The following is a 115,343-nucleotide window of genomic DNA, read 5'->3' as shown; positions in this document are numbered from 1 at the left end:
CTCTACGCATCTAACGACGATGAGAACTCCCACGATAAAAATAGCGGATACAAAATGAAATCGATCGTTTGCATTTCGAGCAGCGATATGAAAAACTGGACAGATCATGGTGTGGTATTTGAAGCACCTAGAGATGTAACCTGGGCAGGCAGAACCTGGGCTCCGGCAGCAGTTGCCCGCGATGGCAAAATTTTTCTATACTTCGGAAATGGCGGCAATGGCATCGGCGTAGCAACTTCAAGCAGTCCGATAGGGCCATTTAAAGATCCCATTGGGAAAAAACTCGTTGAAACCGAAACGCCAGGCGTACTTCCTGCGCCAAACATGTGGTTATTCGATCCAATGACCTTTATTGATGATGATGGCCAGGCCTATATGTACTTTGGCGGTAACGGCGAGAGCAATGTTCGGGTAATTAAACTTAACCGGGATATGATCAGCGTAGATGGTCCTGCAACATCTATTACTGCTCCTGCATTTTTTGAGGCTTCATGGATGCATAAAAGAAATGGGATTTATTATTTCTCCTACTCAACCAACCCGAAAGCGCAGATGCGCATCGACTATATGATGAGTAAAAGCCCCACAACTGGATTTACTTATGGAGGAATTGTTGCCGCGCAACCGCCAAAAAACAATAACAACAACCATCAGGGAATTTTCGAATTTAAAGGGCAATGGTACCACGCCTACCACAACAGGGCTGTAGCATACAAATTGGGAATCCCCACAGAGTTTAAAAGAAATCTGGCTGTCGAGGTGCTAAATTACAAAGCCGATGGCAGTATAGAACAGGTAACCTACACGGCAGATGGAGTGCCACAGGTGGAAGGATTAAATCCCTACATGCGTGTGGAGGCCGAAACGATGAGTGACCAACAAGGTGTTAAAACTGAAACATGCAGCAAAGGTGGTTTAAATGTTACGCATGTTAAAAACGGAGACTGGATAAAAGTTAGGGGCGTAGACTTCGGCAAAGGAGCAAAAAAGTTTTCAGCTTCTGTAGCAAGTATTGGGAAGGACAATAAAATTGAACTCCGTTTAGGCAGCCCTGACGGAAAAGTAATCGGAACACTGGCCGTACCAAACACCGGTGATGCGCAGGCCTGGAAAGAAGTAAGTTGCAAAGTTAATGGCGCGACAGGAAAACAAGATCTTTTTATAACCATTAAAGGCGCAGAAAAACCAGAAGTAAATATTGATTTTTGGACATTTTCGGCGAAATAGAATTCCACCCTATGTTTAAACAAAAAAACCTCGCAGGTATTGCACCTGCGAGGTTTTTTTATAACTAATTAACCTGGAAGAACTTTTTCACAGATAACGGAAGTAATATCAATTATTTTTCAATATGCTTCAGGCAATAAAATCAACAGAAAACTGCATTATTTATTTTTGCTTGTAAATGGCATCATTACCGCTATAATCTAACCATTTAAAAGAAGCTGTACTTTTAGTGTTTTCTCCTGATGAAGTACCATAAAGCGCATAAAGTGAGCCAACAAAACCTCCTGCGGTTTCAGTACTCAAAAACTTTCCGTCCACTTTATCCTTTAATATTTTCCATTTGCCCGGACTTTCAGCATAGAGAAAATTGTAAAGCCCTCGATCAGCTTCTATTTTAAACTGCAGGGTTTTAGCTTTTACCGGAGTTTCAATAATCAAGTCCATACCTTTAGTGCTTCGGTTTCCTTTGTAAAGCTGAACGACCTGCTTGCCATCTTTTATTGATTTGCAGATGTAATAAAAATTATATTCACCTTGAAAGATAAGCATTCCTGCTTTTTCATTTGGTTGCGATGCGGTAAAGGTCATCTCAGTTGAAGCGCTACCAGTTAAATGCTGCTGTCTTTTGCCGATAAATGCCGGATTTCCTAGCCCCATACACGTTTCTGGCAATAACCTCATTGTTAAGCCATTTTCTTTATCTAACTTATACCAGCTGGTATCATTGGTTCTTAGAAACAATAACGATTGATCAAGTTTTTTATCAAAGGTAGTTCTGTAGGCAAAGTTTCCACTTTGTGGCGGGGCAATCTGTTTTACCTCCTTAAAATCAGCAGTATAACTATATTGAACTTCTTTTTGATCTGGATTAATGATTGGCCAACCATCTACCCATTTAACCGGTGCGATAAATGTTTCCCTCCCAGTATTATAATGATTGCCTTCATAAGGCCTTACAGCCAGAAAAATGGCATAAGTTTTCCCATCTGGACCATCAACCAATTCTGCATGACCAGTAGAAGTAATCGGGTCTTTACGGTTTGGATCTAAATCGCGTTGTGTCAATATCGGGTTTTTCTCATAAGGGACATAAGGTCCGGTGGCTTGCTTACTTCTTAAAATTACCTGTGAGTGATTAACGGAAGTACCTCCTTCGGCAGCACAGAGATAATACCAATCGCCGCGTTTAAAAATATGCGGTCCTTCAATCCAGACCGGTTTTTTGCTGATGTCTACCCCACCATTTACCAGCTGAACTTCTTCACCCACTACTTTTAGGCCTACTGGATCGAACTGAAAAGTACGGATGGTTCGGTGCCCTGGATATAGGGGCTTATTATCCGGCGCATCGCTGTTATAAACGATGTAGGCTTTGTCCTGATCAAAAAACAGTGAGGGGTCAATCCCTCTCACTTGCGGTAACCAAACTGGATCACTCCATGGTCCTTCAGGTTTTTTTGATGTCATTACAAAATTTCCGCGCTTATCGATATTGGTACACGTCATGTAAAATGTTCCTTTATGATAATTGATTGAAGGTGCAAAAAGCCCTCTCGAGGTACGATCACCGAAAAAAGTCATTTGTGATGGGCGGTCGATCACATTGCCGATCTGCTTCCAATTTTTTAAATCTTTGCTATGGAACACCGGAACCCCTGGAAAGTAAGCGAAGGTTGAATTAACAAGGTAATAATCGCTTCCCACTTTGGTAACACTAGGATCAGGATAAAACCCTGCCATAATCGGGTTTGTAAATTTAATTTGTCCATACGAATAGCCAGTATAAAGAAAGGCGATCAATAGAAGAAGTTTTTTCATAAAGTGCACGTTGGTTATGCTCAAAACTAACATCTATGGCCTTACTGGCATGAGCCATTTGTTCAAAAGAAAGCTCCAGATGTTTGTTTTTAAACAGAAATGCATTGAGATCGATTTTAAAGCTTCACGCGTTTATCTTTTCGTTTTACATTGATATATTCGGATGGAAGCATATTAAACTGGGCTTTAAAAAGCTTCGAAAAATAGCTTGGTGTACCAAAACCAGTCATATATGCGATTTGGGCAACGTTGTAATCACTTTTCTCCAATAATTCTACTGCCCTTTCCAGTTTTACGGATCGAATGTATTCGATTGGTGTTAAACCGGTAATTTCGAGCAGTTTGTGGTAAAGGGAACCTCGGCTCATGCCCACATGCCTGCTTAGTTCCTCTACTGAGAGTTCTGGATTATTAAGCTTTTCATCGATATACTGGACGATTTTATTCAACAACTTAACTTCACTAGACTCAATTTCGATTTCTTTAGCCTGTACCTGCACCTGTTTAGAATACGCATTTTTTACCGAGCGATTAAACAACAATAAGTTGTCGATTTTCGCATGGAGAATATCAAAATTAAAAGGCTTGGTGAGGTAGTCATTGGCACCGGATTTCAGGCCTTTAACCTGGTCTTCTTCTCCACTGATTGCGGTTAACAGGATCACCGGGATATGACTTGTTCTTTTGTCTGCCTTTATTTTCTGGCTTAGCTCAATGCCATTCATTTCCGGCATACTGATGTCGGTAACAACTAATTGTGGGTGTCCGGAAAGTGTTTTCTGCCAACCTTCTTTACCATTTGACGCTTCTATAATATGATAAAAAGGCTGCAGGCTATCTTTTAGGTAAAATCTAAATTCCTCATTGTCTTCAACCAAAAGGATTGTGGGCATCTTGACCTCATTAGTTGCTGGTTCAGTAACGGATTCATCCTGTTCTTCGTTCGTAAAACTATAGGCTGTATCATCAAGCTCTTGATCATCTTCTTCAGCCATTATGTCAACTGGAATCAAAACCAAAAATGATGTTCCTTTTCCAAGTTCACTCTCTACAGTAATCTGTCCGCCGTGCAGTTCTACAAACTCTTTTACAATTGACAACCCAATTCCACTGCCTTGATTTAAGATAGAACTCACATTATTATCCATAAAAAAACGATCGAACACCCTGTCTTTACTTTGATGTGCAATGCCTATCCCGGTGTCTGAAACCTCAATACAAAATACAGGCTTAGCCTCATCGGCAGCGGCTCTTATGAACATGTTAAGAGATACTTCGCCACCTTCTTTTGTAAATTTAAATGCGTTAGAAAGCAGGTTAAATATAATCCTTTCCATTTTATCCTGATCAAAGTGCGTTTTCAGGTTTTTAATATCGCTGTTAATGCGAAGTGAAATTTTCTTACGCTCGGAAAGGTCCTGGAATGCTTCTGCAGCTTCACTGATAAAAGTAATGAGATCGGCCTCGTTTAGGTTCAACTTCAGTTCCTGTTCTTCCATTTTTCTAAAATCGAGCAGTTGATTGACCAGATTTAATAGTCTCCGTGCGTTTCTACGGATCATCTTTACCTGACCGGCTACAGCAGATTCCTGTTTAACAGCAAGCAACTTATCAACGGGTGCCAAAATCAATGAAATTGGTGTTCTAAACTCATGGCTTAAATTGGTGAGGAATTTAATCTTTTGTATATCCAATGCATGGGCACGTTCGGCATCCTTTCGCTGCTGTAGGATCCTTTGTTCAGCATTGATCTGGGCTTGTTCAATAGCAAGTTGCTGTTTGATGCGCTGAATTCCCCGTCGCCTGATGGCAAACAGGATTGTACCAATTAAGATTACATAAAAAACATAAGCATAAATGGTTCTCCAGAAGGGCGGTTGTATATGAACAGAAATTGAAGTGATTTTATCGCTCCAAACGCCGTCGTTGTTACTTGCTCTTACCTGAAAAATATAATCTCCGGGATCCAAATTTGTATAATATGCTGTTTTCTCTTTACCAACTTCGTTCCAGCCATCATCTAAACCAACAAGGCGATAGGAATAGTGGTTTTGTTGCGGCGCTGTATAATTTAACGCTACATAACTAATGGAGAAATTTTGCCCATAACTCAGTTTAATTTTTTTCGCAAAACCAATCTGCTCATCAATAGGTGATTTTTCGCCAGGAAGTACAACAGCATTGGCTACCTTTAGCTCGGTAAGCAATACATTTGGAACCACATTATTGGAGGGCAGTTCAAGCGGATTAAAATAGTTGAAACCGTCTTGCCCGCCAAAATAAAGCTCGCCATCTGAAGTGCTGATTCCCGAACCCAATATAAAAGGGCTGTCCTGAACCCCATTAGGACGCCCAAAGTTTTTTATTTTTTTTGTTTCTGGATCAAGACAACTGATGCCATTATCGGTACTGAACCAAATCAGTCCGTCTCTGCCTTCCAATATGCTGTAAACAATAGCATTAGGCAATCCGTTTGTTTCGTTAAAATTGGTAAATTTTCCGGTACGGCGATTGAAAAGATCGAGCCCCGCACCATCAGTTCCGGCCCATATATCCCCGCTACTATCACATAACAAACTCAATACCACATCATTAGAAAGACCGCTATTTGCTTTTCGGTATACTTTAAATTTCCCGTTGTTGCGTTGAAATACGGCTATTCCCGTTCCGCTGGATGATATCCACATATTTCCGTAAGGATCTTCGACAATTGCACGTATAAAACCATTGCTAGGGAGCACCATAGGTGGCGAGGACTGAGTGCCATACCTGGTAAATGAATTCGTCTTATAATCAAATACATTCACTCCGGTTCCGTTTGTACCAATCCATATCAAACCCTTGCTATCTTCTTTAATAGCGAAAATTTCGTTTTGGCTAAGATCAGTTGCCGATGATCCGGCCAGATATTGTTTGTAAGTTTTAGTTTTGGGATTATAGGCAAATAAGCCATGCTGGTATGTGCCCACCCAAAGCGTGCCCCTTGAATCGAGCATTAGCGTAAGGATGGCCAATGGATTTCGGGAAAAATCAATTTTGCTTTTCATGTCGATATGCTCGAACACGCCTTTGTCCCGATCGAAAAAATGTAGTCCTCCGCCATCCGTGCCCACAAAGATTTTTCGTTTTGATAATTCGGCAAAGGAAGTGACAATGGGTGATGAAAGTCCTTTAGGATCAAATGGACTACTACGCTTGAGGTTAAACAGTGCTAAATTTGGATCGAATTTATTAACGCCACCTTGGTACGTACCAAGCCAAATAATACCATTATTGGCCATACAAATGCTTCTAACCGACTTATGACTAAGGCCAAAGGTTTCGCGTTTGTTGGGACGAATATTTGAGAAAACCTCGGTGGCGGTATCGAAAATAGTTACCCCATCCTCGGTTCCTAACCACAATTTACCTCCTTTTTCCAATCTGGCAGCATAAATAATATCGTTTGAAAACAGCTTATCACCCGATTGCAAAAAGGATTTGAAATGCTTTTCATCATCCAGCAACATATTAAGGCCATTGTAGGTACCAAAAAATATCCGCCCTTTTTCATCCTTTACAATGGTTTTAATGAAATTATCAGTAAGGCCTGAACGGTCATTGGGATGATGGGTAAATTTCTCAGTGGCACCAGTGGTTAAATTAAGCGCCAAAAGTCCTAAATTGGTGCCTATCCATATCTTATTGCCACTACCTTGAAGAAAAGAAAGCACACTGGAACCGTTGCCCATCAATGCACCGATACCTACATTTTTTACCTTAAACGTTTTGGTATTGATCACCCGGTAGCCGCCAAAAGTACCTACCCAGATATTTCCGGTTCTATCTTCGTAAAGTGTTAATACATTAAATGGGACGTTGCGATTCGGGATACCTTCACCTACAAATGATTTAAATGTATTTTTCTTAGCATCATAGTAAGCCAGGCCCCCTCCGTTTGTGCCCACCCAAAGTCTTCCACTCCTGTCTTCTAAAAGTGCCGAGATATTGTTAGACGGAATGCTCGTGCTGTCGCCACTTTTAGTGGTATAAACGGTAAAATTGGTACCATCGAACTTATTCAGTCCATCGCTTGTACCAAACCATACAAGGCCATTATGATCTTGCAGGATCGTATTTACAGTATTTGAAGAAAGGCCATTTTTAGTATTAAGGGTAATGAAATTGGGGTTACTTTGCCCCTTGACAATAGTGTACGTTAATAACAATATCACTAGAAGTGACATTGCGCTTATACCTGATACTCGTTTTAACATCATAACAATAGATTCACGCTTTAGCGATCTGGATTGTGATTGTACTAGTGCAGGGCTTGCTTCGCTCGCCTTTGGTACACTTTGGATTTATATTTGCTTTGTGCGTAAATATAGTTAACACCCCTAATTTAAACTATTTTATTTCAGCCTCGAACGGAGATGCCGGCAAGCCTTCTGCGTTATATAAATTTGCACCGTCGGGATTATCCGCCCAAGCGTATCGAACAGCAACAGGGCTGGAAATGCTATCGTTCCAAACAATTACGGTGTTACCTTCAATTTTAGCTTTGGCCCAAATATATTTTTTATCGGCACCTGCAATGGCAAAATGGTAAAGTTCGGGTTCACCTTTTGCAATTAGTCCACTTCCCATATGATCAAAATTCAAAATCACCTTATTGCCTTGTACTGTTGCTGATCTGTAGATTGGACCTGAGTAAACGACGTTTTTTTCACCATAAATCAGCTTTTCGGCCCACAAAGCCAATCGCTCGCCAATTGTTTTTTTGTTCAGGGGATGAATATCGTTCCATTCGCCGGCACCAAGCCCAACAGACATTCCTGTATTTGGTACTTTTAAGGTTTGGAGCTGGCTCTGCCGAAGTTGTGCCCAGTCGCTCTCAACGGGAACGTAATCAACCTCCATATAATTGGGTAGTTGTGCAAATAAAAACGGAATATTGCCTAAGCCCCATTTATTCCTCCAATCGTTAATCAGTGCAGGTAGCAGTTTGGCGTATTCTCTCGGCTTGCCGGCATTTGTTTCACCCTGGTACCATAAAAAGCCACTTATACTATAATTGATTGCAGGTGCAACCATGGTATTGTAAAGTCCAGTGGGAGAACTTTGCGCCACAATTGGCTGGATAATTTGTTGCCCTGACGGGGAATAGCTTGGTTTAGGAAATACCTGGTTCACCTGGTAATCCCATTCGCCCCTTAAGTCAATTATTTGTCCGTTGGCCTGTAATGAATAATTTTTATCAGGCACAAAGCCACCTTTGCCCGTTGTATTTGTTACTTTTACTAAAATGGTATTTTTACCTGGTTTTAACAGGTTAGCTGGCACATTGTATCTTCTTGGAGGATACTGATAAGTGATATTACCTACAAAAACGCCATTTACGAAAGTGGAATCGGCATCGATAATACGCCCCATAAAAAGTTTTGCCTGCACACCTGTCATCCCCGCAGGAACATCAATTTCCTTTTTAAAGTACAGGATGCCATTCAGGTTTCTCACACCTTGGTCTGCCCAATAGCCCGGCATCCAGAACTTATGCCATGTTTTTGGCACATAGGACAATTGCAAAGTTTTAACTGGCATAGGTAACACCTGTTTTTTTAGGTTGTTCATATAAATGGTATCCCTAAAGTTTTTGATCTGGGCTTCAGTTGCAGGGAAATCCTTAAATGCATCCATACTCATCCAGGCCTCTATTGGCGTTCCACCCACACTGGAATTAATAATCCCAATGGGAATTTTGTATTTTTGATAGAGTTTTTTTGCAAAGAAATAAGTAACTCCTCCAAACTCAAGCAATTCTTTACCTGATGCCAACTTCCACTCTCCTTTTGGTAGATCCAGTGATTCTTTGGATACATCAGCTTTTGTGGGTACAAAGAAATTCCTGATCTGGGGAAAATTGTCGTTCTTAACTTCTTCTGGATAATTTTCCTTCAGCCTTTCCATTGCTAACACCATGTTAGATTGACCGGCACAAAAATATACGTCTCCAATTAAAATATCGGTTAATGTAATCAAATTCCGTCCTTCAATAGTCATGGTATATGGGCCTCCGGCTTTCATTTTGGGAAGCATAATCAACCACTTCCCGTCGTTACCGGTAATTGTCTCAAACTTTCTATTGTTAAAAGAAAGTTTAACTTTCTCATTTGCATTGGCCCAACCCCAGATCTTTAAATCGGTATTTCGTTGTAGCACCATTCGATTACTAATTAGCTGTGGAAGTTTTACCTCAGCTTTTGACTTTAGGTCTGTGAACAAAACTGTAAAGAGCAAAGCGCAAAGCGGAAGATAAGATTTTACGGTCATGCTTATAAAGTCTGGAAAATATTGCAATGGATAATTTTCGGGGAAATGTGGACGTTTACAATCCTTCCCCCAGTTTCATCACAGAAATACATCGTTTAATTGTTAATATTTGGTTATTTTCTTTTAAAAAAATTACGCTCATGTAAAGCTCGTACCTGAGTAATTTCTACCCGAATATATCATTTACTTTCGAAAAAAACAATCGGTTGCATAACTATATTAAATTTGTTATAATCTGGCTGGTAAATGGCGTCCGAGAAAATGAAACGGTAAATTATGCGGGTGGAAGAGACAGCATAAACTGCAATTAGATTTGAGTCAACCTCATTGGTAATTTCCAATAAAAAAGCCAGGAAAACGATTAACGTTGTTCCTGGCTTTAAGCGCGTGGTAAATTTATTTATTTTTTTAAGCCCTCGGCTGTGCCAACATAGGCAGGTTTTCGAACAAAACCTTCTGTCCACAAGCCAATTGGCTCCCCTGCCCTCCAACTTGAAGTAGCTGGACTATCCTGAGGCGCCCATATGGTAATTCCATATCGCTGAGCGGCCGGAATAAGCTCAAAGTATTTCTTGATTACATATTTGTACATCTCAGATTGAGCTGCATATTGCTCGGCTGTTGCCTGTGCAGTTTTTATATTTCCTGCAAAACCCATATCCAATTCTGATATTTTGATCAGTTTACCAGTTGCGGCCAATAATTTGAACATTTCTTCAATCTTGGCTTTATCAGAAGTAGCTACAATGTGCATTTGGGTACCAATACCATCTATTTTTGCGCCTTTGCCTTCTAAATACTTTACGTAATCAATTAATCCTTTGCATTTATCGATGCTATATTCGAGGTTATAATCATTAATAAAATGGATATCAGTCGCATTACCATACTGCCTGGCCAATTGAAATGCCTTTAGCGCATAATCCTTACCCAGGTAATCTTGCCAAAAGAATTCATCAGCCGCAATGGAAGTTCTACCCGCAGCAGTTTTAAGTTCAGCTGGCTTTGCATCATCCATTGGCTCGTTTACCACATCCCAAGCTTTAACATAATCTTTTGAAGCGGTAACTATACCTTTAATCCAGGTATCTAACGCTGTGGTTAAAATGGTCTTTTTCTGCTCGGCAGTTTTTTCTACAATTGTAGTGCCGCCAAGCGGATTGTATTTTTTAAGCGTGATGTTATCGAAATAAAAATTTGTTGCTGTTTTACCCAGATTAAAAGCAATTGTACCAGTGTTTGCCAAGTCTTTTTGAGTAATGGTAATCTGTTTGGTATAGGTTGTCCATGTTGTTGTTGAGGAAATTGTACCAAAAAAATCATGCCATAAGTAAGACCCAGGGGTACTATGTGCTTGTGTAGGATAAGATGCTGCCACATCGGAGCGTACATCCATTTTTAGCTCATATATTTCGTTGAGCTGCATAGCTGGGGAGAATTTCACAAATAACTGTGCGTCATAATCGTTAGCCCGAACGCTTGCATTACTTATTTTCAATGCCCTACCTATACCATTTGCTCCCTGACCTACGGCTGTAAATGAGGCTACTGCATTGGTATTGGTTTGATAATTTGCAGCATTATCGGTTTCAAAATCAGCGCCTGTTACCAAATCCCATGTTGGGCTTCCGTTTGATGGAGTTACAACTGGGGCAATCAGTCCTTTTAGGTAAGTTGCATTTTGATTGGCATGCCAGGCCAGAGTATGCCCAAACACGGTGATGCCAGCTTTAGATGCTGTCTCCAACAGGTTTTTCACATTGGTTAAGGCCAAACTTCCGTCAGCCTGTACAACCGCACCGTGTTTCATTTCGTAACCTAGCGTAATTTCATCAAAATTGCTGTTAATGAGCCTGTAAATTACGCCTTTTGAGAGATAAGGTTGCAGACTGGCTCCAGCACCAAATTTAAATTTAGGATTTGCCGTTCTATCAATATAGGATTTTAATGGCTGATAGGCATCGATCTGCTCTTGGGCCACAAAGCTTGTTGGCTTGGCCACCTGAAAATCGAGTGCCTCGTATTTGTGGCAGGAAGCAAGCAATATTGCCCCCGTCAGACCAAATGCTATTTTGTATAATCGTTTCATTTTCTCGATTGTTAGATTAATATTAATTATTTGACCGGCGTAAATGTTTCGGCTTTCACGCCACGGTCGCGCATTACCAGGGTATCTACGCTATTCACTGTTCTATCATTCAGATCGATCTGATAGTTCAGATAAAGGGCATCGCGATCCTGGCTGCCCCAGCTGTTTTTCTCTCCCCGTTTAACAAATTTTCCGGTGCCACTCGCCGTAAAACTGGCATCACCAGCTGCAATTGTACAGTTGCCCGTATTATCAAAAGTTAACAATAAGGTTCGGCTGATACTGGTTCCGCCTGTTACTTTAAATGTGACAGGAAACTCGGCCTGGGTTAGCGAACGTGTGTTTAACTTGTTGATTTCATCATTCTCCACATATTTCATATGGCGAACTACGGTTTGATTGAGTGCGGTGTTACCACCTTTGCCAGCAATCACATCCTTTCCTCTGCGGAGATAAAAACCCTGCCATGTATTGATATACTTTACTGCATATAAGGTGTATTTTTTTTCGGGCAAGATCATTTTGTTCTGATCAACACTGGTCATCGTTAAAGGGATCACATAAGCGGTATTGATAGCCAATGGGTCTGCGAAAAAAGCATCGGTTAGCTGTACATCTACTCCACCTACTAAACTTCCTTTCGGGATGACAATTTTGTTGGTCGCAAGCGTATAATAATTAGTCGGCATGGGCCTTACAATACCGCTGTAGGGTGATGGAAAAGATAATCCCTGGGTTAGCGCGTTATCCACACTGATGCCAACGGTAATATCTTCCTTATTTGAGTAAACACCACCAACTGTACCCATAATTTGAAATTTACGCTGGTTATCCAATGACGTATCAAAAATATCTTCGCCCATGGTGATGGTCCGAATTGGCCCTTGATAGGCAAAATAAACGGTTTGGGTATCATTGTCTGGAAATGCCCATTCTTCGTTTTTGCAGGCGCCAAGTGTTAAGACGAGCGCAAGTAAAATATATACTTTATTTTTCATGATGTTATTTGTTATAGTGAATGAATATTACCATCCCGTGTTTTGTTGCAAAGCATTATACTTTAGCGTTTCGCTGTAAGGAATTGGTCCAAATCTCATATACTCCTGATAGTTTCTTGCTTCTACATTGATTTCCTGGTAGATACCTTGTGAGATACTCACCCCTTTCACCGGTTCGGTTAATGCTGCGTTCCACCTACGAAGATCCCAGAAACGAAATCCTTCAAAAGCCAATTCTAACCTACGCTCATTCCTAATCAATGTTCTCATGGCATCTTTATCTGTTTTAATAGATTCGAGGTAGGCATCACCATTTGCAGTTCCAACGCCGGCCCTGGCACGAATAGCTTTAATGATATCATAAGCAGAATAGGGATTGCCACCATTTGCTGTAGGTCCCCATGCCTCATTCGCTGCCTCGGCATAGATCAGGAATATTTCGGTATAGCGGATATGTGGCCTATAGTGTTTCTGATTATTTACGGTTGGTGTACGACTAACATCCTGTCTTAACAATTTTTTCATGTAGTAACCAGTTCTTGTAGAAACTTCTTTTCTATTCAGTCCATCATCATTCGTTGCCACATCTGTTGTGGTATTGATTACTTTGTTTGTTGGCCCGATCGTATTTCCGTTATACACTATAAATTTTGCTAAACGTGGATCTCTACCTGTAAATGGAGCGGCAGGATTGTATCCGCTCTGTGGCGTATTGGCAATTGGATAACCGTTTTGCATCGGGAAAGCATTAACCAGATTTTGAGTTGGGTTTATGCGGCCCTGTCCAGACAAGGATGGTGGATAGTTAGCAGCTTCTAAATCACTATTTGATCCAACATTTGTGCGCCAAAGCACTTCTCTTGGACTAGCCCCTGAAGCTAATGCATCAATTTCTGCTTTGTTATCATACCAGGTAACACCATTAGGATCTAAGTTGGCTAACCAGTTATTAAGCGAAAGTACCTGTGCTGCATAGGTGGCGGCATCGGCCCATGTGGTAGAATTACCGGTGCTGAAAGCCGGACTTGCACCCATTAATGCTACACGGGCACGAATGGCTTTGGAAATACGACCTGTCATGCGCTGATTAAAAAACTTACCAAAAACCCGGTTATAGGTCTCTACATTAATTCCAGCATATTTTGTCGGGATCTGGCTAGTGCTATTAATATCAGCATAATCTAAAGGAAGCAATTGCTCGGCCTTGTCCAAATCACCATAAATCTGTTTAATACAGGCATCAAATGTGGCTCTTGGCTGGTTAAAGTTAGAAGCCGGATTTTCGGGCTCGAGTACAATAGGGAAACCATATAAATTACCCCCTACTTTTCCGGCGTGCGCCTGTAGCATATACGACATTAGGTAGGCTCTCAAAGCATATGCTTCACCTTTTTGCCTGTCATTAAACATCCTGCTCAACACCGGGTCTTTAGAATCCCAAAGCACCTTATCTGTCTCTGCCAAAAATAAGTTGATATATTGGATACCTGCTCTTGCATTGGTCCATTGATCTAATGGATTAAATGCAGCCGACCATTGCCCGGTGGCAATTTTCCTAAAATTGTTATTGATATCATTACTTACTGCATCATCTGTAGCTACATCGTTAAAAGACCAGCCATTTGATGGAAGCCTTGTGTAACCATTTAGCAATAACCCATGGGCAAGTGCGGGTTCTGTGTAGATGTTCTCAAAATCTCCATTATTTTGTGGAGCGGGGTCAGTAAACTTTTTACAGCCCGAGAGCATCACAACGACAACTATAAATCGTATTAATATTCTGTTCATCTTTTCTAATCTAATATTCAATTAAAACATTGCCTTTACGCCCAGGTTATATAACCTTGTTTGTGGGGCACCCCCTAAACTCAGTTCAAGTATTTCTCTTTCCTTCGCTATTGTTAAAAGATTAAATCCTGCCACATACAGCCCCAGTTCTTTCAACACTTTACTTTTAAACAATTTATCGGAAACTGTGTAGGAGATTTGAACTTTAGATAAATCAAACCGGTCTGTGCTGTACAACCAGAAATCAGACGCTCTGAAATTATTATCACCATTTAAAGTGGTAAGCCGCGGAAAGGTTGCCGTATTTTTTGTTTGAGGCGTCCATCTGTCGCGCACCACTGCCGAATACTTATCGCTTCCGTTAACCCAAAAATAGTTATCGCTTTTCATGGCACTTCCACCGAAGCGGCCTGTACCCAAAACAAATAGGGTAAGATTTTTCCATTTGGCAGTTATATTCAATCCTGCTGTAAACGGAGCACCGAACCATCCACCGCGACCAAGATATACCTGATCCTTATCATCAATGATTTTGTCACCGTTCTGGTCGATATATTTGATATCGCCAGGAGCCAATGCTGATCCAAATGCTGGTTTTGCACTACTAATTCCATCGGCCGCTGCCACTTCACTGGCATCCATGTAAAAACCATTGCTTTTTAATCCCCAGATCGCATCAAGTGGTTTGCCGGCACGGTATTGATAGCTGTTTTCGTAAGTTAACAGATCGGCGCGTTTAGTTGCTTTGGTGGTATAATATGTTCCTGACGCTCCAAAAGTCCAGTCAATAGCGCCAATGCGTTTGTTAAAATTTAAGTAAAAATCTAAACCGGTACGCTGATCACTATTATAATTGCTGTAAGGAACAAAAGAAGAACTCGGAAATCCGGTAGTGAAATAGTTTGGATAAAGAACATTAATCTGACCGATAATCCCGGTGATGTTATTTCTAAAAACATTTGCTCCGAAATTAAACTGATTTTTGAACATTCCACCTTTTATGCCGATACTGATTTCTTTCCTTTTAGCGAAAGTTAAATCCATGTTGGATCCACGGCGCGAATCTGTAGACTGTGTACCTGTACCATCGTTCCAACCATACCAGTTACCCCCTGTGCCTGTATAAATGCTCTCATAGGCAAAATACTCCTCAAAGTCAAGATCGGTATTTAAAATACCTGCTGATGCGGTCAATGTTAGATCGTTGATGAACGAAACTTTTTTCAAAAATGGCTCTTCGCTAAGGTGCCATCCAATAGATGCTGCAGGGGAAAGTGCAATCCTGTTTCCTGGTGGCATTTTTGGTGAGCGTACCACAGCTCCGGTAATTTCGGCAAAATACTTATGGCTGAAATCATAATTTAACTGCAATCCTAAATTAGAATTTGTTGTTGGCTGGTAGATTTCAGATTGCGATTGACGATATGCCGCAGCCAGCAATACTGCAGAGATATGATGATTATTACGAATTGTAGTATTGTAGTTAAATTGACCAGACAACGAAATAGTCTGTCTATAATAACTATCTGCAATGTTCTGAACTCCGGTTTTAGTATCTTCTCCCCAGCGCGTTAAGCTTCCAATCATCGTTGTACCAGAGTAGGTTGTCCAATTGGGCTGGTAAGTTGCATATCCGTTTCTATAACCTTGATTATAACTGTTCAGGTAATCAACCCCCATAGTGGTACTAAAGGTAAGTCCATTCAAAATTCCTTTCAAATCAGCATCAATACCAGTGGTAAACTGAAACTGGCGTTGTACAAATTTATTGTTACCGCTTGCATAAATGGCTGCAAAGGGATTGGTTTGATCTAATTGCGTACCACCAAGGATGTATTGCCCATCAATAATTGTAGCGTTTTTAATCATCGCTTTGCTCACTTCATCGCTCTGTTCCAATAAATTAATTGGGATTAAGGGCGTAAATAAATGAGGACGCAGGGTGGCAGCGTTAGCCCAGTAATTCGTATTTACTCCACCGCTGCTAGAAAACACAGCGCTTGCATCTACACGGGCCTTTAGTGCTTTGGTCAACTGCATATCAACATTTCCCCGAATGTTAAAGCGTTCTGATGTATTATTTTCTTTGGCTTCGCCGAAATTAAGCAGCGAACCCGTAGATGCAAACCCAACATTGGTGTAATAACGTGCACGATCATTCCCTCCCGAAATTTCTGCCACGCCATCATAGCGTGAAAAACTATTTTTCAGGTATTCTGAAGCGTAATAATCTACACTTGGATAACGATAAGGATTAACACCAGAGTGATTATAAATAGTTTCCGGGGTATAAGCCGCCGCCAAACCATCATTTGATAAAGCCTCATTGTACAAAGTCATGTACTCTGAAGAACCCAGATATTGAGCAAATCTTTTTGGCGTATTTAATCCGATATTGGAACGAACGTTTATTTTTTGCTTAGTTGGCGTACCCCTTTTTGTGGTGATCAAAATTACTCCTTTTGCACCGCGACTGCCATATAGGGCAACTGCCGAAGCGCTCTTGAGAAAAGTGATCTCCTCAATTTCATTTGGTGTAACACTGTTCACATCCCTGGGAACGCCATCGACCAATATTAACGAGGTGTTCATACCCCAAAGGTTGTTGCCATTAAAGCCTGGAGCAAAAGCCTCCATCCCGTCCAATCCATAAGTTATAAAGTTTTTCTCAAAGAGCTGTGCCAGGTTAACGCTTGAAACGCCAGCTGGAAGATTACTTTCGGTGGCATTTTTAAAACCCACATTTATTAGTCTATCCTCTTTAATTAAGGTAACCTGCTTTAGGTTGGCTAATGCGATTACCGGCAAGGTTTTATAACCTTTGGCATTTACCGTAAATGTGCTGTTCTCCTCTACCGATAAAGAGAATTCACCAGCCTGGTTTGCTATGGTGAGCACGTCGTTTCCTTCAATAGTTATGGATGCTCCTTTTATCGGATTTCCATTGATATCCCGAACAACAGCTTTTATAGGTATCTTAACGGCGTCCTGACCTTTGATTACACCGACAAACAGTGTAAAAAAGACACACAGCGCCAATGCATTTCTTAAAAATTTCATCATTCTTGTCTTTAATTATTTGTGATCATGAACTACCTTACCATCCAGGGTTTTGCGCAAACTCCTTATACATATTTACATCTGCTCGTTTAAGTGGCAACCAATAATGCTTTTCACTAAACGGACGTTGTAGTATTAATCGCTCACGATAGTTTACAACCCTGTTTAATTTGCTGTCGACCGTAGGGCTTAAAGGAGCAGCGCGATCAAATTCTGCGGCTGTTTTTAAGGTATAAGGCACTTCGGCGAGCAAATGCCAGCGGCGAAGATCATTAAACCGATGTCCTTCAAAGGCAAGTTCAACAGCACGTTCACGCCTTACTTCTTTCATAAACTCTGTTGTAGATACTAAAAACTGTGCGGCAACACGTCCAACGCCAGCACGATCTCGGATCACATTGATCGCATCTACGGCAGTTTTGCTAAATCCTTCTGCGGTTGCACTTGGGGAGTCGTACCCTGTTGCAACCGATTCTGCGTACATCAGGTAAACATCGGCCAAACGCATATATGAAACCTTAATATTCAGGTTCTGTCCATAATTCCAGCCCTGATCGAAGTTATTGGCAGTTCTGGGCACAAATTTGAACATCATATACCCTGTACGGCTACCAGAACGTTCATCTCTATAGCTTCCGTTTGTGAACAGGTTTGCATATCGGTGTGGCTCCATGTTCGCTGCCAAAGTTCCCTGCACCACTTTAACTCCATCATATATAATATCATTATAGAACCTCGGATCGCGATCGCGCCAAGGAAATTGCGGATCATATCCTGAGCCAGAAGGATCAGCCTGGGCAGAATTCGAAATGGGCAAACCGTTTTTCATCCCATAATAATTAACGTAATTTGCGGTAGGCGCAAATACCAGTGCATCGGCACCTACAATTGCTGGTGTATATTGTTTTGCAGTGCCATAGGTTGAACCATGTGCGCCCCAATATGGACCTCTAAATATGGCTTCAGTACCTCCCGGAATCAAGAAATTTTGACCGGTTGTGTAAAAATTGGTGCTGTATTGTGCAAAAGGCAATAACTTATAAGGAGTAGCCCCACTTTCTGTTAGTTTTAATAACTCGGCAAATGCAGCAGCCGCTTTTTTACTCAGCTCTGCATTGTAGGTTTTGCTTCCTGTAGATTCTAAGTTCATTAACGGACTAGCGGCCCACAGGTAGTTTTTACCTAAATAACCTAGCGCCATGATTTTATTGATGCGCAACTGATTTTTACCCAGTGTTTGGATCCCGGCCGTTGTATTGTCCCAATTGATTGGCAAAAGGTCGGCAGCGGCTCTTAAATCAAGTGCTGCCTTTGCTGCGCATTCCTGATACTTTAGCCTTGGTAATCTCAATTCTTCATCGGCTGGCAATACCTTATCAATGTATGGCAGTCCTCCAAAATATTGCATGAGCTGGAAATGGAACCAACCCCTAAAGAACAATAGTTGACCTCTGATCAGGTTACGTTCTTCATCAGTTGCGTTTACCATCAGGCTTAGGTTCTCGAGGCCTAAATTCGCCTTACGAATGCCATACCAGGCCAGTGGATACAGGCCTTTGCTAAAACGATCGTTATTTGTATTGGCGTTGGCATTATCTAAAAATCCAGCTCCCCATCCATCAAACTCTCTTTGCCAGCCCCAAAAATCGCCGTTATCTATTTTGTTAACCAAATGGAAGTTTTGAACTGTAGACTGGATTTCGTCTTCACCCCAGTTGAAACTGTTGGTCCAGTACCGGTTGGTAAAATCTGGAATACAATTATATAGCTCCTCGGTAAAGCCCTGAAAACTGCGAAAGTCTTTGAAGGCAGATTCTGCTGACACAGTTGCTTCAGGATCTCTGTCTAAATATTTTTTACAAGATACCATGCCGGTTCCCGCCCAAATCATTCCTATCAATAATAGGCGTGTTATATATTTTTTCATAATGATCATGTTTAGAAGATGAAATTAGCGCCTAGATTATACCGCTTTACAGTAGGATAAGCACCCTGTGAGGCCCATCCCTGTCCACCAGCGCTTTGATAATTTGCTTCACGGTCATCCGGCATCTTAGTCCATACGTGTAAATTGTTTCCATTTAGGAATATACGTATACTTGAGATTCCTGCTTTTTTAACCCAATCTTGCCTAAAAGTGTAAGCAACCTCAGCATTTTTTAAACGCAGGTAAGAAGCATCATAAAAGTACCTGTCTCCTGTGTAAAAACCCGCTGGCGTTGTTTCCCAACGCGGCATCGGGCCATCAGGGTTTGTATTGTCTTTTGACCAATAACTTCCTTCATCATAGGCAACTGTATTCTTTCCTGAAAAAGATCCAAGCACTACCTGGCGGGTAACATTGTTCACACCGTAAAACTGAGCAAATGCGCTAAATCCTTTCCATTCAAAACCTATAGTGGCATTGTAGGTGTTTTCAGGAGCACCAGAATAACCATAAGGAATGTTATCATTCGCATCAATTATCCCATCAGCATTGTAATCTACCAGATGATAGTTTCCTGGGATTTTCAATTGGTCATTGGCATTGTGCATGGTACTTCCATAAAGCTGATCCCAAGTATTGTAATAACCAGCGCTCACATAAGAATAAGCCTGTCCAATCTGTTTATCAAGAGGCTTGGCATATAACGGCAACAATCCGGCAACATCAGCATAAACAACTTTGTTCTTAGCATGAGTATAATTAATGTTGCTCCATAAGGTAAGGTTATTGTTGATTTTCTTAGTAAAACGAAGATCTATTTCAAATCCTCTTGATTTCACTTTCCCAACGTTAAATGTAGGTGGTGTGGCACCATAGTAACTTGGAACAGCACGAGTGTTGGTAAGGATATCACTCCTGTCGTCCTGGAAGAAATCTACACTTCCAGAGATCATGTTTCCAAAAAACCCAAAATCAAGCGCAATGTTCTTCTTTACAACCTTTTCCCAACGTACGTTTGGATTACCTACCGAAGTTTCCCTATACCAGTTGTAAGGGCTATTTTCTGCAGCTTCACCAGTAGTACCCAGTGGCGTAGTGCCTCCAAATGCCCAGTTCGTCAAGAAGGCAAACCTAGGAGAACCACCATCGTCACCAATTTCACCATACGATCCACGTAATTTCAATGAATTGATGAATTTGATCGGTTTCATGAATTTTTCTTCAGAGATCATCCATCCAAGTCCTCCAGAAGAAAAGAAATCAAACCGATAGGCAGGCGCAAATCGCTCAGAACCATTATAAGCTCCATTATATTCTACACTATACTTACCTGCATAATTGTACGTGGTACGGAAAACCCAGTCTTCACGGTAAGAAGGGATAATACTTCCCGTAGCGGTATTATCTCTGCTCCAAAGCCCCATAGCTGTTAAATTATGATTTTGAGCAATGGTTCGGGCATAATTGATCTGCATCTGAGAAAACATTCTGCGGTAGGTTGCGCCATCGCTAACGTCGCCTGCCCGGCTTGCCCATCTTACACTTTCCCTCCATTCAAGCTCTGTTGCCGCATCTTTGGTTTGTGAATAACTTACTACTCCTGTTTCAGGGTCGATGTATTTACTTAATGTTCCATTATTCCGGTCATCAATTCCACGACCAGCTTCGATAAATGTATTATCGATGGAAAGTGTTCCTTTTAAACTCAATCCTTTAACAAGAGAATTTAGGCTTTGATCTAAGGTAAAATCTGTGGTGATGCGGGAAGTTGTGGTCGTTTGAAGGCCACTGGTAGACAAAATCCTAACAGAGTTTAAACTTTGTTGCTCATTGGGTTTGTAATATCCCCATGTGCCATCCGAATAAACTGGGAGATAGAGATTTGGTGCTGCAGAATAAGCAGCTGTCCAGGTGTTGTAAGGGTTAACATCAATCCATGGGCGCTCTGATGTACCTCTTGAACCAGAGATATTTGTTCTGAATACCGTTGATGGTGTTAATTGAAAATCAAGGTTGCTTCTTACGTTCAATCTTTTGAAACTGTAGCCACCGCTATAACCACGATCGTTACCAAACCTTCTGAATAAATCTCCTTCATCAAGGTAATCAACAGAAGAAAAATACTTCACAAACGATGTTCCACCGCTTACATTAAGATTCGCGTTGTAAGACATTGCATTGTCTCTAAACAAGGTATTTACCCAGTCTACGTTTGGATAACGTTCAGCTTCTTCGAGATTGGCAGGTGAGCGGTATTTTTGCATCACAGCTTCGGGAAGATATGAACTCCAGGCGCCCGGAGCGAGTGCTAATTCGTATTCGATTGTTCGGTTACGCACTTGGAACATATCATACGAGTCGAGCTTACCTGGCAATTTAGATGCAGATTTAACAACTGTATTAGCAGCTGCTCTGATTTCTGCCTTCCCTTCTCGCCCCCTTTTGGTGGTAATCAAGATTACGCCGTTTGCTCCTTTTACCCCAAATACCGCAGTGGCTGAAGCATCTTTAAGTACAGATACTGAGGCTACAGAGCTGATATCGATGTTATTTATCGATCGTTCAACGCCATCTACTAAAATAAGCGGACTGGCATTGTTCCAGGTACTTCGGCCCCGAATAAGAATCTGAGGATCTTCATCCCCTGGCATTCCAGTGCTGGCGGTAGTAATTACCCCAGGCAAATTTCCAGTTAATGCTGCACCTAAACTAGATACACCACCTGTTCGTTCCAGTACTTCACTTGTGGTTTGTGTAATTGCACCAACAACACTCTGTTTCTTTTGAACGCCGTACCCTACAATCACTACATCGCCCAATTGATCAGCGTTGGATTTCATGGTTATGTTTACCGTATTTTTGCCGGCAATACTCACATCCTGAGTTTTCATTCCTATATATGCAACGGTAAGCGTCTGCCGATCAGCAGGCACCTCTATAGCAAATTCTCCATTTGTGCCAGTTTGCACTTTAGAATTAGTACCTTTTACAGTAATAGTAACTCCTATTAATAGCTGCTTTTGTTCATCAACTACCGTCCCGGTTATTTTTCGCCGTTGTTGTGCGGCAGCTGTATCAATCAACAGTGCAGAGATAATCAGTGTTAAATACATCACGAGTAATAACTGCTTTGCTCCCCTATATCTGGAGCGCGCATCATTACCCATATTGGTTATTTTTTCCATTATTTAAAATCATTTAAAGAGAAATAGATTTGGATAATTGTATGCCAGTCCTAGTTAGTTAGGATCACCAAAACAGATTTTTCAATTGTTTTAGTTCGCGTAGAGCGGAGTAACCCCTCTTTGAAGTAGTAGTAGTTTTTAGTCATAAAATTTGGTTTATTTTGGTTAGGATTAATATTCGATACTATTGAACGGATTCAATCTGTATCGGTGTGAGATCGATTTGGATTTAACCAGGTGCTTTCATGAGCGTTTGTTCAGTTTGGTTCATATTTATTTGGTTAGCCCCTTACTGTAAAAACCAATTTAGCTTTCCTGATCATTGAACAATCTGCCTTTGGCATCACACTGAGATTTAAGATCAGCGTTAAGCACTAGTCGTGTAAGTATTAGTTTGTACTTACATCAGCATCATGTTCGAACGGAAAGGTATTGGTTTACCTGTATTGAGTATTCGAAGCTAAGACAACTATAATTTTAAGGATAGCACAATTGTTTAAATTTATACCCAGTTTGTTTAAGTGGTGTAGAAAGTGCCTGTATGCATCAAAAAAGGCATTAAAGTGATAACATCCATTTTATTTTAAACACAATTGTCTTATCTATATTAGCATATGGGTAGGGCATAAATCCAATGTGTATCGTCTTTTAGCTATTATGCGTCACGCTGTTTTCCATTTAGCGAACCTATATTTACATATGTAGCAGACAAAAATGTCGTTTAACCCTTGCCCAAAGTTTTTGTAGATATATATACAGAAATAAGCTTAAATAAATCATCACAAGAGAAAAAAACTATAGGCTTATCTTTATAACGATTGCTCAGATTCCTGTAAACAAAAAATGGCACCACAATAACTAAAGCAGATAATGGCTAAATATATATTATGGAGCCAGCTATACCTGCCCCATTATTTATTATCTGTATATTGAACTGCTAATAATTTTATTGTATATCAGGATATCAAAAGCCGCGATTATCCTTCAAAATAAAACAAACAGATGAAATATAAAATATACTTTCTTGCTGCATTTTTGATAATGGCATCTGCTAAAACAAGGGCGCAAGCTTATCTTTCTTCATCAGCTGAACTGATCAAAAGGGTTCTGCCCAAACAGCATCAGCTTTTTTTAATCCAAAGCATCGTTTCTGAAAACGGCATGGATGTCTTTGAAATTGAAAGCAAAAAAAACACCATCATTTTAAGAGGTAGCAGCGGCGTAGCTATTGCTTCGGCTTTTTATTATTATTTAACGGAATACGTCCATTGCCAGATAACCTGGAACGGCGTTAACCTTAAATTGCCACAAAACCTACCGGTGGTTAAAAATAAAGTAAGGAAATCTACACCTTACGAGTACCGCTATTACCTTAACTACTGCACTTTTAATTACAGCATGAGCTGGTGGGATTGGGCCAGGTGGGAAAAAGAAATAGACTGGATGGCACTCCATGGCATTAATATGCCCTTGGCTATTACCGGAGAAGAATATACCTGGTATCTTTTGTATAAAGAAATGGGTTTTAGTGATAACGATCTGAAGGATTTCTTTACCGGACCAGCCTATTTTTCGTGGTTCTGGATGGGAAATATAGATGGTTGGGGTGGTCCCCTGCCATTGGACTGGATGAAAAGCCACTTCGAACTGCAAAAGAAAATCTTGGCCAGGCAGCGTTCTCTTGGCATGAAACCGGTTCTACCTGCATTTACAGGGCATGTACCAGCAGCGTTTAAAAAGAAATTTCCAAATGCGAAACTGAAGGCTACCAACTGGACCAATGGTTTCGCAGACACTTATATCCTCGATTCTGAAGATCCTATGTTCGCCGCTATCGGAAAAAAGTTTTTACAGAAACAGACCGCGTTGCTGGGTACCGATCACCTCTACTCTGCCGATACCTTTAACGAAAATGAACCACCATCATCAGCACCTGATTTTTTAGGTAAACTGAGCGCAAGAATTTATGACGGGATGTCGCAGGCAGACCCCAAGGCTATTTGGGTGATGCAGGGCTGGCTATTTTATAGTGATAGAAAATTTTGGAAAGAGCCCCAAACAGAAGCCCTTTTAAAAGCCGTACCCAACGACAAGATGATATTGTTAGACCTGGCCACAGAAATAGAACCGGTATGGAAACGCACTTCGGGTTTTTATGGAAAACCCTGGATCTGGAATATGCTGCACAATTTTGGCGGAAATACCAATCTTTTTGGACGGATGGACGTAATTGCCACCGCACCTGCAAAAGCCTTGAACGATCCGCAAAGTGGCAAGATGAAAGGTATTGGCCTTACAATGGAAGGCATTGAACAAAACCCGGTATTATACGAGTTGATGATGGCCAATGTTTGGCAATCGAAACCGATAGACCTAAAAACATGGCTGCCTAATTTTGTTTTTAACAGATACGGAAAAAACAATCCCAATGCCCAAAAGGCATGGGAAATTTTAAGAAAAACAGTTTATAATGTACCCCAGGATAAATACATCAGAGATGGTGCAGAATCCATTATTCAGGCACGTCCCACACTTGATTCACTGACCCGCTGGGCCAAAACGACCTTAAATTACTATGAGCGGGACCTATTACCAGCCTGGGATGAGCTCATAAAGGCAGCGCCTACCTGCGGTAGTAGTGATGGTTTTCAATACGACATAGTGGACGTAACCCGACAGGCCATGGCAAATTATGCCCTGCCCTTACAGCGAAATTTTGTAACCGCCTACAAAAAAAAGGATATGGTTACCTTTAAAGCAGAAAGCCAAAAATTTCTTCAGCTTATTGACGATATGGACAAACTATTAGCTACCCGAAAAGATTTTATGCTTGGTCCGTGGGTTGAGCAGGCAAGAACATGGGGAAACAATCCAGCTGAAAAAGCACTTTACGAAATGAACGCGAAAGATTTAATTACCCTATGGGGTGATGAAAAAAGTCCGTTAAACGAATATGCCTGCAGACAATGGAGTGGATTGTTCAGTGATTTTTACAAACCGAGATGGGCGCTTTTTTTCAGATATGCATCAAAGGCCATCGACAATCAAAAAGAAATCGATATCAAACAGTTTAACAGAGAGGTAAGTGCCTGGGAATGGGGCTGGGTAAACCAAAGGAAAGATTATCCCCTAAAAACGGTTGGCAGTTCAGTAAGTATAGCCATTGAGATGCATAAAAAATACAGAAGCATAATTGAGAAAGCGCATCAGTATCACTAGGCTATCATTAATAGGGCACTTGCAGGTTCCTGCAGGGTAAGAACCCCGTGTCATCAGCCTGAAAATATTGTACTTTTGTGACGATGGATATACTACAAAAAACCGTGTTTATCACTGCTCCAATACATGCGGTATGGGATAGCCTTACTATCCCTGAGTTTATTCAGGAATGGACATATGATAGCCCTATTGAAATACAGACGGATTGGAAAGTCGGTAGCGCAATAATCACAAGCGGGAATCTGCATGGGATCCAGTTCATCAATTCAGGAACAATCCTCGAACTGGATCCTTGCAGCAAACTCTGTTATAGTTTTTTAAGTTCGCTCTCTAATTTACCTGATACCGAAGAAAGCTATTGTATATTGGAATTTAATTTGACATTTAAAGATAAACAGACCAAGCTTGAGCTTACCATTCGCAATTTCCCTGACGAAGTGATCCGTAAGCACTTGGAGCTATATTGGGGGCCAACAGTTGAACTCATCAAGCAACAAACAGAAAACCGTCAAATATAATTTACTTGCCAGATAAACTCAATACCTTAACTTTTCAATTCCTATCAAGTATCCAGGTTTGGACCTTACAAGCTGCTGACTACTCCTGCAAAGCCGCCTCTGGGCAAGCATTGAATTTGCAATATACCCGATTTTTTGATGCTTTTGGTTTCGCTGGTAATCGATTTCGTATCTGCTCCATCTTTAAATAACTGGAGAGAATAATCTGAATTGCCCAAAAATTTCAAATTTAGATCGAGTGTTTGTGGTGTGTCTTTTCCATTAAGTCCGGCTACATACCAGAGCTTTCCTTTTCTTCGTGCAATAACGATCATTTCACCGGGATAGCCCTCGATTAGTTTGGTTTCATCCCAGGTTGTGGGAAAATCTTTTAGAAAATTCTGTGGTCCAGCTGATAAATTATAATAGGCAGATGGCCTGTCTGCAAAATGTTGTAAACCAGACTCAAATACCACTGCCAATGCCAGTTCGTGTGCAAAGGATGTTTTGTGCTCATGCTGCGAATCTGAAAACGTTACCGGCGTGTAATCCATAGAACCGATTATATTACGGGTAAATGGAAGCGTGGTATTATGTGCAGCAGCTTTGTCCGTTAAAATTGAGTTATTGTTATACCATTCTGCCCCGTAAACTGCTTCGGTAGTCATTAAGTTAGGGTAAGTACGGGCCCAGCCGCGTGGTACGGTAGCGCCGTGAAAGTTAACCAGTAAATGGTATTTTGCAGCATCTTCCAGAATATCTATGTAATATTTCATCATATCCTGCTGGTCTCCCGCAAAAAAATCGACCTTGATGCCTGAAACCCCAATACTTCTCAGCCACGAAAATTCTTTATCTCTTTTCTCTTTTGTCAACAGCCTGTCTACCGGAGTCGCACCAAGCCAATCTGTACCGGAATTGTACCATAAAAGCGTCTTGATGCCTTTGCGCTTTGCATAGCCCAAGGCATCTTCCACCTTTCCTCCATTTGACATCATGTCCCATTCCCAGTCGATCAGTACATATGGCCAGTGCATTTTTACGGCAAGGTCTATGTATTCAATCACTTTCTTATAGTCCTTTGATCCGTGATTATATGCCCAATATACCCAGGCTGCACTTCCTGGTTCAATCCATTTGGTGTCTTTAAAGGCAGTAGCCTCACTCACATCGGTAATCAATGTACTCTCTACCAGATCGGCCAACTCCCCAATGATCATCACATGCCACTGCGATTTCCAGGGAAGACTGGAAACAGCTCCGCCCAGCAGCTTCTTTTTGGCCGAAGGATAGGTTACCTTGTATACGTTTTTGTTTTCTTTATTGTTAAGCCGGGCTGCGCAATTTTCTTTGCTGATGCCTGCTTCAGAAATTAACACCCACAATGGCTGACTATTAACTTTATATAATGCAGGATAGCCCCAATCGCTATTGTTTTTTTCGTTAGTTCCTGTGGTAGAATAAGGAAAAAAACCCTCATAAGCCTGGTTATAAGGTTGTATCCATCTTTCGCTGCCCGTAGGAACTACATAGGCCGTAGTTTCATCTATAATAGAGAAACTAGAGTCCTTGCTATTGGGAAAGCTATACCTGAATGCAACCCCGTCGTTATAAACTTTAAAAGTGATATCCAGGGGTTGATCGGATGGATTCTTATAACTGAATGTTTTTTCAGTACCAAAATTCTCGCAGAATTTTCGCTTTCCAGTCAGCATTTCATATTTGTCATGAACAGCAACGGCCTTACCTTCTCCAATAAGCCTGAGATTTGATGCGAACTGCTGATCTTCCCTTGAAATACCTAGCGGTGAGCTGGGCAGCACTTCAATATAAGCACTTCCTTTTTTATAAAGCACTTTAAAATGTACCTGACCTGAACCTCCCTGACCAGCTTGCTGCATTTCTACAACTACTTTAATTTTTTTATTGGGCGATAGAATTTGCTGGGCATACCCAACTGAACTGAAAATAAGGCTCAGTGCTAAAAAAAGACTTTTCATTTGTTTTTTATTTTTATAAAAGTGTTGCTAAAGTTGAAATATTTATCTGTTAACGCTATTTCGCTCTTCCATTGTCAAGAAAAGAGATTCCCGAAATTCCGTATTGATTTTTTCCATTCCTGATTTGGTATTGCCTCATAATTTAGGTTAAACTAAATGAAAGTTCATTAGCTTATCTATGACAAAAAATTCAGCATTCTATAACATGCTGCTCTTTTATGTCTGGTTTATACTGGTTATATTTTATACCGTTACCATATTACTGAATCAAGGAAGATGCTATTTTCCAATCTCGAGGTCACCTGTCGGTATTATAACAAAGTTATATAAAGCCGCTTTCTAAGCGTTATACTAAATAGACTATATTTTGTACAAAACCGACAAAATACAAGCTGAAAACTAAATCCGTTCTAAAGAAAAAACATGCTCTCCTTACTTAGGATCACACTTAAATCGATTTAGGAAATCAGCTGATTTTGTCCAGAGCCGTTTTTTACTAAAAACAACGGGTAAATTCAGGACGACGGATCAGGTTCATTAGTTTACTGAAAGATATACATTATAAATGTTCATGTAAATGCATGTTTTCAAGGATATTGCCAAACGATAAGGAGCGTATCAGCTACTTTCCTGTCCTGCGGAAAACCACACCATCGACATGGTCGCCTACAAACATATTAGCCATATCTGAGGTCTTAAACCAGGCCGGCTTACTTGGCATATTGTCAGAAAATAATATCCCGTTTATTCTCAGGTCTTCAAATACAATGTTGCTAACCTTTCTCTGTTCGTCATAACCTAAAATGATTGACGGTTTTGCCTTTGTACCATCGTAGCTTACATTTTTAAATAAAACATGCTCAATACCGCGGCCAGGAGAAGTGCAATATTTGGCATTAAAAAACACTCTGATATTCACCAACTGGCCTTCCCTAAAATCCTCAACCCTGATATTCTCGAAACGGACATTGCGAATAAGATTACTGTCACCGGCGTTGAGGCTCAGACAGCCCTGATAATCGACCTGTTGCTCCTTATGGTCAAGGATGTCGATATTGATATAGCTCAGGTCTTCCAGCACTTCAGGCTTGGGTGTATTTCCATGGGTTCCAACCAGAATGGGATGGGCAACATCGGCCCAAAGGGTAGAATTACGCATGGTAACATTTTTACAGCCTCCGGTAAATCCCAAACGGGTACCGTATACAGTGGTGCAATCGTCAGAATTACGGTTGAAAACGCCATCAATGAGCACGTTGTTGCTTGAAATAACATTCATGCCGTCGCCCCATTTGTAGTAACTCATGCACTTAAAGTTGCGTATGGTCACATTGTCCGACCCTCCTGTAAAACACTGTGTACCGAACAGTCCCTCTATTTCGACATTTTTGGAATTCGCAATCCTTACAGCGCCTTTAATGGAGTGATCGATCATTCCCCTCCCGAGAACCTTAACATTTTCGACTTTATCGATCAGGATCTGGCCTTTAAGTACAGCGCCACCTGCAACATATACCGTTTTTCCTGATTGCACGTTTAATTTTCCTCCGGGGATCTCATGTAAGCCCGGCCCAAAAAAAACAACATTTTTATCGGTACTGTCTGGAATGAAAGCCTCTACCGGATTTGCAAAGAGGTGAAGGTTATGAAAGAGATCACCGTTCACCTCAACAGAAAGATTAGCAGGCTTTGCCAGTTTAAAGGTTATTGTGCTCCCCGATACTGTATGCGGAATATTATAGGAAAGCGGACGTATCCGCGAGGTGCTGATTGTTCCCTTATTGAATCTTACAGAAACCTCTACTTCTCCTGAAAAGTCAAAATAGGCCATAGACGCTTTTTCTACTGAATGGTCCAATCCCTTTACGCGGTCTACCATAACGGCATATTCAGGGAGATCCTGCCAGGACTGACCGGGCTGGCGTACCTTAACCGTAAAATCGGTATTCTGCTGAACCGATGGTGGTGCAGGATATGCTTTTAAAATCGGCTTGGTCTGTGCAGTTAAAGATTGTGTACCCGATAGGATTAAACCTATGGCAATAAAACATCCTGTGATGCGAAATAAATTCTTCATAAATTGGCTGTACGATGTAATTAGGCCAGATATTACTGGTCTTGATGATGGCAAAACGTGTTTCAGGCCTTGATGGACCAGACCGCAAAACTCTGCCCTTTTCCATCATAAGACACTCCACTCAGCCTTCCATACTCATTATTTGCCAGATGATTTTCATCACATTTTATAACAGTCTAACAGTTGAATTCCTGACAATGAAATGTGCCGGAACGATCACTTTTTGGACGGCCCTCTCTTCCAATGGTTTGTTGAGCATGCTGAGCAGCACCCTGATCGACTGCCGTGCGAGTTCAGATATAGGCTGAGCAACTGCAGTTATGGTAGGTTCATAAAAATCAAAAACCTGATGGTCATCAAATGCGATAATAGCCATTGTACCTGGGATCTTATATCCAAGCTGGTTAATCGCCTTCACACCACTAAAAGCCAGGTAATTGGTAGCGAAATAAACAGCGTCGACTCTTTTGTTCTGCCTGAGAAACCGAACAAGTTGCTTAACCGTTTGGGCAGGATCATTTCCATAAGGTATTTTTTCTATAATAACTTCCAGCCCGTGCTCAGCCATTGCTTTAGCGTAACCCTGTTTCCTATCTTCCATCTGGCTCTGGTCACTCTCCAGTGTAATGAATGCAATATGGGCAAAAGCATTGTCTGCCAGATATTTCGAAGCATTATAACTGGCTTTGAAATTATCAAGAATCACATAGCTTGATTCAATATCCGGATAATACCTATCGAACAATACAACCGGAGATCCCTCATCAATAAGGGACTGTATTTCTTTTTCCATCCCGGCCGGAGGAGTTATGATGTAACCATCTACATTGCGGTCTCTGAAAAGCTGGATAAGTTCCCTGGTTTTATCCGGATCATTATCGGTACTACAGTAAAATATTTTATATCCGTTTTGATAGGCAATTTCCTCAATATGATAGGCCATCTGGGCAAAAAAATAATCGGAGATCTTTTCTACCATCAGGCCAATAATCATTGTTTTACCAGTACTCAGGCTCTGGGCCAGGCGGCTTGGTTTATATCCGTTTTCATCAACATATTGCAGCACTTTTTCGGTTAAGGCCGAACTTATGCGTTTCTCTTTGGCTTTGCCATTGATAATGAAGGAAATCGTTGACTTTGAAATATTCAGGGCAGTAGCTATATCGCCAATGGAGATCTTTTTTATCATTACCGGAATTGGATTGATTGACCGATCAGTTGGTTATCGAAAATGTCCTTTGCATGGGAACAGCCGATTGGATCTGGCGCGCCAGAGTATTATACCCATATTGCCATGCCACCAGGGTAACCTTTATAGGCAACCTGCTCTTGGGTGGGATCGTTGTAAAATAAAGTTTGCCATCTACGATTTCTGCAGGCCCTTCCTTTACGAAATACTGTAAGGGTAGTCCGGCATCAGAATGGCCAATGAGTTTCAGGAATTTTACAGATTTTTTCTGGTCTCGGATTTCCGGAAAAATAATTTTCTGTGGAGTTCCTTTCAGATTAGAAAGGGGAATCTTCATATTTGCCTGTTGTACCGACGAGCGATATTTAGCATCTCCTTTCTGACTGGCCATTAACCAGATATCGTTGCTCCGCTTGGTATTATTAAATCCCATTCGGTAAAAAGATACCCGAAATGTAGAGTCATTGATTTTCCTGACCGGGCCGCAGATCCTGGAGATCACGATTTTCTCTTCAGGACGGTAAAGCACATCAATTGCGTGGGTTGTGGTATCTGTATTTATTGCTGAAACATGAAAGGTGATCCCATCCGCTAAGGGTTCAAAAACAGGTCTGAAGCCAGCAAAGCCTGCGGGAGGCAAAAGTTTGCCATGCTGGGTGAATCCAATTGACCGTTTTATTTTAGCCCGCGCAGCTTTATACTGATGCTCGGTTAACTTTGCCATCCGCCCATCAAATGCCCATCCGGCCTCCGCTTTGTTTCCCATATAATCATTGTAGGATGCAGAAAGGGCATTTGGCAAGCTATCCCTTCTCCATCTATCAACCAGCCATCCTTTTTTGGGGTCTATGGCAGAAAGTATCGGGAACGTGTTTAAAGGTGTGCTCTTGGGGAGCCGATTTTTTACAGCTTTAGAGATAAACAGATTAAGGTAGGCTATCAGTTCATCTGAATAGTCAAAGTGACCATGACCAGCATCACATAGAAACGCAATGGGAGCATCAGGATTATCTTTTCTATATTTCATAGCCGGGGTAATCCGCCCCTCAAGCCATTCATCTTCACCCATTACCAAAAGTCCGGGGATCCCGTTTTGGTTCCTTCCCTCCCAGTCTGGATTGGGCTTACCGCTACCAGTCATATTGGTTAATGGTGCATCTCCATGTATGGATAACACGGCAATTGTCCGATCGGGATTATAAGCTGCAAAATTCCAGGGATAGCTTGCTGCAGCAGAGTGTCCTATAGGTATAACAGGCGCAAATGCTAGTTCACTGTAACCCGATATTTCTGCCAGGTTTTTCATTGTTGCGAAAATAACTGCCGAGGAGCTAAAATTAAAGACCATATCCACTGAAGGCGTAATCCAGATTTCAGCAAGACCGAGCGCAGAAAGGTTTTTTCTAAAAGCACTGTGTTCCAATATCCCTTCTTCGAGCATATTGTGCTGCCCTATAACTACTCCCCTCACCTGCTTACAATCAGGCGGGATCCATAAAAATGCTGTTGGCAGTTCTCCTGTCTCGGAAGAAATACTGCTCTTTACTGGAACAGACCATTGCCATTCGGCAGCAAAAATGTTTTGGCACAGCAATAAAAAAGTAAAGCAGATAAAAATTATTCTGTTCATACAAATTAATTTAGATTATTACGGCTGTGGCAGGGAAAAGAAAAGTGTTCCGAAACCTGCATTATCGGCATTAAATCCTGCACCTTCTGGTCTAAGTTTATCTGCGGCCTGTTTAGTGTAACGGTACTGATCTGCCGGTATACCCTTTATACGAAAGGCATAATGGTTGTATACCTGTTCAAAGATCGAACGGAGGTTACCCCTTCCACTGGTTGATACCTTATCGGCAGGAAATCTACCACTGATGTCGGTATAAGGCTGAAAAGGTACATCCTCTCCGAGATTATAACGGGCCGTATACTCAAAGCCTTTGAGCAACCTATTCTGCGAAAAACTGTACATGTCCATTCCCTGGTTCCATCCGATTTCGCACATTTCTGCCAGGTGGCCGATCCCGAGCATACTGTGTGGCTGATCTCGTCCGCTCTCCTGGCCCTGGCCCTCTTCATTTACGATATAATGCAGCAGGCTACCGTTTCCAGGACCCTTATAGTAAAAATCAACTGCACGATCGAACATTTCATGATCATCATTAAAAACGGCAATAGCCATCATACCTTTCATGCAGGCAAGATCCCAGTTACCATGGGCCCAAAGTGCAAAATATTGGATCGGAGGATAAAATACTTCCCTGAACATCACTTTGCATTTTTCGATGTCTTCCTGTTTCCATTTTGGATAGGTAGCGCGCATGATCTCTGCGGCACTCGCCATCTTAAAAACATTTAGTCCAGCCCCTAACTCCACATCTGTCCCATCAAACACCTTGAAGGTTCCAGACCAGGCATTGATAATTTTTATGGCAGTTTTAGCATGGGCTTCATCGCCTGTAATACTCCACATCACTGCATTTTGATAAGCGGCACAAACATCTTTCTCCAGGTTTCCGATATTTTTGCCGGCACCAATTAGCAAGCTACGCTCTACATGCTGGACGGCATGAGGTTCCCAGGAAGCGCTTGACCATGGGTGCGATCTGAATTTCTCAAATGCACTCATCCATGGTTCTCTGCCCAAGGCAACCATATCTTTCATCCGCTGGAGATCAGTGCCCGAATGCAGCAGGCCGGGATGGGTAAAAGGCTTGGGATGGTAGGCGACCGGCTTTTCCAGTTTTAGCACCTGCCCGTAAGCATTTACCAAATAGAAAAAGAATATGATTAAGGTTAACGTCCATTTATTGTAGCGGATTAACCTGGTATAAACATTTAAACTATGCATGCTTAATATTTTAAAATAATTTTATTCTTGGTTTAAGGCCCTGCCCTTGATAAAAAGGTCCGGGAGTTCTTTCTAAAGTCCCGCGCACCGCATTGAGGAAATCCCTGTCAATGGTTATCTTTTTTCCATCGGGATACTCTATGTATTGCTTGCTCAGCGCAAAAAAACCTAAAAATTCAGCGGTTAGCGTCGGGATTTTTATTGGCTTGAGGGCTTCGTTTTTCCAAAATAATTCTACCCCTTTCTGGCTATGTTCCAGGCGAAAGGAAAAACTATTTTTGGCTTTTGAGCTATTCAGATCGGCCCAGCTTAGCGGAAGAGCCCCATCTGCATAAAGGTTAAAATCTGCCTCACTTCCTGCTGGCTTTGCTATGCCTGCTCCTTTGCCTATAAAAAGATTACCATACCAACGGTGGTCGATATCCAGTGCGGGGATTGTCTGTTTGATCACCAGGCTATGCGGCAAGAAATTTGAGGTTGATACCGATTTACCGGGTTGCCGACCATTGTAGAAGCTACAGTTATAGAACAGGTTCTGAACAAAAACATTTGCCTCTGATGCCTCCATTTTTACGCCTGCCATGTCTTTATCTGCAGTATCTGCCATTGCAAGTATATTGTTGTCAAATAAAACAGGCCCATGGTTTTTAAACAGGTAAAACAGGCCAGCACCACTGTCTGCAATAATATTTCTTGACAAGCGGGCTCCCTGAAAAATTGGCCCTAAAAATATACCATAGCCATTTTTCCCATAAACCCTACGGATCAGGTTATGCGTAATGGTGGCATCAACCGCCATGGCCAGCCGGATACCTGCAGATTCATTGCCCGTATAACCGCCATCTTGGTTAATGTTCTCTATCAGGTTATCTTCGATGGTGCTTGAAGTGCCACCAATTAACCCAAAAATACCAGCCTGCCCACAGTTGAAAATATGGTTTCCTTTGATCTTGTGATGCCCAACCGAAGCCAGATCTGTATAATCGTTAAACTCTGGCCTTCCTGGATTAGCATCTGTATAAACATGCCCGGTTATGCCTATCGAAATGCCTACAGCGTGGCATTCGCTGATTGAACAGCCTATTATATTCCAGTACTTTCCATTTTTGGTAGCTATTGCGCCGGGCTGTTCTGCATAAATAGAAGCATAATCATTGGAAATCTGACTGACAGCAATCCCTTCAATGGTAAGATAATCTACACCAGACCTGGCACTGATTCCGACATTTCTGACCGAAATTTCCGTTAGCCCGGCATTGGGATCAGATGTACCGAAATTCGCCCAGATTACCGTTTTTCCATTCTCCAGGGTTTTAGTCCACCGCAGCGCGTTACTGCACTCCTGAAGGGTAGATACATTGACCATTTTTTTATCATTAAAGAAGAGCATCATCCCGGTTTGGGAAGAATCCAGCATACATTTCCAGAGTTTGTTCTTGCCCTTTACCCAACCTGTTTTCCGCTCAGAACCTTTGATTGTAACTTTTGCCTGATTTAAGGCCTGCAACGTAATCCTTTTGCGATCCGAACTTCCACCACGTTCAAACACCACCGATTCACGGTAAACTCCTGCCGAAACAAGTATTCTATCTCCAGGCATTGCCTTGGAAACAGCATAACTGATCGTTCTTAAAGGTTTTGCTGCCGAGCCCTCAGCCCTATCGCTCCCAGATACGGAAACATAAATGCTTTTTGGAGGAACTGGAGCAGGAAAATGTTCAAAAGCTTTCCCCGCAAATTGCATCAGCAAGGGAAAAATCAGAAATATGATAATTTTATTCATCAATGGTTATAGGGTTTCTTTTATGTTAATGAAAGATCCGACAGGATAAAAGTTCCGGATTTTATGAAATAATGACACCAGGTTGCCGCTGGGATACTCTAAATATCCAAAAATTGTTTGTCGGAGAATATCCTGGGTATGTGAATTGCTTATATCTGGCTACCCAAACTTAATTAAACAAAACCAGTTTAGCAAAATGAACGTCTTTTTCACGTTTATTATCGCAAACTAACCCAGATGCACAGCATTATTATATAAAAATCAATACGAATGACGGGTGAATTTAAGAGAAATAATATTGCGTGGAATCGTCATTCCCAACTTGATTGGGAACCACGGAGTGTTCATGAATACCTCTGAAAAAAGGAAAACTTATGAATAATCTTAAGCTCATTGCATTACGATTCCCGCCTGAGCGGGAATGACGATCCTTGTATTGGAATCTGCCGATCTTAGCGTAGTTGAAGCGCATTTATTTGCGTTTGATCAATGCCAAGAAGTCTTCGACTACGCTCTCCACAGGAGTCCTTTGGACAGACTGACGTCAACTGTGCTTAACTTAATGACATTGACTACCCCTGGCAATCGGAAAAAAGAATCAGATAAAAAGACGATTGGTAGCGAAGCTATTTGCTACCAAGGTAAAGTAAGCCCCCAAAACCCGGTTGGTCCCGATCATAGCCTTCTGCTCCCATTTTTGCTATTACCTGCTGGGTAAACGGCATTGAAAGCCCTTTTCTGCGCACATAATGGTTATAAACCATTTGGTAGATAGGAATAAATCTTCCCCTTCCCATAACGGATATCTGTTCCCAATCACTATATTTTCCGGTAATATCCTTCCATTTTTTAAACGGTACCTGGTTGCCGAGGTTATAGCTGGCGGTGTATTCAAATCCTTTTAACAGCCGGTTATCAAGCGCACCATAAAGGTCATCGCCTTGTTTCCATGCAATCTCGCAGACAGTGGCCATCGCCCCGATCCCTAACTGGGAATGCCCCTGGTCTCTACCACTTTCCTGGATCTGTCCGGTTTCCCCGTCTACATAGTTGGCTATGGTTCCGTTATCGTTAGCATGGAGATAAAAACGTACAGCTTTATCATACATTTTCTGATCATCAAGATAGATTGCGGCCGAGAGGTAGAATTTTGTCACTATGGGTCCCCAATTGCCATTTGTATAAGCAGGACTTGCATAAAACTGCTCACAGACTGGCAAAAAAATCCCTGTTACCATGCGGGCTATCCGCTCAAGCTTTCTGGCATCAGCCCTTTTGAAATCATGTTTCAGAATTTCAAGGGCATTGATAATCTTGGTCCCCTCCAATCCGACCAATAATGGCGCATCGTTGGTAGCTGGAATGCGCTGCAGGGAATCTGCATAACTCAGCAATATTGTAATGGCCTTTTCAGCATGTTTTTGATCGCGCGTAGCTATCCACATCAGGCTGTTAAGATAGGCCGAGCTGAAGTCTGCTTCCATCAGGCTCTTGGTATTCCCGAACTCCCCATCTCTGGATATTACCCTGAACGGGCCTTTCATCTTATAGTCTGAGCTGGCCAGTGGATTATTCCTTAATAGCTCAAACGATGTATAACCGACCGAACTTTTATCCTGAGCAGCTTGGTATATCCTTTGTAGATCTGAACCTGAAAAGAGGATACCAGGGTGTATGAATTTCTGCTGTGCGGATGAAATGGAACTTAAAAAAAACAGAAAATAAGCTATTAAATAAAGACACTGTATTTTTTTCATTGTTTGGGATTAAATTATTTTATGACCTCAGTTTCTCCTGTTTTCACGTTGATGCGCCATGGTTTAGGTTCCGGAAGCCTGAGTTTGCCATCACCGATCTCAAGGGGCATCCAAAGGTATCGGGAATCCCATTGGGTACGGGGTTTCCATTTGTCTGCCACAAAGATTACAGCAGTTGATTTTGTACCGATAACCTTAAGCATAAAGGTAGACTGTGATCCATAAGTATTGGTTTCAGGTGGAGCAATATTTTCGAATTCGGACCATGGTCCTGCCAGGGATTTAGCTGTTGCGTACTTGTTGGGATTTGGGTTCCAACTGGTCAGTGCCGAACCAATCGCATAATAAAGTCCATTGTATTTTACCACCGCTCCGCCTTCTAAGGGTGCTTTAATGATACAGATATCTTTTTCAACATTCAGGTAATCCTCAGAAAGTTTTGCAATATGGAAGCCTTTAACCGGTCTGTCTTCAAAAATAAGATAAGCAGATCCGTCGTCATCTATAAACTGGCCTATATCACGACTTTCCTGACCTAAGGGGCGGAAAGTACGAATAAACTTGTAAGGTCCTGTTGGAGAATCACCAATTGCCACACCTACCCGCGCATAGCTATAATTACCTTTCTGGCCCTTTACCTGCCCATCGATATGCATATACATGATGTATTTTCCGGTTTTGATGTTATGGTAAACTTTTGGGCGTTCCAATACCCATTTTTTTCCAAGGCTGTCAGGATCGGTCATTTTAAATACATCTCCTCTGAATTTCCAGTTCATCAGATCTTTTGATGAATAGCAGCTCACATACCTGTAGTTGGAATCCAGTCCCTGGCGGCGCTCTTCTCCATACCAATAATAGGTATCCTTCACCTTAGTAATCCCTCCCCCATGTGCCTGGATATGGTTTCCTTTATCATCTGGCCAAAGTTCGCCGGGAAGGATTGATTTTCGCTGTTGTGCCATACCTGTTGCCGTGTATAACAATGCAAACAGGAAAATGGTAAATTTGAACAGACATTTGCCTCTATGGTTCATTCTCATTTTATATCGTTTCATTTTTTTACTAAGCTGCATAAACGGCTGAAAGGTCTGAGACCTGCCGAAGCGTTTGTACTGCACGGTAAACATGGTTTATTACCGACTGATAGCGGATTTTAAGGATGTCGGCAATCTGTGGATAGCTAAGCTCATCGTAAAAACGCATGGTGAGTATTTCCCGCTGTTTGGCAGGAAGCGAATTGAGCGCCGTTACCATCTGTTGCTTCATCAGGGAATCTGATTCATTAGATACCATAATCTCCTCTGCAGAAAAGACTAAACTTGGAGCGGGCATTAAGGTCAGTTTACTTTCGCGGTGTTTGGTGAGACGGATGTGGTTAAGTACGATCGACCTGGCAGATCTATAAAAGTAGGCTTCCACATTCCTGATCGTTCCGATTTTTTCTCTGTTCTCCCAGAACTTAATAAAAAGGTCTTGTAAAAGATCATTTACCAGATCATCATCATCTAACATTCTGGTGGTAAAAACGAAAAGCTTTGGATAAAGTTTTGCATGTAGTTGTGCATAATCGCGCTCATTTCCCCGCAGTGTTCCTTCCCATAGTGCAATCAATTTCTCAGTCATCATAACATATCAATATTTGGTTGATACGAAGATGGCACGAGCTAAAAAAAATGATGGGTATAAATTCGTAAAATAGGAGTGTATTTTCGCCAAACCGCTTTAGCAATGGCAAAAAAGCCATTTTTACGCCTAAAATTGGTAATGTGATGAAATAAATCTACTTCATTTTATACCTTTTATTGAAAGTCTTCCGGTGTTTTCTGATAAACTCAGAGGGGGTTGCGCCAAAAAGTTTTGAGAACTGTTTACCAAAATATTTGGCATCATTAAATCCCGAACGGAAAGCTACTTCGGTTACATTATGATCTGAGTTGATCATCAGTTCTGCAGCCTTCCTCAAACGGATGAAACGGATGAAGGAATTCACCGATTGTCCTGAAATGCTTTTCACACGCTTATACAAATTAGAGTGGCTCATTCCGATTTCATCGGCAAGCGCTTTTATGCCAAAGTCAGAATCGGTAAGGTGATTTTCAACAACTAAGATGCAGGTATCCAAAAATTTCTTGTACTCTTCTGATACCACAACAGCATTACTTTGAAGGGTAATTTCGTTATAGAAATAGTTTTGGAGATTATTCCTGTTGCGCAGCAGATTGGCTACCCTGGCAATCAGGTATTCGCGTTCAAAGGGTTTGTTAATGTAGTCATCAGCACCACCATGTACACTTTTCAGCTTCACTTCCTGGGATGAACTTGCTGTTAATAGAATAACGGGGATATAAGAAAGCGTCGGATTTGATTTGATCATCTGACAGAATTCTATCCCATCTATCCCTTGCATTTTGAAGTCTGTAATGATGAGGTCTGGAAGTTTTTCCGCCGCGAGCTGAAGTCCCTGTTCGCCATTTTCTGCCTGGTAAACGGTATAAATGCCAGAGAAAAGACTGGAAATATACTGGCGGATATCTCTTTCATCATCAACTACCAGAATAGACTGCCTATCACTAACCAGGTTTACATCCAGACTGATATTATTCTGCGCTGCAGACTCAGGAAGTGCGGTAGCATACATTTCATTAAAAAGCGCTTCTGCCCCTTCCTGTTCTTCTTCAATGACCTGGTTAACAAGATGTTCTTTTCCCTTTAGGAGACAAATATTGAATATACATCCGCCTTCGGCCTTGTTTTGATAAGAAATGTTGCCGGAATGCGCTTCCATAAACTGTCTTGCCAGATAGAGCCCAATCCCAAATCCGGCTTTATGGCTCCCGTCTTTTCTCTCTGCCTGATAAAAACGGTCAAAAATCTTTTCCCCTGCGGTATCAGGAATACCGGGGCCAGAATCCTGGACGGCGATTAAAAGACTTTGATCGTCTTCGGTTAGGCTTACAACTATTTCTCCTCCGTCTGGGGTATATTTCAGCGCATTGGAAATCAAGTTAAACAGCACGATTTCGATCTTTATCCTATCGGCATAAACTTCTTTATCAACAGCAGCACTTTCAAACCTATAATCGATCTCCTTGGCCGAGGCCTGTTGAACAAAGCAATAAAAAACCTCTCTGGATAGTTTTTCAAGATCAAGTTTAGCAGCTTTAATGTGCTCAAAACCTTCTTCTGCTTTTCTGAAGAGCAGCAGCTGATCTACCAGCGACAGCATCCTTTTGGCATTTCGCTGGATCATGCTGAGCTCTGCATTTTCCTTACCTTCCACACTACTGTTTTTGATCAGGTCATTAATTGGATTAATAATCAGGGAAAGCGGAGAACGGAACTCATGCGAAATATTGGTAAAGAACGACATACGCTTTTCGGAAAGTGCTTTTTCCTGCTCATTGATCAATCTCTCTTTGTCATGCGCCAAACGTTCCATATTATGCAGGGCTACCTGCGTATCATATTCAGCTTTTTTCCTTTGGGATTCGAGGCTTACGATCTGAACTTCATATTTTAAACGGGTCTGTGCCGACCGATATCGAAGATATATATAGACAACCGAGGCAATAATGGCCATATATCCGAGGTAGGCCCACCACGTTCTGTACCATGGTGGAAGGATTCTGACCTTCAGGGTAATTTCGTTGCGCCCCCACATCCCTTCCGTATTGGTACTCTTGACCCGAAATATATAACTTCCTTCAGAAATATGCGTATAAGTTGCTTTTCTGTCCTTTCCCGAATTTGTCCAGCCCCTATCCCAACCATCCATAAAATATTTATAGGAAATCTTCTCTGGGGATGAAAATTCAAGTGCCGTAAACGAAAAGGTAAATACTGCCTGATCATAAGGCACTTCTATTTCTCTGATGGCAATATTGTCTTCATCTACAATCAGCTTCAGGTTCTCTTCCAGCGGCGTATTGTTAATGGTTATTCCGGTAAGAAACAGGCTCGGCATCTGGCTGTGCGGAATGATTTCCCGTGGATCGAAAAGACTAAAGCCTTTTATGCCTCCGAAAACGATTTCCCCGGTACCAAGTTTGATTCCCGCATTGATCTGGAACTGGTTGCTCTGCAGGCCGTCACTCTGATAAAAACTTCTGAAAGTACCTCTATCAAGGTTATAGCAAGATACTCCAAAATAGGTGCTCATCCAGATATTTCCCTGGTTATCAGGAATCAAGCTCAGTACCGAATTATTGCAAAGACCATTGGCAGTAGTTAGCCTCGACACCACCTTGCTTTTAAAAGGATCAAAAATGATGAGTCCCCCGCCTTCTGTCCCAATCCAGAGCAGTCCCTTTTTGTCTTCAAATATCACCCGAACGGTGTAGCCAAGGTTATAAAACCTATGTTTCTTTCGGTTTTTATCAACCTGGATCAACTGATCAAGATTGCCCGCCCAAATCCGGCCATCCCTGGCCTGCATCATTGCAAACAGATCACCCAGCTTCTGATCGAAAAGTTCAAACTTATCCAAACTGCGGTTAAAGCGGTAAAGCCCTCCTAGAAGACTTCCCCGCCTGAGGGTTCCTGCCCAGATGTCATGGTCCTGATCCTCAAATACCGTGAAAGCGACCTTGCTTTCTACCCCTGTCTGCGGATCTATGATCTTATACCTGGTAAATTTCCTTGTCTTTGGATCGAAACGGTTGGCACCTTCAGTAAAGGTTCCCATCCAGATATCTCCATGGCTGTCGGAAACCATCGATGAAATAAAATTACTGGATATGGTGTTAGGGTCTGCAGCGTGCTTAAAATTGGTGAATTGGTTTAACTTCCTATCCCAGATACTAAGCCCGGTACCATCGGTGCCGATATAAAGTTTCCCATCTCTTGGAGCTAAAAACGATGATATTGAGTTTCCGGGAATAGAATTGCCCTGCGGATTGTGTACCCATGTCTGGAATATTTTTTTTACCGGATCAAGAATGGTTACCCCTCCTGAATAAGTTCCGATCCATTTTCTATCCTTTTTATCGATAAATATGGAGTAGATCTGTTCACCGCTCAGACCTTTATCAATTTCATTACCCAACAACTGCACACCCCCACTTACCGGATCATAGCGGAACACGCCATCTCCATTTGTTCCCAGATAAAGAATGTTATGACTGTCAGGGGTGATAGCAAGAATTGACTTTCCTCCGAGTCCGCTGGCATTAATAGCCGTATTTTTGCCTAATACAGGGTCATAGCGATACAAACCGTTATAGGTGCCGATATACACCTGCCCAGCACTTATTCCCAAAGAGAGCGCAAGAACAACATCAGCGCTAGCCAGTACCAGTGCCCGGACTTTGGGATCAAAATAATAAAGTCCGAGATTTTGCACAAACACCCACTCTCTTCCCCTATCATCCAACCTTACTGATTGCACACCATAAGAAAAAGTGCGCCTACCATTTATCAAAAGGGGAATCTGATCACCTACGGTCTTCCCTTTGCTGAACCTCAGAAGCCCAATTCCTTCGGTCGCGACGAGCATGGTATTGTTTATACCAGGTACAAGGTCTCTGATTACTTTTGTAATCGGTAAATCTGTCCCTTTTATAGCGTCATGCCATGAGCCTGCTGTAAAAATGCCTTTTTTATCATTATAGATACTTAAGCCCTGCCTGGTACCTATCCATATGTTATTATCTGTATCACTGTTAATTGCATGTATAATATTATGGATAAGGGAAGTTTTATTACCGATCTCATTCCTGAACACCTTGAATCCATATCCATCATAACGGTTAAGGCCATCTCTGCTACCGAACCAGAAAAACCCTTTTCTGTCCTGATAAACACAGCGGATATAATTATTGGACAGCCCATCTTCTATTTCCAGATGGCGTACACTGAGCGAATCCCGCTGTGAAGCGACACTTAGACCGGCATATAGGAAAAGAAAGATCAGCAGTATTCTTCGCACAGTTTTGCAATTGTTGATTACTAAAATAATGAAACATTATTATAATAGGGACATATTTAAGCTTAATTCATACTCTGTCGCCCAAAACTAAATGGCTAACTCTAGCCAGGTTGAATCAGCTATTGATACATTGATAAAATCCAGCATTTTTCTAAAAAATTTTAAAGCATGAAAAACCCGGCCACCATTCGGCAACCGGGGAGATAAAGAACTAAAATCTAAAAATTACCACCCAGGATTCTGGATCAGGGCTGGGTTTAAGGTTATCTGCTGTGTAGGAATTGGATATAAATAATTCCGTTCGGAAAAGGTACGGGCTGTATTGTCTAAAATCAAATTTCCATTGGCGTCTTTAGCGTTTGTTGGCACAGGTGCTAACTGGTTAGGCCCTAATTGAGCCTGCGTTCCTGTAAATCTAATGGAAACAGGCCATGGACTAACAAATCCAACGGCATTTCCATAAGCCGAGCCACCAACATTGGTTACCAAATCGGTACCTGCGCTATGCCATCTCTTGATATCATCAAATCTGAAGTTTTCGTAGTAAAGTTCTGTAAAACGTTCTCTTCTGATTTCAGTACGCAAATCAAGTCCATTTGTAGCCGCAAATGCGTTCGAAAGTTTAGGCATTGTCTTGTTGGCACGCAGGCGTACAAGATTTAGCGATTTATCCAAATCGGCATCGCTAATAACCCCGTTTCTTTCGTATACTGCCTCGGCATAGTTCAATAAAACCTCAGCATACCTGAGTACAGGATAATCTTCAGATTCTTTTGTATCTGGCACGTTGCGTTCAGAAACCCATTTCTGGTTAGTATAACCTCCTATCTGGACCACCTTACCTGTAGAATTGGCATTATCAGCAGCATCGTTCAACCAGGTCACCCTAAAGTTGGCGTTACCATACCAATAATAACCGTTTAATACCCTAATGGTATACCTTAACCTATTATCTCTGTTGGCAAACTGCGAACCATAAGTTTGAAAACCCTGGAAAAGAGGAGATTTTTCGATAGGTAATCCATCCTGGCAAAGAAAAGCATTTACAAATTTCTGTTGTGGGCCAATTTGGGTTCCCTGCCTGCTGATGTTGGTACTAATCGTTTTTATTACATCATCGTATCGGTAAGAAAGGATATATTCATGATTGGCCGACTTGTTTACTCCAGCCGGATTGGATTTTGGATTTTCGAGGATAAACAGGTATTTCTGCGCTGAATCTCCCAGAACGGTACTATTACCGCCTAAGGCATTAGATGCTGCTGTGCCGAACAATGCAAACTGGTTACTTAAGATTACCGCATTGGAGGCAGCTGCAGATTTATCAAGGAGGTTGTTAAACCTGGTAGCATCACCATTCCTAAATTTAAGCCAGGTTCCTTCATAAAGCGCAACCCGGCCTAAAAAAGCCTGTGCAGCAGTCTTGCTTACCCGTCCGAAATCGGTCGATGTTGACGTAATTGATGCCGGAAGATCAGGAATGGCCGCCTCCAGATCAGCAATAATTTGATCTGCTATTGCTTCTCTAGCTGCTCTTGCACCATAAAGCTCTGGCGATTCCAGATCCAAAGTTTTTGTAATAAGAGGTACGCCGCCATACAGTTGTAATAAGTCGAAATAGGCATATGCCCTGAAAAATTTTGCCTCTGCAATATATTGTGCTATACTCGCCTTATCTGCAAAAGCTGCTGCTTTTTCAAGCAAAAAATTGCAGGCCCTAATCCGGGTATAATTGCTATTCCAATTTGCGTCCGTAACAGGAACGGTGTTTGTACCTGAGCCAAAGGCACCTCCGCCACCAAATACATCGGCCCTGCCATCATAATGTGGGTTATCGGCAAAGGAATTATTAAAATTCCTCAGATAACCATAATATTGGTTGGCAAAAGTTTTAAAATCATTTGCATTTTTAAAATATGCAACCTCTGAAAGCTGATCCTGAGGAAGGAGATCCAATGATTTTTTACATCCCGATGCAGCCATCAGGAAAATCATCGCCAGGGAGAATACTGTTTTATATGTTATATTTTTCATGACCTTTTTATTAAAAAGTAAGGTTGGCACCAAAAGTTAGATAACGGTAAAAAGGGTAACGCTCATTACCTGAGGTAGTCCTGGTAACTTCCGGATCCCAACCGTCCTTGATTCCGCTAACTTCCCATAAATCACTTCCAGAAGCATAAAGTCTGAGACCGCTAAAAAGATGTGATTTGGCCATTAGCGCTTTTGGAAGGGTATAACCCACTACAACATTTTTCAGGCGTAGATAAGCGCCATTCTCAACCGACCAAGTAGATGCCTGATAATTATAGCTATTAATGGCCGTATTGGCATGAAGATTCGGGTAATAAGCACCGGTATTTTCAGGCGACCAGGTATTTCCTATCCAGGCAGTAACCTGTGATTGGCCAAGTGACTGATAGGGTATCCGCCAGTTATTTGCGCTTCCATTTGACCTGAAAATAGTCCGTTTTCCAACGCCCTGAAAGATGGTTGTCAGATCAAAACCTTTCCACTGCATACTCAGGTTTAAACCGAATGTGTACCGTGGAATATCACTTCCCAGGTAAACAAAGTCACCCATATCAGATGTAGATGTGCCATTTGTCAGTCTTCCATCACCGTTTACATCTGCAAACGAATTGTCTCCAGGCCGAAGGCCTGATAACTGCCCTGGAAGGTTGGTCAATGGACTTGCAATCGGAATACCTATCCCGTTTACAACCCCTCCTGGAGCATAAAATTTATTATAGGCATCAACCTCGGCCTGTGTTTGAAGGCGGCCGGCATATTGGAGGCCAAAATAAGATCCAAGTGAATAACCTTCTACTGCCCCGTTGTATCCAGCATTTATTAGGGGGGTCCCGTTTAGGTAAATAATCTTGTTCTGGCTATCGGTAATGTTGGCCGAAACAGAATAATTTACGCTTCCGATCTTATCCCTCCAGGTCACGATCCCTTCCCATCCCCATGTTTTTAGCTCCCCGTTGTTTGACTGCGGTGCACCGATTCCAAGCGTTCCGGGGTAGGTTATGCTGATAAGCATATTCTTGTTGCGTTTTTCGAAAAGTTCGAAAGTCCCTGTCAATTTTCCTTTTAAAAGTCCAAAATCAAGACCAAGGTTTTTGTTGACAACCGTCTCCCATGTCCTGTTCAGGGAAACCAGGTTTCCCGTAGTGGTTGTTGCTGTTGCGATGTTCGGGCCCAATAGTACACCACTGCTTCCTACATTCAATGATTGGAGGTAGTCATATAACCCGATACCTCCCTGGTTACCTGCTGTACCATACGATGCCCTGATTTTAAGATCAGAAAACACATCCAATTTCTTAATAAAATCTTCCTCTGAGAGCCTATAACCCACTTGGGCACTGTAAAAAGTTTTCCAGCGTTTATCATCTATAAATTTGGACGACCCATCGTACCTTATACTACCTTCAAAAAGATATTTACCATCATAATCATAAGTACCCTTTGCAAAATACGAACCAATGGCATAATGGTTCCTGGCTTCATCGTTGGTAACAAAACCCGCAGTTCCGTTACTCAGACCAAGGTTCAACGAGGGGATATCATCGCTACCCAGGTTATAGGTGCGGGTATTGAACATGTTATATTCATCCCTTTCATATGATCCGCCCGCAAGCACAGTTACATTATGGTGTTTCGCAAATGTATTTTCATAGGTTACCCTACCAATGAGGTTATAATATTTATCGTTAACCGTCTGCCTAAAATAATTGGCATTTGCGGTAGCATTACCAGCTGTCCCCCTGCTCGGCGTAGTTGAGATCAGGTAACGGTCATCATAAGAATAGAACTGTACCGCTTTTGCCTGCACCTTATTATCCTGATACCACATGTTATACCCTGCCGTACCCGAAAAGGTAAGGTGTTTTACAGGTTTATAATTTATTGTAGAATTCAATAAGATCCTGGTGTTATTTTCCAAGTTATCACCGCCATCCCTTAATGACCCTGGTGGACTGATTACACCACCCCATTGGTAAGGCCTGCCAGATTGCGTAAATGCCGGGATTCCGGGTTGAAAGCCATTCCCCAGGGCACTGTATGAACCTGTAGTGTACAAAGTTGGCTGTTGAATATTATTTTGTTCAAGTGAGACATTGGTTTCCAACTGGACTTTTTCACTGAATCTAAAACCATTGTTCAACCTAAGGTTATAACGTTGGTTTCCGTTATTCCCAAACTGAAGCTGACTGCCGTCGTTAAGATAGCCCAGCGATGCACGAAAGGTGTTTTTTTCGTTTCCTCCTGCCAGGCTCAGGTTATGCTGTGTAGAAGTGGCTGCGCCCCAAAGGATTTCCGACATCCTGGTATCGGTAAAATTAAGCTCTTTTACATCGCCGAAAACGGGTACCGGCACTCCGTTATAAAAAAGTCCGGGAGTGATAGCCGATCCGTTATAACCGGGAATCTGTGAAGCTAAAATCACATTGCCGTTGTTCGCAATTGCAAAATTGGCCATTTGGTACCACAAATCTGTTGCAGGTATAACACCATAATTATCGTTTATTTTGGCCTCAATTAAACCTTTTGCCCACTGCTCCATATTTGCCATTTCAGGCTGAAGACCAATCAGTTTGCGCGAAATTGTTGGGCTATACTGTACAACGAACTGTCCGCTCTTGCCTTTTTTCGTCGTAATCAGCACAACACCGTAAGCTGCCCTTGCACCATATATTGATGCTGCCGCATCCTTTAAAATTGATACATTATCAATATCATCTGGATTAATTGAATTTAATGCATTGTTGTTGTTCAATGCTACCCCATCGAGGATGATCAATGGATCCTGGTTATTAATAGATGTTGCTCCCCTGATCTGAAAATTCCAGTTTTCCCTTCCTGGCTGTGCAGAGGTTCTGGTTACCACAACCCCCGGAACCTGTCCTTGGATGTTGGCAATCGGATTATTGGTAGGCCCACGATCCTGAAATGTTTTTGAATTGATGGTAGAAATCGCACCGGTAACCGTTGCTTTTTTCTGAGTACCGTATGCTACTACCACAACATCATCCAACTCTGTACTGGAAAGTAATTTAACTAACATCGGCCTGCCTGTTTCCGCCTTCAATACTACATTTTTATAACCAATGCTAGTAAACTGTATTGAAGCTCCTGCAGGTACATTAAAAGTGAAGCTGCCATCACCATCGGCCGAAACGCCTATATTAGAGTTGACCACTTTAACCGTAGCGCCTGGAATAGGGTCGCCTGTTGCCGCATCCACGACTTTCCCAGTCACTACCTGCGTTTGTGCAAAAGCAGTGGTGCAACAAAAAAACAGCAGTAGAAATAAGTGCACTGCACTTACCTGCCGTAATTTTTTGTAAAAAATATCCATAATTTCTGTATTTAATATTTGGTTTTTGCCCTCCAACAACCAGAGCGAGTTTATTATAGCGTTGGAAGACTGGATTATCTTAAAGACACAGGGAAATGATCTGTATACTCAGTTTTTTAGATTTTTTTCCTAATTGGCAAATTAATAAAGATCTCATCTCGCTAAGAACTTTTTTTTCTTAAAGCTGTATGATTAAAAAGCCATAAAAATCAAAAATTGCATTAATTCAAATAGACTGGGTAAATATGCTGATGAGGTTATATCATAAATATTGATTTGTCATCCTAAGCCTGTTGAAGGACTCATTTAAATATGTTTTAAAGTGTTTCGACATGCCCTACGTAGGAGTCCTTTGGACAACATGGCAGCATGTTAGGTGAAATTGCCTTTATAATAGAGCCTCATCACACCAAAATCCACTCCGGCAACCCTTATCCGCAATATCAGCATATGTCGAATTTCATACCCGATTAGAGGTAGAAAGCAAAAACATGCTGAAAATTACCTATCTGATTACCTTAAAAAATCTGGCTGCAAAAAGAAAGATCACTACATAACAGATGATGGGCAGATAATATGCATGGGCGACATCCACATTGGCTATCTTACCCATAAAATAAGGCATTACAGCTCCGCCAACTACACCCATTGAAATAAATGAGGAAGCCTGCTGTGTATGTGGACCGAGATTTTTCAGTCCGAGGCTGAAGATCGTAGGAAACATAATACTAAAGAAAAAATTAATGCTCAACAGGGCGCAGTAGGATGTCCAGCCCCAGCTTTGGGCTACAATAATACAGGCAATGATGCTGCAAATGGCGAATGCTGCTAGGATCTTATTTGGCGCTATAAATTTCATCAGGTAAGTTCCAGCGAATCTTCCAAGCGCCATCATTACCATAAACAAAACCATAAAATTCCCTGCCTTCTCATCAGAAAAGCCCATTTTTTCATGCCCGTAGTTTATAAAATAACTCCAGGTGCCCGCCTGTGCCGCTACATTAAAAAATTGAGCAGCTACTGCCCAAACAAAATGCCTGTGCTGAAAGAGCCTTTTTCCCGGCGCAATGTCGATGTTCTGCGCAGCTATCGGTGCATCGGAAATACTGTGTGGATCAATCAGGTCCGGAATGCGGATGAAGAAAAAAGCCACCGCCACGATCAGGATAAATCCTCCTAGCCCTGCGTAAAGCAATTTTACCGAATCTAGCGAGTTTTCATGACCACCGGAAGTTGCCCGGAGCAAAAAGAATGTTCCTATTGCCGGACCGATTATCGCCCCTATTGCATTGAAAGACTGCGAAAAGTTTACTCTTCTATCACTGGTACGCTGATCGCCCAGTGAGGCCGCAAAAGGGTGTGCAACAGTTTCGAGCGTCGCCATTCCGCAGCCGAGAATAAAAAGTGCTATCCTGAAAAAACCAAAACTTTCAGCATTTGCTGCAGGGACAAAAAGAAAAGTCCCGGTAGCAAAAAGTCCAAGCCCTAATATTACGCCTGCCTTGTAGCCAAAACGTTTCAGAAATATCCCAGCAGGAATACTCATGATAAAATAAGCCCCAAAAACGGAAAACTGGATCAGACCAGACTGTGCTTTTGATACATTGAGTACATTTTGAAAATGTTTATTGAGTACATCACTCATCGAGTGCGCTACTCCCCACAGCATAAAGAGGGAAGTAACCAGGATAAAGGTGAAGAGGAATCTTTTTTCGGTAAAAGCAGGTTTATTGTTCATTTTATGTTGTTGTAACTCATTATATAATTACTTTTTGTGGAGCCAGATTGCAGCACCTCCTGAAGCCTGTAGATCCAGTTTCAAGATGGTTTTTGAATCAACCGCAATATCTTTTATCCCTACCTTGGTGGCGGTGGTAACCGTGTTGTCGTCATTATAAATTCTGGCGACGAATTTTTGCCCTTTGGGAAGAAAATCAAGCTTCAATTCTACTTTACGGGCCTCATTATTGGTTATGCTACCTAAAAACCATTCCTCGCCACTTCGTCTCGCCGTTGTGACATACTCACCAGGTTTTCCCGACAAAACCTTTGTTTCATCCCAGGAAACAGGAATCTTGTCCCAAAATTCGAGTTCGGGTTCCCCTTTATAAAAGGCCGGTTTATCGTACCAATATAGGGTTTGGATGGGGCTAAAATAAATTGCAGCAAGCGCGAGCTGGTGGGCATGGGTAGTTTTTATCCTTGGATCGAAATAACAGATGGTATAATCCGCAGCTCCTGCAATATACCTGGTAAAGGGCATTACGGTGTTACTGGTGGCATCGGGCATTTCTTCATTCCCCCTTATTCCCTCCGAGGTCATCAGATTAGGCCAGGTGCGCTGTTCGCCCGTTGGGCGCCAGTCATCGTGGATGTTTACCATTATCTGGTTTTGTGCAGCCTGTTGTATGGCTTTTTCAACCCAGCTTGTCCATCTGTGTGATCCTGATTGTACAAAGCCAAACTTAACGCCGGCAATACCCCACTTTTTATAGACTGAAAAAAGGCTATCGCTCTGCATCAACAGCGCCTGTTGGTTCACATATAACCATACCCCTATTCCCTTTTCTTTTCCATACCTGATGATCTGAGGCAGATCGAAATCTGCGATGGCAACTTTTGAGGCATCAGAACTGAAACTAAAAGCAGGGCCGTACCATTTCCAATCGAAGAGAATATACTGCAGGTTTCTTTTTGCGGCAAAATCGATATTCTCCAGTGCATCTTTTGTAGTTTGCGACATCACCCGCATAATCTTTCCAGGTTTTACCCAGCTTTGATCTTTTATCTTTGATGGTTCATTCAGGTTTAGAATCAGGTCTGTTCCCTCGGCAATCCCAATGGCAGTTTCAGCTACCATTACCGCTCTCCAGGGCGTAGCTACGGGAGAAATCAGATCTACAGGGGTGAACATGGATGTACTTATTGTATTTTTACCACTAAGCTTGAACTTGGTCCTTGAATAATCCACCATCTGTGCCTCTAACAGCGATACAAACAGACCGTTTTTTAATTCAAGAGTCAGTGGCCGCTCAGCCTCACCATCCCAGTTCTCCAACGTAACCTTATGATATGGTGCCTGTGCCCAGTTTGCTTTCCAGGCCAAAGCGCCTTCTTCAAACTTGAATTCTGTATTTTCCGACATGATCCGGTAATATGTTCCCTTAACATTTTCCGGAAAGAAAAATCGGAATGCAATGCCCTGGTTATAGGCCCGGAATTCGATATTCATCTCGTATATCGGATTATCATCCTTCACCGTTTTAATTACCAAACTGTTGTAATGGTCACGGATTAATTTCCTTTCTCCATAAACAGGAGTCCAGGTTGTATCTTTTTCCGTGCGTACTGAATTCTTTATCTCGAGGTTCTCAAACCAATTTTGATGCGTATCTACTTTTAGTGCCATTGCACTTTCTGAAAGGTGATTATCAAGCTCCAGATCTAGTTTTGATTCTTGAATAACACTTTTTCCTTTATAGGATAATTGATAAAAAAAAGCCTTTTTATGATCTGCGGCTTCCTTTTGAAAAAAACGGATCATAAGCGCCTTATCCGGAGAATAAAGTATTTGTTCAGAAATCACAGAGGCTGTTTGCGCCGATGCCCAAAAAAATGCAAAAAGGGAAAGTAGTGTCAGAAAAGTGTGCTGGTAAAATTTCATAAAAATGTTAGGCGTATTGGTGGTTGTTTTTAAAAAGTATGTGCGGCGAGCAGCAAATTATCCTGCTGAACGGGTAAACCTGCAAGGTTATATCAAGCCTTATTCTCTCCCTTGTTATCCTTTGGCTCCAAAGGATATTCAGCTTCTCCACCGCTAAAAATTCTTGTCGCTATGCGGTCCCAATGCTTTCTGATATCTTCATCCGAAACTAACTGCCGCTTAAAGTTGAAAGGCGGGTTCTCATTATCTATTTTTTCTGGCAGATTTTCGTTTTTCATACTGGTATGACACCCGGTAGCGTTTTTAATACTCTATTAATCGATAAAAAGAATAATTTGAAAAAATGCCCTATACAAAGACGTTGTATATAAATATAGATTTGTCATCCTGTCCAAACGACTCCTACGGAGAGGGTTAATTTATTGTATAAAATCAATATTAATGACAGGAGAATTTAAGAGATTAAATCTCTTCAGATTATCGTCATTGCGAGAAGGCTTTTTCAGCCGACAAAGCAATCTTTATGGCAAGGATCACTAGCATGAAAGATTGCTTCGTCGTTCCTCTCACAATGACGACCTTTCTTTTGAATCTGTCAATGATAATCTGCCGAAGGCCCCATTTAAATACGTTTTAAGTTGTTTCGACCCAGCATCTGAAGTGAATTGTCTTTATGATATTCTGTGTGCAGATGCTATCTGGTTATCCTAAAATAATCGAAATCAGCATAGCCACCGGTACGTACGTCGCTACCGCTTGTACAGAAAATTCCGATTTTTGCGCCTATCCACTTATCAGGCTGCGCTTTAAATGTTTCCCCTATTTTGTGGTACAGTTCGCCATCTTCACTATATGAAAAGGTTACCTGCCCTTCCTCAACAACCTCGGCTCTAAGATAAACTGTACCCGACTTCAACGCCCTTTGAGTCAAAACTTGCTCAGTTCCGTTATTTGGAGCGTCGTTACAGATTATCTGTCCGATCTGAAATCCTTTTTCATTTTTAGAGACAGAGAGATAGGAATAGTCATTTCCCATAATGAGCAGTCCCGTCTTTTTCTCTTTCCAGGTATCCCATTCCACACTATAGTTAAGCTTGGTGGTGGCAGTGAAAGTAGGTGCAGGAAACTTCTGGAGAAGCAAATTCGGCACATTCCACAGGCCTTTATTAATTTGCGGATTGGGAAAGGCAAAAAGCCTTAGGTACCCGTTATTAGGGATCATTGCCGACCATTGCATTTTTTTATTGGCGTGCCACTGCCATTGCAGGCCCGGCTCAATGCCGTTAAATTCATCACTTTCTGATGGTACGGAGATTGGATGAGTTCCTGAAACCGATGGTTTAGTATAGACAGAAACCGGTTCTCCTATCCCGTCGCCATCCCCATCCGAACCGATAACCGGCCAGTCGTTCTTCCAGATTACAGGCTGAAGGTGAACTACACGGCCATAAAGTCCCTTGTCCTGAAAATGAAGGAACCAGTATTCATCCTTTGGCGTACGGACCAAAGCCCCTTGATGGGGCCCATTGATCGCTGTTTTGCCCTGCTCCATAACCTTACGCTCTTCATATGGACCATAAATATTTTTTGAGCGCATTACAAGCTGCCAGCCAGTTGCCACTCCACCGGCAGGCGCAAAAAGATAATAATACCCATTACGTTTATAAAATTTCGGTCCTTCTACCGTATGGTTTTTGCCATGTCCATCAAAAACGTGTTTTCCTTCATCTTCTACCTGAGTACCATCACTGTTCATCTTGAAAACGGTTAACAGGCTATTTACACCAGCCCGGCTTGCTGCCCATGCTACTGCCAGATAGGTCTGTCCATCATCATCAAAGAATACACTTGGATCGATAATCCCCTTGCCTTTAAGGATAAGTACAGGTTTTTCCCACCTTCCGAGGGGATTTTTGGTCCTGACCATAAAGATCCCATAATCAGGATCCGGATAATAGATCCTGAACTCTCCTTTATGGTAATTTATACTAGGTGCCCAAACGCCCTTTCCGTGCTGAGGAATATCATAAACCTCTGCTGGTTCCTGGATTTTGAGTGCATGGTTAACCAAGGTCCAGTTTACCAGGTCCCTGGAATGCAAAATAGGAAGTCCTGGAATACAGTTGAAACTTGAGGCGGTCATATAATAATCCTCTCCGACCCTGATCGCGTCGGGATCGGAATAATCAGCATGTATAACCGGATTTTTATATGTCCCATTTCCCAGGTCGGCAGTCCATACTTTTGATAGATTATCCTGACCATAAGTCAGGTGCGCACCTAAGATTAAAAGTATGATTAAAGAATATTGTGGTATTTTCATTTTTACATCATTATTTTATTTATGGAATAATCCGTCCCGTTTATAGTTATTATAGTGCTGAAACCTGAGCAGTTTTCCTAAGTTCATTATGGGGCATCAATTTTATTAAAATATTGTGAGCGAGACTGTTGAATTAAGTCTCGGTTTTCCGGCTGCAGCAGGCATATGGGTCTACTAAAACTAAATATGAAAAATGGCAGCCAAAAATTAAATCAGACGTCCCGCCCAGCAATATTCCGCAAAGAGAGCTACATAGGTTATTAGTATACTAAAGGTTTAATTTAGCTTCATTCCTTTTTGAAGTTTTTCCAACCTCAACAGCGCTTCTATATAATAATAATCTGCGTATATAATCGATGTATCAATTTCAGATCCATTGGGCTTATGCCCTGTTGAATGTAGCAGAAAGGCTGTATTCTTATTTCTACTCTGGTATGCTGATGAAGAAAGGGAAGTGAGCATGAGTACTGCAGCTTTCCTGTATTTTTGTGATTTCGCCTTATCCTTAACAAAAGTAGAAAGCTCCAAAAGTCCTGATGCGACCACTGCCGCGGCAGATGCATCTTTAGGGGCATTGGGGATTGAAGGATCATTAAAATCCCAATAAGGAATTCCATCTGCTGGCAATTTTGCCAGATAAACGTCGCTTACCTTTTGGGCAAATTCAAGAAATGCAGGATTACCTGTCTCACGGAAACACATGGTATATCCATAAATGGCCCACGACTGGCCACGTGCCCACATGGAGTTATCGGCATATCCCTGGTGGGTTAATCCTTTAATTTTTTTCCCCGTCTCCCTGTCATAGATCACCGCATGGTATGCAGAATAATCAGGTCTGAAATGATTCTTCATGGTTACCTCGGCATGGAAAAAAGCAATATCATATAATCTTTTCCCTCCTCCGTTTCGGGATGCCCAAAAAAGCATTTCCAGATTGATCATGTTATCAATAATGGTATTATGCTGTGGCCATTGCATTCCGGGAACTTCCCTTGGCCATGAGCGGATTGTTCCCACCTTTGGGTTAAACAGGGTGGCCAAAGTATCGGCTGTTTTGAGTATAATCTCTTTATATTTAGGGTTTTTGGTAAGTCTATATCCGTTCCCATAGCTGTTAAATATCTGGAAGCCCAGGTCATGGTCGAAAGCCGGCTGCTGCGAAAGAGGTATAAGCGCTGATGAAAAAACCTCAGCCTCAGCAAGAAACGTTTTTGATTTTGTTGCTTCATAACTATACCACAGTATTCCAGGCCAAAAACCACTACACCAGTCCTTATAACCTACAAACTTCCATTCAGATGAACCGGGAATAATACTTCTTGGAATATTGTCTCCATGATGAGGAATAATTTTCAAAGTCTTTTTTGCCTGTTCGGTACAGTAAGCCAACTGCCTGGCCGCATTAATCTGCGCGAAGGCAGGCCTGCCGAAAAAAAGCAGTAAGGTAATGATGGCAAAAGCTGTATATCTCATGTTGTGCATATTACCTAGACAACAAATACAGAAAGATATACTCACCAAATTCGAACTGGCAGTATAGGTTATTGCCTGTACTATTCGAAATAACTACATATTTCTGTTGGCAACAGAAGTATCCATCTTAAATCACATGGATAAGATATACGAGCATGCTTTTTTATGAAGCCAAAATTCCTGTTGCGTGTGAGTAAGCGGCACCAAGCATTGCAGCGTCTTCCCATAATGCGGTTATCCTCAATTCGGCCCGAATTCCCTGCTGGTGCAGTGCATTCTGGGTCTTGTTCAGAAACAAAGGATGTGCTTTAGCTATATTTCCTCCAATGATGACCACTTCTGCATCGTGCGCCTTGATAAAAGGAAAAAGAAAGTCTGCAAGGCTTCTGGCAAAATCATTAAAAAGCACAGGCACCATAGGATCACTTTCATATAGATCGACCAGTGCTTTTGTATCTTTTACCTTCTTTCCGGAGAGTTCTTCGTAACGTTTCACAAACCATCTGGTGGAAATATAATCCTCTGCTATCCCCTGCTTAAATGAACTCACCCCGAGGTTTGCATCGGTAGTTTTCCTTCCAATACTCACGGCCGATCCCAGACCGGTACCCAATGTGATGCCTATCGCCCTGTTGAATCCCAAAGCATTGCCGCCGTTAACTTCTCCATGGAGAAAAGCCTCTGCATCATTTCTAAAAATAATATTCTCTGGCAACAGCCCCAGCTGCTCGATCAAAACAGCCTTAATATCTGTAAGATACAGGGATTCATATTTATTCATATTCTTGATCAACGATATCCCATTTACATAATCGAAGGGGCCAGGCATGGCAATCCCTAAAAGTATTTCGTCTGGGGAATGGTTCCCGATAATATTTTTAAGTACACTGATCCATGACGCTAATATATCTTCCTTTGTGCCATGTGTATTAACGTGGCTACGCACACGGGAGTGATCTACCACTGAATGTGACCTGAAATCAATGATTGCAGCTGTAATATGTGATCCACCGATATCAACACCTATCATAAGTGGTTTTATTTTTTTATTCATTTAGTTGAAGTATTTTTTCCTGACACTGTTCATTATCGTTTTAACAGTATCGACCATATGAACACAGACATAAAAATCGCTGTTCAATACTCTTTCAGGTTTTATTTCGTAAAGTCAATACAAGCATATTAGTTCGGCTCCCCCCATGCCCAATATCATTAAGTTAGGCACCCCGGTCGTCAGTCTGTCCAAAGGACTCCTGTGGAGAGCGTAGTCTAAGATTTCTTGAGATTGATGACCCGCAAATAAATGCCCTTCGACTACGCTACCATTGACGTTATTCTATAAACAACTATTAATCAATATTTTAGCCACCGTCAAATTTCCATCCAGCTAGGCCATAGCACGGTATCCCCGTTCTACTTAAATCCGGCCTAACAAATTTTTCGGGCTCCACCGACCCAGCCTACCCACTAGCTTTGAAAGAAAAATTTTCAGCCGGTGTTTTTTGTTTCTTTTTGACAGCAAAAAGAAAGAGCCCCATCGGCGGCGGCGAGCCGAGGCAAGGATGAGCCTCTGGGCAAAAAAAAGATATGCGTCATTCATATTGATTTTTATACAATAAATTATCCCTCAGGGTGACATCTTTTTCCGACTTATTCCTTAACTTAAAGACATTACGCCCATACCAAGAATATTCTATCTTTATTTTGAACTTTTACTTACAAAACCCATTAAAAACACCAACCAGATCTAGGAAACAGATATAACAATGGCAATGCCCCTACCATCTATCATAGCGTGCCCGCTACCATATTTTTTCTAAAATTAAATAAATCCCCTATGCTCCATCAGGTAAGCCAATGCTTCCTTTACTGCCTGTTGACCATCTTTCGGATTAAATCCTAATTCGTTTCTTGACTTCGAAATATCAAAATCCTGCTGCAATCGTGAAAACATAGCAATATCTTTAGTAGTGAGCAGTGGAGGTTTTCCAATTATCTTAGCTGAAAGCTCCATAAAACCTGCAATAGCATATAAAATAAACTTTGGCACAGTTCCAGGTACTTTGATCTTCAATTCAGGATAAAGTTTTTGTGCCAATTTAGTTGTATCGGTAATGGTCATACATTTTTCGTTGGCAAGGATATAACGCTCACCAGACCGGCCTTTCAGCGCAGCAAGGTAACAGCCTTCTGCTACATCTTTAACATCTACCCAGTTAAGGGTAATTCTGGTATCCATGGGGATCTGCTTGTTAAGAATCAGTTTTAGCACATTATAGGAAACATTTAACGGAAGAAACGCTTCACCTCCTATCATTGCTCCGGGCATAACCGATACCAATTCTATACCGAATTCTCTTGCCAGATCAAAAGCCAGCTTTTCACCGTCATTCTTGGAATTGTAGTACATATCTCTCCGGTCGGAATTGTATCCGTTGCTTTCTTTTGTTGGAAGATTGGTATAATCCAGTGCAGCAATTGAACTTACATAGACGATTCTTTTTACGCCCGCTTCTGCAGCTGCTTCTATCGTATTCCGGGTCCCCATCATATTCACATCGTAGATTTCTTTCTTGGGGTTTTTAGCCCACAGCTTGAAGGCGGCACCCACTGCAAAAAAAGTATCAACATCCTGCAGTGCGCGCTTAAAGGAAGCTTTATCCGTTATATCTGCCTGAACGACCTCGCAGTTCAGATCCTTGAAACACTCCTTGCTTTTGATATTACGGACTGAAGCCCTTACCGGGATCCCTTTTTCGATCAAAAGTCTCACAAGGTTGTTGCCTAAATGCCCATTGGCACCGGATACCAGTACTAGTTTTTTATTTGTCATAGCCGTTGATTTTAAATGCTGTGACAAAGTTGAACTTTGCAGATTTAAAACGACTTCACAAATGTTACCTAATGATCTTCTTTCTGATACGGCTCAGACTTTTAGGGTTCATCCCAAGAAAAGACGCAATGTATTGCATGGGAACATTCTGGAGAACTTCGGGGTACTGGTTCATCATTTTTAAATAACGCTGTTCCGCATCAAGGGTGGCCAGCTCCCTGGCACGTGTTTCATTATAGGATAAGGATTGTTGAAATACCAAAAAGCTAAAATCCTTAAAAGTGGGGCTCTGTTGTATAAGCTGATCAAGATCTGCTTTACTGATGCGCAAAAGTTCACATTCGGTAATACATTCCAGATTTTCTTCAGACTTTTTCTGGTTCGTAAAATCAGCATAGGAGGTAATGAAACCAGGCGGACAGTTTATATGCGTTGTAACCTCATCGCCCTTATCATTGTAATGGAATAGCCTCGCAAAACCCGAAACCACAAAATATAGATGCCCGGGTACCTTCCCTTCTTCTTCGATTATCCGGTTTTTCGGATAGCTCACCGGATCAAAGTACTGTACACACAAATCTCTATCCCGGTTAGAAAGTTGTAGGCTTTTTGTAATAAGACTTATAAGTTGACCGTGCATGGTACAAAGATAAAAAAACAATGCTGATCAATCCCAAATGAAACCTGTTCCGCACTTCTAGGAGAAAAGAAGTGCCTGAGTCAGAGTTTTAATAACCTGGCTTAATTTTTAAACTCGCGGACTTCCGAATAACCGGCAGATTCATAAATTGGACATGACGATGCGATCTCTGCCGCCTCATCCAGATTATTTGCCTTTAATAATATAAATCCACCTACGATCTCCGTCCCCACTTTATGGGTTGCTGGGATGATTGTTGTGCCATCACCCCTGATGAGTCTACCCTCTAATGTTAAGGAGCTCCCCCCAACTAAACGGCCATCAACTTTTAACCGGGTAAGCCACTCGCTCCAGTGCTGCTGATGTATCCGTAGATATTCATCCGAATGTTCATCCATTCTCCCGTCAGGTTCTCTGAATAAAATGATATAATCTTTCATAAAAAAATAATTTCGGTAAAAATAAAACGAATCCGATATAAATACAACGAAAATATTAAATTTGTTATTTTATATTAGCCACATGAAACCTTTAGTAGAACTAATTACCGCCTGGCAGGCTTTTGCTGATGCACATCGCGACGCAGATGTTGAAAGTTTCTGTTACGATTACCTAACAAATAAAAATCAGAAAGATGGTCCTGATCCCGAAATGGATATTTTGCTTTCAAAACTGATTGGCAAATCGGGCAGTCTGATTAAAACCTACCTTAAGCTGGCATTAAGGCAGATCCCGGATATGGAAATGGAATGGTTTTATATCTTAGATACGCTGAACGACCATAAGGAGATCAGGAAAACAGATGTGATCAGCTTTCGTCTCCTATTGGAACCCACAACAGGTATAGATATTTTGAATCGGATGCTCAAAGCCGGACTGATCAGTGAACGCGTTGACCCGGCAGATAAAAGAGCACGTTTAATAAAACCGACAGACAAGGGCATTGAAATTTATAAAAAGGCAAACAGCTTATTTAACCAGGTTTTCTCATTACTGTTTACATCCCTGAACAAAGAACAAAAGACCATGTTAATACGCTCATTGGGCAAACTGACCAATGCGCACTATGAAAAGATTGTAGAAAATAAAACACAGACAATAGCCGAGATTGAAACCTTTATAAAAAACTCAATTAAGTAGCCTAAGCTGAATCGGCAGACCAGATTATCCTCAGGTGATCGAAGCTTCATAGTTCCGTAGCAAATAATTAATCCATTGATTAAAACATTTGATTAATTCAGATTAAAGTTTATATATTTGCTGTATTATATGATAAATACAAAATGGCAAAACAGATAAAAGCTGAAAGTGACCTATCAACAGAAGAAAAAATTAAGGAGGCAGCACGTGTTGTATTTACTAAAAAAGGTTATGCAGGCACTAAAACCCGTGATATTGCAGAAGAGGCTGGATTAAATCTTGCGCTATTAAACTATTATTTCCGAAGCAAGGAAAAGCTATTTGAAATTGTTATGATGGAAAAGGTAAAACAACTTTTTTCATTTATTGCGCCTGCATTAAACGATGAGGAAACCTCCTTAGATGAGAAATTAGAACTGATTGCAAGCAGTTATATTGACATGCTTATCAAAAATCCCGATCTGCCTATATTTGTACTAAGTGAAATCAGGAACAACCCTGAAAGTTTTGGAAAAATGATACAATCAAAAGGATATGTCCTAAAAACACACTTTATACAGCAACTTGCGGAGCAGAAAAAGGATATCAATCCCATCCAGTTCCTCCTTAATTTTATGAGCATGATGATCTTCCCTTTTATTGCTAAACCTATTTTAACTGTGGCAGGCCCGGTTAACGACGAAACTTTCACTCAACTGCTCAAAGAACGCAAAGCACTGATTCCTAAGTGGATGAAAATGATGCTGGAATAGCTCATTTTTTTTATCTAAAATTTAATCAAATGAATAAATCAAAATATTAAACAAAATGATTAACCCATGAAAAAGCAATTCCTTTTTTGCGCGTTTCAGTTATTAGTTCTTCTCAGTCAGGCACAAACTGCCAATAAGCTAAGCTTGCAGGATTGTTACCAACTGGCCGAACAAAATTACCCGCTTGTAAAACAGCGTGAACTCATTACAAAAACGGCTGACTATACCATCGAAAATATACGGAAGGGTTTGTTGCCGCAGCTCAACATTTATGGACAGGCTACCTACCAGTCGGCAGTAACGGCAATACCGATTAAACTACCAGGCGTAGACATTCCGGTTTTAAGCAAAGATCAGTACAAACTCTTTGCAGAACTTAATCAGGCAGTATATGATGGCGGTGAGATTAAGCAGCAGAAACAACTGCAAAAAAACAATGAAACATTAAACCAGCAACAGCTCAAAGCCGATCTTTACCAACTAAAAGATCGCATTAACCAGTTATTTTTCGGTGTACTGCTGCTTGATGAGCAGTTAAAACAAAATGCTTTGGTTATAAAGGATATGCAGTTAGGTTATCATAAAACTGTTGCATCGATAAAAAATGGTGTTGCTTTTAAAAGCAGTGGTGATATCATAACAGCCGAAATCTTAAGAAACAAACAACGTACCATTGAGCTCATTGCCTCGCGTAAAGCTTATACCGATATGCTGAGCTTATATATTAACAGAGACGTTGATGAGCATACCGTTCTGATAAAACCTCAATCTGTAACCGTTTTGCATGAAATCAACCGACCGGAACTGCAGGTGTATAACCAGCAGATTAAAAATCTTGAGGTACAGAACAAGTTTCTTACCGTTAAAACCCTTCCTAAGCTGAACCTGTTTTTACAGGGCGGCATAGGGCGTCCGGCGCTGAATATGCTGAGCAATAACGTAGACGCTTATTACATCGGCGGGATTAAACTTACCTGGTCTCCATCTATATTTTATACCCTTAAAAAAAGCAGGGCACTGATTGATATTAACCGGAAAAGTATAGACATACAAAAAGAAACATTTCTTTTTAATACCAATTTGGCTTTAAAACAGCAGGATGCTGAGGTTAGCAAGTACAGGCAAATGTTAACATCGGATGATGAGATTATTGATCTCCGTACCAAAGTAAAAAACACCGCTTTGGCGCAGTTGGCCAACGGTGTAATCACCAGCCGCGATTTTTTGAGTGAGGTAAACAACGAAGATCAGGCCCGCCAAAATAAAATCCTACATGAAATACAACTCTTAATGGCCCAATATAACCAACAGACCACAACTGGTAACCAATAATAACCCATCATGAAAAGAACACTATTACCACTCGCAGTACTCACATTAACAAGCCTGTTTTCATGCAGTAAAAGTGAAGACAGATATGATGCATCAGGTACTTTTGAAGCAGTTGAGACTATTGTTTCAGCTCAGGCATCCGGCATAATAAAGGAGCTTAACCTGGAAGAAGGTCAGGTATTAAAAGCCGGACAGACCATAGGCTATATTGATAGCATACAGCTCTATTTAAAAAAACAGCAGTTACTTGCACAGGTAAAAGCTACTTTGAGCTCGAAACCCGATATCCACGCCCAAACAGCTGCCCTGCAGGAACAGCTTTACCAGGCCCTGCGCGAACAAAAACGTACAGCCAGCCTTTTAAAATCAGATGCGGCTACACAAAAGCAGCTTGATGATGCCAACACACAGGTAGGCGTGATCAGAAAACAGATTACCGCACTCCAGTCTTCATTAGGTATTACTTCTGCAAGTTTAAACGATCAGACAGTACCATTAAGCGTACAGATCCAGCAAATTGACGATCAGCTCAGCAAATCCAAGATAGTTAATCAGGTTAACGGCACAGTATTGACTAAATATGCTGAGGTCAACGAAGGAACAGATGTTGGCAAACCTATCTACAAAATAGCAGCGTTAAATACCATTACCCTGCGCGCCTACATCACTGGGAACCAGCTCATCCATATCAAAGTTGGCCAGCAGGTAAAGGTATTGGTTGACGATACCAAGGACAGTTATAAAACTTATCCCGGTATAATAGAATGGGTGAGCAATAAAGCAGAATTCACACCAAAAACCATCCAGACCAAAGATGAAAGGGCCAATCTGGTTTACGCAATTAAAATAAGGGTAAAGAATGATGGGTATCTGAAAATTGGAATGTACGGAGAGGTTAAATTATAGACAATGGAAGCAGTTATTGTAAAAAACCTGGTAAAGATTTACGGTAAAGACAAAACTGCCGTTGATGATGTTTCTTTTCGGATAAATCAAGGTGAAATATTTGGACTGATCGGTCCGGATGGTGCAGGGAAAACAAGCATTTTCAGGGTACTGACTACCTTGCTGCTGCCTGATGGCGGATCGGCTAGCGTTGATGGTTTTGATGTGGTAAAGGATTACAAACAAATTCGCAGTAAAGTGGGTTACATGCCCGGAAAATTCTCTTTATACCAGGATTTGAGTGTGGAAGAAAATCTGAATTTCTTTGCGACGATTTTTAATACTACAGTAAAGGAAAATTACCACCTTATCAAAAATATTTATATCCAGCTAGAGCCTTTCAAAAGCCGCAAAGCGGGGCAACTATCAGGGGGCATGAAACAGAAACTGGCATTATGTTGTGCGCTTATTCATAAGCCCACCGTTTTATTTCTTGATGAACCAACAACCGGAGTCGACCCTGTATCCCGTAAGGAGTTTTGGGAAATGCTCAAACAGTTAAAATCACAGCACATTACCATTGTTGTATCTACTCCATACATGGATGAAGCCAATATGTGCGACAGGATAGCCCTTATACAGTCGGGAAAGCTTTTATCAATTGATAGCCCTAAAAACATAATTACATCGTATCCGGAACAACTGTATGCTGTTAAGGCCAACAATATGCACGTTCTTTTAAAGGTACTGCGCAAATACGAGCAGGTAATGAGTAGTTATGCTTTCGGAGAATTTGCACACGTTTCATTCAAGGACCCAGGATTTAATCCAGATCAGGCGATTACCTACTTAAAAGACCAGGGATTAAGTGATATTGAACTTAAAAAAACAGCAGTAACCATTGAGGATTGTTTTATTAAACTATTGTAATCATGAGCGAGGCCGTAATTAAAACAGATAAACTAACCAAACGTTTTGGTGATTTTATAGCTACCAACGAGATTACCTTTGAAGTGAATAAAGGAGAGATTTTTGGATTTCTTGGTGCAAACGGTGCAGGAAAAACGACTGCTATGCGTATGTTATGCGGGCTTTCCTTACCCTCATCAGGCGAGGCTACCATAGCTGGATTTGATGTTTATAAACAGACCGAGCAAATCAAAAAAAACATTGGCTACATGAGCCAGAAGTTTTCGCTTTATGAAGACCTTACAGTACTGGAAAATATCAATTTCTTTGGTGGAATTTACGGTTTAACTGATAAAGAGATCAAAACAAAAAGCATTGAGCTGATTGAACAATTGGGTTTACAACAACAGGCAAAAAAACTGGTGGCCTCCCTACCCCTTGGATGGAAACAAAAACTCTCCTTTTCAGTGGCGGTAATACATGAACCAAAAATTGTTTTTCTGGACGAGCCGACTGGTGGTGTTGACCCTGTAACCCGCAGACAGTTCTGGGACCTGATCTATGATGCAGCCGACAGAGGGGTAACCATTTTTGTAACCACCCATTATATGGATGAGGCAGAATATTGTAACCGGATTTCCATCATGGTTGACGGCTCTATACAGGCATTGGATACACCGGCGAATTTAAAGAAGGCTTTTAAGGCCAAAGATATGGACGAAGTATTTTACGAACTGGCACGTGGTGCAAAGCGAAGTGAATAAAACTCAAGCAAATGAAACAGTTTCTGATATTTATAAAAAAAGAGTTCGCACACGTAATCCGCGACCGGAAAACGCTCCTGATTCTGTTTGGAATGCCCATTGTGCAAATTCTGATATTTGGTTTCGCACTCACCAGTGAGGTAAAGAATGCCAAAATAGTGATTATGGACCAGGCGAATGATATTTCCTCAGAGCAAATTATAGCTAAAATAAAAGCAAGCAGATATTTTGAGGTAGAAAAAACGGTAATGAGCCACCAGCAAATGGAAAATGTGCTTAAACAGGGAGATATCAGGCTCGCTGTGGTTTTTCCTGCTAACTTCAATAACGACTTATTGCATCACAATCTTGCCCATATCCAGGTAATTGCCGATGCCTCCGATCCCAATAGTGCTACCACCTTGACCAGCTATATCGGTGCTATCACTCAGGATTATATGACAGGTATCCTTACAACCAATAACATACCTTACCGGATAACGCCTGAGATCAGGTTTCTATATAATCCCCAGCTCAAAGGCGCACCCAATTATGTACCCGGTGTGATGGCCCTGGTACTAATGCTGGTCTGCGTTATGATGACGGCTGTTTCCATTGTAAAAGAAAAAGAAACAGGTACAATGGAAATCCTTTTGGTATCGCCGTTCAGTCCTTTCAAAATAATCGTATCTAAAGCTGTCCCCTATCTGATCCTGTCACTTATCAATGTAACCTCTATTTTATTACTTAGTGTTTTTGTACTCGATATGCCTATAAATGGCAACATATTGCTACTCTTTGCCGAAAGCACATTATTTATCATTACCTGTTTAACAATTGGAATTTTCATCTCGGTAAAAACAAATAGCATGCAGGTGGCCATGTTGATTTCTTTAATGGGTATGATGCTGCCCACTATCCTATTCAGCGGTTTTATGTTCCCGATAGAAAATATGCCCTTACCCTTACAGGTTATTTCGAATATCATCCCTGCAAAATGGTATTACATTATTGTTAAAAGTATTATGATAAAAGGCCTTGGTTTTAGCGCTATATGGAAGGAAACACTTATCCTGGTGGGAATAACTGTATTTATGTTAGTTATCAGTTTAAAAAATTTTAAAATCCGCTTATCATGAGAACTATCAAATTTTTACTTCAAAAAGAATTCAGACAGATCTTCCGCAACCGGTCAATATTGGGGATGGTCATCTTTATGCCGATCGTGCAGTTAATCGTTCTGCCGTTAGCGGCCAATTATGAGGTAAAAAACATTAGCGTGGCGGTAATCGATAATGATCATTCCTCGTTTTCGAGGAAATTAATCGCTAAAGTAACCTCATCAGGATATTTCAGATTAACCGGGTACAATTTTTCATTTAACCAGGCATACCAACTGATCGAAAGGGATAAAGCTGACCTTATATTGGAAATACCCCAAAATTTTGAACGGAATCTGATCCGCGAAAATGAGCAGAAATTATTTGTAGCCGTAAATGCAATAAACGGTACAAAAGCCAACCTGGGAAGTGTCTATCTTATGAATGTAATCCAAGATTTTAATGGAGAAGTAAGATTGCAATTTATTCAGTCCCATAGGTTTAACCAACAGCCGATAATTGATGTTGCCGCGTCAAACTGGTACAACCCTATGCTTGATTATCATATTTTTATGGTTCCGGGAATTCTCGCTACACTCGTAACCATGATAGGCTGTTTTTTAACCGCGTTAAATATTGTCAAAGAAAAAGAAGTAGGTACCATCGAACAAATTAACGTAACGCCGATAAAGAAACATCATTTCATATTGGGCAAATTGATCCCATTCTGGATTTTGGGTAACGTGGTATTCACGCTTGGGCTTATCATAGCCTGGCTGGTTTATGGCATTGTTCCAGTTGGCAATTTATTATTACTATATGGTTTTATCACAGTTTACCTATTGGCTGTTTCAGGTTTTGGCCTGTTGATCTCCACCTTTTGCGAGTCGCAGCAACAGGCAATGTTTGTAATGTTCTTTTTTATTATGATTTTTATCCTGATGGGCGGCTTGTTCACTTCCGTTGACAGCATGCCCGACTGGGCAAAAATTGTTACCAGGTTTAATCCGGTCAGTTACCTGATCGAAGTAATGCGAATGATAATCCTTAAGGGAAGCGGACTTAAAAATGTATTACCACAGCTTGGTATTATTAGTTTGTTCGCCATCATATTTAATGGCTGGGCCATCTTTAATTACAAGAAGACTGGTTGACAGGTATCCGCTAGGGGTATTACAGTAAGCAAAGCTTTGAAAACCAGAGAAACGATAATTTTATACCAGAATATGCAGATAAAAGAGGCTGTATCATAATATAGAATTATCATCCTGTCCAAGGGCTCTCCTTAGGAGAGCCTGTCAAAGGACCTTTTTTTAATATCTTAAAAGGCATTTCGACAGGCTCAACGTGGCAAATTCAAAGTAAATTACAATTTATGATACAGCCTCATCTCTTTTGTTGATTTAATTCCAATCGCTACCAATATCCTTACCAACATTGGGGTTTGCGTTCTTTTCAGATAGTGGGATAGGAAATAAAACATTTTTATCCTGAAAAGGCTGGGTACCATCTTCTATCTGCCTTTGCGAATTAATAGTCTGCTTAGCTATGCCCCAACGGATCAGATCAAAATAACGGGTCTGTTCTCCGGTCAGTTCCAATTGTCTTTCGCGCATCAGAATGATCATTGCCTGAGATTGGCTGCCCAAACTGATATAAAGCGGCGCATTAACGCTCGGCCTGCTGCGCACCTGGTTAATCAGTGCCAATGGCTGCGATCCGGTATTACCCTGTTGTATGTAAGCCTCGGCAAGCATCAGCAATACATCTGCATAACGGATCACCTGCCCATTGATGCCACTTTGCGGGCCACCAAAGCTTGCTACTTTATTATAATACTCATATTTTAAATATTTGTATCCGGCTGAGGCATAGGGAAAAGCTATTGGCCCGGTTGCGCATTGCTGGCAATATTGGGTTTGCCCGCCACTGGCAGCATCTCCATAAAAAGTATAAGCTGCACGTGGATCGACGTAAGTGGCATTGGTTTGTGGGTTAGTGTAGGTAAAAGCTTTAACAGCAGTAGTGGTAATAAACACATTATTCCAATCGTTAAAGCCATATTCCTGTGCACGGGCAGAGTGGCTTGCTTTCCCACCCCACGTTTCCTGACCGCCAAACGCGGCATACTGGTTACCGATACCCCAATCGGTCCAAGCCTGGTTCATTACCTGAAAAATAGTTTCCTTGTTAAGGGCTGTATTATTCTGATTCGGATCATCAAACAAGTTATTATAGATGGGCGCGAGCGCATAGGTGTATGGAGCCTGTGTCAGTTTGCTTAATTCAGTAACAGCATCTCCCCATTTTTTTTCGTACAGGTATGATTTACCAAGCAATGCAACCGCAGCCCCCCGGGTAGTACGCCCAAAACTGGCTGGAGCATATGAAATAGGAAGGTCAGCTTGTGCGTCTTTTAAATCCTGTTCAATAAAAGCCCATACATCTGCTACAGCTGCACGGGGCAGATTAATTTCTTCTGGTGTTGGCAAAGGGATATACGCTTTACGCAAAGGTACACGGCCGTACAGATTAACCAGGTTAAAATAAGCATAAGCCCTTAAAAATTTAGCTTCGGCAATATATTGCTTTTGATTGGCCTGTTCGGTTGCATTGGCAGGAGCCCAAGCCTGGGCACGGTTAATCACAACGTTTGACCTCATAACCATTCGGTATAACGATGACCACATGGCTTCTAACTGCGGTTGGTTAGCGGCAAAATTATATTGTGCCAGGGCCAATAAATCCCCCTGGAGTGGTTGAGCATTTTTGGCATCATAGCCCAGCAGATCAAAAATATAATACCATTCGCGGGCCCACAAACCAGAATGCAATAAAGTAGCGTAACTGGCTATCACGGCTTGATTTATGGCTGCATCACTTGTGAAATAAGTGTCATAGGTATATGCGCTTTTATTCTGTAAATCCAAATCCTTCTTACATCCCCCGGTTGCAATCATTAAAACTACAACAATCAGATATTTTATATATTTTTTCATCATTATGTCTTTAATATTTTTCATCATTAAAATCCAACTTGTATGCCCGCCAAAAATGTACGTGGCTGTGGTATCTGCCCATCATCAATACCCCGGTTAAATATATAATCGCTGGCCCCGCCATTAACACCACCATTGGTTTGGGTGCTTATTTCGGGGTCATATCCAGTATATTTTGTGATGGTAAATAAATTTTGAGCCGCTACATAAACCCGCAACCTGCTTAATACATTACCTGAGAAAGAATTTAATGCCGTTTTTGTAAAAGTATAACCTAAGGTTACGTTACGTACCCGCAGGTATGATCCATTCTCAACAAAAAAATCAGAAGGCCTCAAATTCCCTGTTGCCGTAACATTTTGGCCTGCCCTTGGCAAAGCGGCAATATCACCCGGTTTTCTCCACCTGTTTAAAATGGCGGTAGAAGCATTATGTCCGGTTGAGGCATTTTCGGTGTAAAATTTAAGTGAGTTGGCCAATTGAACACCCTGAACACCCGAGATGACGATATTGAGGTCGAAGTTTTTATAAGATGCCCCGGCATTAAAACCGTACGTAAACTTCGGAATCGGGCTGCCCAGTACCTTCTGGTCCTTACTATCTACAACACCATCGTTATTAAGATCTTTAAATACAAAATCTCCTGGCAATAATCCATCCTGGTATAAACTTGCAGGATTTCCAGTTTTCTGTCTGGTAGCTGCATTTAATGCATCAATTTCTGCTTGTGTACTTGCTACATGATCAACAGAATAACCATAAAAAGCACCAATAGGCGAACCTGGTTGTGTTAATGTAATACCATTTAAATTATTAAAGTAACCTCCAATTATAGGGGTTGACGATTGTGCACCTAGTGATAATGTTTTATTTTGGTTATAACCTCCATTTACACTTACATTGTAGTTAAAGTCACTGGTTTTATCAGCATAGGCCAACTGAAATTCGAAACCTTTATTTTGAGCATCTGCAGCATTGGTAATTAAGGTACTGCTGAATCCGCTTAATCCGCCAATGCCTACGCTGGTCGGTACCGGAATTCCCACTAGCAAACCACTGCTTTTTCGGTTATAATAATCAAAGGTAAGCGTAAGTTTGTTTTTCAGGAAACCCAGATCAAGCCCGATATCGGTCTGGTCTGTCTGTTCCCATCTCAACAATGGGTTTGCAATGGAAGTTACCGTAGTTCCGTTTACAAAACTTTTGTTATCCCCCAGTGAATAAATCAGGTTGCCGGTTGGCGAACCGCCAAAAGTAAATACCTGTGTTGTAGTTAAACCAAACTTATTATTGCCTGTACGGCCCCACCCTATGCGAAATTTTGCATCGCTGATAAACGGAAGTGCCGATTTGACAAATTCTTCTTCGCTGATACGCCATGCAAAGCCAACTCCCGGAAAGTTACCATAACGGCTTTGAGGCCCAAAGTTTGAAGATCCGTCACGGCGGATACTTCCCGATAAGATATAACGATCGTTAAAGGTATATACCAAGCGGCCATAATAAGAGATAGCCCTGCCAAACTGTGTATAATAACCGGATGTGTTAGCCTGACTGGTGATGGTTGGCGCTACACCTATATCTTTTACATTGTCATTTAACATGCCTGTGCCCAATACGCTCAGGTATTTACTCGATCCGGCATCAATATAACTGGTACCCGCAGTTGCCGATATATTATGTTTGCCAAAAATACGGTTGTACGACAGGTAGTTTTCAAAAGTATAATTGGAATAACTGTTAAATGCACGGCCCGCCTGCCGACTGAAAGCCAGGTTGTTGGATGTAATATAAGGTATCTGGTATGAATCGTTTGTCGAAGTACCATATACACCCGCCAGCTGCGACCTTAAAGTTAAACCTTTAATAATATTTACTTCGCCAAAAACCTGCGGATACAATACCAGATCGTTGCTTGATAAGGTTTGAACGCCTAAACTCTGCAATGGATTTACGGCGTTACTGTTGTCATCAACATTGGTAAGGATAGAGTAGCCACCTAAAATAGCGGGATCGTATATCGGCTGATAAGGTGCATAGCTGATGGCGTTTAATATGCTTGCTGTCTGCCCGTTAGTGTTGGTATAACGGATATTAAGGCTTTGGCCGAAATGAAAACGCCCTAGTTTCTCATCTAGAGAAAAACGGCTGTTTAATCTTCTTAAACGGTAATCTTTAACAATAGCCTGCTGGGTTAAATAACCTAGTGAGAGATTATAGGTCACCTTTTCGCTGCCACCGCTTATACTTGCATTGTTTTGGGTGGATAAAGCCGTTTTAAATATTTCTTTTTGCCAATCGGTACGGTCAACACCTACAAAAGGAGTATTTAGTTTGGCCGGAGGCGTAAGGTTATTGGTAGCGGCTATATCTTTTATAAGATTGACATAGTCGTTTGCATTAAGCAGGTCAAGTTGTTTGCGCACCGATGAAGTACCAACCTGCGAGTCAAATAATATCTGCGGGATGCCACTTTTAGCCTTTTTAGTGGTAACGATAACCACACCATTAGCGGCAGCAACACCATAAATCGCGGTAGAGGCTGCATCTTTTAAAATCGTAATATTATCAATGTCCTGTGGGTTGATTGTATTAAAAAGATTGGCATCACTCTGTATGCCGTCAACAACATACAATGGTTCCACATTGGTAAACGAACCAGTACCGCGTACAATAATCTGGGCATTTGAACCCGGGGTGCCATTTGAATTTAATACCTGTACACCCGGGGCCTTACCGATAAGGAGCTGTGCGGCACTGGTATTGGTGTTAGCACCTGCATCCTTCGCGGCCACAACATTTACCGAACCTATCAGGTCCTTTTTTCTGGCAGTTCCATAACCTATTACCACTACATCATTAAGGGCACTTACATCACTCTGCAGTTTTATGTTCAATACTGTTTTTCCGTTTAATTTAACTTCCTGCTTTGCGAATCCTATGGAAGAAAATACGAGCGTAGCATCCTGTGGTACATTAACAGAATAAGAGCCATCGGTGCCAGTAACCATACCATTCTGCTTTCCTTTATCCAATACAGTAACTCCGGGAAGCGGACTGTTATCATCGGCTGATGTTACAACTCCTTTAATGGTGACTGTTTGTGCCGTAACGCGCAATGCACTCATCGGCACAAGCAACAGCAGCAAGAGCCATAATCTGGCTGGTCCTAGCAGCCTTGTTAAATGGGTAATTTTCATGCTCATAATTGTTTTTTTGTATATAAATGGTTATTTCTAAATATTTTAAATGTCGGACTGAACCATGACAGAAATCTACAAGTCCGGGAATGCTTTGCATTAAAAGTGAAAGACGGTCTATATGGTCAGCGTTTCTAAAATAGCCATAAGCTGGTTTCAGAAAGGGCACATTTGATAAAAAATAGGTATATAAATGTTAACCTATTTGTTGCCTTAGCCTTGCCAGAAAATGGCAAATTGGGTATAAACATGGAATACTTGCATCAAGTCGACATGGAAAAACAAAGTCTAGAGGCATCCAAACAGGTATATGGAAAGAAAAAGCACTATCTGGTAAGGAAAAAGAAGACGCTGATACACTGCAGATGAACAAATCGAAAGCAGGTTCTATTTTATCTATAATAGGTACAAATGATAATCAGATCTTTACCCATGAAACAAGACAGGATTATCATCATGGTCATCATTTTTTTGTGGCTGTAAACTATTAATCCAGCGATGTGTTGCTCCAAGGATTTAGCGATAATCAGATCCGTTATATCATTCAGTTACCTAATGCTAAATGAGGTTTTAAAGCAATTGGTAATATTAACATCAGTACAAATATTTAGTTTAATGGTTAAAACCAACCTGATAGATCTGTTTCTTATATATGCTCGGTGCCATGCCAGTTAACTTTTTGAAGGTTTTAGAAAAGTAGGAAAGGTTATCAAATCCGGTCTGGGCACAAATCTCTGAATATGACATTCTACTTGTCGCCATTAGATACTGTGCCCGTTCAACGCGTTTTTCGTTTATATAATTCAAAGGCCTGGTTCCCGTATACTGTTTAAACTGCCTTGAAAAATAATCGGGATTTTGATTTACGCGAGAAGCAAGCTGATATACAGAAAGATCTGTATGCAAATTGATAAGGATATAATTTAAGGTTTCTGCAATTTTTACCGGTATAAGTTTGTGTTCCGGGCTTTTGAAAAGCTGGGGATTTAGGAACCTGGCAGTTAACAGCATCAGAATCCCTTGGGTTTCCAGATAGGCCGAAGCGTTCTGTTGATTGTTAAGCTCCTGATATTCTTTATAATAAATATCTTTTTCATAGATTTTAGGATTATCAGACCGGTTTATTCCTCTTCCAGGGTTAATCTGGAGCAGCCTGCCAAAAAGATTAAGGTCTGTTTCGGTGGCCGCTGTTTTCAATACATTTCTGTTATTGGCAAAAAGTGAACTTCCATCTGTCGAATCCTCAAAAAACTGGACAAAATACTGGCCCAGAGAATTCTTACAATTTAAATTACATAGGGTGAAACTGGGAACAATGTACAAATAGTCCGGCTCTAGCTTTAGCGAGCTTTCAGCATCTGATATTTCTCCTTCTCCCTCATCTATATAGTAAATGCGGTAGTACGGGCTGATCACATTCTTATAATTCCATTTGGCATTAAGTCGCACATAGTCAACATTGAGAAGTGAAAAGCTATGCCGTAAGTTTCTTTTGATCATTTCAAGTACAAATATGCAAACTGCTTTAATATCTCTGAACGTACGCGTAAAGATTTCAAATATAATAAAAATCGGTTTTTTACAACCGCCCTCTCCTCGATTAAATATGAAAGGGGATAAATTGAGAGCACCGATCAAAGGAAAGTACTTAAAATAATTGCAATCAAGCACTTTCAAACGCAGCTTAAGCTATTTTTTTTTTGCAATGATACTTTTTTAAACGAAAAAGACGAGCAAAGGAGGCGACAGAATAGAAATTAACAACGCTGCTTACAGGCATAGAAAAACACAAAAAGTCGGTTTTTAGCAAAAAAATCAGATTTGATCACTATTTCGAGATTATTTCATACAAATTCAAATATCAATTACTGACGGGATAATCTGAACTGATAATCAACCAAATAGAACAACACTAAGCCAATAATCGGCAATGATTACGTACTGATACGGCTCTATGTGGATGAGAAAACAGAACTGGCTCCAGAAGATATGATGATTGCAAAGCATATATGGCGGTTTATACTGTAATGAACAGGCGGATCAAACGTTTGCGCAGTCTTTATCCTTTTACATCAATGTAATTATGAATACATTGTATTGACGTTTTAAACAGACTCACACCACCTGTTTTAGAATAAACTGGCTGACTAGACATTACAAATGTAATTATTACCATAATCCATTTATTGGAATATGGCTACCTATAACCAAATATTAACAAAAACCTAAAAAATGAAAAAGAAACTATTACTCTTAACCGTATCAGCGATTGTAGGCCTTTCAGCCTGTAAAAAAGCGGCTGTATTACAAGAAGAAGTTGTAAACAGCAAAAAAACTATGGGCAGCTTCAGTGTGCAATCCCTCACTCAAACCAATGTTTTTAATGTCACCGAAAAAATTAGCGCATCAATCGAAAGAGACCGCCTAAAAAATGGATACTATTTAACCGATTTTACTGCAACCGGTTTATACATGGCCCCAGGTGCTACTTTAGATATCACCGTAGAACAAACCGCAGGCACCAGCTTGCCAAAATTATTAATTGGCACCTATTCTCGATATGGCACCTGGAACACCCAGCCCACATCCGTGCAGTTAACAGCGGGTACGAATACCATTACCAACGCTGTTGGGGGCTTATTGTGGATCAGGTACACCAATTCTACAACTGGCTCTACCGCTAAAGTAACTTTTAATAGCGGTTACCAATACGCTCCATATTACAAACTCGGCGTAACCACCAATTCAGACTGGATTAATCAATTACAAACTTACACTACTCCTGATGTTGTTTTAGAGGGCTCAAATTGCTTTATCGTGGTATCAAGAACTAAAGCAATACAATACCAAGCAGAAGACCAGGGTGCTATATTGAACAAAATTACGCAGGTTATTGCGCTAGAGGATGATTTGAACGGCTTAGACAACTCTTTGCCCGCACATGCGAAAAATGTGCATACCTATCTTTTAACGCAGCATGAGGATCCGGCCTATTATTTTTTCGCTTATGATTATCGTACAGCTTATATCACCTCAGATGTTAATGCCATTTTAACTTTAAGCGCAGTAGGCACCAATGGTTGGGGATTATGGCACGAACTGGGCCACCAGCACCAAATGATGTGGCGTTGGGGAGCTTTAGGTGAGGTTTCGGTAAATCTTTACAGTTTATATGTGCAACGTACCCTTACCCCGTCTATCAACAGGTTGGTAAACGATGGCGTGTGGCCAAAAGCTTTTACCTATTTAGGAAAACCTGCCGGTACAAAAGATTATAACGGATCAGCAAGCTATACCAATCCTTTAACCGATCTGTTTATCAGACTCTGTATGTTTCAACAATTAACCTTAGCCTATGGTGATAATTTTTATAGAACCCTGGCCAAGGATATGCGTGTTGAAAATCCAACCTTAGCTAATGATGATGCCAGGATGCGTTATTTCATGCTGAAGGCATGTAGTATATCGGGCAAAAACTTAACTGGTTTCTTCCAAAAATGGGGATTAAATTTATCTACTTCAGCAGCTACAACTCAAATATATGCAGATATAGCTGCTTTGGGTTTACCTGCGCCAAGCACTGATCCCTCTACCTTGCAAGACAATGTTGCACCTTTAACAGAATTAAGTAAAACTGGCTGGAGCATTAATTCTTTCAGCTCCGAAGAAACCAGCGGCGAGGGCGCTATCAATGGTAGGGCTGCTACATTAATTGATGGTAGCCACAGTACGTTCTGGCACTCACGCTGGACTACTTCTGCAACAAGTTATCCGCACCAGATAGTGATTGATTTAGGAGCTTCGAAATCGGCAAACGGCTTAAGTTTAGTGCAAAGAAGCGGATTGAGCCGTGCGATTAAAAACTTTCAGGTTTTAACAAGTACCGATAATATAAATTTCACATCGGTAAACAATTATGTAGCTCAAAATGCGGCCGGAGTACAATATTTTGCGTTTGGCAGCACCAAAACCTTAAGATATCTTAAGATAATTATGAACTCTGCACAAGATGGTTTACAGTTTGCATCACTGGCAGAACTGGGATTATACAATTAACGATTTCATAAAAAGAGGGCCTATAGGTGGTCCTCTTTTTATTTATCGTTACAGACATTGTATTTTTGATTAATATTTCCAGTCAAAAAAATGTTTTAAGTATAACGGAAATAGCATTTTAACAATGAACCTGGTGGCAGGTTGATTATAAACCGGAAAATCGGTTTTTGGCTTATAGGTTATTTACTTCAAAACCGCGATAGCTAAGCATTTCTGCATTATGCGAAACAATTAGGCGAAGTTTTAATCTTTCGATGATTGCTCTGGCTTGGGCAATATTTCTTTGCATATCGTTTATTCCCCTGATTTCGATTCCTCCAGACATGAGTTTAAATTTACTGGGTTCAAACTTATCAATAAACTGCTGGAGATCCGGGCTAACTGTTACCTGATTGTTTTGCATAATCAATTATTATTTCTTTTGCCACAAAGCAAAACAAAGCATTTTAACTTATCAGCGCTTTCATATTAACTTATTAAGAAATGTTAACAAAAGCTTCTTCAATACGATCAATCCAACCGTATTATGTAGCGCATTTAATTGCACTTAAGCTGAAAATGCAATAAATTAGCTTAAAAATCAAAGCCGATCAAATTTGGCTAGTAGCGAACCTCTTCCTAAAAAATAGATGATGCCCAATAACAAAGTATATCCGCTAAGTTTACTGTTCCTCACGCTTTTATTCAGTTCTCTATCTTCAATTGGGCAGATTGTACTCAAGGATAAAAAATATCGTGTAGATACTAAAATATTTTCGCAAACAGATTCAGGCGCACTAAAGTTAGATATTTATTACAGTGGCAAAATAACAGAAACGAAGCCAACGGTACTTTTTGTATTTGGTGGTGGCTTTGTAATGGGCCACAGAGACAGTAAGTTATTTGATCAATACTTTAACACTTTAATAGGGCATGGTTTTAAAGTGGTGTCTGTTGATTATAGATTAGGCCTTAAAGGAAAGAAATTTCCCAGTCCCTTTAATACTTCAAATTTAAAAGCTGCTATTGATACCGCTACGACTGATGTTTTCGAAGCAACAGCGTATCTGCTTAAAAATGCAAAAGAACTCGGTATCGATACGGCTATGATCATCCTATCGGGATCAAGTGCGGGCGCTATTACGGCACTGCACGCCGACTATAACAAGCGGAATGCGACAGCGTTATCGGCTAAACTCCCACAGCATTTTCAATACAAAGGTGTAATTTCTTTTGCCGGAGCAATATTAAGTTATCATGGTGCGCCAAAATATGCTACGCCACCAGCACCTACAATGCTTTTTCATGGCACAGCCGATAATCTTGTACCCTTTAACAAAGTGAGATTATTTAATAGGGGCTTTTTTGGCTCTAAATACCTGGCACGCACCTTCAAAAAAAATGGTTATCCATATTATTTTCAGTATGTACAAGGTATGGGACACGAAATAGCAGGCTCGCCAATGGTCGAAAACCTGCCAGATATTTTGTGGTTTATCGAAAATTACATCATTAAACAAAAGCGCTACTTCATGGAAGTAGACTTTAAAGATGCCGACAAAAAACCCACTTTTAGCATACCCCCTGCTTTAAAAAAGAGGTAGTGTAAATCATATGGTTTCGCTATTTTTTCAATTCGAGCACTGCAACGATAGGCAAATGATCAGAAGCATAACGCTCAGAAATAACCTCGTGCGAAACAATTTTAAAAGGATTTCCTGTTTTAAAACCAATATGATCAATTGTTTTCCGCGGGTTGATCACAGGAATGGTAAAACCACAATTGCTACATGTTCTGGTGAAATTAGAATCGAATATTTTAATGCTTTCTGAACTTGGATCGGCGTTTAAATCACCTGCAACAATTAACGGCAGGGTTTCTTTTGCTGTTAACCGATTAATCTCCTTAGCTTGAAGTATACGGTTATCTTCCGGGCGTTGTGCATCAAGATGGGTAGAAGCAAAACGGATAAAAACTCCTTTGGCAATTTTGGCAGTTGCAATGGCCAAAACCCTTTGTTCTGCTTTGGCATCATTATTTTTAGGCAACATAAAAGTCTGCTGTGCAGATAAAGGAAAACGTGATAAAATAGCTACGCCGTAGTCACCCCCATCATGGTCTATCGCTTTACCAAAATAAAAATTCATCTTTAATTTGGTGGCCAGCAAAGCGGCCTGGTTAACAGTGCCCGATCTTTTGGTATTCACGTCTACTTCTTGTAAAGCCACAAGATCAGGCTTTTGTTGTGCTATCGCTTTGGCAATGGCATCCACATCAATAAGGCCTTCTTTCTCTTTTGATGGCGGGTTACAATGGTGAAGGTTATAAGACATGATGCGCAGTACGTTACTGTTTGATTCAACTTGTCTGTTGATCTTACGTGAACAAGCGCCCAAAAGGCAAATACTTAGGATTAAAAAAGAGTATAATTTCATATCGGTTAAATCCTTAAGATTAATATCAAAAACTATCTCTTTATCTTGGTAAGTTAGTTTTCATGCGTTCCAGCTTCGCCAGCCAATATCCTTTCCATTTCTATCATCATCTGCTCGGCCAGGCGTTGTTTAGCTTGCAACTTCGACAGGTAAGCATCTGCAAATGTTACTTCCAGTTCATCCATAATAAAGGCATATTTTGCCTTAAGTTCTATAAGATCAATCTGAAGTTTCTTGGAAAGATTTTGCATAATACAAAGCTAAAAAAAGGAAGGCTATATTCCGGATAAAGGTTTTATTTTTCTTTTTAAAAAAATACACTAAATAGACAAAACCGTTAAAACAATCTCCTAATTCTTTCGTTTATAAATTGATTCCGGCGTGGTTTCCGGAATAGTTTGTTTGGTTAGTTGATTAGGGATCACTCCCAAAGTGAATCCCTTTTCTTTTTTACAAAGCTTTCTATCGATTGAGCATGTTTTCCAGGCAATATTTTCTAAATTCAACCTATCAAATCAATTATACAATGGAAGAAATCAGATGGGGCATTATTGGCTGTGGAGATGTGACCGAAGTAAAAAGCGGGCCAGCTTTTAATAAGGTAGCCAATTCTAAATTGGTGGCCGTAATGCGCCGTGATAGTGCCAAAGCAGCAGATTATGCAAAAAGACACCATGTTCCGAAATGGTATGACAATGCCACTCAACTGATTAACGATCCGGAGGTTAATGCCATTTACATTGCTACTCCACCCCTACAGCACGAAGCTTATACCATCGAGGCTTTAAAAGCCGGCAAGCCGGTATATGTAGAAAAACCTATGACTTTAGATGCTAATGCTGCTCAACGCATGACTGATGCTGCTAATCAGCTAAAGATAAAGCTTTGCGTGGCTCATTATCGCCGTGCACAACCCATGTTTTTAAAAGTTAAAGAACTATTGGCAGCACATACCATTGGCGACGTTCGTTTAGTTAGGTTAAAAATGCTCCAGCCGCCTAACCCCGCACTAATTGCCAAAACAGCCGATAATTGGCGGATCAATCCAGCCATTTCTGGTGGTGGTTTATTTCATGACCTGGCGCCACATCAATTAGATCTCATGACTTATTATTTCGGTGCTGTAAAAAATGCCATGGGCCTTGCCATCAGACAACAGGAAAACACTGGGGTTGATGATCTGGTTGCGGGAAATATCCATTTCGAAAAAGGAGTTGTTTTCAGCGGCACCTGGTGTTTCTCTGTTGCCGCACAAGATCAGGCCGATGTTTGCGTAATTTATGGTTCAAAAGGTAACATCAGTTTCCCAATGTTTGGCAATAAAGTCACGGTTACAACTGATCAAACGGAAGAATTTATATTTAAACCTTTGCAACATGTGCAACAACCTATGATTGAAAAAGTAGTTGATTACTTTTTAGGCAAAAGAGAAAACCCATGCAGTGGCGAAGATGCATTGATTACAATGAAGTTAATGGATGATTTTACGCGGAAGTAAGAGTAATTCGACGAAGGATCATTTTAATTGAACCATGTTAGACATAGATGGGTACTTCTTTTTAGTTTATGCGGTAAAAATGGCTCAACGGACAGTTTACACAGATTTTTGTCGATCTTATCTGTTATAATCCTAAAATTACTGAGAAACTAAAATCTACGTATTATGATGCCTATAATTCTATTGTAAAACGATTTCTTACTGTTTTGTGAAGAGGTGGCATCTTTCTTATCTAATAAATGTGGTAAAATCTCCTTGGGTATTCTCCAAAAATCAGGAGGAGGGTTTTCTTTGAAAATAAACAGATAAAGTTTTAATGTTTCCAAATACCAATCCTGATGTTTATTGTATTCCACAATCCCCCCCACATTGGGATAATGATGTAAATTCCGGCCCAAAACCAACGGGCAGAATTTTTCCCAGTACTCTACCGTATACAACAGGTGCATATGCCATACCTTATCAACCACAATAGAAGGCGATGCCCCGTTCTGCGATATGCAGCAGAGATACACAAAACGCTTATACTCTGCTATCGCCAGCAAAGTAAACCGTCTTGTCCAGCCCTCGGTAACTGCTAATTTCCGTGAAAAAGGGATTGCAAAATCTTCATTATCCGGCGAATAGTTATAAATCCGTTGCCATAAAGGATCGTCTGCGTAATTTACACCTCTTTCATCAGGTAATATCGTTATATATTCAGGTTTCATCATGAATTATTTAGCAGCCACAAGAAACTGAAGATTCATAGATATAAACGGTTTTGGGATAATAATACCGGTTAAGCAACTGGCAGAAATCGTCGAACGTTTCCTGTAGGTCGGTGTCTAATAAATTTAATGTAAAATCCAATGCAGGTGTGGCACCAACAGAAACCGAAAGTTCACGGTTAACAATCTGTATATCGGCTATAACTTTCCATTGGATAAGAGTGGTATGTTCATGGTAATGAATTCCTTCTTCACATACCGTTAATAGCACTGTGTTTTCTTCACGCTTTGCCCAATAACCCACTACTCTTACAGTTACTAATATAAAAGTGAGTACCGCAGAAACATAAAGGGAGATAGATAAGGCCTCTTTTTCTTCCGAAAAAAAGGAAACAAGGGCTATAATGATAAATGTAAACAAAAACATGCTGGCCATAAATGAACAACTGCCAGGGTCCCAAGCCTTTTTATACAAAATCATTTCATCTCTTACCATAAGCTTCAAAATCTGAAGATAAGAAAATAACAGATAAAATTTACGCTTCAGTTTTCGTACCTCAACCTGCAAGGTAACGCTCAATTGTCATTAAGTTATGCCATTCGGCACAAGCAAAAATAATTTAGCCACAGATAGAAAAGATGCACACAGATATGAAAATCTGTGTTTAGCTGTGCTAATCTGTGGTTAAAACTGTTAACTTAACGATATCGGGGTAATGCTTCACCCGCGGCTTAATCGCTAAAATTGTATTTCATTTTTGGGGTTGCAAGGCGCAAAACACTGTCTATAAACCTGATTGTCGGGGAAAGCTCCCGATTCTTCATCGGGACTTGTACCAAAAGCAGGACTGCAGCGCGCTAAGCGTTACTGCCCTTCCATTTCCAAGCAAAATGGACATGACCGATCGATCATCTAAATTTTATTTAAAATGTCACCTCGCAACAATAAAAAAATTATACTATACTTTACCTAAAGTTTCGAAAGTAAAAGTTTTACAGAAGCTCTTTTTTGATAGTTGGGATCGAAATGAACATATTTAATTTTCCCTGAACGATCGATGATATAGGTAGCAGGAACCGGTAAGGTATGTCGGGTATTGCCATTGTTGTCTTCTAAATTTATACCATAACCCTTGTATTTCGTAAAAGTAGCTTCGTCCATCATAAAGTTAACGTTGTAGGCTTTCATAATCTCATCATCTTTATCCTGAAGGATAGAAAAACCAGCACTGGTTTTTTTGATGGTTTTATCGATATTTTCTTTGGTTTCAGGCGTAACACCGATTACATAAGCATCTTTTCCACTTAATAAACTTAAAGAATCTTGCAGCTCTTTAATGTGTTTATTACAATAAGGACACCATTGGCCGCGATAAAAAAACAACACTACAGAACGGTGGGCTTTAAGCGCACTTTTCAAACTCACGGTTTTACCGTTTTGATCCATTCCGCTAAACATAGGTGCTTTATCACCTTCTTTTAAACCTTTTTGTGCCTTTACCTGAAAGGATAATGTAGCAATTAAGCCAACAAATAGTATAATTCTTTTCATTTTATATTTATTTAACAAAAGGCAGGAAAAGCGAGTTCCCTGCCTATTTTTTTTACATTTTACTTTTCGACATTTTTTCTTTAGCCATTTTAGATTTTTCCATTTTGGCTTTTTTCATCGAATCGGTTTTCATTTTATCCATCTTGTTTTTCTCCATTTTGTCCATTTTTTTCTTCTCCATTTTGTCTTGTTTCATTTTAGACATCTTTTCTTGTAATGGACTGTTAACCGAAGCAAAACTTGGTAACGAAAGGCTAGCCACAACTAAAGTGGCCATAAACAATTTTCCTGCTGATCTTAAAATTTGATTTTTCATGTTTTTTATGCGTTTTGTTTATCCCTTAGTCGAAGTAATAACCATAACCTTACAAGAAAAATCAATTTTTATTGATTTCTTTTTCAATCTTTTCTGTTAATGTTTTTTTAAAGGCCTCATCAAGTTTAAAATCAGCATTTCCAAACCCTACAAATACCTTGTTAATTAATATACTCTGCTGTTGATAAATTTTGCATACCGAACAGCCTGCCAAATGTACATGCAATTGTAACGTTTCGGCAGCTGTAATTTTTCCAGCAATTCTTTTTTCGATCAAAAAAGTTGCTTGCCTACAGTTATAGATTATATTTTTTAGCGCGCTCGTCATATCAGTTCCAGTTTTTTTGAAGGCAGGCCCTCAGGTTAAGTTTTGTGCGGTGCATAATTACCCAGAAATTTGCCGCTGTGAGTTTAAGTTCGGTACAGATCAGTTCCGAAGCCAGATCGTCCATATGTTTCATCGAGAATACCGAAAACCATAATCCGGGAAGTTTAGCCAAACATTCATTTAATATGCTCCCCAGCTCTTTCATCATCAAAGGATTGTCTACCTCCAAACCAAATGCTCTCGGGTAGTCTTTTTCAGTCCAATGCCCTGTTTCTGCATCAAAAAAATCCTGTCGTTCATCTTCTATACCTACTGCCTTTAAATTAATGGCAGATCGTTTTCGGTAAAAATCGGCAATCTTGTTTTTAAGGATGGCTGTTAACCATGTTTTTTCCTCACTATTACCCTCAAAACGGTTTAAATGCTGCAATCCTGCCAAAAAGGTATCCTGCACCAGATCTTTGGCCACATCTTCATCTCTTAATCTCGACATCGCAAATCCATAAAGGTAATCGGCATATTTTTCTACCCAGCTAATTGGATCTGAGTGAAGACTTTTGGTTGTAAGGCCTTTGTCCGTTTCGTTTTGCATTTTTTACGTATCTTATATAAATATAGTGCTTAAATGCTTAGTCGCGAGAAAAGAAACTTCCTTACATATTTTTTTATTTTTTTTTGTAAGGGTTGTGCATCGAAAACGACTAAGCCTAAAATTGATGACCATGATCACAAAAATAGCATTACCTCTTTTGGTGATAAGCCTCCTCAGTGTTGCTTTTATTGCAGGTAATAAAACCACACCAAAACCTCAAGCCAAAACAGGTTTTGCAGTTGTAGAACTTTTTACTTCAGAAGGCTGTTCGAGCTGTCCTCCTGCCGATGCATTATTGGCTGAGATCGAAAAAGAAACTCAAAACAAGCCTGTATACTTATTGGCCTTTCACGTAGATTATTGGAACAGGCTGGGCTGGAAAGATAGCTTTAGCAATTCAAAATTTTCTTCCCGACAAAACCAATATGCCGATTGGCTTAACCTTAAAACCGTTTACACACCGCAGGTTGTGGTAAATGGAAGTAAAGAATTTATAGGTTCGGAAGAAAACATTCTTCGTAATAGCATTAAAACGGCACTTGCCAAACCATCCACCGGAAATTTAGCTATTTCAACCAGCAAAACAGACAATGGTAACCTCATGCTAAATTATAACTCAGATCTGCCAACCGACGGTTATTCACTAGCTGTGGCTTTCGTAATTGCAAAAGCAAGTAATCAGGTTTTAAAAGGCGAAAATAAAGGCAAGACTTTAAGCCATGTGCAGATCATAACTCAGTTCGAAACTTTTGCACTGGGAGGAAAAACCAATGGAACTGTAAATGTACAAATGGAGACAGTGAACGGAAAGCGGCCGACAGCGCTGATTGCCTTTTTACAAAACAATAAAACGGGTAAGATAACCGCGGCAACAAGTTTAAGAAACCTGTTAGCTTTGAATTAAGTCGTAAATCCGAGCGATAATCGTCTGCGTTTATATCATAAACAGCCTCAGCATGAAAGTAATTAAAGAAAAACATTCGCTCTTAATGCGATGGACACATTGGGTTAATTTCCCGGTTTTGGCCGTGATGATTTGGAGTGGGCTTTTTATTTATTGGGCCAATGATGCATATGGCATTTCAATATTTGGCTTCAGCTTCATTAAATTTTTCCCTGAATGGTTTTACGATTATTTCCACATTTCAGGCCGACTAGCCGAAGGAATGGCATTTCACTTTCTTTTTATGTGGTTCTTTTTCATTAACGGCTTGCTCTACATTCTTTACACTGTTTTCTCTGGAGCCTGGCGCGAGCTATTACCCAACAAACACTCTTTTAAAGAAGCCTGGCTGGTGCTACTGCACGACTTTCATATCCGTAAAACTATCCCACCGCAAAAGAAATACAATGCTGCACAGCGCATAGTCTATACCGCGATTATATTTATGGGTATTGGTTCTGTAGCAACAGGCCTGGCCATTTATAAACCTGTACAATTTTACTGGCTCTGTTGGCTATGTGGCGGTTATCATTTCGCCAGGATTCTCCACTTTGCTTTAACCATTGGATATGTCTTATTCTTTTTGATCCACATTATTCAGGTAGTGATTGCCGGATGGAATAATTTCAGGGCTGTAGTGGCCGGATTTGAAGTGGTAGAAGAACAAGTCAAGTTTAACCCCGAGCCCCTAATACCTCAAAAACCCGAAGATAAAGATGAAAACAAACCATAAAAAGAAGATTAAGGCTCCATTAACGGTTGAGCAGAAAATCAAGAGACGAACCTTTATTTCGTTTGGGGCATTCGTGGCACTTGGAGGTAGTGCTGCCGCGGGCTGGAATTGGCTTTTAAATGCTCCCGAAGAAACACCGGGCATTACTGGGGGTACCCGTGCTCCTTTACGCAGAGCGCTGAATAAAACAGAACTCTTTTTCCGCAACCTCTTCAGCAATAAACATTTGGTTAAAACTTATCCGATAATGGAAGCTGCAAAAACGCCGAGGGTAAACAGCCTGATTGGTATTGAAGATGATGAAGATTTTGATGTTAGCCGCTGGAAACTCGTCGTAAAACTTAAAAACCTAAAAGATCAACATATCAGCATAGAAGCACTAAAAGCATTACCTAAAACAGAAATTGTTTACGATTTTAAATGTGTAGAGGGTTGGGACGAAATCCAACACTGGGCAGGCGTAAAACTAAGCGACTTTTTATCATATTTTAAGCTCGAGGAAGAAGCTAAAAAACAATATTTGGGCTTAGAAACGCCCAATGGAGCGTATTATGTAGGCCTGGAAAGAGAAAGTATCCTGCATCCACAAACACTACTGGCTTATGAAATGAATGGTAAACCGATCAGCATTGAGCATGGGGCGCCCTTAAGGCTGATTGTGCCCGTTAAGTATGGCATTAAAAACCTGAAAAGAATCGGAACCATGTCTTTTAGCGATAAGAGACCCAGAGATTACTGGGCAGAACAGGGTTACGATTACTATTCAGGTTTATAAACTGATCTTCACTTTAAATTTTGACGGTTTTTAGTTGTTCATCAGGATGACTAGATATACTCCTATTGCAGCTTATTTCGTAGGAATAAACTTCAACGCATAAGAATTCATGCAATATCTTTTACCTGTTGGTTCAGGTCCATCATCAAATACATGCCCCAAATGTAAACCTGTGCTGGCTTCAACAACTTCATCCCTCACCATACCATCTGATTTATCGGTTACAATTTTAATCGTTTTCGGATCTATCGGATTAAAAAAACTCGGCCATCCTGTTCCCGAATCAAATTTTGTATCCGACGAAAATAAAGGTTTGCCTGTAGCGGCACTTACATAAATCCCTTTTTGATGGTTGTTCCAATAAGGGTTTTTATATGGCGTTTCCGTTCCACCGTTTACCATAATTTCGTAGGCATCTACAGAAAGTACTTTTTTCCAGTCTGCTGCCGGCTTTGCTTCCGGATATAAACTGGTCTTATTTTCCATTTTTGCGCCCATTGGCTTGCCCTGGCTACAGGCATTCAATGCAAGCGCCATGAGCGGTATCATCAATAATTTTAACTTTTTCATATTACATTAGTCGTATGGCAAGAACAATCCTTACAAATGGGTTAAACTAAAGCCAAATACCGGCAAAATCAGAAATATGATCTGCTTAGCTATGCTTCTTTTGATACTTTAGGTTTTTCCTCTTCTTGCCCGGCCTTAAATTCTTTTATGCCTTTTCCTAATCCTTTCATTAACTCAGGGATTTTTTTTCCGCCGAACAGTAATAATAGCGCAACTCCAACAATGATCATTTCAGGGCCTCCCAGCAAGGCAGCGATGGTTGTATTCAACATTTCGTTTTTTGTTTTAGTGATATTTACACATACGCATAAAGCGTAGGACTGGTTCTCAATTTCAAATTTAAAACCCCGTCAAAAAAAAACACTCCGATTTAAAGTAATTTCTAAAGTTGTACGTCTACAGTTCCAACAAACCTAAAAACTTTTCTATATGATAGCCGTTTTCAAAACAAATGTATCCACGGATAACGAGTTAAACGTAATCAGCCCATTGCTGAACAGCCAGTTCAAAGAAATTAAATGGAATATCGATTTATGGGATTCTGATAAAATCCTCAGGGTAGATTCGCCAAGAGATTGGACAAAAGAAATCACCGAACTCTTTAACAGTATTGGTTTGCGCTGTATTAACCTCGAAATTTTTCATTCCGAGCCTTTTTAAGCCTGGATATCACATTCTAGTGGTGTCAGATATTACTATCTGACACTGAATCTCTTTCTCAAAGATAATAAGCATTGGAGTTGCTATTGCAATTCCACATTGGAATTTACTTTATCAGTCAGATGGTAACATCTGACTGCACAAATGACTGCCCAAATTAGAATCAAAAAATCCAGGCTTTTTATTCGTAATACTTCTTTAAAAGGTATATCTTCCCTTTGCTTTGGCTATTTGTAATAGATTATCATTAAATTGCATCATCTATTTATTGCATCAATCCCTAATGAAAGAAATTACCGATATCATAAAGGCATATCAAAAAGCAACGAAGGAAAAGAAAAAAACAGCCCTTGCTACGGTAGTTAAGGTAGAGGGTTCTTCTTACCGCAGACCTGGTGCAAGAATGTTGATTACTGAAGATGGCCAGTTAACAGGCGCCATTAGTGGCGGTTGTTTAGAAGGCGATGCGTTGCGAAAAGCACTTTCAGCAATTGTACAGCAAGAAAACAAATTAATTACTTACGACACCACAGATGAAGATGATGCCAAATTTGGCGTTCAACTGGGCTGCAATGGCATCGTACATATTTTGTTCGAACCCATTATAGAAGCAGATGAGCTAAATCCCATTGCCATTTTAACCGCATTGCAAAGCAAAAGGGAAAATGCAGTTTTAGCAATACTTTTTTCCCTAACAGATAAGCTGCAGTTGGGTACAAGTATGCTTTTTAGAAATGAACCTATTCTATCTAAAATCCCCGAAGCGATCTTCAATGAGACAATTAAAGATATCCTTGAAGTTTCTGAATATAAGACCACGGCAATTAAAGCTTATAATTTTAACAACCAACAGATTGATGCCTTTCTCGAGTTTATCCAACCCCCAATTTCATTGATTATAGCAGGCGCAGGCAATGATGCACAGCCTTTAGCCGAAATGGCTTACCTTTTAGGCTGGGAAGTAACTGTGATAGATGGAAGACCTACACATGCTACGCCACAACGTTTTGCAAATGCAACCAAGGTTTTGGTAAGCAAACCCGAAAATGTGTTAGCTCAAATTCAGATAGATGAACAAACGGCTTTTGTATTGATGACCCATAATTACAATTACGACCTCGAACTACTTAAGTATCTATTGGGCACAAATGCTCCCTATATCGGCACACTTGGACCAAAGAAAAAACTAGTTAGGATGTTAGATGAACTGGATTTGGCAACGCCAGCAAACCAAACACGTGTGCATGGTCCGGTTGGATTGGATATTGGCGCAGAAACTGCAGAAGAAATCGCCATTTCCATCCTAGCCGAGATTAAATCTGTTTTTACAGGTGCTTCGGCCATGTTTTTAAAAGAGAAGAAAAAACCGATCCATGTTTACGAATTAAAAAACAATTAAGCATTGAAAACGGGCATTATCATATTGGCAGCAGGTAGTTCTTCACGTTTGGGAAGACCAAAACAGCTTTTGGATTACAAAGGGAAAACGCTCTTGCAAACCATAATAAATGAAGCTTTAGAAACAAGTTGCAGACCCGTTATCACTGTTTTAGGTGCAAACGCTAAAGAAATAGCCAGCCAGCATCAGCATGATCAGGTTAATTTCGTTATCAATGAAAGTTGGGAAAATGGAATGGCATCGAGCATTGTAGCCGGGCTTTCAGCTATAATCAGAAATAATAGCGAAATTGAAAGTATCATTATTGCTGTAGCCGACCAGGCTTTTATAAAAATGAGTAACTTTAATAACTTAATCGAAAAGCAGAAAGAAACAGGTAAAAATATAATTGCCAGCACCTATTCCGAAACGATAGGAACTCCTGTCCTCTTCAAAAAAGATTATTTTGAAGCACTTTTATCGCTCACAGGAGCAGAAGGAGCAAAAAAGATACTCAAACAATATCCTCAGGATGTAGAAACAGTTGTTTTTGAACATGGAGAAATTGATATTGATACAGAAACAGATTATAACAATTTAATTAGCCAGCAATGATAGCAGATTCTTTTGGAAGAATACACGATTACCTGCGGATATCGCTTACCGATAACTGCAATTTTCGCTGCTTTTATTGCATGCCAGAGGAAGAATACGACTTCACCCCTGCCTCCCGGCTTATGCAAACCGACGAAATTATTAAGCTGGCAGAAATTTTTGTGGCCAATGGCGTAAAAAAAATCAGGCTTACAGGTGGTGAACCCTTGGTGCGAAAAGATGCAGCCCAAATTATTGCTGCATTAGGCAAACTTCCGGTTGAGCTCGTGATTACGACAAACGGAACCCGCATTGCCGAAATGTTGCCTGTATTAAAAGAAGCAGGTATTAAAACCATTAATATTAGTCTGGATACATTACAGCCTGAGAAGTTCTTTATGATTACCCGAAGGGATGTTTTCCATCAGGTACGCAGTAATATCGAACTGCTTTTGCAGCATAAAATCAAGGTAAAAGTAAATATGGTGGTGATGAAAGGGCTTAATGATAACGAAATCAATGATTTCATCAGCTGGACTAAACACAATCCCATCCAGATCCGATTTATTGAGTTCATGCCCTTTAGCGGTAACAAATGGACGAGCAATAAGATGTTTTCTTTAGATGAAATCCTATCCGTGGTTGAAAAAGATTTCACCGTATTACCTGTTAAAGGAGAACCGCATGATACGGCTAAAAGTTTCATGATCCCCGGTCACGAAGGCTCGTTTGCCATTATCAGCACCATGACCAATCCTTTTTGCGATACCTGTAACCGCATGCGCTTAACTGCAGATGGCAAACTCAAAAACTGCCTTTTTTCGGATAGTGAAACCGATCTGCTTACGGCATTGCGGAAAAACGAAGATGTGCTTCCACTAATCCAATCGGCCATTTGGAGCAAAAAGAAAGCATTAGGTGGACAGTTGGTAAGCGATTTCGAAAAAATTGACGCTACTACCATTCAAAACAGAAGTATGATTACCATTGGAGGATAAAATTTTCATGATTAGCGTTAAAGAAGCAAAAGACCTCATTTCTAAACACATCATAACACTCAATCCCATTTCAATCGATTTGGCAAAGGCATCAGGACACATTCTTGCAGCGGATGTTTATGCTAAATACGATATTCCTGCATTTAGCCAGTCATCGATGGATGGTTATGCCATCAAATTCGAAGATCACGAACAAGAACTCTCCTTAATTGGCGAAATGGCCGCAGGAACGGCAACCACCATGAGCATCCAAAACGGCGAAACCAGCAGGATATTTACAGGTGCCCCTTTACCAGGAGGAGCTGATACTGTGGTAATGCAAGAAAAAATCACACGCAGAGAAGGAAAAATCACCTTACAGGATCCAAATTTAAAGCTTGGCTTAAACGTACGGGATAAAGGTTCAGAAATTATGGCCGGAGCATTGGCAATGGAAAAAGAGAGCCTGCTCAGTCCTGCCGCTATTGGCTTTCTGGCCGGGATTGGTATTAACAAAGTTAGCGTTTATCCCATGCCAAAGATTTCGATTATTGTAACAGGGAAAGAATTACAACAACCAGGAAAAACACTCGAATTTGGACAGGTGTACGAATCGAATTCCTATTCGCTTTCTGCAGCTTTAAAACATGAAGGCATTGAGCAAATTGCCGTTTACGAAGCTGATGATGATCTGGAAATCCTTAAAAACGTATTGCAAAATGCAATAGAAAACAGCGATGTTGTGCTGCTAACCGGAGGTGTAAGTGTGGGTGATTATGATTTTGTTATCGAAGCCGCTGCACATTGTGGCATCAAACAGATTTTTCATAAGGTAAAGCAGAAACCTGGCAAACCTTTGTTTTTTGGCACAAAAGATCAAAAATTAATATTCGGACTTCCGGGTAACCCATCATCTGTACTCAGCTGCTACTATAATTACGTATTGCCATCCATCAAATCCTTATCGCATAAAAGCAATAGTGTACTTGAAGTTCAGGCAAAACTTACCCATTCCTATTCCAAAGCTGCAGGGCTTACACATTTCCTGAAGGGCAAATATGAAAATGGGCTGGTTACCCCGCTCAGTGCGCAGGAATCGTATCGATTAAGCTCATTTGCGCAGGCCAACTGCCTGATCTGCCTTAATGAAACACAAGAACAATTAAAAAAAGGCGACATCCTAACCGTAATGATTTTACCAAACTAAACCATGCAAGAAAGTTTTATCCTCTTTTACTGTTTGCTTTTTATTGTAGCCTTTTTATACGCCTCTGTTGGGCATGGTGGCGCAAGCGGTTACCTCGCATTAATGGCCATTTTTGCCGTTTCACCGGCCATTATGAAACCTACAGCACTATTGCTCAATCTTTTTGTTTCCTCCACTTCATTTATCCAATTTTACCGTGGCGGTCATTTTAAGTGGAAAACCTTTTGGCCTTTTGCGCTTGCCTCTATTCCGCTCTCTTTTGTGGGGGGGATGATAGTAATCGAAAGTTCTATTTATAAAAAGATTTTGGGTGTGCTGTTACTCCTCCCGGTCATCCGTTTTTTCTTCTTTAAAAATACCGATCCAAAAGATTTCAAACCATCGAACATTCCGCTATCGCTTGCCATTGGCGGTATTATCGGCTTACTTTCGGGCATGATCGGTATTGGTGGAGGCATTATCCTTTCTCCTATCCTATTGCTTTTAAAGTGGACAGATCAAAAACAGACTGCGGCCATCAGCGCAGCATTCATCTTTGTTAATTCGGTTGCTGGTTTAGGCGGCCAACTCATTAAAGGCTTCGAATTTAACAGCCATATGCTCGCTTATGTTTGCGTAGCTTTCGTGGGTGGCATTTGTGGCGCTTATTTTGGCGCTTTAAAATTCCCGCAAACCGTTTTAAAGAATGTTCTGGCCTGTGTATTGGCGCTGGCCGCTTATAAATTACTATTTACACATGCATAATATGAAATACCTTATCATCGGCTTGTTATTTTTAAGTTTTGCTGTAAATGCACAGGAGAGCAAGCAATTTGTAGTCGAAGGAAAGGTTAAGGCTCCATTAACAGTTACTTTAGACAATTTAAGTGCTTATAAATCCGTTAGTTTGGATAGTATGACAATTTTTAACCACTTGATGCAGCGTAAAAGCAGCATTAAAAACATTAAAGGTGTGCTTTTGAAAGATATTTTGGCCAAGGTAGAAATAGATGCCAGCGTTCCAAAAAAATTAAGTGAATATTACCTGGTTTTTACTGCAACCGATAATTATAAGGTGGTGTACTCGTGGAATGAAATCTTTAATTCGCCTACGGGAAATCAAGTGCTGGTTTTAACCGGTTACGATATCAATCCTGCCAAGGCTGAAAAGGGAAATATCGCCATTATTACACCAAGCGATTTCGCAACAGGAAGAAGATTTATAAAAGGATTGAGTAAAATCAGCATCTTACAGGTAAATTAGCAGCATGAAACCATCATGAGCAAACACTCACAACGATAATAAACCGAGCCTGCGAGCGCTTGAACACAAAAATCAAATAGAAAACTTGTGAAAAATATGCTCATGATAGCTTCATCACCGATAAAAACAAAAATATACAGATGAAAATCGAATTGATCAGTTTTGGCAAGATTTCCGAGTTTATTAACAATCAAAATATTGAGATTGATGGCATTGCTGATACCGATACGTTTAAACAGTATCTAGAAAATCAGTTTCCTGCTTTAAAAAGCATGAAATATAAACTTGCCCTGAACAAAAATATCGTTCAGGAAAATACCGAAATCACCAACAATGCTATAATAGCCATAATGCCACCTTTTTCTGGCGGATAAACGATATGAGTGCAGAACGATACAACAGGCAGATTATCCTTAAAGGATTTGGAGAGGAGGCACAACAGCAGCTTTTAAGGGCAAAAGTACTTGTAATTGGTGCTGGTGGCTTGGGTTGTCCTGCGCTGCAATACCTCGCTGCTGCCGGCATTGGCCATATTGGTCTAGTTGATGACGATACCATTTCATTATCCAATTTACATAGACAGATTCTTTTTACAACGGCTGATATCGGGAAACTGAAAGTAGAGGTTGCAGCAAAGCGCTTGCAGGAGATGAATACGCAGATCGGGATTATCCGCCACCCCATCCGCTTGCAGAAAAATAATATTCTCGATATTCTATCCAGATACGATTACATATTGGATGGTACAGACAATTTTGAATCCAGGTACCTGATTAACGATGCCTGTGCACTTTTGAACAAACCGCTTATATTTGCTGCAGTTTCAGGTTTTGAGGGCCAGTTAGCCGTATTTAACACCCCCGATCATTTAACACCCAGCACCAATTACCGAGATCTTTTCCCCATTCCACCCGATAAAGGAGAAGTGGCCAATTGTGCCGAAAATGGCGTTCTAGGTGTATTGCCAGGCATATTGGGTACTATGGCAGCCGCAGAAACCATTAAATTGATTGCCAAAATCGGGCAGCCGCTCACCAATAAAATTTTAAGTTACAACTTACTTACACAAGAACAATATACCATCAAAATCAGTCACGGAGGCGGTTATACCCTTCCCAAAACTGTTGATGAATTTTTAAATATGGATTATCAGGATACGAGCGAAGGGCCACAGGGATATACAGAAATTGATGCCAGCGAACTGGTTAAACTTCAGCAGTTAGAATCGACAATTTTAATCGACGTACGCGAAAGGCACGAAGTACCCATACTGGATAAACAGATCTTTACGCAGGTACCAATGTCAGAATTTGGCGCCTTTATGAGTAAAGAATTTTATCAAAAACATGTGGTTCTGATTTGCCAGCACGGCATCAGAAGTGTAGCCGCAGCAGAGGCCATGCAGGAAAAATATGGCGATGCAAAAAAAATATACAGTTTAAAAGGTGGTATCGTAAAATGGAGAGATCATTTTCTCAAACCCTAACATGAGCGAAAAAAAAATAAAAAACATATTTGTAAATGGCCCAATTGAACCTGCTTTTATAGCCGACAGTATTGCCAAACACAATAGCAAAACAGCTATTGGAGGCCATAGTATTTTTATGGGCCAGGTGAGAAAAGATGAAATTGAAGGCAAATTTGTTGCAGCGATAGCATATACCGCATACGAAGACCTCGCCCTCGAAAAAATGCACCAGATCAGGGAAGAAATCTTCGAAAAATACCCACTCAATTGCATGCATATTTATCATAGTTTGGGAACAGTTAAAACAGGCGAAATCTGCCTTTTTGTTTTCACCTCATCGGCACACCGTAAACCGGCAATGGCGGCCTGTACTGAAGTTGTAGACCGGTTAAAAGCAGAATTACCGATCTGGGGAAAAGAAATATTCGAAGACGAAACCCACCAGTGGAAAGAAAATATCTAATATGGTAAATATCACAAAAAAATCCAACACCTTAAGGATTGCCATTGCAACCGCTACTGTAAGGGTATCGAAGCAAGAAACCATTGATGCTGTTGAGCAACGCAAAATCCCCAAAGGCGATGTATTTGAATTTGCCCGTGCAGCAGGTTTATTCGGCGTAAAAAAAACCAGTGACGTAATTCCCGATTGTCACCCGCTTCCAATTGAATACACGGCCATTACCTACGAAATTGTGGGTTTAACCATCATGATTACAGTAGAAGTACATACCATTTATAAAACAGGTGTAGAAGTCGAAGCCATGCATGGTGCTTCGGTTACGGCTTTAACCATGTACGATATGTTAAAACCGATTGATAAAGGTGTTGAAATAGAAAACATCAGGCTATTAAAAAAATCGGGAGGAAAATCGGATCTAAAAAATGCCAAATTCCCTGAACTAAAAGCGGCAGTTGTAGTTTGTTCAGACTCTGTTTTCGAAAACAAAGCACAGGATAGCGCTGGTAAAGCGATTATTTCGAGATTAGCCCAATGGGACATCAGTGCCGGGAAGTATGAAATCGTACCTGATGAAATCAATATCATTCGGGATAAAGCCAGCGAATTAAGCAAAGGCGGCTACGATTTAATCATTTTTACCGGAGGAACCGGCCTATCCCCCCGCGATGTAACTCCAGAGGCGATTGCTCCTTTAATTGAACGCAATATCGATGGGATTATGGAAACTGCGAGACGCTACGGACAGGAGCGCATGCCTTATGCCATGCTTTCGCGTGGCGTAGCGGGTTTTATCGGAGAAACATTGGTACTTACCTTCCCTGGCTCAAAAAGTGCTGTAGAAGAAAGTATGGATGCCTTATTTCCTCAGGTTTTGCATTTATTTAAGGTAATTAAAGGCGAGAAACATTAGTTAGGATAAATCGTCAAAGTAGGTTGTAAACCACCGGCTTTAGGATTAGTCAAATCTTTCGCTGTGTCAGTCTGAGCCTGTCAAAGACCTTCAATTTTTGTCAAATCAAAAAATGATTATCCTTCGACAGGCTACCATTGGCGTTATTGCAATTGCTTACCAATAAGATATTAGCGACACTATACATTCCCACCCAGCTAGGCCACAGCACCGTATCCCCGTTCTACTTTAATCCGGCCTAACAAATTTTTCGGATTCCGCAGACCCAGCCACACCACTGACCTCTAAAGAAAAATTTTAAGCCGGCATTTTTTGTTTTTTCATGGGCTTTTATGTTTTTAACGGCATTCAAGCTAGCTACGCTGGTCTTTTTGATGCCAAAAAGAAAGAGCCTTTCGGCGGCGGTGAGCCGAGGCAAGAATGAGCCGCTGGGCAAAAAAGGATATGCTTCATTCATATTGATTTTTATACAATAAATTATCCCTCAGGATGACATCTCTTTTTTAACATATAGGCTGTATACGACTTTCAAAACAAAACCTTTGCCTACATCAACAAATATTAAATCTAAACAGCAAAATGTTTTTTGTGATAAAAAATTAAGTCCTATTTTTGCGGCATGTCGTCTAAATATAAGATTTTATACTTTTTCCAAAATTCTGATACTGCTATTCTAGAAATTCAACGTCTTGGTCTGCCCGACAATGCAGATGCAGAAGCGACCTACCACTGGCTTTACTTTGATAAAATTACAGGCTCATTGATTAAATTATGGTTCAGGTCGATGGATTCTTCTACCGAAATTGAAGAACGTTATTTTGAGCAGGGTTATCTTAAATTCAATAAAACAGAGGCTACATATATTGAAAAACACAATTCTTCGCAACAAAAACTCAATAACATGGGCAATAGACCTATTGGAGATGAAATAAGTGCTTTATTAGAAAATTACCTGAAATAATTAGGATTTAGGCCACCTCTGGCAGTTCTGATTCTAAACCTACTTTACTTAAAGGATAACGAGAGGCGTGGAAATCTTGTAGCGACTTACAAAAACCAGGATACCATTCTTGTTTTTGCATACTTTCTAAAAGTTGTGCACAGGAGAGCACATCCGCATCAGCCTGATGCAGCGCATGGGCAACAAAATTAACCACATCCCAAATGCCTTCCATCATAAAAAACCTAAATGTAGATAGGATTGCAGACCACTGTACTTTTTTGGCTTGTAGCAAAAAGAACCGTGAAACAGGACTACATAAACGTTTAAAGGCCATATAATCCTCTTCAGCACCTGATAAGTTTAAAAGGCCATCCTTATAAGGGAGATTTACAATTTCTGCAGCAATTTTATCACGGCCATGGAAATAAACACTTCCTGCACAGATGGAAGATATCGATATCAGGGATAAATGATCGTAAATTTCGGGATGCATTTTCAACTTTCCATTCCGTACAAATACCAGTCCGCCCTTTTTAGTTGCTCCAACCTTTGTATTCATGGCCGATAAACTTAAGAGCTCAAATTCGCCCGCAAAGTTAAGTGCTGTTACAAACTGTGCTGCAGCCATAAAAGTACCCCGATCAAGAGGTTTGTTGTTTATAACAGGTTCCTGAATTGAAAAAATAGAAAGTTGCAAAAATATTTAATTTGTTTGGTTCCGGCCGACAAGATCGACATTAGCAAAAATAAAAATCCAATTCAGAAAACAGCTATAGCGATAACGTCTAAAGCAGCTCAGATCGGTAATCAGCTAGAAATGAGCAGGAAATTTTTTCAACCTTTTTGTTCAGTAAATGATGTACCCGGTTTCGATGGCGTAATAAAATATAAGGACAAAAAAAAGCAGGACTAAATCCTGCTCAAAATCTTTTGGGGAAAGAATTAAACAACTCTTACTTTCACTGCATTAAGGCCTTTTTTGCCTTCTTGAACTTCGTATTCAACTGTATCATTCTCTCTGATTTCGTCAATCAGGCCTGATGCATGCACAAAAATCTCAGATCCGCTCTCTTCTTTAATAAAGCCAAAGCCTTTTTCTGAGTTAAAAAATTTTACTGTTCCGTTTTTCATTATACTGGATGTTTTTAAATTAAAAACCAAAAATAGGATTAAAACCCAAAAACCAAAATTACTGGCAAACAAAATTGCTAATTGTGCACAAAAAGATTTACAACTGTAAAGATTACGGCTGCCATTTTACAGTCTGAGGTATTAACCACGAGTGTTTACGGGCATTAAAAAGATTTTCCTTGTGTAATGGAAGAATACCAATTAATAGGATGCGACCTTAAGTTCATGCCATCACTCTCAATATGATACAAGATAATGGGCATACTGAAATCGACAAAACGTTCTACCTGTCTGGAAAGTTTACCGAGAAAATCCATGCTCGATATGCCTTCCTTTAAATGAACATAAATTACACTGCCTGTTTTAAACTCAAAGCGTTCTACCACTCCTGGCCACTCTGCTTTTATCCTGGTGAGGAAAGCTTTGATTTTGGTTTCTTCTTTTAGATTTTCCATAAGCTTATCAGGTTTTTTAATATATGCTAATTTAAAAAATTATTCCAAATAAGATTAATTGTAACAGGACCTATACAATTATAGATGTAATTACTGTTGAGGCTAAATGCAATGAAGAATCTTTAATTAATTGCTAAATTCTCCTCCCCTTTATCGTCATTCCCCTGCAGACGGAAACCTAATACTACTTACCAACCAAACACCTTGTCAAAGCATTAAGATCCCCAATCAAGTTGGAATGACAATATATTCTCCTAATTCGTCATTCCCGCGCAGGCGGGAATCTTAATGCCACTCACCAACCTTGTCAAAGCATTAAGATTCCCAGTCCGGCTGGGAATGACGCCACCAATTAACTCCTGATTACTTAGCCGAAACGATTTCTATATTTCCATTTTCTAGTCCTTTACCTTTAACATTTAATTGTATCGTCCCACCTTTCTTGTTTGATTGTACCACTACCACCAGTTTTCCGCTGAATAATTTCATAGTTGGTTTTACAAACGATTCCAAAGAAGTAGCATCGCCATTACAAACCGCTTTAAATGTCCCCGCTCCTTTTACTTCAAAGTTTAAAGCATTGGTGGCTGTTGGACAAGGTATACCGTTTTGGTCAACTACCGATACGGTTACAAAAGACAGATCTTTTCCGTCGGCCGTAATCTCTTTTCTATCCGGTGTTAACACAATTTTATAAGGTTTACCCGCTGTAGTTACCTTTTCTTCAGCTACAGGTTTTCCATTGCTGTCAAAAGCTACAACCTTTAAGGTTCCTGGTTCGTATTTTACATCCATCCACATCAACCTGTAGCGGTTCTGTGGTGTTGATTTATCTTTTTTACGTACCCCCAAACTTTTACCATTCAAGAAAAGTTCGGCACTATCATAACTGGTGTAAACAAAAACCGGCGTAGTTTGACCTTCTCTTCCTTCCCAGTTCCAATGTGGCAGTAAATGTAAGGTTGGCGCAGCTTTATTCCAACGGCTTCTGTAGAGGTAATAACGGTCTTTGGGTAAACCTGCCAGATCAGAAATCCCAAAATAAGAACTTCTTGATGGCCAGCTGCTATCATAAGGGGTTGGTTCGCCGAGGTAATCGAAACCTGTCCAAACAAATTCTCCAATTACCCATGGTTTATCGTCCTGCATTACAAAGTCATCGTCAGGTACATTAGACCAGCTACAATATTCAAGATCATAAGAAGAAGACTGAAAATCAGGATATTGTTTATCAAATCCTTTTGCAACCGGAAATTTATATATCCCCCGGGAGCTTACCGTTGATGCTGTTTCAGACCCAAGGATAAAACCCTGCGGAAAAACCTTATTGGCTTCTTCGTAAAGATGTACCCGATAATTTAAGCCTGGAATATCCATTAATGCACCAAAACCCGATTGCATGGTTGCCTTCACCTGATCCATCCCTACGGTAACAGGACGTGTAGGATCTTCGCGGTGGAAAATTTCCTGAAGCCATTTAGCCCTTTTAACACCTTCGGCACCAAACTGATCGGGTACTTCGTTTCCTGAGCTCCACATCACAATACAAGGGTGATTTTTATTGGCCTGTACCAGATTTACAATATCCTTTTCGGCATCGGTATTAAAATATAAATGGTAACCATTTTCTACCTTGGCCTTCGCCCATTCATCGAAACTTTCGGCAAGAAACATGAATCCCATTTCATCGCATAACTCCAACTGTTCGGGTGATGGCATGTTGTGCGAGCTCCTGATGGCATCGCAGCCCATTTCTTTCAAAATCGTTAATTGTCTTCTTAAAGCCGCTGTATTGATAGCAGCCCCAAGCGGGCCAAGATCGTGGTGCAGGCAAACGCCTTTAAATTTTCTTACCTGGCCGTTCAGGCTAAATCCTATACCTGCACTAAAATTGATCGTTCTTATCCCAAATCTTGTTTTCACTACATCTTTCAATACCCCACCCTCATATACGCTCGATACCGAAGTATATAAATAAGGCCTTTCGGGGCTCCAAAGTTTGGGATTGCTGATTTCTATATTTTGATCGGTTTCATTTCCAAAGATCGATTTCGCTGTATCAATTGCCACCTGCTTACCTAAGCTATCTAAAATCTGCGTAACCAAACGAACACCTTTATCTGTTAATTTGGTTTTGATATTCACTTTGGCAAATTCTTTCTTTACTATTGGGGTCGTTACTGTGATCCCCCATTGTTCGATGCTTTTTTCAGCTTTGATGATTAAATGCACATTCCGGTATAAACCTGCTCCAGGGTACCAACGAGAAGATTTCGGCATATTTTTAAGATGGATAGCCAATAAATTACCGGTCGTTTTTAAGTCGTTAGTAATGTCGATATAAAAGTAATTGTAGCCATAATTCCATTGTGCAACCTGTTTCCCGTTCAGGTACACACGAGGTTCGCTCATGGCGCCATCTATCTGAAGCAACACTTTCTGGTTTGGTTTAAGCGCTGGGAGATTCAGTTTTTTCCGGTACCAGCCTTCTCCAATATAAGGTAAGGCTCCTGTTCTGCCCGTTTTTTCAGTGGCCTTGCTTTCGCCGTTCTGAGTGATGGCGGTTACCTGTTTGTCTATTTCCTTATCAAAAGGTCCGCTAATGGCCCAATCGTGCGGAACAGAAACATTTTCCCAGCGGGTATCATTAAAAGTGACTTCGGCAGCATTCGGGAAATTTCCTTTTGAGAATTTCCAGCCTTCATCTAAGAGGATTTCGGTTCTTTGCGCAGCAGCATTTAAATAAAAAATACCCACTAAAAAAAGTGGTAATAATATTTTTTTCATCAGAGATTATTTAGGATAAATTCGACAGCAATATAACTTCTTTTTAAGTTAACACCATATCAAATTATTCCCAGCTTTCAGTTGTTTTAAATTGATTGCAGCTTTGCAGAACTAAGTAAGGATGCCGAAGTAGAATATCAGCAATATCTTTTGGATTGTCATTTTCAGAACAAGACTATTAAAGTAAAAAAGCCCTTCAATCCTGAGAGGGCTTTTTCATAGTCGTCTATCCCTATAAGTAGGAAGTTCAAAACTAATTAATGCCTTTAATATTTTTAGGGGTTGAATAAACTGAACAGAAAAATTTTTCATGTTAATTCATTCTTAGTTTTGTCGGCTTTGCATGCCCTTAAAAGACTATAATGAACTATTACTCTATCCCTTTTGCATTCGTTGGAATAACGTACAGCGATTTTGAAGCCGTAATAAAAAGCATGTTTTTGTCTTTTCCACCAAAACAAATATTACCGCACCACTCTTCGGGAATATCAATATGGCCGATTTTTTCGCCAGTAGGCTTGTAAATATTCACTCCTTTTCCGGTTACATAAATATTTCCATTACTGTCTAAAGTCATTCCATCAGAATGCTGGTTAAGGAAAATTTGCTTATCCGTTAACCTCGCATCAGCACCAATACGATAACGATAAGTTTTATTGGCATTCATATCGGCCACATACAAAAATTTACCATCCGGAGTACCTACAATACCGTTAGGCTTGATAATATCGTCCGTCGCGATAATGGCTTCCTTTTTCCCTTTCGGAAGATAATATACTTTTTGACCTTGAATCTCAGGCGATTTCCTGATCCAGTAATCGCGCTGATAATAAGGGTCAGTAAAATAAATGCCTCCTTTAGCATCCAACCAGATATCGTTTGGCCCGTTTACCTTTTTGCCTTCATAATCGCTGAAGAGCACTTTTATCTTTTTGTTTTTATCGATAGACCAGATCTGATTATTCTCGTCGGCACAAACAATCAGGTTACCTTTTTTATCGAAATAAGTACCGTTTGCCCTTCCCGATTTGTCCATATACAGGCTCAGTTTGCCATCAATACCATATTTCCAGATTTTATCATTAGGCTGATCAGTAAAAAACACGTTTCCCTGTTTATCAACTGATGCACCTTCTGTAAACTTAAATTGTGAAGAAATCAACTTTAAACTATCCTGAACAAAAAGGTTTTGCCCTTTGCTTTGCGCAAAGGAGATGGTGCTTAAGGCCGAAAGCGCCAAAAAGAAGAAATATTTTCTCATTTGTATTTTTTTTTACCTGATAGGTTTATAAAGATATCAACTTACCCTTTTCCCTTTCAGTAACATATTTAATGCATCGTTCAGCGTTCCGGCTTTTTGCACTTCGCCTTCATTTACAAAATAAATTTCGTCAGCGTTTTCGATGGTGTTTAAACGGTGCGCAATAATAACAAGCGTGGTTTCTTTCGACAGTTTATTTAAAATGCTACCTAAAAGTTGTTCAGTAATGGTATCGATGTTGGCTGTAGCTTCATCAAGGATTAACAGTTCAGGATTTCTTAACACCGCACGCATAAAGGCAATCAACTGTTTCTGACCCAAACTTATACTGTCAGATCCCGAAGTAATCTGTGTATTCAACCCTTCGTCAAATATGGCTAAAAGTGCATTTAAGTTGGCTTCTTCAATTATTTTCTCCAGCTGTGCATCACTTACGTCCTTATATTGACTATTGCCATACAAAATATTCTCTTTTACCGTTCCGGTAAATAAAAATGGTTCCTGTAAAATGAACCCGATTTTTTGTGTTCTTTCCTCAGCAGAAAATGAACGGATATCTTTACCGTTTAATAAAACCGTTCCTTTAGTGGCATCATACAAACGCGAAATTAAAGAAGCAGTAGTGGTCTTTCCTCCTCCGGTTGGACCAATCAAAGCATAAGTTTTTCCTTTTTCGAACCTGAGGTTAATGTTATGGAGGATTTCTTTACTGTCGTCATAAGAGAAATGCACATTTTTAAACTCAAGCAAAGCATCAGAAGTGATATTTCCGTCAACTTTAACCTGTTTTAGGTCACTCTCTAATGATAAGATCTGCGATATCCTGTCCCAACTGGCCATAGCCACCTGAAAACTTGTCCAAAGGGCAGCCAATTGCCTTAGCGGATTATAAAAATTGGTGGTATAAGCAATATAACTCACCAATAAACCCAATGTAAAGTTGCCAGTGGAAATCAGGTAAATACCGAATAATAAGGTGATCAGCTGTGCAATGCTCGATAACAAACCGTAAACCGGCACAAAAATATTATTGGCTAAACCCGCACCTATGGCTGTTTTATAGTTTTCGGTATTGGCTTCATTAAAACGTTTCCTAAAATAATCCCTGCGGTTAAATGCAATAATCACTTTAAAGTTGTTGAGGCTTTCCTGTATTTCGGCACTCATTCCGCCAACACTTTTTAAGTTTTTGGCATTTTTTCCTTTTACCCAGGGTGATAAAGCCATCGTAAAAAGAACGATCACCACTGCAGGCGAAAGTGTTGCGGCGCCTAGTTCTAAATTAATCGAAAGCAAGAAAATACCGGCACCGATCATGGTTACAATACTGCCTATGAACTGCATTAAGGACTGTGAGAAAAACTGGTTCAGCTTATCGGTATCATTATTCACCCTCGAAATCAGATCACCAGCTTTGTTCTGATTAAAAAATGAAACCGGTAACTCCTGCAGTTTATTAAAAATGGCATTACGCAAAGTGTATAACATCCGCTGGCCTACTCCACCCATCAACCTGGTTTGGGTGTAACCGGTAACCATAGCAATCATATACATCACTAACAGTATACCACCAAAAATAAGCACACCATGAAACTGTTTGGTGCGGATATAGGTATCAACCGTGTGGCCTACCAATAATGGTCCCAAAAGCAACAGACCTGAGTTAATCAAAATGGCAATCAGCGCCAGCCAAAGGTTCTTACGTTCAGCCGAGATCAGTTTTAGCAGGCTTTTCAGCGCCTTCAAAGTAGATCGCTTTTCCTGCCTGGTGTTAAGCTGGTTAAGATTGTAGTTCATAATTACTGGTGCTCTGTTGTGAATTGTAAATCTGAACATATTCGGGGCTGCTTTTCAGCAATTCCTGATGGGTTCCTTCTGCAATGATTTCGCCCTGCATCAGCAAAATCACTTTATCGTAATGTTCAACAGAAGCTATTTTTTGTGTAATGGAAAGTAAAGTTAAACCAGGATAATTTTGTTGGATGTTCTCCAAAATCCTTTTCTCGGTATTGGTATCAACACGGGCTGTAAAATCATCAAGCAATAAGATCTTCGGATTCACCGCTAAAGCCCTGGCCAGCATAATGCGTTGTTTTTGTCCACCCGAAAGGCTGTTTCCACGTTCTGAAACAATAGTATTCAATTGATCAGGTAAGGCATCTACAAAATCTTTCAGTTCAGCAGTAGCTATAGCTTTCGCAAGCGATTCGTCTGTAACGGTATCGCTAAAGGCAATATTTTCCCTGATACTCATGTTGAACATAATGCTGTCCTGAAATACGAAGCCAACCTGTTGGTGAAAATTCTCCTGGTTGTACTTTTTAATTTCTTCGTTATCGAACAGCACCGCACCAGAATCTGCTTCAATAAGACCTGTCAAAATATAAAGTAATTGTGTTTTACCCGCAGCAGTAGGGCCGATAATAGCCGTTTTAGAACCTGCTTTAGCCGAAAATGAAACCGATTTTAAAACTGGTTTTTGCCCGAAACTCAAATTAAGATCTTTCGCTTCTACTTCCCCTCGTAATTGTGTGCTTAGCGTACCTGGATGTTTGATCTCAGCAGCATTCAGCACGCTTTCTATCCTTTGGTAAGATGCCGTAGCCTGCGCAATTACATTGCTCATAAAACCGATTACCAAAATGGGAAATATAATGAGGGTGAGGTAACTGCTAAAAGCGGTAAATTCGCCCAGGGTCATCGAATTGGTAATTACAAAGTGACCACCCAGTACCAGAATGCACAAACCGGATAAATTGGCTGTAAAAACAATAACCGGTATCAGTGCGGCAAACATACGGAGAATAGAAATTCCTAAATCTCTCGCTTTGGCATTCGCATCTATAAATTTATTGTATTCTAAAGCTTGCGAATTAATTACCCGGATTAAAGCCGAGCCTAAAATACTTTCGCTGATTACTTTGTTCAGCCAATCGATCACTTCCCTGCTCTTTTTGAAAAGTACTTTTACCTTGCTTAACACATAGAAAAATGCGCCACCGATTATCGGCACAATAGCAATCACACAAAGTGCCAGTTTCCAGTTAATCATCAGAAGGAGAATACTTGCCCCAACGATTAAAAAAATAGACGAGCAGATAGAAACGATAGCCTGCGAAACAAACATTTTAATCGAATCGGCATCAGCCGTAAGATTGGTCAGCAGTTTTGAGGGATTAGCCTGAATAATATAGGCATGGCTCTGTCGCGAAATCTGATCAGACAACCTTGTTCTTAAGTCTCTTGCCACACGTTCAGAAGCATAGGTTTGTACGATACTCTGCAAATAAGTAAAGATAAAAACCAGTACAATAGCCAGTGAAAACTGAAGAAGAATGGATTGAAGGTTGAAAGTTTTGTTGGTATAAGAATCGATACCATTGGCAATAATCTTCGGTAAGAGTAAGTTGATACCATTACTGAGCAACGCAAACAGGATCAGCATAAAAATTAAGCCCCTGTAGTTTCCAAGTAAACTGAAAATACTCGGCTTTTTGGCTTCTTTGGTTTTTTCCATATCAATGAAGATACCTTAAATTGTAGGCTCCAAATTTAACCCAAAGAAATGATTAAATAGCTAAATAATTAATTAGAGAATGATTGAATTTTGAGTGAGAGAATGTTTGGGGGATTTTTATTAAATCTTTCCTTCCTTACATCCACTCATTTTATCATTCAATCACTCTCTCATTCAATCATTAACTTTCTTATTTACTTTCTTTCAAAACCATATCAATGGTAATGGCCGTGGCCACAATTGCAACTTTCTGATTGCTTTCTGCATAACTGGGATCGATAGACACATTGTATTTATCGGCAGTGGTGAAAACCTCTTTCAAAGCACCAGCCCACTTTTTATTTATTTTACCCATTTCAGCACCTGCATTGTTGGTGATGCTAAAGTTCCAGGCTTTCCAATCGCCGGAGATTTTTGCGATCTCTTCTCCAGATGTTGGACTCGAAATGGTAAAAGTAGGCTTGAAGAATTTAAATTTTTGTTTAATAATGCCCACTTCAACACCAAGTGGATCGGTCACAATAATTTTCGACATCCAGAAGGTCCATCCTCTTGTAATGGTGGCCTGCAACTGGTCGTTAATATCGGTAATTTCTAATTTAAAAGGCATCATTCGCTTATCAACCAATAAGGTTAAAGCCTTTTGCCAGCCAGAAATACGCTGCTTAATAATCCCGATCTGGGCACCCTGATCGTTATAAACTTTGTACTCGTTCGCAAACTTTAAGAAGTTTACTTTCTCATCAATAAAATACTCATCGCTTAAAAAAAATGGAGGAATCTGCTTGTTCATATTGTAGTTTTAATATTAGATAAGCCGCTAAAATATATATTTTTTTTCATTGCGGGTTCAAGTAGCCGTGAGAGATGGTCATTGCGAGAAGGCTTTTTCAGCCGACGAAGCAATCTTTATGGCAAGGATCACTGGCATGAAAGATTGCTTCGTCGTTCCTCCTCGCAATGACGACCTTTCTTTAGGAATCTGTCAATTGTAACCATGTGAAGGGCAAATAAGGTTATTTTTTTCATCGCAAATGCACACGGATATTAAGATCTGTGCGCATCCTTTTTAGCTGCGGTTAAAATTACTCCAACAGATTTAAAACCAATTTGCAACGAAACATTGCTACCTTTGCAGCAAAAGCCATTGAAGAAAATGGTTAAACCCAAAACACATGATTGAAATAGGAAAATACAACGAGTTAAGGATTTTAAGCAAAACAGAAGCTGGATTAAACTTAACCGATGGCGATAAACTGGTCATCCTGCCTTACCAATACGTTCCGAATGGCGTAGAAATTGGCGATAACATTACCGTTTTTGTTTTTGTACAAAAAGATGGCCGCTTAACCGGAACTACCCAGAAAGCATATGCCGAAGTGGGTGATTTTGCTTTTTTGAAGGTGGTTTCTGATGGTGATGATGGCGTTTTTATGGATCTTGGTATCGATAAAGATGTGTATGTACCAGACCGTGAGCAAAAAAGGCCGATGCAAAAAGGCTATAAATATGTGGTTTACCTATATTTAGATGAAAGCAACGACCGCCTGTTGGCCTCTTCTAAACTGTATGATTTTGTTGAAGAAGATGGTTTCGATTTTGAAGAGGGCGACGAAGTAAGCTTATTGATTACCGAAGAAACCGATCTTGGTTTTAACGCCATTATCAACAATACTTATATCGGTTTGCTTTATAATAATGAGGTTTTCGATAATATCCAACCGGGCGAAATGCGCAAAGGCTGGATCAAGAAAATCCGGGTGGAGGGTAAGATCGATTTAACCTTACAGCCAAGTGGTTACGGCCATATTCTCGATTCGAAAGAGATGATGTTGAAAGAGCTAAAAAAGAGTGGTGGTGTTATTGAACTGGGCGATAAAAGTTCTCCAGAAGATATTTATCACCGCTTCCAGATCAGTAAAAGTGCCTTCAAAAAAACCATTGGCTCACTATATAAGGAGCGTTTAATCGTACTTTCTGATGATTCGATCAGATTAATTACAGACGACGAAGCAGAATAAAAGCATCAGCCACGGAAACACAGATTAACACGGAATAGTTTTTCGCCATTTCCGTGCTTCCGTGGCAAAAATCATGAAAACTTCCCGCCATAGGCTGCGACTAATCTTGAGTAATCAAAAAAACTGACCTAAAGATCTCTCCACTACGGTCGAGATGACGAAACTTGGTTAGCCACGGAAACACAGATTAACACGGAATAGTTTTTCGCCATTTCCGTGCTTCCGTGGCAAAAAATAACCAAAACTTCCCACCATAGGCTGCGACTAATCATGTTTCTTTAAGCGTTTTGTCATCCTGTCCAAAGGACTCCTTTGAAGAGCGTAGTCGAAGGACCTCCACAATGGTGAGGCGAATTGATTTCCGTGTCTCCGTGGCAAAACTTAATTCAAATTAAACTTCTCGCTCTGAATTTTCACTGCATTCGAAGCCGAAACAATAGCTACGATCATAATTCCGATCACAATAGCCAAAATAACCTGCAGGGTAGAATATACCTTTGTTCCGGAAACGAAGATCTTTGAACCTTTAATCAGATCATTGCCCACTTTAGATTGTATTTTAATCAAGGCCGAAAGCTTAACCAGTGTTTCATCAATAGCATTTTTTCCCATCGACTCATAAATTATTCTTCCTTCAGTACCTGCCATGTTTATTATTTTCGCCTCCAATCCCTGTTGAACAGTTAATGCTTTTTTAAGATCGTGTAAAAAATTTCTCTCCTGTTTTACCAATAAAGTAAGTTCATATTTATTGATTATCGAATCTATTTTACGATTGTGTTTATTCATTTTTACTATACCGATTGAAGGCTGAACAGTACCATCCCTGAATAATATTTCCTGAAGAATCTTGTTTTTATGGTACAGGTTTTCGGCAATAAAATATAAATCTGTGGCCGGAACAAGTCTGTCGTTGTACATTGAAATGAAAGATTCGTTAATCTTCTCTACACTTTTATCTTCCAAAAAACGGATCAACAAGGTGCAGCACATGATGCAGAAAAGCAAAAAAGCTATTTTTAGCTTGTTTTTAAGACTAAAGGCAAATTTCATATATAATCTGGTTAATATGTTCAACACAAAGGCGCAAAGTACACCAAGATAATTCAATCAGAGAGATCTTTCTAATCTGTGTAATCACCTTCCTCTAAAAGTAGTCTTCCTGCGCGGTCTTCGCGAAAAGCTGAGGCGCAAAATTGACTAAATATAACTCTTTTTTTGCTCGCGTTACAGCAGTATATAACCAGCGGAGAAAATCGAGATCAATCATTTCTTCAGTAAGATAACCCTGATCAGCAAAAACGGCATCCCACTGTCCGCCCTGTGCTTTATGGCAGGTTACCGCATAAGCAAATTTAATTTGCAGGGCGTTGTAAAAAGGATCTGCTTTAATGGCCAACATCCGTTGCCGTTTATTGGCAATGTGCTCATAATCTTCATTGAGCCCGTCAAAAAGCTTTTTATTCTGCTCATATGGCAGATTAGCGCTTTCTAAATTGAGCGTATCCAACATTACTTTGCAACTAATCTGCCCTGCAGCGGGGAAATCCATAAACTCTAAAGTGGCATCGGCAAAACGGAATCCATAACGTTCTTCTTCCCCCCTCACGCGAATCACCTTTGCCATATCGCCATTGGCAATAAAAGCAGTATCCTCGTTTTCTGGTAGCCAGAAATAATTGTTCCGCACCACCATAATCTGATCGCCGCCCGTTAACTCTTCCTCGCGGTACAACAACCTGGCTCTAATCTGCTGATTATACACATTCGCCGATTTATTGGAACGGCAAACCACCAGGGTATTTTCCATGCCGAATTTACGGTAAGCATATTCCAGCCCTTCAACCAAACGCGCCCCGGGCATATTGTAAATATCGGTATAACTTTTAGTCAGGAATTTAGGCATCGGATTTTCAGGATTTTTAGCAATCTGATTTCTCAACATCGTGGCATTGGCCAAAATACCCGATTTCTTCCCTTGCCTAACTACTTCCTTTAACTCAACAGACGACACGGTTAATGCAAATTTATCTTTGAGGTATTGCTCGTTCAATGCCGGACTATCTAAACTCCCCACAGGAGGTAGCTGGGCCGTATCGCCCACAAAAAGCAAAAAGCAGTTTTTGGTATTGTACACAAACTCCAACAGATCTCTTAATATTGAAGAGCCTGTTTCATTAAATTCATCGGCAATCATCGAGGCCTCGTCGATAATAAACAACGTATTTTCCGAGAGATTAGGTGCCAATTGAAACTGCATTTCGGGCGATGCTGCCGAGCGCTTGCGGTAGATGCGTTTATGTATGGTTAATGCTTTTCGGTATGAATACTGGCTCATTACTTTCGCTGCCCTTCCCGTTGGCGCAAGCAGTTCACTACGCAGATTAAATTGTTTCAAAACCTTCACCAAAGCGGCTACAGAGGTGGTTTTACCCGTACCAGCGTAACCTTTAAGCACAAAACAGCGGTACTCGTCGTCCTGTTGCAAAAACACCGACATCCGCTCGCAAAAAAGCAATTGCTCCTTGGTTGGTGTATGTTCGTATGCTGAAGCTATAAGCTGACTTTTATCGAGTATCATTTCTAATGGTTAATTGTTTTAAACGGTTAATCGGTTAACTGTTTAGTGTGCGTGAAATGTACCTGAGCTTTTAGCACAGGCCTATTTAACTAAACCGTATTGAAGCGGTATCTCCCGATCTAATGAACATTTGTTTTTCTCCAAAGGTTTGATCGGGAATTTAGCGGAAAGACGGACTACAGTACCCGATTAGCAGTACAGCGCCTTTCCAAACAAATACAATCGCTATGTCTATGCTTTCTGCTCCTTGCTTATTACAAAAGTAAGGTTTCGATGCGATGTGCCATTACCATATTTTGTTTTTTACTATAGCTGAAAATGGTAAAATGGCCATCCTGAGAGGCTACCAAACCAATAGATTGCGGCTGATCGTTAACAAACTGGGCCACGGAAAAGTGCCTGGTCCCTCCGAGCTGTCCGGGATAAAGAATTTTATCTTCGCCACCAACAATGGGCTCCGAAAATGCAATCTGCTCTACGGTTGGTTTGCCTTTAGCACGACCGATTTTTGCACCAAACGCAATCAGGTCAAATTCTTCGTTGATGATCGTTGCACCATCAACAGCTGTTAAACCTGCTAAATGCTCTACTTCGCGACGAACAGCCCCCTGCGAAAAAATTTCACTCTGGTTGCCGCTCTGTTTCGCCAGATTGGATAAACCACAGAATGGTGGTTTTACCAAATACTGTATCGGGTGGATAATAGATTCTTCCCATTTTGTATCGTCTTTCGGCACAATTAGCAAGGCTCCTCCACGACCATGGGCACGCATAGAAACCGAAAACTGGATCAAAATGTTAATGGGATCGTTCCAGCTGGCCAAAACGGTCAGATCTAACAAGGCCTGCAAAATAGGCGGACAATCTTTATTTGCACAACTGGTATCATCCACAATGCGGATCTGCTCTCCTTTAAGTACAGCAACATTGGTAAATTTACCGATGCCGTAAATCCTTCGGTGTTTAATTACGATTAATCCAGGTTCGGAAACATCAACAACAAAACAAAAGTTCGGAATATTGAGGGTTGTACCCCAGATATAAAGTTCACCATCTTCTTCCCAAACCCCTAAGTGAATTCCTGAACGTTCAATCCCAGGCGCTATTTTGGTTAAGGTATTGGCATTTAACGCTAGTTTTTTCGCAAAGCGCAATGGTTTCGACGTTTGATCCGGCGGTAAAAAAGCAATCGAAATCCTCGGCGAATGCCCTTCTTCCTTACGCAAGCTGCTCCAAAAAGCAACATCAATTATCGCTTCAATTATTTTTCGGTCTGGTTGAGTAGCCAAATCTATCTCACCCTGTGCAATTGCATTTTTATGCAGTTTAACAAAATGTTGCTCAATAGTTGCTGCAATCGTGTTTGCCGCTTTGTAGGTAGGCTTGTAACTCATGTTCCGAATTTAAGTCGAATATTTCGATTTTTGAATATCCGAAAGGTTTGATTTTGGTAAAAAAACACAGACATTTTTACCACAGATCTTCGCAGATAAACACAGCTATTTTTGATGCTCTTTTAACCGCAATGTACGCAGAGACAAGATTAACAACGAAGGCGCAAAGAACACAAAGTTAACTGTATATTATTGGGCGAATATCAATTCAATCTGGTGTCTCGGTCGGTAAAAAATTCACCGGTCCACAAGTCGTTTAGTAAGCAAAAATGGCGAAGAATTGTTTCCGTGAACTCCGTGTTTCCGTGGCAAAGAAACAAAGCACCCAAAAAATTAACCTCATCTTACCGTTAATCCTTAAAAAAGTCTATTTTTGTTTCAATGAGTAACAATAGTCTCTTATTAGTCGACCCGAATTTTAAAACTGATGCATCTGCAAACTGCCATTTATTGTTAAAAATAACGAATGACAGCTTTTCTTATGCTGTGGTAGGTAAGGACACAGAAGAGATTAATATCATTTTTGATAAACAAGGTTGTGAAGATGTGCAGAAAGAACTGAAATCTGCCTTTGAAACCGACGTTTACCTATCGTTAAGCTATGCAACGGTAAAAGCGGCAATCCATACCTCAAATTTTATTTTCATTCCTGATGAATGGTTTGATGGTGAAAATCTGTCCGTTTATTCCAAGTATTTAGGTTCCGATGCTAAAGTTTACACTAAACACAACGATAAGCTGGGTTTTAATACCGTTTTCTGTTTAGATGAGCATTTAAAAGCAAATCTGCCTGAAAAAACAGATTTATTTCCACAGTCTGAACCATTAATGGTTTTATTTAATCATTTGGCAGACGAATCTTTATTAATCGATTTTACAGCAGTATCTTTTAATGTACTCTACATAAAAGATAAAAAGATAGTTTTCCAAAACCATTATCAATCAGAAAACGCTGAGGAGTTTAATTATTTCCTGTTGCTGATGATCGAACAACTGGGCTTAACTGATGCCATTCCCGTTTATTTACAAGGCATTATAAACGAAGATGATGAGCATTATAACTGCTTATTAAAATACTTTAACCAACTTTATTTCTTCCTTCCCACTGGAAAACAAAATAGCGAATTATTGGCCGATATGCCCAAACACTATTTCAGCGGTCTCCTTGCTTTAGATTTATGCGAATAATTGGTGGCAAATTAAAGGGCATCCGTTTGCAGCCCCCTGCAAATTTACCGGTACGCCCAACTACGGATATGGCCAAAGAGGCACTTTTCAATATCCTCAACAACAAATATGATTTCGAAACCTGTTCTGTTTTAGATTTATTCTGCGGTACCGGAAATTTAACTTTTGAGTTTGCCTCGCGCGGTGCAGAAAGTATTTTAGCTGTTGATATGGATTATGGTTGCGTAAACTGGGTTAAAAACACAGCAAAACAACACCAGTTTGATCAGGTTGATGTGCGTAAAGGCGATGTTTTCAAGTTATTAAAACAAATGACCGGTGCTTACGACCTGATCTTTGCCGATCCGCCCTACAATATGCCCAACATCCCACAGATTCCGGTAATGGTAAAAGAGCAACAATTGCTTAAGCCTGATGGCCTGTTAATTGTAGAACACCAAAGTAACATGAAACTGAACAGCCAGCCCGGCTACACCGAAACCAGAAAATACGGCAATTCATCGTTCAGTTTTTTTGAGTTATAGTAGTTCAGTCGTTCATTGGTCATTAGTTCATGGTTAATGGCGCATAGTTATTTTATTTTTAGAAAGCGGGCATTTTTGCGTTGTGGCAGCCTTTGGTCCTGCTTTTCATTACAAGTCCTCACCCGATAAAGGATCGGGTTCCGGGCTTTCCATTGCAATCAGGCTTAAAATGGGCAGTCTGCTCCAGTTATAATGCCGCTGAATTTCTTAATGTTCTTAATTCCTTAATGATAAAAGATTAAGCCAGGTGCATTCCGTGTAAATCCGTGTTTCCATGGCAAAAAATAACCCTCATTGCATTCTTCGTGTCTTAGTGGTAAATAATTCCGCCATAAAAATCTATATTTGAATCATGAAGATAGCGCTATTTCCAGGCTCATTTGATCCGATCACTATTGCGCACGTAAATATTTTACAACGTGCTACCCCACTTTTCGATAAAATTGTAGTGGGTATCGGACTAAACAGTTCTAAACAGAATTTCTTAAGTGCAGAGCAGCGTCTTCAGATTTTGCAGACTGTTTTTAAAGGCTATCAGAATATCGAAATCCAAACTTACGAAGGTTTAACGGTAGATTTCTGTAGAAAAATAGATGCCACCTATATGGTTCGTGGTATCCGTTCGGCTGCTGATTTCGAATACGAAAGAGCCATCGCTCAGATCAATCAGACCATGATGCCCGAAGTAGAAACCATTTTACTGTTAAGCAAACCCGAATATTCAGCCATCAGCTCTACCATTGTGCGCGATATTTTAAGAAACCATGGTGACGTAAGCCCATTTGTACCAAAAGAAGCACTTAGTTTTTTATAGTACTCCGTTAACGCAACTAGTCTTAGCGTCTCCAATGCTATTAAGTTAAGCTATTTATATGCTTGGTGCAACCTGCTTTTATTTTGCCGAACTTTAATTCTGGGAAAGCTTCTTGTTGGCTTTACCGCAACTACAGTTTTAGAAATTTGCTCTATTAGCTGTTTAATTATTGTTTTCAGTTTTGATCCCATTACTAACTCAATTAGGCTGTTCCTAACAAATCTGAATGCATTTTGCCAGTTGAAGATATAACCGTATCTTCTTTTATC

89 protein-coding genes (1 of these 89 running past the window's edge) are annotated in these 115,343 nt (G+C 40.5%); 33 read left to right on the top strand and 56 right to left on the bottom strand.

What is annotated here, in order from left to right; genetic code table 11:
* On the top strand, positions 1–1,227 hold the 3' portion of the coding sequence (locus tag LQ227_RS23315; RefSeq protein WP_230151342.1) for a glycoside hydrolase family 43 protein. The gene continues 141 nt to the left of window position 1, outside the view; the window shows 1,227 of its 1,368 coding nt (coding positions 142–1,368); its start codon lies beyond the left edge, outside the window; it ends in the stop codon at positions 1,225–1,227.
* Positions 1,228–1,389: 162 nt separating this feature from the next.
* Here the strand turns inward: LQ227_RS23315 and LQ227_RS23310 are convergent, their stop codons facing one another.
* The 9 genes from LQ227_RS23310 to LQ227_RS23270 all read right to left on the bottom strand — a co-directional run bounded on the left by LQ227_RS23310 (position 1,390) and on the right by LQ227_RS23270 (position 22,404).
* Positions 1,390–3,045 (bottom strand): glycoside hydrolase family 43 protein, encoded by a 1,656-nt coding sequence (locus LQ227_RS23310; protein ID WP_230145288.1) that lies wholly within the window; start codon positions 3,043–3,045, stop codon positions 1,390–1,392.
* Positions 3,046–3,161: 116 nt separating this feature from the next.
* Entirely contained in the window at positions 3,162–7,304 is a 4,143-nt protein-coding gene (locus LQ227_RS23305; protein ID WP_230145287.1) for a two-component regulator propeller domain-containing protein, read from the bottom strand.
* Positions 7,305–7,434: 130 nt separating this feature from the next.
* Positions 7,435–9,249 (bottom strand): sialate O-acetylesterase, encoded by a 1,815-nt coding sequence (locus LQ227_RS23300; RefSeq protein ID WP_230151338.1) that lies wholly within the window; start codon positions 9,247–9,249, stop codon positions 7,435–7,437.
* 508 nt (positions 9,250–9,757) lie between these two features.
* Positions 9,758–11,446 (bottom strand): endo-1,4-beta-xylanase, encoded by a 1,689-nt coding sequence (locus LQ227_RS23295; RefSeq protein WP_230151335.1) that lies wholly within the window; start codon positions 11,444–11,446, stop codon positions 9,758–9,760.
* Positions 11,447–11,472: 26 nt separating this feature from the next.
* On the bottom strand, positions 11,473–12,444 hold the full coding sequence (locus LQ227_RS23290; protein ID WP_230145284.1) for a DUF5627 domain-containing protein: 972 nt from the start codon (positions 12,442–12,444) through the stop codon (positions 11,473–11,475).
* A gap of 27 nt (positions 12,445–12,471) precedes the next feature.
* Complete coding sequence (locus LQ227_RS23285; protein ID WP_230145283.1) at positions 12,472–14,232, bottom strand: RagB/SusD family nutrient uptake outer membrane protein; 1,761 nt, start codon at positions 14,230–14,232, stop codon at positions 12,472–12,474.
* Positions 14,233–14,253: 21 nt separating this feature from the next.
* On the bottom strand, positions 14,254–17,295 hold the full coding sequence (locus tag LQ227_RS23280; protein ID WP_230145282.1) for a SusC/RagA family TonB-linked outer membrane protein: 3,042 nt from the start codon (positions 17,293–17,295) through the stop codon (positions 14,254–14,256).
* 34 nt (positions 17,296–17,329) lie between these two features.
* On the bottom strand, positions 17,330–19,219 hold the full coding sequence (locus LQ227_RS23275; RefSeq protein WP_230151333.1) for a RagB/SusD family nutrient uptake outer membrane protein: 1,890 nt from the start codon (positions 19,217–19,219) through the stop codon (positions 17,330–17,332).
* An 11-nt stretch (positions 19,220–19,230) separates the two neighbouring features.
* Positions 19,231–22,404, bottom strand: coding sequence for a SusC/RagA family TonB-linked outer membrane protein (locus LQ227_RS23270; RefSeq protein WP_230145280.1), 3,174 nt, complete (start codon positions 22,402–22,404; stop codon positions 19,231–19,233).
* Positions 22,405–23,406: 1,002 nt separating this feature from the next.
* Here LQ227_RS23270 and LQ227_RS23265 point away from each other — a divergent pair.
* On the top strand, positions 23,407–25,623 hold the full coding sequence (locus tag LQ227_RS23265; protein WP_230151332.1) for an alpha-N-acetylglucosaminidase: 2,217 nt from the start codon (positions 23,407–23,409) through the stop codon (positions 25,621–25,623).
* Between the two features lie 83 nt (positions 25,624–25,706).
* Entirely contained in the window at positions 25,707–26,141 is a 435-nt protein-coding gene (locus LQ227_RS23260) for an SRPBCC domain-containing protein (RefSeq protein ID WP_230145278.1), read from the top strand.
* A 65-nt stretch (positions 26,142–26,206) separates the two neighbouring features.
* On the opposite strand, the gene LQ227_RS23255 is transcribed toward LQ227_RS23260, so the two are convergent.
* The 21 genes from LQ227_RS23255 to LQ227_RS23155 all read right to left on the bottom strand — a co-directional run bounded on the left by LQ227_RS23255 (position 26,207) and on the right by LQ227_RS23155 (position 60,450).
* Positions 26,207–28,120 carry a glycoside hydrolase family 97 protein gene (locus LQ227_RS23255; protein WP_230151330.1) on the bottom strand — a complete coding sequence of 638 codons (1,914 nt, stop codon included), beginning with the start codon at positions 28,118–28,120 and terminating at the stop codon, positions 26,207–26,209.
* A 622-nt stretch (positions 28,121–28,742) separates the two neighbouring features.
* Entirely contained in the window at positions 28,743–30,197 is a 1,455-nt protein-coding gene (locus LQ227_RS23250) for a glycosyl hydrolase family 28 protein (protein ID WP_230145276.1), read from the bottom strand.
* Positions 30,198–30,363: 166 nt separating this feature from the next.
* On the bottom strand, positions 30,364–31,386 hold the full coding sequence (locus LQ227_RS23245) for a LacI family DNA-binding transcriptional regulator (protein ID WP_230151328.1): 1,023 nt from the start codon (positions 31,384–31,386) through the stop codon (positions 30,364–30,366).
* A 25-nt stretch (positions 31,387–31,411) separates the two neighbouring features.
* Positions 31,412–33,016 carry a hypothetical protein gene (locus tag LQ227_RS23240; RefSeq protein WP_230145274.1) on the bottom strand — a complete coding sequence of 535 codons (1,605 nt, stop codon included), beginning with the start codon at positions 33,014–33,016 and terminating at the stop codon, positions 31,412–31,414.
* An 18-nt stretch (positions 33,017–33,034) separates the two neighbouring features.
* Positions 33,035–34,237 (bottom strand): alginate lyase family protein, encoded by a 1,203-nt coding sequence (locus tag LQ227_RS23235; RefSeq protein ID WP_230145273.1) that lies wholly within the window; start codon positions 34,235–34,237, stop codon positions 33,035–33,037.
* Positions 34,238–34,247: 10 nt separating this feature from the next.
* On the bottom strand, positions 34,248–36,020 hold the full coding sequence (locus LQ227_RS23230; RefSeq protein WP_230145272.1) for a right-handed parallel beta-helix repeat-containing protein: 1,773 nt from the start codon (positions 36,018–36,020) through the stop codon (positions 34,248–34,250).
* Positions 36,021–36,646: 626 nt separating this feature from the next.
* The gene (locus LQ227_RS23225; RefSeq protein ID WP_230145271.1) at positions 36,647–37,777 is read right to left on the bottom strand and encodes an alginate lyase family protein; all 1,131 of its coding nucleotides are present in this window, start codon (positions 37,775–37,777) and stop codon (positions 36,647–36,649) included.
* Between the two features lie 14 nt (positions 37,778–37,791).
* Entirely contained in the window at positions 37,792–38,835 is a 1,044-nt protein-coding gene (locus tag LQ227_RS23220) for a family 43 glycosylhydrolase (protein WP_230145270.1), read from the bottom strand.
* Positions 38,836–38,842: 7 nt separating this feature from the next.
* A complete protein-coding gene (locus LQ227_RS23215; RefSeq protein WP_230151316.1) occupies positions 38,843–39,406 on the bottom strand; it encodes an RNA polymerase sigma factor in 564 nt (187 codons plus the stop codon).
* A gap of 154 nt (positions 39,407–39,560) precedes the next feature.
* A complete protein-coding gene (locus LQ227_RS23210; protein ID WP_230151313.1) occupies positions 39,561–43,706 on the bottom strand; it encodes a two-component regulator propeller domain-containing protein in 4,146 nt (1,381 codons plus the stop codon).
* Between the two features lie 225 nt (positions 43,707–43,931).
* A complete protein-coding gene (locus LQ227_RS23205) occupies positions 43,932–45,740 on the bottom strand; it encodes a RagB/SusD family nutrient uptake outer membrane protein (protein WP_230145267.1) in 1,809 nt (602 codons plus the stop codon).
* 10 nt (positions 45,741–45,750) lie between these two features.
* Positions 45,751–49,074 (bottom strand): TonB-dependent receptor, encoded by a 3,324-nt coding sequence (locus LQ227_RS23200; RefSeq protein WP_230151310.1) that lies wholly within the window; start codon positions 49,072–49,074, stop codon positions 45,751–45,753.
* Between the two features lie 505 nt (positions 49,075–49,579).
* Entirely contained in the window at positions 49,580–50,812 is a 1,233-nt protein-coding gene (fucP, locus tag LQ227_RS23195; RefSeq protein WP_230145265.1) for an L-fucose:H+ symporter permease, read from the bottom strand.
* A 27-nt stretch (positions 50,813–50,839) separates the two neighbouring features.
* Positions 50,840–52,738 (bottom strand): glycoside hydrolase family 97 protein, encoded by a 1,899-nt coding sequence (locus LQ227_RS23190; protein WP_230145264.1) that lies wholly within the window; start codon positions 52,736–52,738, stop codon positions 50,840–50,842.
* Positions 52,739–52,830: 92 nt separating this feature from the next.
* Positions 52,831–53,016: a hypothetical protein gene (locus LQ227_RS23185; protein WP_230145263.1), complete on the bottom strand. Its 186-nt coding sequence runs from the start codon at positions 53,014–53,016 to the stop codon at positions 52,831–52,833.
* A gap of 416 nt (positions 53,017–53,432) precedes the next feature.
* Positions 53,433–55,061 (bottom strand): glycoside hydrolase 43 family protein, encoded by a 1,629-nt coding sequence (locus LQ227_RS23180; protein WP_230145262.1) that lies wholly within the window; start codon positions 55,059–55,061, stop codon positions 53,433–53,435.
* Between the two features lie 276 nt (positions 55,062–55,337).
* Positions 55,338–56,537, bottom strand: coding sequence for a glycoside hydrolase family 88 protein (locus tag LQ227_RS23175; protein WP_230145261.1), 1,200 nt, complete (start codon positions 56,535–56,537; stop codon positions 55,338–55,340).
* Positions 56,538–56,700: 163 nt separating this feature from the next.
* The gene (locus LQ227_RS23170) at positions 56,701–57,591 is read right to left on the bottom strand and encodes an ROK family protein (RefSeq protein WP_230145260.1); all 891 of its coding nucleotides are present in this window, start codon (positions 57,589–57,591) and stop codon (positions 56,701–56,703) included.
* Between the two features lie 768 nt (positions 57,592–58,359).
* Positions 58,360–59,370, bottom strand: coding sequence for an NAD-dependent epimerase/dehydratase family protein (locus tag LQ227_RS23165; RefSeq protein WP_230151308.1), 1,011 nt, complete (start codon positions 59,368–59,370; stop codon positions 58,360–58,362).
* Positions 59,371–59,434: 64 nt separating this feature from the next.
* A complete protein-coding gene (locus LQ227_RS23160; protein ID WP_230145258.1) occupies positions 59,435–60,010 on the bottom strand; it encodes a Crp/Fnr family transcriptional regulator in 576 nt (191 codons plus the stop codon).
* Between the two features lie 101 nt (positions 60,011–60,111).
* Complete coding sequence (locus tag LQ227_RS23155) at positions 60,112–60,450, bottom strand: YciI family protein (RefSeq protein ID WP_230151305.1); 339 nt, start codon at positions 60,448–60,450, stop codon at positions 60,112–60,114.
* An 82-nt stretch (positions 60,451–60,532) separates the two neighbouring features.
* Between LQ227_RS23155 and LQ227_RS23150 the strand changes: the two genes are divergently transcribed.
* The 8 genes from LQ227_RS23150 to LQ227_RS23115 all read left to right on the top strand — a co-directional run bounded on the left by LQ227_RS23150 (position 60,533) and on the right by LQ227_RS23115 (position 68,025).
* On the top strand, positions 60,533–61,150 hold the full coding sequence (locus LQ227_RS23150) for a MarR family winged helix-turn-helix transcriptional regulator (protein ID WP_230151302.1): 618 nt from the start codon (positions 60,533–60,535) through the stop codon (positions 61,148–61,150).
* A gap of 143 nt (positions 61,151–61,293) precedes the next feature.
* A complete protein-coding gene (locus LQ227_RS23145) occupies positions 61,294–61,902 on the top strand; it encodes a TetR/AcrR family transcriptional regulator (protein WP_230151299.1) in 609 nt (202 codons plus the stop codon).
* 66 nt (positions 61,903–61,968) lie between these two features.
* Positions 61,969–63,234 (top strand): TolC family protein, encoded by a 1,266-nt coding sequence (locus LQ227_RS23140; protein WP_230151296.1) that lies wholly within the window; start codon positions 61,969–61,971, stop codon positions 63,232–63,234.
* A gap of 9 nt (positions 63,235–63,243) precedes the next feature.
* The gene (locus LQ227_RS23135; RefSeq protein ID WP_230145253.1) at positions 63,244–64,140 is read left to right on the top strand and encodes an HlyD family secretion protein; all 897 of its coding nucleotides are present in this window, start codon (positions 63,244–63,246) and stop codon (positions 64,138–64,140) included.
* 3 nt (positions 64,141–64,143) lie between these two features.
* Positions 64,144–65,049: an ABC transporter ATP-binding protein gene (locus tag LQ227_RS23130; protein ID WP_230151293.1), complete on the top strand. Its 906-nt coding sequence runs from the start codon at positions 64,144–64,146 to the stop codon at positions 65,047–65,049.
* A gap of 2 nt (positions 65,050–65,051) precedes the next feature.
* Positions 65,052–65,792, top strand: coding sequence for an ABC transporter ATP-binding protein (locus tag LQ227_RS23125; RefSeq protein ID WP_230145251.1), 741 nt, complete (start codon positions 65,052–65,054; stop codon positions 65,790–65,792).
* An 11-nt stretch (positions 65,793–65,803) separates the two neighbouring features.
* Complete coding sequence (locus LQ227_RS23120; protein WP_230145250.1) at positions 65,804–66,910, top strand: ABC transporter permease; 1,107 nt, start codon at positions 65,804–65,806, stop codon at positions 66,908–66,910.
* On the top strand, positions 66,907–68,025 hold the full coding sequence (locus LQ227_RS23115) for an ABC transporter permease (protein WP_230145249.1): 1,119 nt from the start codon (positions 66,907–66,909) through the stop codon (positions 68,023–68,025). The genes LQ227_RS23120 and LQ227_RS23115 overlap by 4 nt, the downstream gene beginning before the upstream one ends.
* A gap of 249 nt (positions 68,026–68,274) precedes the next feature.
* On the opposite strand, the gene LQ227_RS23110 is transcribed toward LQ227_RS23115, so the two are convergent.
* The 3 genes from LQ227_RS23110 to LQ227_RS23100 form a co-directional block, all read right to left on the bottom strand.
* Positions 68,275–69,870, bottom strand: a complete 1,596-nt coding sequence (locus LQ227_RS23110; protein ID WP_230151290.1) for a RagB/SusD family nutrient uptake outer membrane protein — start codon at positions 69,868–69,870, stop codon at positions 68,275–68,277.
* A gap of 26 nt (positions 69,871–69,896) precedes the next feature.
* On the bottom strand, positions 69,897–73,070 hold the full coding sequence (locus LQ227_RS23105; protein WP_230151289.1) for a TonB-dependent receptor: 3,174 nt from the start codon (positions 73,068–73,070) through the stop codon (positions 69,897–69,899).
* Between the two features lie 612 nt (positions 73,071–73,682).
* Positions 73,683–74,570: an AraC family transcriptional regulator gene (locus LQ227_RS23100; protein WP_230145246.1), complete on the bottom strand. Its 888-nt coding sequence runs from the start codon at positions 74,568–74,570 to the stop codon at positions 73,683–73,685.
* A 732-nt stretch (positions 74,571–75,302) separates the two neighbouring features.
* Here LQ227_RS23100 and LQ227_RS23095 point away from each other — a divergent pair.
* The gene (locus tag LQ227_RS23095; RefSeq protein ID WP_230145245.1) at positions 75,303–77,126 is read left to right on the top strand and encodes a M60 family metallopeptidase; all 1,824 of its coding nucleotides are present in this window, start codon (positions 75,303–75,305) and stop codon (positions 77,124–77,126) included.
* Between the two features lie 172 nt (positions 77,127–77,298).
* Here the strand turns inward: LQ227_RS23095 and LQ227_RS23090 are convergent, their stop codons facing one another.
* Positions 77,299–77,529 (bottom strand): hypothetical protein, encoded by a 231-nt coding sequence (locus LQ227_RS23090; RefSeq protein WP_029278309.1) that lies wholly within the window; start codon positions 77,527–77,529, stop codon positions 77,299–77,301.
* A 229-nt stretch (positions 77,530–77,758) separates the two neighbouring features.
* On the opposite strand from LQ227_RS23090, the gene LQ227_RS23085 reads away from it, so the two are divergent.
* Positions 77,759–78,709: an alpha/beta hydrolase gene (locus tag LQ227_RS23085; protein ID WP_230146686.1), complete on the top strand. Its 951-nt coding sequence runs from the start codon at positions 77,759–77,761 to the stop codon at positions 78,707–78,709.
* Between the two features lie 19 nt (positions 78,710–78,728).
* Here the strand turns inward: LQ227_RS23085 and LQ227_RS23080 are convergent, their stop codons facing one another.
* Positions 78,729–79,541 (bottom strand): endonuclease/exonuclease/phosphatase family protein, encoded by an 813-nt coding sequence (locus LQ227_RS23080; protein ID WP_230145243.1) that lies wholly within the window; start codon positions 79,539–79,541, stop codon positions 78,729–78,731.
* A gap of 53 nt (positions 79,542–79,594) precedes the next feature.
* Entirely contained in the window at positions 79,595–79,792 is a 198-nt protein-coding gene (locus LQ227_RS23075; RefSeq protein ID WP_230145242.1) for a hypothetical protein, read from the bottom strand.
* Positions 79,793–80,067: 275 nt separating this feature from the next.
* Between LQ227_RS23075 and LQ227_RS23070 the strand changes: the two genes are divergently transcribed.
* Positions 80,068–81,039 carry a Gfo/Idh/MocA family protein gene (locus tag LQ227_RS23070; RefSeq protein WP_230145241.1) on the top strand — a complete coding sequence of 324 codons (972 nt, stop codon included), beginning with the start codon at positions 80,068–80,070 and terminating at the stop codon, positions 81,037–81,039.
* Positions 81,040–81,188: 149 nt separating this feature from the next.
* On the opposite strand, the gene LQ227_RS23065 is transcribed toward LQ227_RS23070, so the two are convergent.
* From LQ227_RS23065 to LQ227_RS23040, 6 genes are all read right to left on the bottom strand, one after another.
* The gene (locus LQ227_RS23065) at positions 81,189–81,749 is read right to left on the bottom strand and encodes a hypothetical protein (protein WP_230145240.1); all 561 of its coding nucleotides are present in this window, start codon (positions 81,747–81,749) and stop codon (positions 81,189–81,191) included.
* A 10-nt stretch (positions 81,750–81,759) separates the two neighbouring features.
* The gene (locus tag LQ227_RS23060) at positions 81,760–82,254 is read right to left on the bottom strand and encodes a hypothetical protein (RefSeq protein ID WP_230151287.1); all 495 of its coding nucleotides are present in this window, start codon (positions 82,252–82,254) and stop codon (positions 81,760–81,762) included.
* 465 nt (positions 82,255–82,719) lie between these two features.
* The gene (locus LQ227_RS23055) at positions 82,720–83,301 is read right to left on the bottom strand and encodes a peroxiredoxin family protein (protein ID WP_230145238.1); all 582 of its coding nucleotides are present in this window, start codon (positions 83,299–83,301) and stop codon (positions 82,720–82,722) included.
* 52 nt (positions 83,302–83,353) lie between these two features.
* Complete coding sequence (locus LQ227_RS23050) at positions 83,354–83,617, bottom strand: hypothetical protein (RefSeq protein WP_230145237.1); 264 nt, start codon at positions 83,615–83,617, stop codon at positions 83,354–83,356.
* 61 nt (positions 83,618–83,678) lie between these two features.
* Positions 83,679–83,945 (bottom strand): zf-HC2 domain-containing protein, encoded by a 267-nt coding sequence (locus LQ227_RS23045; RefSeq protein WP_230145236.1) that lies wholly within the window; start codon positions 83,943–83,945, stop codon positions 83,679–83,681.
* A 1-nt stretch (position 83,946) separates the two neighbouring features.
* Positions 83,947–84,537, bottom strand: a complete 591-nt coding sequence (locus tag LQ227_RS23040; protein ID WP_230151285.1) for a sigma-70 family RNA polymerase sigma factor — start codon at positions 84,535–84,537, stop codon at positions 83,947–83,949.
* A gap of 130 nt (positions 84,538–84,667) precedes the next feature.
* Between LQ227_RS23040 and LQ227_RS23035 the strand changes: the two genes are divergently transcribed.
* Genes LQ227_RS23035 through LQ227_RS23025 form a run of 3 tightly spaced genes read left to right on the top strand, consistent with a single transcriptional unit; the run spans position 84,668 to position 86,988 of the window.
* Positions 84,668–85,441, top strand: coding sequence for a thioredoxin family protein (locus LQ227_RS23035; protein WP_230151283.1), 774 nt, complete (start codon positions 84,668–84,670; stop codon positions 85,439–85,441).
* Between the two features lie 52 nt (positions 85,442–85,493).
* Positions 85,494–86,213, top strand: a complete 720-nt coding sequence (locus tag LQ227_RS23030) for a cytochrome b/b6 domain-containing protein (RefSeq protein WP_230145233.1) — start codon at positions 85,494–85,496, stop codon at positions 86,211–86,213.
* Entirely contained in the window at positions 86,197–86,988 is a 792-nt protein-coding gene (locus LQ227_RS23025) for a molybdopterin-dependent oxidoreductase (RefSeq protein ID WP_230145232.1), read from the top strand. The genes LQ227_RS23030 and LQ227_RS23025 overlap by 17 nt, the downstream gene beginning before the upstream one ends.
* Before the next feature lie 72 nt (positions 86,989–87,060).
* Here the strand turns inward: LQ227_RS23025 and msrB are convergent, their stop codons facing one another.
* A complete protein-coding gene (gene msrB, locus LQ227_RS23020; protein WP_230145231.1) occupies positions 87,061–87,558 on the bottom strand; it encodes a peptide-methionine (R)-S-oxide reductase MsrB in 498 nt (165 codons plus the stop codon).
* An 89-nt stretch (positions 87,559–87,647) separates the two neighbouring features.
* Positions 87,648–87,830, bottom strand: coding sequence for a twin-arginine translocase TatA/TatE family subunit (locus LQ227_RS23015; protein WP_230145230.1), 183 nt, complete (start codon positions 87,828–87,830; stop codon positions 87,648–87,650).
* Positions 87,831–87,987: 157 nt separating this feature from the next.
* Here LQ227_RS23015 and LQ227_RS23010 point away from each other — a divergent pair, with 157 nt between their 5' ends.
* The 11 genes from LQ227_RS23010 (at position 87,988) to moaCB (ending at position 96,458) form a co-directional block, all read left to right on the top strand.
* Entirely contained in the window at positions 87,988–88,218 is a 231-nt protein-coding gene (locus LQ227_RS23010; protein WP_036669980.1) for a hypothetical protein, read from the top strand.
* Between the two features lie 283 nt (positions 88,219–88,501).
* Positions 88,502–89,617: an XdhC family protein gene (locus LQ227_RS23005; RefSeq protein WP_230145229.1), complete on the top strand. Its 1,116-nt coding sequence runs from the start codon at positions 88,502–88,504 to the stop codon at positions 89,615–89,617.
* Positions 89,618–89,620: 3 nt separating this feature from the next.
* Complete coding sequence (locus LQ227_RS23000; RefSeq protein ID WP_230145228.1) at positions 89,621–90,211, top strand: NTP transferase domain-containing protein; 591 nt, start codon at positions 89,621–89,623, stop codon at positions 90,209–90,211.
* Positions 90,208–91,188: a GTP 3',8-cyclase MoaA gene (gene moaA / locus LQ227_RS22995; protein ID WP_230145227.1), complete on the top strand. Its 981-nt coding sequence runs from the start codon at positions 90,208–90,210 to the stop codon at positions 91,186–91,188. The genes LQ227_RS23000 and moaA overlap by 4 nt, the downstream gene beginning before the upstream one ends.
* Positions 91,189–91,195: 7 nt before the next feature.
* Positions 91,196–92,374 (top strand): gephyrin-like molybdotransferase Glp, encoded by a 1,179-nt coding sequence (gene glp / locus LQ227_RS22990; RefSeq protein WP_230145226.1) that lies wholly within the window; start codon positions 91,196–91,198, stop codon positions 92,372–92,374.
* Positions 92,375–92,377: 3 nt separating this feature from the next.
* The gene (locus LQ227_RS22985; protein WP_230145225.1) at positions 92,378–93,118 is read left to right on the top strand and encodes a sulfite exporter TauE/SafE family protein; all 741 of its coding nucleotides are present in this window, start codon (positions 92,378–92,380) and stop codon (positions 93,116–93,118) included.
* Between the two features lies 1 nt (position 93,119).
* Positions 93,120–93,617: a molybdopterin-binding protein gene (locus LQ227_RS22980; RefSeq protein ID WP_230145224.1), complete on the top strand. Its 498-nt coding sequence runs from the start codon at positions 93,120–93,122 to the stop codon at positions 93,615–93,617.
* A gap of 140 nt (positions 93,618–93,757) precedes the next feature.
* Positions 93,758–93,991, top strand: coding sequence for a MoaD/ThiS family protein (locus tag LQ227_RS22975; protein ID WP_230151281.1), 234 nt, complete (start codon positions 93,758–93,760; stop codon positions 93,989–93,991).
* Between the two features lie 5 nt (positions 93,992–93,996).
* On the top strand, positions 93,997–95,103 hold the full coding sequence (locus LQ227_RS22970) for a HesA/MoeB/ThiF family protein (protein ID WP_230151278.1): 1,107 nt from the start codon (positions 93,997–93,999) through the stop codon (positions 95,101–95,103).
* 1 nt (position 95,104) lies between these two features.
* Positions 95,105–95,548, top strand: a complete 444-nt coding sequence (locus LQ227_RS22965; RefSeq protein ID WP_230145221.1) for a molybdenum cofactor biosynthesis protein MoaE — start codon at positions 95,105–95,107, stop codon at positions 95,546–95,548.
* 1 nt (position 95,549) lies between these two features.
* Positions 95,550–96,458, top strand: coding sequence for a bifunctional molybdenum cofactor biosynthesis protein MoaC/MoaB (gene moaCB, locus LQ227_RS22960; RefSeq protein WP_230151276.1), 909 nt, complete (start codon positions 95,550–95,552; stop codon positions 96,456–96,458).
* A 238-nt stretch (positions 96,459–96,696) separates the two neighbouring features.
* Here moaCB and LQ227_RS22955 read toward each other — a convergent pair whose 3' ends face one another.
* On the bottom strand, positions 96,697–96,915 hold the full coding sequence (locus tag LQ227_RS22955; RefSeq protein WP_230145219.1) for a hypothetical protein: 219 nt from the start codon (positions 96,913–96,915) through the stop codon (positions 96,697–96,699).
* A 162-nt stretch (positions 96,916–97,077) separates the two neighbouring features.
* On the opposite strand from LQ227_RS22955, the gene LQ227_RS22950 reads away from it, so the two are divergent.
* Complete coding sequence (locus LQ227_RS22950; RefSeq protein WP_230145218.1) at positions 97,078–97,419, top strand: hypothetical protein; 342 nt, start codon at positions 97,078–97,080, stop codon at positions 97,417–97,419.
* Positions 97,420–97,426: 7 nt separating this feature from the next.
* Here LQ227_RS22950 and LQ227_RS22945 read toward each other — a convergent pair whose 3' ends face one another.
* The 8 genes from LQ227_RS22945 to LQ227_RS22910 all read right to left on the bottom strand — a co-directional run bounded on the left by LQ227_RS22945 (position 97,427) and on the right by LQ227_RS22910 (position 107,345).
* Entirely contained in the window at positions 97,427–98,098 is a 672-nt protein-coding gene (locus LQ227_RS22945; RefSeq protein WP_230145217.1) for a hypothetical protein, read from the bottom strand.
* A gap of 245 nt (positions 98,099–98,343) precedes the next feature.
* Positions 98,344–98,532 (bottom strand): cold-shock protein, encoded by a 189-nt coding sequence (locus tag LQ227_RS22940; protein WP_025142821.1) that lies wholly within the window; start codon positions 98,530–98,532, stop codon positions 98,344–98,346.
* Positions 98,533–98,696: 164 nt separating this feature from the next.
* Positions 98,697–98,987, bottom strand: coding sequence for a hypothetical protein (locus tag LQ227_RS22935; protein WP_057933358.1), 291 nt, complete (start codon positions 98,985–98,987; stop codon positions 98,697–98,699).
* Positions 98,988–99,350: 363 nt separating this feature from the next.
* Positions 99,351–101,774: a DUF4982 domain-containing protein gene (locus LQ227_RS22930; RefSeq protein WP_230145216.1), complete on the bottom strand. Its 2,424-nt coding sequence runs from the start codon at positions 101,772–101,774 to the stop codon at positions 99,351–99,353.
* A gap of 370 nt (positions 101,775–102,144) precedes the next feature.
* Complete coding sequence (locus LQ227_RS22925) at positions 102,145–103,035, bottom strand: SMP-30/gluconolactonase/LRE family protein (RefSeq protein ID WP_230145215.1); 891 nt, start codon at positions 103,033–103,035, stop codon at positions 102,145–102,147.
* A 36-nt stretch (positions 103,036–103,071) separates the two neighbouring features.
* Positions 103,072–104,832, bottom strand: coding sequence for an ABC transporter ATP-binding protein (locus LQ227_RS22920; RefSeq protein ID WP_230151273.1), 1,761 nt, complete (start codon positions 104,830–104,832; stop codon positions 103,072–103,074).
* Positions 104,816–106,552, bottom strand: a complete 1,737-nt coding sequence (locus LQ227_RS22915) for an ABC transporter ATP-binding protein (protein WP_230151270.1) — start codon at positions 106,550–106,552, stop codon at positions 104,816–104,818. The genes LQ227_RS22920 and LQ227_RS22915 overlap by 17 nt, the downstream gene beginning before the upstream one ends.
* A 190-nt stretch (positions 106,553–106,742) precedes the next feature.
* The gene (locus LQ227_RS22910; protein ID WP_230145212.1) at positions 106,743–107,345 is read right to left on the bottom strand and encodes an LURP-one-related/scramblase family protein; all 603 of its coding nucleotides are present in this window, start codon (positions 107,343–107,345) and stop codon (positions 106,743–106,745) included.
* 382 nt (positions 107,346–107,727) lie between these two features.
* Here LQ227_RS22910 and LQ227_RS22905 point away from each other — a divergent pair, with 382 nt between their 5' ends.
* Positions 107,728–108,573 (top strand): S1 RNA-binding domain-containing protein, encoded by an 846-nt coding sequence (locus LQ227_RS22905; protein ID WP_116250690.1) that lies wholly within the window; start codon positions 107,728–107,730, stop codon positions 108,571–108,573.
* 381 nt (positions 108,574–108,954) lie between these two features.
* On the opposite strand, the gene LQ227_RS22900 is transcribed toward LQ227_RS22905, so the two are convergent.
* The 3 genes from LQ227_RS22900 to LQ227_RS22890 all read right to left on the bottom strand — a co-directional run bounded on the left by LQ227_RS22900 (position 108,955) and on the right by LQ227_RS22890 (position 112,548).
* A complete protein-coding gene (locus LQ227_RS22900) occupies positions 108,955–109,626 on the bottom strand; it encodes an MCP four helix bundle domain-containing protein (protein ID WP_230145211.1) in 672 nt (223 codons plus the stop codon).
* A 94-nt stretch (positions 109,627–109,720) separates the two neighbouring features.
* On the bottom strand, positions 109,721–111,154 hold the full coding sequence (locus LQ227_RS22895) for an ATP-dependent RecD-like DNA helicase (RefSeq protein WP_230145210.1): 1,434 nt from the start codon (positions 111,152–111,154) through the stop codon (positions 109,721–109,723).
* Between the two features lie 254 nt (positions 111,155–111,408).
* On the bottom strand, positions 111,409–112,548 hold the full coding sequence (locus tag LQ227_RS22890) for a putative sensor domain DACNV-containing protein (RefSeq protein WP_230145209.1): 1,140 nt from the start codon (positions 112,546–112,548) through the stop codon (positions 111,409–111,411).
* A gap of 381 nt (positions 112,549–112,929) precedes the next feature.
* On the opposite strand from LQ227_RS22890, the gene LQ227_RS22885 reads away from it, so the two are divergent.
* From LQ227_RS22885 to coaD, 3 genes are all read left to right on the top strand, one after another.
* On the top strand, positions 112,930–113,736 hold the full coding sequence (locus LQ227_RS22885) for a DUF3822 family protein (protein WP_230145208.1): 807 nt from the start codon (positions 112,930–112,932) through the stop codon (positions 113,734–113,736).
* Positions 113,727–114,260: a 16S rRNA (guanine(966)-N(2))-methyltransferase RsmD gene (rsmD, locus tag LQ227_RS22880; protein WP_116250695.1), complete on the top strand. Its 534-nt coding sequence runs from the start codon at positions 113,727–113,729 to the stop codon at positions 114,258–114,260. Before LQ227_RS22885 ends, rsmD begins: the two co-directional genes overlap by 10 nt.
* A 352-nt stretch (positions 114,261–114,612) precedes the next feature.
* Positions 114,613–115,074 (top strand): pantetheine-phosphate adenylyltransferase, encoded by a 462-nt coding sequence (gene coaD, locus LQ227_RS22875; protein WP_029279302.1) that lies wholly within the window; start codon positions 114,613–114,615, stop codon positions 115,072–115,074.
* Positions 115,075–115,343: the final 269 nt, after the last annotated feature.

The sequence above is a fragment of the Pedobacter sp. Bi27 genome (assembly GCF_918698255.1).
Taxonomy (GTDB): domain Bacteria; phylum Bacteroidota; class Bacteroidia; order Sphingobacteriales; family Sphingobacteriaceae; genus Pedobacter.
This window is presented reverse-complemented; position numbering and strand designations above follow the sequence as displayed.

Excerpts from the sequence above, each read along its gene's own strand:
- LQ227_RS23310 (WP_230145288.1), bottom strand. The coding sequence starts at position 3,045 with ATGAAAAAACTTCTTCTATTGATCGCCTTTCTTTATACTGGCTATTCG.
- LQ227_RS23305 (WP_230145287.1), bottom strand. The coding sequence starts at position 7,304 with ATGATGTTAAAACGAGTATCAGGTATAAGCGCAATGTCACTTCTAGTG.
- LQ227_RS23300 (WP_230151338.1), bottom strand. The coding sequence starts at position 9,249 with ATGGTGCTACAACGAAATACCGATTTAAAGATCTGGGGTTGGGCCAAT.
- LQ227_RS23295 (WP_230151335.1), bottom strand. The coding sequence starts at position 11,446 with ATGAAACGATTATACAAAATAGCATTTGGTCTGACGGGGGCAATATTG.
- LQ227_RS23290 (WP_230145284.1), bottom strand. The coding sequence starts at position 12,444 with ATGAAAAATAAAGTATATATTTTACTTGCGCTCGTCTTAACACTTGGC.
- LQ227_RS23285 (WP_230145283.1), bottom strand. The coding sequence starts at position 14,232 with ATGAACAGAATATTAATACGATTTATAGTTGTCGTTGTGATGCTCTCG.
- LQ227_RS23280 (WP_230145282.1), bottom strand. The coding sequence starts at position 17,295 with ATGATGAAATTTTTAAGAAATGCATTGGCGCTGTGTGTCTTTTTTACA.
- LQ227_RS23275 (WP_230151333.1), bottom strand. The coding sequence starts at position 19,219 with ATGAAAAAATATATAACACGCCTATTATTGATAGGAATGATTTGGGCG.
- LQ227_RS23270 (WP_230145280.1), bottom strand. The coding sequence starts at position 22,404 with ATGGAAAAAATAACCAATATGGGTAATGATGCGCGCTCCAGATATAGG.
- LQ227_RS23265 (WP_230151332.1), top strand. The coding sequence starts at position 23,407 with ATGAAATATAAAATATACTTTCTTGCTGCATTTTTGATAATGGCATCT.
- LQ227_RS23260 (WP_230145278.1), top strand. The coding sequence starts at position 25,707 with ATGGATATACTACAAAAAACCGTGTTTATCACTGCTCCAATACATGCG.
- LQ227_RS23255 (WP_230151330.1), bottom strand. The coding sequence starts at position 28,120 with ATGAAAAGTCTTTTTTTAGCACTGAGCCTTATTTTCAGTTCAGTTGGG.
- LQ227_RS23250 (WP_230145276.1), bottom strand. The coding sequence starts at position 30,197 with ATGAAGAATTTATTTCGCATCACAGGATGTTTTATTGCCATAGGTTTA.
- LQ227_RS23245 (WP_230151328.1), bottom strand. The coding sequence starts at position 31,386 with ATGATAAAAAAGATCTCCATTGGCGATATAGCTACTGCCCTGAATATT.
- LQ227_RS23240 (WP_230145274.1), bottom strand. The coding sequence starts at position 33,016 with ATGAACAGAATAATTTTTATCTGCTTTACTTTTTTATTGCTGTGCCAA.
- LQ227_RS23235 (WP_230145273.1), bottom strand. The coding sequence starts at position 34,237 with ATGCATAGTTTAAATGTTTATACCAGGTTAATCCGCTACAATAAATGG.
- LQ227_RS23230 (WP_230145272.1), bottom strand. The coding sequence starts at position 36,020 with ATGAATAAAATTATCATATTTCTGATTTTTCCCTTGCTGATGCAATTT.
- LQ227_RS23225 (WP_230145271.1), bottom strand. The coding sequence starts at position 37,777 with ATGAAAAAAATACAGTGTCTTTATTTAATAGCTTATTTTCTGTTTTTT.
- LQ227_RS23220 (WP_230145270.1), bottom strand. The coding sequence starts at position 38,835 with ATGAAACGATATAAAATGAGAATGAACCATAGAGGCAAATGTCTGTTC.
- LQ227_RS23215 (WP_230151316.1), bottom strand. The coding sequence starts at position 39,406 with ATGATGACTGAGAAATTGATTGCACTATGGGAAGGAACACTGCGGGGA.
- LQ227_RS23205 (WP_230145267.1), bottom strand. The coding sequence starts at position 45,740 with ATGAAAAATATAACATATAAAACAGTATTCTCCCTGGCGATGATTTTC.
- LQ227_RS23200 (WP_230151310.1), bottom strand. The coding sequence starts at position 49,074 with ATGGATATTTTTTACAAAAAATTACGGCAGGTAAGTGCAGTGCACTTA.
- fucP (WP_230145265.1), bottom strand. The coding sequence starts at position 50,812 with ATGAACAATAAACCTGCTTTTACCGAAAAAAGATTCCTCTTCACCTTT.
- LQ227_RS23190 (WP_230145264.1), bottom strand. The coding sequence starts at position 52,738 with ATGAAATTTTACCAGCACACTTTTCTGACACTACTTTCCCTTTTTGCA.
- LQ227_RS23185 (WP_230145263.1), bottom strand. The coding sequence starts at position 53,016 with ATGAAAAACGAAAATCTGCCAGAAAAAATAGATAATGAGAACCCGCCT.
- LQ227_RS23180 (WP_230145262.1), bottom strand. The coding sequence starts at position 55,061 with ATGAAAATACCACAATATTCTTTAATCATACTTTTAATCTTAGGTGCG.
- LQ227_RS23175 (WP_230145261.1), bottom strand. The coding sequence starts at position 56,537 with ATGAGATATACAGCTTTTGCCATCATTACCTTACTGCTTTTTTTCGGC.
- LQ227_RS23170 (WP_230145260.1), bottom strand. The coding sequence starts at position 57,591 with ATGAATAAAAAAATAAAACCACTTATGATAGGTGTTGATATCGGTGGA.
- LQ227_RS23165 (WP_230151308.1), bottom strand. The coding sequence starts at position 59,370 with ATGACAAATAAAAAACTAGTACTGGTATCCGGTGCCAATGGGCATTTA.
- LQ227_RS23160 (WP_230145258.1), bottom strand. The coding sequence starts at position 60,010 with ATGCACGGTCAACTTATAAGTCTTATTACAAAAAGCCTACAACTTTCT.
- LQ227_RS23155 (WP_230151305.1), bottom strand. The coding sequence starts at position 60,450 with ATGAAAGATTATATCATTTTATTCAGAGAACCTGACGGGAGAATGGAT.
- LQ227_RS23150 (WP_230151302.1), top strand. The coding sequence starts at position 60,533 with ATGAAACCTTTAGTAGAACTAATTACCGCCTGGCAGGCTTTTGCTGAT.
- LQ227_RS23145 (WP_230151299.1), top strand. The coding sequence starts at position 61,294 with ATGGCAAAACAGATAAAAGCTGAAAGTGACCTATCAACAGAAGAAAAA.
- LQ227_RS23140 (WP_230151296.1), top strand. The coding sequence starts at position 61,969 with ATGAAAAAGCAATTCCTTTTTTGCGCGTTTCAGTTATTAGTTCTTCTC.
- LQ227_RS23135 (WP_230145253.1), top strand. The coding sequence starts at position 63,244 with ATGAAAAGAACACTATTACCACTCGCAGTACTCACATTAACAAGCCTG.
- LQ227_RS23130 (WP_230151293.1), top strand. The coding sequence starts at position 64,144 with ATGGAAGCAGTTATTGTAAAAAACCTGGTAAAGATTTACGGTAAAGAC.
- LQ227_RS23125 (WP_230145251.1), top strand. The coding sequence starts at position 65,052 with ATGAGCGAGGCCGTAATTAAAACAGATAAACTAACCAAACGTTTTGGT.
- LQ227_RS23120 (WP_230145250.1), top strand. The coding sequence starts at position 65,804 with ATGAAACAGTTTCTGATATTTATAAAAAAAGAGTTCGCACACGTAATC.
- LQ227_RS23115 (WP_230145249.1), top strand. The coding sequence starts at position 66,907 with ATGAGAACTATCAAATTTTTACTTCAAAAAGAATTCAGACAGATCTTC.
- LQ227_RS23110 (WP_230151290.1), bottom strand. The coding sequence starts at position 69,870 with ATGAAAAAATATATAAAATATCTGATTGTTGTAGTTTTAATGATTGCA.
- LQ227_RS23105 (WP_230151289.1), bottom strand. The coding sequence starts at position 73,070 with ATGAAAATTACCCATTTAACAAGGCTGCTAGGACCAGCCAGATTATGG.
- LQ227_RS23100 (WP_230145246.1), bottom strand. The coding sequence starts at position 74,570 with ATGATCAAAAGAAACTTACGGCATAGCTTTTCACTTCTCAATGTTGAC.
- LQ227_RS23095 (WP_230145245.1), top strand. The coding sequence starts at position 75,303 with ATGAAAAAGAAACTATTACTCTTAACCGTATCAGCGATTGTAGGCCTT.
- LQ227_RS23090 (WP_029278309.1), bottom strand. The coding sequence starts at position 77,529 with ATGCAAAACAATCAGGTAACAGTTAGCCCGGATCTCCAGCAGTTTATT.
- LQ227_RS23085 (WP_230146686.1), top strand. The coding sequence starts at position 77,759 with ATGCCCAATAACAAAGTATATCCGCTAAGTTTACTGTTCCTCACGCTT.
- LQ227_RS23080 (WP_230145243.1), bottom strand. The coding sequence starts at position 79,541 with ATGAAATTATACTCTTTTTTAATCCTAAGTATTTGCCTTTTGGGCGCT.
- LQ227_RS23075 (WP_230145242.1), bottom strand. The coding sequence starts at position 79,792 with ATGCAAAATCTTTCCAAGAAACTTCAGATTGATCTTATAGAACTTAAG.
- LQ227_RS23070 (WP_230145241.1), top strand. The coding sequence starts at position 80,068 with ATGGAAGAAATCAGATGGGGCATTATTGGCTGTGGAGATGTGACCGAA.
- LQ227_RS23065 (WP_230145240.1), bottom strand. The coding sequence starts at position 81,749 with ATGAAACCTGAATATATAACGATATTACCTGATGAAAGAGGTGTAAAT.
- LQ227_RS23055 (WP_230145238.1), bottom strand. The coding sequence starts at position 83,301 with ATGAAAAGAATTATACTATTTGTTGGCTTAATTGCTACATTATCCTTT.
- LQ227_RS23050 (WP_230145237.1), bottom strand. The coding sequence starts at position 83,617 with ATGAAAAATCAAATTTTAAGATCAGCAGGAAAATTGTTTATGGCCACT.
- LQ227_RS23045 (WP_230145236.1), bottom strand. The coding sequence starts at position 83,945 with ATGACGAGCGCGCTAAAAAATATAATCTATAACTGTAGGCAAGCAACT.
- LQ227_RS23040 (WP_230151285.1), bottom strand. The coding sequence starts at position 84,537 with ATGCAAAACGAAACGGACAAAGGCCTTACAACCAAAAGTCTTCACTCA.
- LQ227_RS23035 (WP_230151283.1), top strand. The coding sequence starts at position 84,668 with ATGATCACAAAAATAGCATTACCTCTTTTGGTGATAAGCCTCCTCAGT.
- LQ227_RS23030 (WP_230145233.1), top strand. The coding sequence starts at position 85,494 with ATGAAAGTAATTAAAGAAAAACATTCGCTCTTAATGCGATGGACACAT.
- LQ227_RS23025 (WP_230145232.1), top strand. The coding sequence starts at position 86,197 with ATGAAAACAAACCATAAAAAGAAGATTAAGGCTCCATTAACGGTTGAG.
- msrB (WP_230145231.1), bottom strand. The coding sequence starts at position 87,558 with ATGAAAAAGTTAAAATTATTGATGATACCGCTCATGGCGCTTGCATTG.
- LQ227_RS23015 (WP_230145230.1), bottom strand. The coding sequence starts at position 87,830 with ATGTTGAATACAACCATCGCTGCCTTGCTGGGAGGCCCTGAAATGATC.
- LQ227_RS23010 (WP_036669980.1), top strand. The coding sequence starts at position 87,988 with ATGATAGCCGTTTTCAAAACAAATGTATCCACGGATAACGAGTTAAAC.
- LQ227_RS23005 (WP_230145229.1), top strand. The coding sequence starts at position 88,502 with ATGAAAGAAATTACCGATATCATAAAGGCATATCAAAAAGCAACGAAG.
- moaA (WP_230145227.1), top strand. The coding sequence starts at position 90,208 with ATGATAGCAGATTCTTTTGGAAGAATACACGATTACCTGCGGATATCG.
- glp (WP_230145226.1), top strand. The coding sequence starts at position 91,196 with ATGATTAGCGTTAAAGAAGCAAAAGACCTCATTTCTAAACACATCATA.
- LQ227_RS22985 (WP_230145225.1), top strand. The coding sequence starts at position 92,378 with ATGCAAGAAAGTTTTATCCTCTTTTACTGTTTGCTTTTTATTGTAGCC.
- LQ227_RS22980 (WP_230145224.1), top strand. The coding sequence starts at position 93,120 with ATGAAATACCTTATCATCGGCTTGTTATTTTTAAGTTTTGCTGTAAAT.
- LQ227_RS22975 (WP_230151281.1), top strand. The coding sequence starts at position 93,758 with ATGAAAATCGAATTGATCAGTTTTGGCAAGATTTCCGAGTTTATTAAC.
- LQ227_RS22970 (WP_230151278.1), top strand. The coding sequence starts at position 93,997 with ATGAGTGCAGAACGATACAACAGGCAGATTATCCTTAAAGGATTTGGA.
- LQ227_RS22965 (WP_230145221.1), top strand. The coding sequence starts at position 95,105 with ATGAGCGAAAAAAAAATAAAAAACATATTTGTAAATGGCCCAATTGAA.
- moaCB (WP_230151276.1), top strand. The coding sequence starts at position 95,550 with ATGGTAAATATCACAAAAAAATCCAACACCTTAAGGATTGCCATTGCA.
- LQ227_RS22955 (WP_230145219.1), bottom strand. The coding sequence starts at position 96,915 with ATGAATGAAGCATATCCTTTTTTGCCCAGCGGCTCATTCTTGCCTCGG.
- LQ227_RS22950 (WP_230145218.1), top strand. The coding sequence starts at position 97,078 with ATGTCGTCTAAATATAAGATTTTATACTTTTTCCAAAATTCTGATACT.
- LQ227_RS22940 (WP_025142821.1), bottom strand. The coding sequence starts at position 98,532 with ATGAAAAACGGAACAGTAAAATTTTTTAACTCAGAAAAAGGCTTTGGC.
- LQ227_RS22935 (WP_057933358.1), bottom strand. The coding sequence starts at position 98,987 with ATGGAAAATCTAAAAGAAGAAACCAAAATCAAAGCTTTCCTCACCAGG.
- LQ227_RS22930 (WP_230145216.1), bottom strand. The coding sequence starts at position 101,774 with ATGAAAAAAATATTATTACCACTTTTTTTAGTGGGTATTTTTTATTTA.
- LQ227_RS22925 (WP_230145215.1), bottom strand. The coding sequence starts at position 103,035 with ATGAGAAAATATTTCTTCTTTTTGGCGCTTTCGGCCTTAAGCACCATC.
- LQ227_RS22920 (WP_230151273.1), bottom strand. The coding sequence starts at position 104,832 with ATGAACTACAATCTTAACCAGCTTAACACCAGGCAGGAAAAGCGATCT.
- LQ227_RS22915 (WP_230151270.1), bottom strand. The coding sequence starts at position 106,552 with ATGGAAAAAACCAAAGAAGCCAAAAAGCCGAGTATTTTCAGTTTACTT.
- LQ227_RS22910 (WP_230145212.1), bottom strand. The coding sequence starts at position 107,345 with ATGAACAAGCAGATTCCTCCATTTTTTTTAAGCGATGAGTATTTTATT.
- LQ227_RS22905 (WP_116250690.1), top strand. The coding sequence starts at position 107,728 with ATGATTGAAATAGGAAAATACAACGAGTTAAGGATTTTAAGCAAAACA.
- LQ227_RS22900 (WP_230145211.1), bottom strand. The coding sequence starts at position 109,626 with ATGAAATTTGCCTTTAGTCTTAAAAACAAGCTAAAAATAGCTTTTTTG.
- LQ227_RS22895 (WP_230145210.1), bottom strand. The coding sequence starts at position 111,154 with ATGATACTCGATAAAAGTCAGCTTATAGCTTCAGCATACGAACATACA.
- LQ227_RS22890 (WP_230145209.1), bottom strand. The coding sequence starts at position 112,548 with ATGAGTTACAAGCCTACCTACAAAGCGGCAAACACGATTGCAGCAACT.
- LQ227_RS22885 (WP_230145208.1), top strand. The coding sequence starts at position 112,930 with ATGAGTAACAATAGTCTCTTATTAGTCGACCCGAATTTTAAAACTGAT.
- rsmD (WP_116250695.1), top strand. The coding sequence starts at position 113,727 with ATGCGAATAATTGGTGGCAAATTAAAGGGCATCCGTTTGCAGCCCCCT.
- coaD (WP_029279302.1), top strand. The coding sequence starts at position 114,613 with ATGAAGATAGCGCTATTTCCAGGCTCATTTGATCCGATCACTATTGCG.